101 protein-coding genes, 2 tRNA genes and 3 rRNA genes (1 of these 106 only partly in view) are annotated in these 114945 nt (G+C 57.2%); 58 read left to right on the forward strand and 48 right to left on the reverse strand.

The window, feature by feature from the left end; genetic code table 11:
* Positions 1 to 288: 288 nt before the first annotated feature.
* The 7 genes from AC4OVS_RS01135 (at position 289) to birA (ending at position 7542) form a co-directional block, all read left to right on the forward strand.
* Positions 289 to 1830 (forward strand): 16S ribosomal RNA (locus AC4OVS_RS01135).
* 70 nt (positions 1831 to 1900) lie between these two features.
* Positions 1901 to 1977: transfer RNA gene (locus AC4OVS_RS01140), tRNA-Ile, on the forward strand.
* A 105-nt stretch (positions 1978 to 2082) separates the two neighbouring features.
* Positions 2083 to 2158, forward strand: a tRNA-Ala gene (locus AC4OVS_RS01145).
* Between the two features lie 170 nt (positions 2159 to 2328).
* Positions 2329 to 5233 (forward strand): 23S ribosomal RNA (locus tag AC4OVS_RS01150).
* A gap of 71 nt (positions 5234 to 5304) precedes the next feature.
* Positions 5305 to 5420, forward strand: a 5S ribosomal RNA gene (gene rrf, locus AC4OVS_RS01155).
* Together the 16S, 23S and 5S rRNA genes with 2 tRNA genes alongside form the textbook arrangement of a ribosomal RNA operon.
* 134 nt (positions 5421 to 5554) lie before the next feature.
* A complete protein-coding gene (murB, locus tag AC4OVS_RS01160; RefSeq protein ID WP_023307159.1) occupies positions 5555 to 6583 on the forward strand; it encodes a UDP-N-acetylmuramate dehydrogenase in 1029 nt (342 codons plus the stop codon).
* A complete protein-coding gene (gene birA / locus AC4OVS_RS01165) occupies positions 6580 to 7542 on the forward strand; it encodes a bifunctional biotin--[acetyl-CoA-carboxylase] ligase/biotin operon repressor BirA (RefSeq protein ID WP_003861169.1) in 963 nt (320 codons plus the stop codon). The genes murB and birA overlap by 4 nt, the downstream gene beginning before the upstream one ends.
* A gap of 33 nt (positions 7543 to 7575) precedes the next feature.
* Here the strand turns inward: birA and bcsG are convergent, their stop codons facing one another.
* The 3 genes from bcsG to bcsE are packed head-to-tail and all read right to left on the reverse strand — an operon-like array spanning position 7576 to position 11001.
* Positions 7576 to 9255 carry a cellulose biosynthesis protein BcsG gene (bcsG, locus tag AC4OVS_RS01170; RefSeq protein WP_023298844.1) on the reverse strand — a complete coding sequence of 560 codons (1680 nt, stop codon included), beginning with the start codon at positions 9253 to 9255 and terminating at the stop codon, positions 7576 to 7578.
* Complete coding sequence (gene bcsF / locus AC4OVS_RS01175; protein ID WP_022649733.1) at positions 9248 to 9442, reverse strand: cellulose biosynthesis protein BcsF; 195 nt, start codon at positions 9440 to 9442, stop codon at positions 9248 to 9250. The genes bcsG and bcsF overlap by 8 nt, the downstream gene beginning before the upstream one ends.
* Positions 9439 to 11001: a cellulose biosynthesis c-di-GMP-binding protein BcsE gene (gene bcsE / locus AC4OVS_RS01180; RefSeq protein WP_022649732.1), complete on the reverse strand. Its 1563-nt coding sequence runs from the start codon at positions 10999 to 11001 to the stop codon at positions 9439 to 9441. The genes bcsF and bcsE overlap by 4 nt, the downstream gene beginning before the upstream one ends.
* Before the next feature lie 174 nt (positions 11002 to 11175).
* Between bcsE and bcsR the strand changes: the two genes are divergently transcribed.
* The 9 genes from bcsR (at position 11176) to AC4OVS_RS01225 (ending at position 27036) form a co-directional block, all read left to right on the forward strand.
* The gene (gene bcsR / locus AC4OVS_RS01185; protein ID WP_022649731.1) at positions 11176 to 11364 is read left to right on the forward strand and encodes a cellulose biosynthesis protein BcsR; all 189 of its coding nucleotides are present in this window, start codon (positions 11176 to 11178) and stop codon (positions 11362 to 11364) included.
* 11 nt (positions 11365 to 11375) lie between these two features.
* Positions 11376 to 12128, forward strand: a complete 753-nt coding sequence (gene bcsQ, locus AC4OVS_RS01190; RefSeq protein WP_023298843.1) for a cellulose biosynthesis protein BcsQ — start codon at positions 11376 to 11378, stop codon at positions 12126 to 12128.
* The gene (bcsA, locus tag AC4OVS_RS01195) at positions 12125 to 14740 is read left to right on the forward strand and encodes a UDP-forming cellulose synthase catalytic subunit (RefSeq protein WP_023298842.1); all 2616 of its coding nucleotides are present in this window, start codon (positions 12125 to 12127) and stop codon (positions 14738 to 14740) included. Before bcsQ ends, bcsA begins: the two co-directional genes overlap by 4 nt.
* A gap of 10 nt (positions 14741 to 14750) precedes the next feature.
* Positions 14751 to 17174: a cellulose biosynthesis cyclic di-GMP-binding regulatory protein BcsB gene (bcsB, locus tag AC4OVS_RS01200; RefSeq protein WP_071785220.1), complete on the forward strand. Its 2424-nt coding sequence runs from the start codon at positions 14751 to 14753 to the stop codon at positions 17172 to 17174.
* Between the two features lie 6 nt (positions 17175 to 17180).
* Positions 17181 to 18287, forward strand: coding sequence for a cellulose synthase complex periplasmic endoglucanase BcsZ (gene bcsZ, locus AC4OVS_RS01205; RefSeq protein ID WP_045622444.1), 1107 nt, complete (start codon positions 17181 to 17183; stop codon positions 18285 to 18287).
* Positions 18269 to 21751, forward strand: coding sequence for a cellulose synthase complex outer membrane protein BcsC (gene bcsC, locus AC4OVS_RS01210; protein WP_491922124.1), 3483 nt, complete (start codon positions 18269 to 18271; stop codon positions 21749 to 21751). The genes bcsZ and bcsC overlap by 19 nt, the downstream gene beginning before the upstream one ends.
* A 120-nt stretch (positions 21752 to 21871) precedes the next feature.
* Entirely contained in the window at positions 21872 to 23878 is a 2007-nt protein-coding gene (gene hmsP / locus AC4OVS_RS01215) for a biofilm formation regulator HmsP (RefSeq protein WP_023307153.1), read from the forward strand.
* A 159-nt stretch (positions 23879 to 24037) separates the two neighbouring features.
* Positions 24038 to 25324, forward strand: coding sequence for a C4-dicarboxylate transporter DctC (gene dctA, locus AC4OVS_RS01220; RefSeq protein WP_022649724.1), 1287 nt, complete (start codon positions 24038 to 24040; stop codon positions 25322 to 25324).
* A 221-nt stretch (positions 25325 to 25545) separates the two neighbouring features.
* Complete coding sequence (locus AC4OVS_RS01225) at positions 25546 to 27036, forward strand: M16 family metallopeptidase (RefSeq protein ID WP_022649723.1); 1491 nt, start codon at positions 25546 to 25548, stop codon at positions 27034 to 27036.
* Positions 27037 to 27523: 487 nt separating this feature from the next.
* Here the strand turns inward: AC4OVS_RS01225 and kdgK are convergent, their stop codons facing one another.
* A complete protein-coding gene (kdgK, locus tag AC4OVS_RS01230) occupies positions 27524 to 28453 on the reverse strand; it encodes a 2-dehydro-3-deoxygluconokinase (RefSeq protein WP_063148101.1) in 930 nt (309 codons plus the stop codon).
* A 230-nt stretch (positions 28454 to 28683) separates the two neighbouring features.
* Here kdgK and pdeH point away from each other — a divergent pair, with 230 nt between their 5' ends.
* Together pdeH and AC4OVS_RS01240 are read left to right on the forward strand one after the other, a co-directional pair.
* Entirely contained in the window at positions 28684 to 29457 is a 774-nt protein-coding gene (gene pdeH / locus AC4OVS_RS01235) for a cyclic-guanylate-specific phosphodiesterase (RefSeq protein ID WP_015571521.1), read from the forward strand.
* Positions 29458 to 29522: 65 nt separating this feature from the next.
* Positions 29523 to 31565: an AsmA family protein gene (locus tag AC4OVS_RS01240; protein WP_023298835.1), complete on the forward strand. Its 2043-nt coding sequence runs from the start codon at positions 29523 to 29525 to the stop codon at positions 31563 to 31565.
* A gap of 93 nt (positions 31566 to 31658) precedes the next feature.
* Here AC4OVS_RS01240 and AC4OVS_RS01245 read toward each other — a convergent pair whose 3' ends face one another.
* From AC4OVS_RS01245 to AC4OVS_RS01255, 3 genes are all read right to left on the reverse strand, one after another.
* The gene (locus AC4OVS_RS01245) at positions 31659 to 32981 is read right to left on the reverse strand and encodes an MFS transporter (RefSeq protein ID WP_022649720.1); all 1323 of its coding nucleotides are present in this window, start codon (positions 32979 to 32981) and stop codon (positions 31659 to 31661) included.
* Positions 32982 to 33241: 260 nt separating this feature from the next.
* Positions 33242 to 34267 carry an inner membrane protein YhjD gene (yhjD, locus tag AC4OVS_RS01250; RefSeq protein WP_022649719.1) on the reverse strand — a complete coding sequence of 342 codons (1026 nt, stop codon included), beginning with the start codon at positions 34265 to 34267 and terminating at the stop codon, positions 33242 to 33244.
* A gap of 50 nt (positions 34268 to 34317) precedes the next feature.
* Positions 34318 to 35217, reverse strand: a complete 900-nt coding sequence (locus AC4OVS_RS01255; RefSeq protein ID WP_491922125.1) for a LysR family transcriptional regulator — start codon at positions 35215 to 35217, stop codon at positions 34318 to 34320.
* A gap of 119 nt (positions 35218 to 35336) precedes the next feature.
* Between AC4OVS_RS01255 and AC4OVS_RS01260 the strand changes: the two genes are divergently transcribed.
* On the forward strand, positions 35337 to 36095 hold the full coding sequence (locus tag AC4OVS_RS01260) for an SDR family NAD(P)-dependent oxidoreductase (protein ID WP_023298834.1): 759 nt from the start codon (positions 35337 to 35339) through the stop codon (positions 36093 to 36095).
* Between the two features lie 174 nt (positions 36096 to 36269).
* Complete coding sequence (locus AC4OVS_RS01265) at positions 36270 to 36872, forward strand: response regulator transcription factor (protein WP_022649715.1); 603 nt, start codon at positions 36270 to 36272, stop codon at positions 36870 to 36872.
* Here AC4OVS_RS01265 and AC4OVS_RS01270 read toward each other — a convergent pair.
* On the reverse strand, positions 36851 to 37189 hold the full coding sequence (locus AC4OVS_RS01270) for a lysozyme (protein ID WP_063148102.1): 339 nt from the start codon (positions 37187 to 37189) through the stop codon (positions 36851 to 36853). The genes AC4OVS_RS01265 and AC4OVS_RS01270 overlap by 22 nt on opposite strands.
* A gap of 71 nt (positions 37190 to 37260) precedes the next feature.
* Positions 37261 to 37800, reverse strand: a complete 540-nt coding sequence (locus tag AC4OVS_RS01275) for a GNAT family N-acetyltransferase (RefSeq protein ID WP_063148103.1) — start codon at positions 37798 to 37800, stop codon at positions 37261 to 37263.
* Between the two features lie 146 nt (positions 37801 to 37946).
* Here AC4OVS_RS01275 and AC4OVS_RS01280 point away from each other — a divergent pair, with 146 nt between their 5' ends.
* Positions 37947 to 39533, forward strand: a complete 1587-nt coding sequence (locus AC4OVS_RS01280; protein ID WP_491922126.1) for an STY4199 family HEPN domain-containing protein — start codon at positions 37947 to 37949, stop codon at positions 39531 to 39533.
* A gap of 110 nt (positions 39534 to 39643) precedes the next feature.
* Here AC4OVS_RS01280 and AC4OVS_RS01285 read toward each other — a convergent pair whose 3' ends face one another.
* The 3 genes from AC4OVS_RS01285 to AC4OVS_RS01295 form a co-directional block, all read right to left on the reverse strand.
* Complete coding sequence (locus tag AC4OVS_RS01285) at positions 39644 to 41293, reverse strand: alpha,alpha-trehalase (RefSeq protein ID WP_063152548.1); 1650 nt, start codon at positions 41291 to 41293, stop codon at positions 39644 to 39646.
* A gap of 182 nt (positions 41294 to 41475) precedes the next feature.
* Entirely contained in the window at positions 41476 to 42828 is a 1353-nt protein-coding gene (gene gorA, locus AC4OVS_RS01290; protein ID WP_491922127.1) for a glutathione-disulfide reductase, read from the reverse strand.
* A 71-nt stretch (positions 42829 to 42899) separates the two neighbouring features.
* A complete protein-coding gene (locus AC4OVS_RS01295; RefSeq protein WP_022649709.1) occupies positions 42900 to 43742 on the reverse strand; it encodes a 23S rRNA (adenine(2030)-N(6))-methyltransferase RlmJ in 843 nt (280 codons plus the stop codon).
* Positions 43743 to 43950: 208 nt separating this feature from the next.
* On the opposite strand from AC4OVS_RS01295, the gene prlC reads away from it, so the two are divergent.
* Together prlC and rsmJ are read left to right on the forward strand one after the other, a co-directional pair.
* Positions 43951 to 45993, forward strand: a complete 2043-nt coding sequence (gene prlC / locus AC4OVS_RS01300) for an oligopeptidase A (RefSeq protein WP_038416884.1) — start codon at positions 43951 to 43953, stop codon at positions 45991 to 45993.
* 7 nt (positions 45994 to 46000) lie between these two features.
* Complete coding sequence (gene rsmJ, locus AC4OVS_RS01305; protein WP_491922128.1) at positions 46001 to 46753, forward strand: 16S rRNA (guanine(1516)-N(2))-methyltransferase RsmJ; 753 nt, start codon at positions 46001 to 46003, stop codon at positions 46751 to 46753.
* Between the two features lie 92 nt (positions 46754 to 46845).
* Here rsmJ and uspA read toward each other — a convergent pair whose 3' ends face one another.
* Positions 46846 to 47283 carry a universal stress protein UspA gene (uspA, locus tag AC4OVS_RS01310; RefSeq protein ID WP_003861223.1) on the reverse strand — a complete coding sequence of 146 codons (438 nt, stop codon included), beginning with the start codon at positions 47281 to 47283 and terminating at the stop codon, positions 46846 to 46848.
* A gap of 283 nt (positions 47284 to 47566) precedes the next feature.
* Between uspA and uspB the strand changes: the two genes are divergently transcribed.
* Positions 47567 to 47902, forward strand: coding sequence for a universal stress protein UspB (gene uspB / locus AC4OVS_RS01315; protein ID WP_003861224.1), 336 nt, complete (start codon positions 47567 to 47569; stop codon positions 47900 to 47902).
* 54 nt (positions 47903 to 47956) lie between these two features.
* Here uspB and pitA read toward each other — a convergent pair whose 3' ends face one another.
* Positions 47957 to 49456, reverse strand: coding sequence for an inorganic phosphate transporter PitA (pitA, locus tag AC4OVS_RS01320; protein WP_022649706.1), 1500 nt, complete (start codon positions 49454 to 49456; stop codon positions 47957 to 47959).
* Between the two features lie 228 nt (positions 49457 to 49684).
* Between pitA and AC4OVS_RS01325 the strand changes: the two genes are divergently transcribed.
* Positions 49685 to 50881: a BaiN/RdsA family NAD(P)/FAD-dependent oxidoreductase gene (locus tag AC4OVS_RS01325; RefSeq protein ID WP_491922129.1), complete on the forward strand. Its 1197-nt coding sequence runs from the start codon at positions 49685 to 49687 to the stop codon at positions 50879 to 50881.
* Positions 50882 to 50911: 30 nt separating this feature from the next.
* Here the strand turns inward: AC4OVS_RS01325 and AC4OVS_RS01330 are convergent, their stop codons facing one another.
* Together AC4OVS_RS01330 and AC4OVS_RS01335 are read right to left on the reverse strand one after the other, a co-directional pair.
* Complete coding sequence (locus AC4OVS_RS01330) at positions 50912 to 51856, reverse strand: hydroxyacid dehydrogenase (RefSeq protein ID WP_491922130.1); 945 nt, start codon at positions 51854 to 51856, stop codon at positions 50912 to 50914.
* A complete protein-coding gene (locus AC4OVS_RS01335; protein ID WP_022649701.1) occupies positions 51856 to 52548 on the reverse strand; it encodes an RraA family protein in 693 nt (230 codons plus the stop codon). Before AC4OVS_RS01335 ends, AC4OVS_RS01330 begins: the two co-directional genes overlap by 1 nt.
* A 169-nt stretch (positions 52549 to 52717) precedes the next feature.
* Between AC4OVS_RS01335 and AC4OVS_RS01340 the strand changes: the two genes are divergently transcribed.
* The gene (locus tag AC4OVS_RS01340; RefSeq protein ID WP_023298824.1) at positions 52718 to 53455 is read left to right on the forward strand and encodes an IclR family transcriptional regulator; all 738 of its coding nucleotides are present in this window, start codon (positions 52718 to 52720) and stop codon (positions 53453 to 53455) included.
* A gap of 36 nt (positions 53456 to 53491) precedes the next feature.
* On the opposite strand, the gene AC4OVS_RS01345 is transcribed toward AC4OVS_RS01340, so the two are convergent.
* On the reverse strand, positions 53492 to 54826 hold the full coding sequence (locus AC4OVS_RS01345) for an MFS transporter (RefSeq protein WP_491922131.1): 1335 nt from the start codon (positions 54824 to 54826) through the stop codon (positions 53492 to 53494).
* A gap of 328 nt (positions 54827 to 55154) precedes the next feature.
* Between AC4OVS_RS01345 and AC4OVS_RS01350 the strand changes: the two genes are divergently transcribed.
* Entirely contained in the window at positions 55155 to 56180 is a 1026-nt protein-coding gene (locus tag AC4OVS_RS01350; protein ID WP_023298822.1) for a TerC/Alx family metal homeostasis membrane protein, read from the forward strand.
* A gap of 83 nt (positions 56181 to 56263) precedes the next feature.
* Here AC4OVS_RS01350 and AC4OVS_RS01355 read toward each other — a convergent pair whose 3' ends face one another.
* The 3 genes from AC4OVS_RS01355 to AC4OVS_RS01365 form a co-directional block, all read right to left on the reverse strand.
* On the reverse strand, positions 56264 to 56926 hold the full coding sequence (locus AC4OVS_RS01355) for an HAD family hydrolase (protein WP_063201337.1): 663 nt from the start codon (positions 56924 to 56926) through the stop codon (positions 56264 to 56266).
* A gap of 106 nt (positions 56927 to 57032) precedes the next feature.
* On the reverse strand, positions 57033 to 57827 hold the full coding sequence (locus tag AC4OVS_RS01360; protein WP_022649696.1) for an SDR family NAD(P)-dependent oxidoreductase: 795 nt from the start codon (positions 57825 to 57827) through the stop codon (positions 57033 to 57035).
* 32 nt (positions 57828 to 57859) lie between these two features.
* A complete protein-coding gene (locus AC4OVS_RS01365) occupies positions 57860 to 58741 on the reverse strand; it encodes a LysR family transcriptional regulator (RefSeq protein WP_023298821.1) in 882 nt (293 codons plus the stop codon).
* 99 nt (positions 58742 to 58840) lie between these two features.
* On the opposite strand from AC4OVS_RS01365, the gene AC4OVS_RS01370 reads away from it, so the two are divergent.
* Positions 58841 to 59347 (forward strand): phenolic acid decarboxylase, encoded by a 507-nt coding sequence (locus AC4OVS_RS01370; protein ID WP_022649694.1) that lies wholly within the window; start codon positions 58841 to 58843, stop codon positions 59345 to 59347.
* 59 nt (positions 59348 to 59406) lie between these two features.
* Here AC4OVS_RS01370 and acpT read toward each other — a convergent pair whose 3' ends face one another.
* The 20 genes from acpT to AC4OVS_RS01470 all read right to left on the reverse strand — a co-directional run bounded on the left by acpT (position 59407) and on the right by AC4OVS_RS01470 (position 76058).
* Positions 59407 to 60000 (reverse strand): 4'-phosphopantetheinyl transferase AcpT, encoded by a 594-nt coding sequence (gene acpT / locus AC4OVS_RS01375; RefSeq protein WP_022649693.1) that lies wholly within the window; start codon positions 59998 to 60000, stop codon positions 59407 to 59409.
* Between the two features lie 2 nt (positions 60001 to 60002).
* Positions 60003 to 61232, reverse strand: a complete 1230-nt coding sequence (locus AC4OVS_RS01380; protein WP_491922132.1) for a beta-ketoacyl-ACP synthase — start codon at positions 61230 to 61232, stop codon at positions 60003 to 60005.
* Positions 61229 to 61960 (reverse strand): 3-ketoacyl-ACP reductase FabG2, encoded by a 732-nt coding sequence (locus tag AC4OVS_RS01385; RefSeq protein ID WP_032626847.1) that lies wholly within the window; start codon positions 61958 to 61960, stop codon positions 61229 to 61231. Before AC4OVS_RS01385 ends, AC4OVS_RS01380 begins: the two co-directional genes overlap by 4 nt.
* Entirely contained in the window at positions 61954 to 62427 is a 474-nt protein-coding gene (locus AC4OVS_RS01390; RefSeq protein ID WP_404350122.1) for a hotdog family protein, read from the reverse strand. The genes AC4OVS_RS01385 and AC4OVS_RS01390 overlap by 7 nt, the downstream gene beginning before the upstream one ends.
* Positions 62427 to 63593 carry a beta-ketoacyl-[acyl-carrier-protein] synthase family protein gene (locus AC4OVS_RS01395; protein ID WP_491922133.1) on the reverse strand — a complete coding sequence of 389 codons (1167 nt, stop codon included), beginning with the start codon at positions 63591 to 63593 and terminating at the stop codon, positions 62427 to 62429. Before AC4OVS_RS01395 ends, AC4OVS_RS01390 begins: the two co-directional genes overlap by 1 nt.
* A gap of 1 nt (position 63594) precedes the next feature.
* A complete protein-coding gene (locus AC4OVS_RS01400; RefSeq protein ID WP_023307143.1) occupies positions 63595 to 64173 on the reverse strand; it encodes a DUF3261 domain-containing protein in 579 nt (192 codons plus the stop codon).
* Positions 64170 to 66491 (reverse strand): MMPL family transporter, encoded by a 2322-nt coding sequence (locus AC4OVS_RS01405; protein WP_063163696.1) that lies wholly within the window; start codon positions 66489 to 66491, stop codon positions 64170 to 64172. Before AC4OVS_RS01405 ends, AC4OVS_RS01400 begins: the two co-directional genes overlap by 4 nt.
* Positions 66460 to 67065 carry an outer membrane lipoprotein carrier protein LolA gene (locus AC4OVS_RS01410; protein WP_017384113.1) on the reverse strand — a complete coding sequence of 202 codons (606 nt, stop codon included), beginning with the start codon at positions 67063 to 67065 and terminating at the stop codon, positions 66460 to 66462. The genes AC4OVS_RS01405 and AC4OVS_RS01410 overlap by 32 nt, the downstream gene beginning before the upstream one ends.
* Positions 67062 to 67484 (reverse strand): acyl-CoA thioesterase, encoded by a 423-nt coding sequence (locus tag AC4OVS_RS01415; RefSeq protein WP_006812302.1) that lies wholly within the window; start codon positions 67482 to 67484, stop codon positions 67062 to 67064. Before AC4OVS_RS01415 ends, AC4OVS_RS01410 begins: the two co-directional genes overlap by 4 nt.
* A 3-nt stretch (positions 67485 to 67487) precedes the next feature.
* On the reverse strand, positions 67488 to 69179 hold the full coding sequence (locus AC4OVS_RS01420) for a glycosyltransferase family 2 protein (protein ID WP_491922134.1): 1692 nt from the start codon (positions 69177 to 69179) through the stop codon (positions 67488 to 67490).
* Positions 69170 to 69520, reverse strand: coding sequence for an ApeI family dehydratase (locus AC4OVS_RS01425; protein ID WP_022649683.1), 351 nt, complete (start codon positions 69518 to 69520; stop codon positions 69170 to 69172). Before AC4OVS_RS01425 ends, AC4OVS_RS01420 begins: the two co-directional genes overlap by 10 nt.
* Positions 69507 to 70853: a class I adenylate-forming enzyme family protein gene (locus tag AC4OVS_RS01430; protein WP_491922135.1), complete on the reverse strand. Its 1347-nt coding sequence runs from the start codon at positions 70851 to 70853 to the stop codon at positions 69507 to 69509. Before AC4OVS_RS01430 ends, AC4OVS_RS01425 begins: the two co-directional genes overlap by 14 nt.
* The gene (locus AC4OVS_RS01435; protein WP_491922136.1) at positions 70846 to 71445 is read right to left on the reverse strand and encodes a COG4648 family protein; all 600 of its coding nucleotides are present in this window, start codon (positions 71443 to 71445) and stop codon (positions 70846 to 70848) included. Before AC4OVS_RS01435 ends, AC4OVS_RS01430 begins: the two co-directional genes overlap by 8 nt.
* Positions 71417 to 71668: an acyl carrier protein gene (locus AC4OVS_RS01440; RefSeq protein WP_022649680.1), complete on the reverse strand. Its 252-nt coding sequence runs from the start codon at positions 71666 to 71668 to the stop codon at positions 71417 to 71419. The genes AC4OVS_RS01435 and AC4OVS_RS01440 overlap by 29 nt, the downstream gene beginning before the upstream one ends.
* Before the next feature lie 11 nt (positions 71669 to 71679).
* The gene (locus tag AC4OVS_RS01445) at positions 71680 to 71937 is read right to left on the reverse strand and encodes a phosphopantetheine-binding protein (protein ID WP_003861263.1); all 258 of its coding nucleotides are present in this window, start codon (positions 71935 to 71937) and stop codon (positions 71680 to 71682) included.
* Complete coding sequence (locus AC4OVS_RS01450; protein ID WP_048966280.1) at positions 71918 to 72733, reverse strand: lysophospholipid acyltransferase family protein; 816 nt, start codon at positions 72731 to 72733, stop codon at positions 71918 to 71920. Before AC4OVS_RS01450 ends, AC4OVS_RS01445 begins: the two co-directional genes overlap by 20 nt.
* A complete protein-coding gene (locus AC4OVS_RS01455) occupies positions 72730 to 73452 on the reverse strand; it encodes a beta-ketoacyl synthase chain length factor (protein WP_400174639.1) in 723 nt (240 codons plus the stop codon). The genes AC4OVS_RS01450 and AC4OVS_RS01455 overlap by 4 nt, the downstream gene beginning before the upstream one ends.
* A 125-nt stretch (positions 73453 to 73577) precedes the next feature.
* Positions 73578 to 74627 carry an AI-2E family transporter gene (locus AC4OVS_RS01460; protein ID WP_003861270.1) on the reverse strand — a complete coding sequence of 350 codons (1050 nt, stop codon included), beginning with the start codon at positions 74625 to 74627 and terminating at the stop codon, positions 73578 to 73580.
* Positions 74628 to 74762: 135 nt separating this feature from the next.
* A complete protein-coding gene (locus AC4OVS_RS01465) occupies positions 74763 to 75320 on the reverse strand; it encodes a DcrB family lipoprotein (RefSeq protein WP_491922137.1) in 558 nt (185 codons plus the stop codon).
* 72 nt (positions 75321 to 75392) lie between these two features.
* Positions 75393 to 76058 carry a 7-cyano-7-deazaguanine/7-aminomethyl-7-deazaguanine transporter gene (locus tag AC4OVS_RS01470; RefSeq protein WP_022649676.1) on the reverse strand — a complete coding sequence of 222 codons (666 nt, stop codon included), beginning with the start codon at positions 76056 to 76058 and terminating at the stop codon, positions 75393 to 75395.
* A gap of 169 nt (positions 76059 to 76227) precedes the next feature.
* On the opposite strand from AC4OVS_RS01470, the gene tusA reads away from it, so the two are divergent.
* From tusA to AC4OVS_RS01490, 4 genes are all read left to right on the forward strand, one after another.
* The gene (gene tusA / locus AC4OVS_RS01475) at positions 76228 to 76470 is read left to right on the forward strand and encodes a sulfurtransferase TusA (RefSeq protein ID WP_000130627.1); all 243 of its coding nucleotides are present in this window, start codon (positions 76228 to 76230) and stop codon (positions 76468 to 76470) included.
* Between the two features lie 234 nt (positions 76471 to 76704).
* Positions 76705 to 77676, forward strand: a complete 972-nt coding sequence (locus AC4OVS_RS01480) for a TRAP transporter substrate-binding protein (RefSeq protein ID WP_058677291.1) — start codon at positions 76705 to 76707, stop codon at positions 77674 to 77676.
* Positions 77677 to 77688: 12 nt separating this feature from the next.
* The gene (locus AC4OVS_RS01485) at positions 77689 to 78198 is read left to right on the forward strand and encodes a TRAP transporter small permease (protein ID WP_023298808.1); all 510 of its coding nucleotides are present in this window, start codon (positions 77689 to 77691) and stop codon (positions 78196 to 78198) included.
* Positions 78199 to 78208: 10 nt separating this feature from the next.
* On the forward strand, positions 78209 to 79495 hold the full coding sequence (locus AC4OVS_RS01490) for a TRAP transporter large permease (protein WP_491922138.1): 1287 nt from the start codon (positions 78209 to 78211) through the stop codon (positions 79493 to 79495).
* Between the two features lie 89 nt (positions 79496 to 79584).
* On the opposite strand, the gene zntA is transcribed toward AC4OVS_RS01490, so the two are convergent.
* Together zntA and AC4OVS_RS01500 are read right to left on the reverse strand one after the other, a co-directional pair.
* Complete coding sequence (gene zntA, locus AC4OVS_RS01495) at positions 79585 to 81756, reverse strand: Zn(II)/Cd(II)/Pb(II) translocating P-type ATPase ZntA (RefSeq protein WP_491922139.1); 2172 nt, start codon at positions 81754 to 81756, stop codon at positions 79585 to 79587.
* 76 nt (positions 81757 to 81832) lie between these two features.
* Positions 81833 to 82459, reverse strand: a complete 627-nt coding sequence (locus AC4OVS_RS01500) for a lysoplasmalogenase (protein ID WP_022649672.1) — start codon at positions 82457 to 82459, stop codon at positions 81833 to 81835.
* A gap of 129 nt (positions 82460 to 82588) precedes the next feature.
* Between AC4OVS_RS01500 and AC4OVS_RS01505 the strand changes: the two genes are divergently transcribed.
* Positions 82589 to 82945: a DUF2500 domain-containing protein gene (locus AC4OVS_RS01505; protein WP_045308774.1), complete on the forward strand. Its 357-nt coding sequence runs from the start codon at positions 82589 to 82591 to the stop codon at positions 82943 to 82945.
* A gap of 60 nt (positions 82946 to 83005) precedes the next feature.
* On the opposite strand, the gene AC4OVS_RS01510 is transcribed toward AC4OVS_RS01505, so the two are convergent.
* Positions 83006 to 83287, reverse strand: coding sequence for a DUF1145 family protein (locus AC4OVS_RS01510; protein WP_022649670.1), 282 nt, complete (start codon positions 83285 to 83287; stop codon positions 83006 to 83008).
* Complete coding sequence (gene rsmD / locus AC4OVS_RS01515) at positions 83271 to 83873, reverse strand: 16S rRNA (guanine(966)-N(2))-methyltransferase (protein ID WP_126315235.1); 603 nt, start codon at positions 83871 to 83873, stop codon at positions 83271 to 83273. Before rsmD ends, AC4OVS_RS01510 begins: the two co-directional genes overlap by 17 nt.
* Before the next feature lie 126 nt (positions 83874 to 83999).
* Here rsmD and ftsY point away from each other — a divergent pair, with 126 nt between their 5' ends.
* The 6 genes from ftsY (at position 84000) to livJ (ending at position 90984) form a co-directional block, all read left to right on the forward strand.
* Positions 84000 to 85460 carry a signal recognition particle-docking protein FtsY gene (gene ftsY / locus AC4OVS_RS01520; RefSeq protein ID WP_023298805.1) on the forward strand — a complete coding sequence of 487 codons (1461 nt, stop codon included), beginning with the start codon at positions 84000 to 84002 and terminating at the stop codon, positions 85458 to 85460.
* Positions 85461 to 85462: 2 nt separating this feature from the next.
* Complete coding sequence (gene ftsE / locus AC4OVS_RS01525; RefSeq protein WP_006812284.1) at positions 85463 to 86128, forward strand: cell division ATP-binding protein FtsE; 666 nt, start codon at positions 85463 to 85465, stop codon at positions 86126 to 86128.
* Positions 86121 to 87176 (forward strand): permease-like cell division protein FtsX, encoded by a 1056-nt coding sequence (gene ftsX / locus AC4OVS_RS01530; protein WP_022649667.1) that lies wholly within the window; start codon positions 86121 to 86123, stop codon positions 87174 to 87176. Before ftsE ends, ftsX begins: the two co-directional genes overlap by 8 nt.
* A gap of 250 nt (positions 87177 to 87426) precedes the next feature.
* On the forward strand, positions 87427 to 88284 hold the full coding sequence (rpoH, locus tag AC4OVS_RS01535) for an RNA polymerase sigma factor RpoH (RefSeq protein ID WP_000159624.1): 858 nt from the start codon (positions 87427 to 87429) through the stop codon (positions 88282 to 88284).
* A 136-nt stretch (positions 88285 to 88420) separates the two neighbouring features.
* Positions 88421 to 89686 (forward strand): 4-aminobutyrate--2-oxoglutarate transaminase, encoded by a 1266-nt coding sequence (locus AC4OVS_RS01540; protein WP_063148118.1) that lies wholly within the window; start codon positions 88421 to 88423, stop codon positions 89684 to 89686.
* A 197-nt stretch (positions 89687 to 89883) separates the two neighbouring features.
* Positions 89884 to 90984, forward strand: a complete 1101-nt coding sequence (gene livJ / locus AC4OVS_RS01545; RefSeq protein ID WP_015571474.1) for a branched chain amino acid ABC transporter substrate-binding protein LivJ — start codon at positions 89884 to 89886, stop codon at positions 90982 to 90984.
* Between the two features lie 200 nt (positions 90985 to 91184).
* Here the strand turns inward: livJ and panM are convergent, their stop codons facing one another.
* The gene (gene panM, locus AC4OVS_RS01550) at positions 91185 to 91568 is read right to left on the reverse strand and encodes an aspartate 1-decarboxylase autocleavage activator PanM (RefSeq protein ID WP_022649664.1); all 384 of its coding nucleotides are present in this window, start codon (positions 91566 to 91568) and stop codon (positions 91185 to 91187) included.
* 424 nt (positions 91569 to 91992) lie between these two features.
* On the opposite strand from panM, the gene livK reads away from it, so the two are divergent.
* From livK to ugpQ, 10 genes are all read left to right on the forward strand, one after another.
* Positions 91993 to 93102, forward strand: coding sequence for a high-affinity branched-chain amino acid ABC transporter substrate-binding protein LivK (livK, locus tag AC4OVS_RS01555; RefSeq protein ID WP_023307130.1), 1110 nt, complete (start codon positions 91993 to 91995; stop codon positions 93100 to 93102).
* Between the two features lie 46 nt (positions 93103 to 93148).
* Positions 93149 to 94075: a high-affinity branched-chain amino acid ABC transporter permease LivH gene (gene livH / locus AC4OVS_RS01560; protein WP_022649662.1), complete on the forward strand. Its 927-nt coding sequence runs from the start codon at positions 93149 to 93151 to the stop codon at positions 94073 to 94075.
* Positions 94072 to 95349, forward strand: a complete 1278-nt coding sequence (locus AC4OVS_RS01565; protein ID WP_069597026.1) for a high-affinity branched-chain amino acid ABC transporter permease LivM — start codon at positions 94072 to 94074, stop codon at positions 95347 to 95349. Before livH ends, AC4OVS_RS01565 begins: the two co-directional genes overlap by 4 nt.
* Positions 95346 to 96113, forward strand: coding sequence for a high-affinity branched-chain amino acid ABC transporter ATP-binding protein LivG (gene livG, locus AC4OVS_RS01570; protein WP_491922140.1), 768 nt, complete (start codon positions 95346 to 95348; stop codon positions 96111 to 96113). The genes AC4OVS_RS01565 and livG overlap by 4 nt, the downstream gene beginning before the upstream one ends.
* A 1-nt stretch (position 96114) precedes the next feature.
* Positions 96115 to 96828, forward strand: coding sequence for a high-affinity branched-chain amino acid ABC transporter ATP-binding protein LivF (gene livF / locus AC4OVS_RS01575; RefSeq protein WP_023298801.1), 714 nt, complete (start codon positions 96115 to 96117; stop codon positions 96826 to 96828).
* Positions 96829 to 97074: 246 nt separating this feature from the next.
* The gene (ugpB, locus tag AC4OVS_RS01580; RefSeq protein ID WP_022649659.1) at positions 97075 to 98391 is read left to right on the forward strand and encodes a sn-glycerol-3-phosphate ABC transporter substrate-binding protein UgpB; all 1317 of its coding nucleotides are present in this window, start codon (positions 97075 to 97077) and stop codon (positions 98389 to 98391) included.
* A gap of 129 nt (positions 98392 to 98520) precedes the next feature.
* Positions 98521 to 99408: a sn-glycerol-3-phosphate ABC transporter permease UgpA gene (gene ugpA, locus AC4OVS_RS01585; protein ID WP_003861551.1), complete on the forward strand. Its 888-nt coding sequence runs from the start codon at positions 98521 to 98523 to the stop codon at positions 99406 to 99408.
* A complete protein-coding gene (gene ugpE / locus AC4OVS_RS01590; protein ID WP_023298800.1) occupies positions 99405 to 100250 on the forward strand; it encodes a sn-glycerol-3-phosphate ABC transporter permease UgpE in 846 nt (281 codons plus the stop codon). Before ugpA ends, ugpE begins: the two co-directional genes overlap by 4 nt.
* 1 nt (position 100251) lies before the next feature.
* Positions 100252 to 101322, forward strand: coding sequence for a sn-glycerol-3-phosphate import ATP-binding protein UgpC (locus AC4OVS_RS01595; protein WP_022649656.1), 1071 nt, complete (start codon positions 100252 to 100254; stop codon positions 101320 to 101322).
* The gene (ugpQ, locus tag AC4OVS_RS01600; RefSeq protein WP_038416862.1) at positions 101319 to 102059 is read left to right on the forward strand and encodes a glycerophosphodiester phosphodiesterase; all 741 of its coding nucleotides are present in this window, start codon (positions 101319 to 101321) and stop codon (positions 102057 to 102059) included. Before AC4OVS_RS01595 ends, ugpQ begins: the two co-directional genes overlap by 4 nt.
* Here the strand turns inward: ugpQ and AC4OVS_RS01605 are convergent.
* Positions 102049 to 102420 carry a DUF2756 family protein gene (locus AC4OVS_RS01605; RefSeq protein ID WP_023298798.1) on the reverse strand — a complete coding sequence of 124 codons (372 nt, stop codon included), beginning with the start codon at positions 102418 to 102420 and terminating at the stop codon, positions 102049 to 102051. The two genes, ugpQ and AC4OVS_RS01605, sit on opposite strands and share 11 nt — an antisense overlap.
* Before the next feature lie 122 nt (positions 102421 to 102542).
* On the opposite strand from AC4OVS_RS01605, the gene ggt reads away from it, so the two are divergent.
* Positions 102543 to 104288, forward strand: coding sequence for a gamma-glutamyltransferase (gene ggt, locus AC4OVS_RS01610; RefSeq protein ID WP_491922141.1), 1746 nt, complete (start codon positions 102543 to 102545; stop codon positions 104286 to 104288).
* Between the two features lie 100 nt (positions 104289 to 104388).
* Here the strand turns inward: ggt and yhhY are convergent, their stop codons facing one another.
* Entirely contained in the window at positions 104389 to 104877 is a 489-nt protein-coding gene (gene yhhY / locus AC4OVS_RS01615) for an N-acetyltransferase (protein WP_023298796.1), read from the reverse strand.
* A gap of 257 nt (positions 104878 to 105134) precedes the next feature.
* Here yhhY and AC4OVS_RS01620 point away from each other — a divergent pair, with 257 nt between their 5' ends.
* The 5 genes from AC4OVS_RS01620 (at position 105135) to gntU (ending at position 110076) form a co-directional block, all read left to right on the forward strand.
* Positions 105135 to 106172: an oxidoreductase gene (locus AC4OVS_RS01620; protein WP_022649651.1), complete on the forward strand. Its 1038-nt coding sequence runs from the start codon at positions 105135 to 105137 to the stop codon at positions 106170 to 106172.
* Positions 106173 to 106295: 123 nt separating this feature from the next.
* Entirely contained in the window at positions 106296 to 106991 is a 696-nt protein-coding gene (locus AC4OVS_RS01625; RefSeq protein ID WP_003861565.1) for a pirin family protein, read from the forward strand.
* A 91-nt stretch (positions 106992 to 107082) separates the two neighbouring features.
* Positions 107083 to 108078, forward strand: a complete 996-nt coding sequence (gntR, locus tag AC4OVS_RS01630; protein ID WP_003861567.1) for a gluconate operon transcriptional repressor GntR — start codon at positions 107083 to 107085, stop codon at positions 108076 to 108078.
* Positions 108079 to 108204: 126 nt separating this feature from the next.
* Positions 108205 to 108732, forward strand: a complete 528-nt coding sequence (gene gntK, locus AC4OVS_RS01635; RefSeq protein WP_003861569.1) for a gluconokinase — start codon at positions 108205 to 108207, stop codon at positions 108730 to 108732.
* Between the two features lie 3 nt (positions 108733 to 108735).
* A complete protein-coding gene (gene gntU / locus AC4OVS_RS01640; protein ID WP_017693851.1) occupies positions 108736 to 110076 on the forward strand; it encodes a gluconate transporter in 1341 nt (446 codons plus the stop codon).
* A gap of 105 nt (positions 110077 to 110181) precedes the next feature.
* Here gntU and yhgN read toward each other — a convergent pair whose 3' ends face one another.
* Positions 110182 to 110775 (reverse strand): NAAT family transporter YhgN, encoded by a 594-nt coding sequence (gene yhgN / locus AC4OVS_RS01645; RefSeq protein ID WP_003861574.1) that lies wholly within the window; start codon positions 110773 to 110775, stop codon positions 110182 to 110184.
* Positions 110776 to 110953: 178 nt separating this feature from the next.
* Here yhgN and asd point away from each other — a divergent pair, with 178 nt between their 5' ends.
* From asd to glgX, 3 genes are all read left to right on the forward strand, one after another.
* Positions 110954 to 112057: an aspartate-semialdehyde dehydrogenase gene (asd, locus tag AC4OVS_RS01650; protein ID WP_022649649.1), complete on the forward strand. Its 1104-nt coding sequence runs from the start codon at positions 110954 to 110956 to the stop codon at positions 112055 to 112057.
* Between the two features lie 239 nt (positions 112058 to 112296).
* Positions 112297 to 114483 carry a 1,4-alpha-glucan branching enzyme gene (glgB, locus tag AC4OVS_RS01655; protein ID WP_023298793.1) on the forward strand — a complete coding sequence of 729 codons (2187 nt, stop codon included), beginning with the start codon at positions 112297 to 112299 and terminating at the stop codon, positions 114481 to 114483.
* Positions 114480 to 114945 carry the 5' portion of a glycogen debranching protein GlgX gene (gene glgX / locus AC4OVS_RS01660; protein ID WP_063201365.1) on the forward strand. It continues 1508 nt past the right edge of the window, so 466 of the gene's 1974 nt are visible here — the first part of the coding sequence; the start codon lies at positions 114480 to 114482; its stop codon lies off the right edge, out of view. Before glgB ends, glgX begins: the two co-directional genes overlap by 4 nt.

The raw sequence follows: 114945 nt of genomic DNA on the forward strand, positions 1-114945 counted from the left end.
TCCCTATAATGCGCCTCCACTGACACGGAACAACGGCATACACGCCGCCGGGTCAGCAGAGAAAAGCAAAATAAACGCTTGACTCTGAAGCGGGAAAGCGTAATATGCACACCCCGCGCCGCAGCGAAAACGTAGCGGCACTGCTCTTTAACAATTTATCAGACAATCTGTGTGGGCACTCAAAGTGACATGGATTCTTAACGTCCTCGGACGAAAAATGAATACCAAGTCTCAACGAGTGAACACGTAATTCATTACGAAGTTTAATTCATTGAGCATCAAACTTTTAAATTGAAGAGTTTGATCATGGCTCAGATTGAACGCTGGCGGCAGGCCTAACACATGCAAGTCGAACGGTAACAGGAAGCAGCTTGCTGCTTCGCTGACGAGTGGCGGACGGGTGAGTAATGTCTGGGAAACTGCCTGATGGAGGGGGATAACTACTGGAAACGGTAGCTAATACCGCATAACGTCGCAAGACCAAAGAGGGGGACCTTCGGGCCTCTTGCCATCGGATGTGCCCAGATGGGATTAGCTAGTAGGTGGGGTAACGGCTCACCTAGGCGACGATCCCTAGCTGGTCTGAGAGGATGACCAGCCACACTGGAACTGAGACACGGTCCAGACTCCTACGGGAGGCAGCAGTGGGGAATATTGCACAATGGGCGCAAGCCTGATGCAGCCATGCCGCGTGTATGAAGAAGGCCTTCGGGTTGTAAAGTACTTTCAGCGGGGAGGAAGGCGACAGGGTTAATAACCCTGTCGATTGACGTTACCCGCAGAAGAAGCACCGGCTAACTCCGTGCCAGCAGCCGCGGTAATACGGAGGGTGCAAGCGTTAATCGGAATTACTGGGCGTAAAGCGCACGCAGGCGGTCTGTCAAGTCGGATGTGAAATCCCCGGGCTCAACCTGGGAACTGCATTCGAAACTGGCAGGCTAGAGTCTTGTAGAGGGGGGTAGAATTCCAGGTGTAGCGGTGAAATGCGTAGAGATCTGGAGGAATACCGGTGGCGAAGGCGGCCCCCTGGACAAAGACTGACGCTCAGGTGCGAAAGCGTGGGGAGCAAACAGGATTAGATACCCTGGTAGTCCACGCCGTAAACGATGTCGACTTGGAGGTTGTGCCCTTGAGGCGTGGCTTCCGGAGCTAACGCGTTAAGTCGACCGCCTGGGGAGTACGGCCGCAAGGTTAAAACTCAAATGAATTGACGGGGGCCCGCACAAGCGGTGGAGCATGTGGTTTAATTCGATGCAACGCGAAGAACCTTACCTACTCTTGACATCCAGAGAACTTAGCAGAGATGCTTTGGTGCCTTCGGGAACTCTGAGACAGGTGCTGCATGGCTGTCGTCAGCTCGTGTTGTGAAATGTTGGGTTAAGTCCCGCAACGAGCGCAACCCTTATCCTTTGTTGCCAGCGGTCCGGCCGGGAACTCAAAGGAGACTGCCAGTGATAAACTGGAGGAAGGTGGGGATGACGTCAAGTCATCATGGCCCTTACGAGTAGGGCTACACACGTGCTACAATGGCGCATACAAAGAGAAGCGACCTCGCGAGAGCAAGCGGACCTCATAAAGTGCGTCGTAGTCCGGATTGGAGTCTGCAACTCGACTCCATGAAGTCGGAATCGCTAGTAATCGTGGATCAGAATGCCACGGTGAATACGTTCCCGGGCCTTGTACACACCGCCCGTCACACCATGGGAGTGGGTTGCAAAAGAAGTAGGTAGCTTAACCTTCGGGAGGGCGCTTACCACTTTGTGATTCATGACTGGGGTGAAGTCGTAACAAGGTAACCGTAGGGGAACCTGCGGTTGGATCACCTCCTTACCTTAAAGAACCTGCCTTTGTAGTGCTCACACAGATTGTCTGATGAAAAACAGCAGTAAAAAATCTCTGCAGGCTTGTAGCTCAGGTGGTTAGAGCGCACCCCTGATAAGGGTGAGGTCGGTGGTTCAAGTCCACTCAGGCCTACCAAATTTTTGCTGATGCTGCGTTGCGGCGACACTCACATACCTGAGTATGCTTCGTGTCACCACGCCTTGCCTCAACAAAAATTACCGGTAGAGAGATAACTACGATGGGGCTATAGCTCAGCTGGGAGAGCGCCTGCCTTGCACGCAGGAGGTCTGCGGTTCGATCCCGCATAGCTCCACCATCCTTTACTGCGAACACAAGAAAACTTCAGAGTGAACCTGAAAAGGTGCACTGCGAAGTTTTGCTCTTTAAAAATCTGGATCAAGCTGAAAATTGAAACGACACACAGCTCATGTGTGTTCGAGTCTCTCAAATTTTCGCAATCAGAAGTGAAACATCTTCGGGTTGTGAGGTTAAGCGACTAAGCGTACACGGTGGATGCCCTGGCAGTCAGAGGCGATGAAGGACGTGCTAATCTGCGAAAAGCGCCGGCGAGGTGATATGAACCTTTGACCCGGCGATGTCCGAATGGGGAAACCCAGTGCAATCCGTTGCACTATCGTTAACTGAATACATAGGTTAACGAGGCGAACCGGGGGAACTGAAACATCTAAGTACCCCGAGGAAAAGAAATCAACCGAGATTCCCCCAGTAGCGGCGAGCGAACGGGGATCAGCCCGGAGTCTGAATCAGCTTGTGTGTTAGTGGAACGGTCTGGAAAGTCCGACGGTACAGGGTGATAGTCCCGTACACGAAAGCACACATGCTGTGAACTCGAAGAGTAGGGCGGGACACGTGGTATCCTGTCTGAATATGGGGGGACCATCCTCCAAGGCTAAATACTCCTGACTGACCGATAGTGAACCAGTACCGTGAGGGAAAGGCGAAAAGAACCCCGGCGAGGGGAGTGAAAAAGAACCTGAAACCGTGTACGTACAAGCAGTGGGAGCCTCTTTATGGGGTGACTGCGTACCTTTTGTATAATGGGTCAGCGACTTATATTCTGTAGCAAGGTTAACCGTATAGGGGAGCCGAAGGGAAACCGAGTCTTAACTGGGCGTTAAGTTGCAGGGTATAGACCCGAAACCCGGTGATCTAGCCATGGGCAGGTTGAAGGTTGGGTAACACTAACTGGAGGACCGAACCGACTAATGTTGAAAAATTAGCGGATGACCTGTGGCTGGGGGTGAAAGGCCAATCAAACCGGGAGATAGCTGGTTCTCCCCGAAAGCTATTTAGGTAGCGCCTCGTGAATTCATCTTCGGGGGTAGAGCACTGTTTCGGCTAGGGGGCCATCCCGGCTTACCAACCCGATGCAAACTACGAATACCGAAGAATGTTATCACGGGAGACACACGGCGGGTGCTAACGTCCGTCGTGAAGAGGGAAACAACCCAGACCGCCAGCTAAGGTCCCAAAGTCATGGTTAAGTGGGAAACGATGTGGGAAGGCACAGACAGCCAGGATGTTGGCTTAGAAGCAGCCATCATTTAAAGAAAGCGTAATAGCTCACTGGTCGAGTCGGCCTGCGCGGAAGATGTAACGGGGCTAAACCATGCACCGAAGCTGCGGCAGCGACACTATGTGTTGTTGGGTAGGGGAGCGTTCTGTAAGCCGTTGAAGGTGTCCTGTGAGGGGTGCTGGAGGTATCAGAAGTGCGAATGCTGACATAAGTAACGATAAAGCGGGTGAAAAGCCCGCTCGCCGGAAGACCAAGGGTTCCTGTCCAACGTTAATCGGGGCAGGGTGAGTCGACCCCTAAGGCGAGGCCGAAAGGCGTAGTCGATGGGAAACAGGTTAATATTCCTGTACTTGGTGTTACTGCGAAGGGGGGACGGAGAAGGCTATGTCAGCCGGGCGACGGTTGTCCCGGTTTAAGCATGTAGGCGGAGGTTCCAGGTAAATCCGGTACCTTATTAACGCTGAGGTGTGATGACGAGGCACTACGGTGCTGAAGTGATAAATGCCCTGCTTCCAGGAAAAGCCTCTAAGCATCAGGTAACACGAAATCGTACCCCAAACCGACACAGGTGGTCAGGTAGAGAATACCAAGGCGCTTGAGAGAACTCGGGTGAAGGAACTAGGCAAAATGGTGCCGTAACTTCGGGAGAAGGCACGCTGATATGTAGGTGAAGCCCCTGCGGGCGGAGCTGAAATCAGTCGAAGATACCAGCTGGCTGCAACTGTTTATTAAAAACACAGCACTGTGCAAACACGAAAGTGGACGTATACGGTGTGACGCCTGCCCGGTGCCGGAAGGTTAATTGATGGGGTTAGCGGCAACGCGAAGCTCTTGATCGAAGCCCCGGTAAACGGCGGCCGTAACTATAACGGTCCTAAGGTAGCGAAATTCCTTGTCGGGTAAGTTCCGACCTGCACGAATGGCGTAATGATGGCCAGGCTGTCTCCACCCGAGACTCAGTGAAATTGAACTCGCTGTGAAGATGCAGTGTACCCGCGGCAAGACGGAAAGACCCCGTGAACCTTTACTATAGCTTGACACTGAACACTGGTCCTTGATGTGTAGGATAGGTGGGAGGCTTTGAAGCGTGGACGCCAGTCTGCGTGGAGCCAACCTTGAAATACCACCCTTTAATGGCTGGTGTTCTAACGTAGACCCGTAATCCGGGTTGCGGACAGTGTCTGGTGGGTAGTTTGACTGGGGCGGTCTCCTCCCAAAGAGTAACGGAGGAGCACGAAGGTTGGCTAATCCTGGTCGGACATCAGGAGGTTAGTGCAATGGCATAAGCCAGCTTGACTGCGAGCGTGACGGCGCGAGCAGGTGCGAAAGCAGGTCATAGTGATCCGGTGGTTCTGAATGGAAGGGCCATCGCTCAACGGATAAAAGGTACTCCGGGGATAACAGGCTGATACCGCCCAAGAGTTCATATCGACGGCGGTGTTTGGCACCTCGATGTCGGCTCATCACATCCTGGGGCTGAAGTAGGTCCCAAGGGTATGGCTGTTCGCCATTTAAAGTGGTACGCGAGCTGGGTTTAGAACGTCGTGAGACAGTTCGGTCCCTATCTGCCGTGGGCGCTGGAGAATTGAGGGGGGCTGCTCCTAGTACGAGAGGACCGGAGTGGACGCATCACTGGTGTTCGGGTTGTCATGCCAATGGCACTGCCCGGTAGCTAAATGCGGAAGAGATAAGTGCTGAAAGCATCTAAGCACGAAACTTGCCCCGAGATGAGTTCTCCCTGAGACCTTGAGTCTCCTGAAGGAACGTTGAAGACTACGACGTTGATAGGTCGGGTGTGTAAGCGCAGCGATGCGTTGAGCTAACCGATACTAATGAACCGTGAGGCTTAACCTTACAACGCCGAAGCTGTTTTGGCGAAGAGAGACAGACACGATTTTCAGCCTGATACAGATTAACAGAATTTGCCTGGCGGCTTTAGCGCGGTGGTCCCACCTGACCCCATGCCGAACTCAGAAGTGAAACGCCGTAGCGCCGATGGTAGTGTGGGGTCTCCCCATGTGAGAGTAGGGAACTGCCAGGCATCAAACAAGTGAAGAGGCCATCCGAAAGGATGGCCTTTTTGCGTTTCTGCACCTGCTTCCTTTCCATAAACTAATCACCCATCCCTTCGTATATACGGTAAACTATCCCGGTTTTTGCATCAGGATAGCGTCTATGAATCACTCCCTTAAGCCCTGGAATACCTTTGGTATTCAACGGAATGCTAATCAAATTGTACGTGCCGACAGTGCTCAGCAGTTGCTGAATGCCTGGCAAAACGCAACAGAAAACGGTGAACCCGTACTTATTCTGGGCGAAGGAAGTAATGTCCTGTTTCTCGATGATTTTGCGGGGACGGTAATCGTTAATCGCATCATGGGGATTGAGCGTAAAGAGAGCGCTGACAGCTGGCATTTACACGTGGGTGCTGGCGAAAACTGGCACCATCTGGTGCAATATACCCTTGAAAAAGGGATGCCCGGACTGGAAAACCTGGCCCTCATCCCGGGCTGTGCAGGATCATCTCCTATTCAAAACATCGGTGCCTACGGCATTGAACTGAAACACGTCTGCGAATATGTCGACTGCATCGAACTCGCGACCGGAACGGCGAAGCGTTTGACCGCAGAGCAGTGCCGCTTTGGCTATCGCGACAGCATTTTCAAGCACGACTATCAGGATCGTTTTGTCATTGTGGCCGTTGGCCTGCGTCTGGCGAAAGCATGGAAACCCGTTCTGACTTACGGCGATCTGGCCCGTCTCGATCCGGCTACCGTCACACCGCGTGAGGTTTTTGATTCCGTTTGCCACATGCGAATGACCAAGCTACCGGACCCGAAAGTTAACGGAAATGCGGGCAGTTTCTTCAAAAATCCGGTGATCGGCAGCGAAAATGCGAAAGCGTTTCTCGCAGGCTGGCCAACGGCCCCGCATTATCCTCAGGCGGATGGCAGCGTAAAGCTGGCCGCAGGCTGGCTTATCGATCAATGTGAATTAAAAGGTACTACGCTTGGTGGCGCTGCTGTTCATCGTCAGCAGGCGCTGGTACTGATCAACCAGTCCAACGCGACAAGTGAGGATGTCGTCAACCTGGCGCACCATGTTCGCCAGCGTGTGGGCGAAAAATTTAACGTCTGGCTGGAGCCTGAAGTTCGCTTTATTGGCCGAACGGGCGAAGTGAATGCCGTGGAGACCATTGCGTGAAGGACAATACTATTCCGTTAACTCTCATCGGTATTCTTGCTGATGGCGAGTTTCATTCTGGCGAGCAGCTGGGCGAACAGCTGGGCATGAGCCGCGCTGCCATCAATAAACATATTCAAACGCTCCGCGACTGGGGCGTGGATGTGTTTACGGTACCGGGAAAAGGTTACAGCCTGCCGGAACCAATCCAGTTACTGAATGAAGAGATCATCCGCAGCCAGATTGGACACGGTAACGTCGCGGTATTGCCGGTCATTGATTCGACGAACCAGTATCTGCTGGATCGCCTGAGCGAGCTGAAATCCGGTGATGCCTGCGTTGCCGAGTACCAACAGGCAGGACGTGGCCGCCGGGGGCGTAAGTGGTTTTCGCCATTTGGCGCCAACCTCTACCTTTCCATGTACTGGCGGCTTGAACAGGGGCCAGCTGCGGCCATCGGGCTGAGCCTGGTCATCGGCATTGTGATGGCAGAGGTGCTGCACGATCTGGGTGCCGATCAGGTGCGGGTAAAATGGCCCAACGATCTGTATCTCAACGATCGAAAGCTGGCGGGGATCCTGGTCGAACTGACGGGAAAAACAGGCGATGCCGCACAGATCGTCATTGGGGCGGGGCTGAACATGGTGATGCGAAACGTGCAGAACGATGTCGTGAACCAGGCCTGGACCAACCTGCAGGAAGCGGGGATCACCATCGATCGCAATACGCTTGCCGTCCGCATGATCAATGAGTTGCGTAGTTCGCTGACGCTCTTTGAACAAGAGGGGTTAGCGCCATTCCTGTCCCGCTGGGAAAAGCTGGATAACTTTATTAACCGACCGGTGAAGCTGCTGATTGGGGATAAAGAGATTTACGGCACATCACGCGGCATTGACGCGCAGGGCGCGTTGCTGCTTGAACAGGATGGCGTGATTAAGCCCTGGGTGGGCGGTGAAATTTCGTTACGAAGTGCAGAGTAACCCTCTCCCCACAGGGGGAGAGGGTGTAGCAGGTCACTGCGGATACGGCACCCAATCCCCGGCATTCAGCCGGACATAAGGCTTATTCTGATACTGGATCACCACCGCATTGGCGTTTTCCGATACCTCCGCCGTCTGCGGCAGCCCGCTGGTGAGCTGATCCCAGTTCACGCTATCTTCCACAAACAGCTTACCGTCTACAGCGCGAGCAACCAGTTCCGAGATGGCCAGATAGCTGCTTGGCTGGGTGATCTCAACTGGCGCGCCCTGATGCGGTGCCTTCATGCCAAAGAACTTAATCCCGGCCGGAACGTTTGTGATGGACGGGCTTGGGATATCGCGCAGACCAGACACCTGCATCCTGTCGCCTTTCAGCGCTCCACCATGTTCCGGGACCACCACCACCATCACTTTACGACCTGATTTTTCCAGCTCGTTAAAGAACGCGTTCAGCTCGTCAAAGAACTTCTGCGCACGGGCCTTGTAATCGGCCGTTTTGCTTACGCCCGGATAATGGTTCCCGTCGTGAAGCGGCAGCGTATTATAGAACGTCGCGCTACGCGTCCCTTCCTCTTTACCGACGGTGTCAAACCAGCGCTGAAGTACGGCGGTATCGTCATAGACCGGCGAGCCATCGAAGCCCAGTAACGTCACTGGCAGCCCTTTCTGGTCCATCAGTGGGGCCTGCATGCCACCCTGTTCACGCACTTCTTTCAGGAAGTTACCGAACTGACCGTTATGGCCCATCATCAGGTGTTGGGTAAAGCCCAGTTTTGCCAGGTTATCAAACAGGTAACACTGGTTAGCTGCCGGCTGGTAGAGGTTCTTATGCGAGGGCTGCCCACAGCTCGCGCGCAGCAGGCGGATAGCCGCTGGGCCGCTGTACGACGTGGCCGAGTTGAAGTCTTTGAACTGAATATCGAAATGCGACCACAGCGGGTGCGACATCAAACCAGCCGCGTCAACGTCAGCCCAGGACAGAGAACAGATGTTAATGACCAGCAACTCAAACGGCTGAGCATCGGCAGGCAGCGCGTCCGGGAATTTCGTCTGGCGCTTATCTTCCGCAGCGTAAAAACTGGAGAGCCACGCGTTCAGGTTCGTGGATGTCGGCGGCGCCGTCTGCGCTGGAATATCCCCAACCACAGGCGTATCCCCTGCTGTCGCGACGGTAGCGGCGGCGGAACCGCCCGTGGTGGTTACGGTTGTCGTCGGCTGACCGGCTGGCCACAGCGAGAAGCTCGGGCCCGTCAGCGTCAGTACGTTTAGCCAGATCATAATCGCGACGACAAACACCGTCACCCGGATCCACTGAGACAGGAACAGCCAGGCAACCAGCAGGACAAATACCGCGCCAATCATCTGCCAGTTAATAAAGCGCTCAACCAGATCGAGCATATAGTCCGCACTGAAACCTGCGACCTGGGAACCCTGGCTCATAATGCTTTCGGGGCCGGGTAGCCAGGTATCATGCCAGAACAGGGCGAAACCGATAGGGATAGCAATCCAGTGACGTATACGGTGCAGCCTGAGGTTCGGGATTGGCATCAGCAGGAATGCCATAAACACCAGATTAAGCAGCGGGTGGAAATTAAGATAGCCTGCCCACAGCAGACCAAACTTCACCAGAAAGTAGAAATTCCAGCCGGACAGACCGCGCCAGTATTGCCAGAGTGGCGATGGCGCTGAAGAGGTATAGGTAGAATTAGTCATGTTTTCGGTTTGCCTTGACGTTTGAAGCGCGAGTCAGTGTTCCGGCGGGTTTAATATAGCGAGGTTTGACGAACAGTAATCTGATCGTATCGCGAATACGGCGCAGGGAATGGCGTGCATAGTAGCCAAGCGGCAAAAAAATCAGCGCGCACAGAACAACCAGTTGGATGATATCGCTGATATTCATAATGGAACGCTCTCCTTGTTCTCATCCATTAAGCGTAGCGGCTCAGGAACCCGACGCCATACGTGCCCATCATGTTTCGCGTTCAGAACCGGTTTGGCACCACTTGTTACAGGCAACGGTTTGGCCCATTTTTCAGGTGCCAGGGCTCGCATCTGGACAAGCTCAGCGCTGATCAAATTATCTTCAAACCAGACCATGCGGTTCGAGAAAATATCCCCGGTAGGCAGCGGGAAGATATGGTTCAGGGCGGTATCCAGATCGTTCACCCGACAGAAGGAGAGGAACAGCACCAGGCGATTATCGCCAATGGTCATGATATCCCCGATACGATTAGGGCGGCACAAGGTGAGCGCCTGCTCAACGCGAATGCCCGGCACAGGACGCAGGGCAACCATCACCCCTTTTCCGTCTGCCGGTAAAAGCGTATTGCTCATCATGTTGCCCACCGCATCGCAGAAGGTGTCCCATTTCTGGTAGCCGCGCAGTTTCATCGGCTGCGTCATTGAAAGCAGGGTGCTGATATCTTCCGGAACATATCGATTAAACTGCTGGCCCTGAATGCTTTCGATCAGCGTCAGACAGCGCGACAGGGGAGCATTCCAGGGAATGACCATATTCGCGCCGCAGCCCAGTAATAAGCGCTCATCGGTGGCGCGCAGGCTGGTATTATTTTCACGTACCACGATTTTTAACGCGCTGCCGCGCTGGCGACGTAATGTGTGAATGTGCCGTGCCAGCGTTTCGATTTGGTTATTCTGGATCAACGAGAAGATAATGGTCGCCGCCTGCGTGGTGCGCGCCTCATCAAATAAGGCCTCGTTGGTTTCGAACAGTGACCAGTGCTCAGACAGTGCAGGCGCACCTTCCAGTACCGCAATATGACTCAGAACGCGCTTTTCATCACTGCGTGGCTGAACCACCGTCTCTTCCTGTTGAGCAAGATGCCACTCGTCCCCGACATTTTTGAGGGTAAGCTGCTGTCGGGAGCTCACCCCTTTTTCATTGCACCAGAAAGCCACGTCGTAAAGATGGCTGTCAGTCTGGACACGAATACTGGCCAGGCCATAGAGGGAACGGTATTCACTCATTAAAAGTGAAAAAAGTTTGTCGTTATTACTGCCCGGGTTAACAACCAATAAGGTGCAATTTTGATTTTTTGCCCATCTGCTGATTCTTCCCAGCCATTTCAGCAGTTTTTCAGACGGGATATTTTGTAGACCGTTTTGAGAACATTTAAGAATCAGTAAATAGTGTTCAGGAACAATAGAGCACTGAATATCGCGGGGCAAAAAGTATAAACTGTCGGCCTCCGCTGGCATGGAAAATAATCGTACTGTCTGGGGTCCACGGTCAGTTTCGAGCCTGATGATTGACTTTGGCTCATCGCCCATCGTAATGACGGCCACGCGGTAATCCTTACCCTGCGCCGCTATCGTCTGGTTTACCAGACTGATGGCATCTTCATTACGATCCGTATTAACCCACCAGACTCCTCCGACTGGCATGTGGCGCAATTCGTCCCATAATGACTGGATGCCAATAGAAAATATGGAGTCCACGGTGTCCCTCTTTTCGTCGAATTTCTATGTCTCTCAGTTTACTAGCGAAAGCGTAGAAATAAACCTAACATTGAAATTAAAGAACATCAGATTTAGCATGTAAATGAAATTTCGTGGGCAGGACGCCTCGCTGCATCTGAATCTTATGATTTTACTCAAAGGGATGAAATAAGAATGCAAAATAACGAACCCGCAACTCCAGTCGACCCAAGCCTGGGTTACACATTCCAAAACGATTTTCTGGCGCTCACGCAGGCTTTTTCATTGCCTGAAATAGATTACACCGATATTTCCCAGCGGGAACAGTTGGCTGCGGCTATTAAACGTTGGCCGTTATTAGCTGAGTTTGCCCAACAACAATAAGGAAGCCATTGATGGCCGTACTAGGATTACAGGGCGTCCGTGGTGGAGTGGGTACAACTTCCGTAACCGCGGCGCTGGCGTGGTCATTACAGGTTTTAGGTGAATCAGTACTGGTTATTGATGCCTGCTCCGATAATTTGCTGCGCATGTCATTCAATGTCGACTTTACACATGAAAACGGCTGGGGGCGCGCGCTTCTGGACGATAAAGACTGGCGGGATGCGGGTTTGCGCTATACCTCCCAGCTCGATTTGCTTCCCTTTGGTCAGATGACGGAAACCGAACGCGGGAATGAAGCTGCGTTTCAGCGCCTGTTCTCTCGCTTCACCACCGCTTTGCAGAGTCTGAAAGAGAGCGGACACTATCAGTGGATCCTGCTGGACCTGCCGCACGGCGCCGCGTCGCTGACCCGCCAGCTTCTGTCGCAGTGCGACCATGTGCTCTCCATTGCGAACGTAGATGCGAATTGTCATATCCGTCTGCATCAACAGGCAATGCCTGCCAATGCCCATATTCTGATTAACGATCTGCGCATTGGCAGCCAGATCCAGGACGATCTGTACCAGGTCTGGCTCCAGAGTCAGCGCCGCCTGTTGCCAATGGTTATTCATCGTGACGAAGCGATGGCGGAGTGCCTCGCTTCCAAACAACCGCTTGGGGAGTACCGTAGTGATTCACTGGCGGCAGAAGAGATCCTGACGCTGGCCAACTGGTGTCTGCTGCACTTTGCTAAACGGCCGGAGCCTGCCGGGAGTTCAGTATGAGCCGCCTGACCAACTGGTTGCTCATCCCGCCGGTCAGTTCGCGCTTAAGTGAACGCTACCGCCATTACCGTCATCACGGCGCCTCATCGCTGAGCGCTGCGCTGGGCTGCTTCTGGATGATTCTGGCGTGGATGTTCATCCCCCTCGAACATCCACGCTGGCAACGTATTCGTGCGCGGCACGGTGAACTCTATCCGCATATCAACCCTGACAAGCCGCGTCCGCTCGATCCCGCGCGCTACGCTATACAGTCCATCTGGCTTCTGGCGACCTCAACGGGTGCGGAGAAAAAAACGTCCCGCTGGCGCAGCTTCGATCGCGTGCAGAACTTACGTGAACATTATCACCAGTGGCTTAACCGGCTACCCGACCGGGTTGGCGATAGAACAGGTCATTTAGATAATCACAAAGAGCTCGGGCACCTTCACCCGGGCTTACGGCGTTTTATTCTCGGCGTGGTGGTGGTGTTCTCGCTCATACTGGCGCTGGTCTGTATTACCCAGCCCTTCAACCCGCTGGCACAGTTTACCTTCCTGATCCTGCTGTGGGGCGTGGCGCTGCTGGTGCGGCGCATTCCGGGGCGTTTTTCTGCCCTGATGCTGATCGTGCTGTCGCTGACCGTTTCCTGCCGCTACATCTGGTGGCGATATACCTCAACGCTGAACTGGGACGATCCGGTCAGCCTGGTGTGTGGGTTAGTGCTGCTGTTCGCTGAGACCTACGCCTGGATCGTGCTGGTGCTGGGTTACTTCCAGGTTATCTGGCCGCTGAATCGACAGCCGGTGCCGCTGCCAAAAGACACGACCCAGTGGCCAACGGTGGACCTCTTCGTGCCGACCTACAACGAAGACCTGTCGGTGGTGAAAAACACCATTTACGCCGCGCTGGGTATCGACTGGCCGAAGGATAAAATCAAAATCTGGATCCTTGATGACGGTGGCCGCGCCGAGTTCCGCCAGTTCGCGGACGAAGTAGGGGTCGAGTACATCGCCCGTACCACGCATGAACACGCTAAGGCCGGTAACATCAACAATGCGCTGAAATATGCCAAAGGGGAGTTCGTCTCTATTTTCGACTGCGACCACGTGCCAACGCGCTCGTTCCTGCAAATGACCATGGGCTGGTTCCTGAAGGAGAAAGAGCTGGCGATGATGCAGACGCCGCACCACTTCTTCTCGCCGGATCCGTTTGAACGTAACCTTGGTCGTTTTCGTAAAACCCCGAACGAGGGCACACTGTTCTATGGTCTGGTGCAGGACGGGAACGACATGTGGGACGCAACGTTCTTCTGCGGCTCCTGTGCGGTGATCCGCCGTAAACCGCTGGATGAAATTGGCGGGATCGCCGTCGAGACGGTCACGGAAGATGCGCACACTTCGCTGCGTCTGCACCGTCTTGGCTATACCTCCGCCTACATGCGCATTCCTCAGGCGGCGGGGCTGGCCACGGAATCCCTGTCGGCGCACATCGGCCAGCGTATTCGCTGGGCGCGCGGCATGGTGCAAATTTTCCGCCTCGATAACCCGCTGATGGGTAAAGGACTGAAACTGGCGCAACGGCTGTGCTACGTTAACGCCATGTTCCACTTCCTGTCGGGTATTCCACGGCTTATCTTCCTCACTGCGCCGCTGGCGTTCCTGCTTCTTCATGCTTACATCATCTATGCGCCTGCGCTGATGATTGCCCTGTTCGTTCTGCCGCACATGATCCACGCCAGCCTGACGAACTCGAAGATTCAGGGGAAATATCGCCATTCGTTCTGGAGTGAAATCTACGAAACGGTGCTGGCCTGGTATATCGCGCCGCCAACCATGGTGGCGCTGATTAACCCGCATAAAGGGAAATTCAACGTCACCGCGAAGGGCGGGCTGGTGGAAGAGGAGTATGTCGACTGGGTGATCTCCCGGCCCTATATCTTCCTGGTGCTGCTGAATATTGTGGGCGTGATTGTTGGGGTCTGGCGCTACTTCTACGGCCCGGAAAACGAAATTCTGACGGTCTTCGTGAGTATGGCGTGGGTGTTTTATAACCTGATTATCCTCGGTGGCGCGGTGGCGGTATCGGTGGAGAGCAAACAGGTTCGCCGCGCGCATCGCGTCGAAATCAGCATGCCAGCGGCCATTGCCCGCGACGATGGACATCTCTTCTCCTGTACCGTACATGACTTTTCGGATGGCGGTCTGGGTATCAAGATCAACGGTCAGGCGAAGGTGCTTGAGGGGCAGAAGGTCAACCTATTGCTTAAGCGCGGCCAGCAGGAGTATGTCTTCCCGACGCAGGTGGTGCGTGTGAGAGGAAATGAAGTGGGTCTGCAACTGATGCCGCTGACTAAAAAGCAACACATCGATTTTGTGCAGTGTACGTTTGCCCGCGCGGATACGTGGGCTCTCTGGCAGGACAGCTTCCCTGAGGATAAGCCTCTGGAAAGCCTGCTGGATATTCTTAAGCTGGGGTTCCGTGGCTATCGTCACCTTGCAGAATTTGCCCCGTCGTCGGTGAAATTAATTTTCCGGTCACTTACTTCACTGGTTTCCTGGGTCGTGTCGTTCATTCCGCGTCGACCTGAGCGAGATGAAGCGAAGCAGGCGGACCCGGTTATGGCTCAACAATGATGATAACGCGATGAAAACAAAACTTTCCTGGTTATGTGCAGTGGCAATGGGGATGAGTGCGCTCCCTGCAACAGTGGCTAACGCGGCGCCTGATAACGCAGCGACCACACCCGCGCCAACGGTGCCTGTCGTCGCGCAAGCGACCGATCCGGTAGTGACGGCGGCGCCGGGGCAGACGGAAAACGTCGTCCCGAATCAGCCGACGACGGGGAATACGCTGCCCGCCGACAACCCGGTGGTTGGGCAGGTTATGCCTGGCGTGCCGGGAGCCAGTGCACCGGTGGTTGCGGAAAATACGCCGTCGCGTGACGTTAAGCTGACGTTCGCCCAGATCGCGCCTCCTCCGGGCAGCATGGTTCTGCGCGGCATCAACCCAAATGGCGGTGTCGAATTCGGTATGCGTAGCGATGAAGTCGTGTCGAAAGCGATGCTCAACCTGGAATACACGCCATCGCCGTCGCTGCTGCCGGTGCAATCCCAGCTTAAGGTCTATCTGAATGATGAGCTGATGGACGTCCTGCCCGTCACCAAAGAGCAACTGGGTAAGAAAACCCTGGCTCAGGTGCCGATTAACCCGCTGTTTATCACCGACTTTAACCGCGTGCGTCTGGAATTTGTCGGCCATTACCGCGATGTCTGTGAAAACCCGGCCAGCAGCACCCTGTGGCTGGATGTTGGTCGTAACTCTTCGCTTCAGATGACCTATCAGCCGCTGGCGTTGAAAAACGATCTCTCCGCCTTCCCGGTGCCGTTCTTCGACCCGCGTGATAACCGTCCACTGAACCTGCCAATGGTGTTTGCGGGCTCTCCTGATGTGACCGAACAGCTGGCGGCCTCTATCGTGGCATCCTGGTTTGGTTCCCGCTCCGGCTGGCGTGGCCAGAGTTTCCCGGTTATGTACGACAAAATGCCGGACAAAAACGCGATTGTGTTTGCCACCAACGCCAAACGCCCGGCATTCCTGCGGGACCATCCAGAGGTGAAAGCGCCCACCATCGAGATGATCAGCCATCCCGACAATCCGTACGTGAAGCTGCTGGTGATCTTCGGGCGTGATGATAAAGATCTGGTGCAGGCGGCAAAAGGCATTGCGCAGGGCAATATCCTGTTCCGCGGTAATAGCGTCGTGGTGGATGAGGTGAAACCGCTGCTGGCACGTAAGCCTTATGATGCGCCGAACTGGGTCCGCACCGACCGCGCGATTACCTTCGGCGAGCTGAAAACCTATGAAGAGCAATTGCAGTCAACCGGGCTTGAACCTTCTCCTGTCAGCCTGTCGCTGAACCTGCCGCCGGATCTCTATCTGCTGCGCACCAACGGTATTGATATCAACCTGAACTACCGTTACACCGCGCCGGTAACCAAAGACAGCTCGCGCATGGATATCAGCCTCAACAACCAGTTCCTGCAATCCTTCAGCCTGACCAGCAGCCAGGAGACAAACCGGTTGATGCTTCGTCTGCCTGTATTGCAGGGGCTGCTGGATGGCAAAACCGATGTGTCGATCCCGGCGCTGAAGCTCGGTGCGGTGAACCAGCTGCGGTTTAACTTCCAGTACATGAACCCGATGCCGGGTGGATCGGTGGAAAACTGTATTACCTTCCAGCCGGTGCAAAACCACGTGGTGATTGGTGATGATTCCACAATCGACTTCTCGAAGTATTACCACTTTATCGCGATGCCGGATCTGCGTGCGTTTGCTAACGCCAGTTTCCCGTTCAGCCGCATGGCTGATCTCTCTGAATCGATTGTCGTGATGCCAAAAGCGGCCAACGAAGGCCAGGTTGCCACGCTGCTGGACACCATGGGCACCGTCGGGGCGCAAACCGGCTTACCGGCTATCAACGTGACGGTGACGGATGACGGTAGCCAGATCCAGAACAAAGATGCCGATATCATGGTCATCGGCAACATTCCGGACAAGCTGAAAGACGAGAAGCGCGTCGATCTGCTGGTGCAGGCGGCTCAGTCATGGGTCAACACGCCGCTGCGTCAGACCGAGTTCCCGAGCATCATGCCGGACAGCGGCGATCGCCAGGCCAATATCAGGACGACCGTAAGCTCAACGGGTCCGATGGCTGCGATTGTCGGTTTCCAGTCTCCGTATAACGACCAGCGCAGCGTGATCGCCCTGCTTGCGGACAGCCCGCGCGGCTATGAGCTGCTCAACACGGCCATGAACGACAGCGGTAAACGGGCGGCAATGTTCGGTTCCGTCTCGGTGATCCGTGAGTCGGGGGTAAACAGCCTGCGCGTGGGGGATGTCTACTACGTCGGTCATCTGCCGTGGTTCGAACGCCTGTGGTACGCCCTCTCTAACCACCCGGTGCTGCTGGCCGTGCTGGCTGCGCTCAGCGTTGTATTGCTGGCGTGGGTACTGTGGCGTCTGCTGCGAATCATCAGCCGTCGTCGTCTTAACCCGGACCATGAGTAAGCCGTGATGAAAATCTTTCGCGGGTGTGTAGTCGCAGCGTTGATGCTGGCGGCGGCGAATCTTCACGCCGCCTGTCGCTGGCCTGCCTGGGAGACGTTCAAACAGGATTATATGAGCGAAAGTGGGCGCGTCATTGATCCCAGTGACGCGCGCAAAATTACCACCTCCGAAGGGCAAAGCTACGGACTGTTCTTTGCCCTGGCAGCAAACGATCGCAAGACGTTCGATCTGCTGCTGACATGGACGCGCGATAACCTTGCCGAGGGGGATTTAGCCCAACATCTCCCGGCGTGGCTATGGGGAAAAAAGGACGACAACACCTGGGCGGTTATCGACCCTAACTCCGCGTCCGATGCCGATATCTGGATTGCCTGGTCGCTGCTGGAAGCCGGGCGGCTGTGGAAAAATCCCGATTACACGCGCACGGGTAAGGCGCTGTTGACGCGCATTGCCAGTGAGGAAGTGGTGAAGGTGCCGGGGCTGGGTTCTATGCTGCTGCCGGGTAAAGTCGGTTTTGCCGAAGAGAGTGTCTGGCGCTTCAACCCCAGCTACCTGCCGCCGCAGCTTGCGAGCTATTTCACCCGTTTCGGCGCACCGTGGACAACGCTCCGTGAAACCAACCTGCGTCTGCTGCTGGAGACCGCGCCAAAAGGATTTTCCCCGAACTGGGTGAAATACCAGAAAAAGGGCGGCTGGCAGTTGAAGCAGGATACGACCCTGATCGGCAGTTACGATGCGATTCGCGTCTATCTGTGGGTAGGTATGATGAACGATAACGATCCGCAGAAAGCCCGGCTACTGGCGCGTTTCAAGCCCATGGCGACCACCACAATCAAACAAGGCTTACCGCCGGAAAAAGTGGACGTAGCGACCGGAAAACGTACCGGAGATGGGCCGGTAGGGTTTTCTGCCTCCCTGCTTCCATTTTTACAAGAACGGGACGCGCAGGCGGTGCAACGCCAGCGTGTCGCCGATCGTTTTCCCGATAACAATGCTTATTACAGCTACGTTCTGACCCTCTTTGGACAAGGGTGGGATCAGCATCGTTTTCGTTTCACCGCGCAAGGTGAATTACTACCGGATTGGGGCCAGGAATGCGCACGTTCACACTAAATCTACTCGCCTTATCGCTTGGCCTGGCGCTCATGCCCCTGGCCCAGGCCGCCAACTCCCCGCAGCAGAGACAGCTGCTGGAACAGGTTCGTCTGGGGGAATCCACCCAGCGTGAGGATTTGGTGCGCCAGTCGCTCTATCGCCTTGAGCTGATCGACCCCAACAACCCGGACGTGATTGCCGCTCGCTTCCGCTACCTGTTACGACAGGGGGATACGGCGGGCGCGCAAAAAGAGCTGGATCGCCTGAAAGGAATGGCACCCGATTCCAGTGCGTATCAGTCCTCCCGTACGACCATGCTGCTCTCCACGCCGGATGGTCGCCAGGCCCTCCAGCAGGCTCGCCTGCTCGCCACCACCGGGCACACGCAGGAAGCTATTGCCGCGTATGACAAACTGTTTGACGGTAATCCGCCCAGCGGCGACATCGCGACGGAGTACTGGAACGTGGTGGCGAAAGAGCCTGCCCGCCGCAATCTGGCCATTAATCAGCTGAAGAAAATCAACGCCAGCAGTCCGGGCAACGCCCCGCTACAGGCTTCGCTGGCGCAGCTTCTGTTCCAGAGTGGACGGCGTGATGAAGGGTTTGCGGTTTTACAGGAGATGGCCAAATCGAACAATGGCCGCAGTCAGGCGTCGGACATGTGGTACCAGCAGATCAAAGATCAGCCGGCCAGCAGCGCCAGCGTTACCGCGCTGCAACAATACCTGAGCGTGTTCAGCGATGGCGATAACGTGACGGCGGCGCGCGCCCAGCTTGAAGCGCAGCAAAAACAGCTCGCCGATCCGGCGTTTCGCGCCAAAGCCGAAGGGTTAGCCGCAGTGGATGCCGGGCAGGGCAGTAAAGCGGTAACGGAGTTGCAGAAAGCAGTCAGCGCCAACCACGCCGACAGTGAAGCCGTAGGCGCGCTGGGGCAGGCCTATTCGCAGAAAGGCGATCGCGCCCGCGCGGTTGCGCAGTTTGAAAAGGCGATCGCCCTCGATCCGCAGAGCGACAACCGGGGCAAATGGGACAGCCTGCTGAAGGTTAACCGATACTGGCTGCTGATCCAGCAGGGTGATAACGCCCTGAAAGCCAACAAGACAGCCCAGGCGGAACGCTATTATCAGCAGGCGCGCAACATTGACAATACGGACAGCTACGCGGTCCTGGGGCTGGGTGACGCGGCGGCGGCGCGGAAAGATAACGACGCGGCTGAACGCTATTATCGCCAGGCATTGCGGATGGACAGCGGCAACAGCAACGCGGTACGCGGTCTTGCCAATATTTATCGCGAGCAGTCTCCGGAGAAGGCGACGCAGTTTATTCAGTCGCTCTCTGCCAGCCAGCGCCGCAGCATTGATGATATTGAACGTAGCCTGACGAACGAGCAGCTCTCGGCTCAGGCTGAACAGCTGGATAGCCAGGGAAACTATGCGCAGGCCGCAGAAATTCAGCGCCGACGCCTTGCGCTTTCCCCGGGCGACGTGTGGATCACCTACCGGCTATCACGCGATCTGTATAGCGCGGGTCAGCTCAGCCAGGCGGATAACCTGATGCGCCAGCTGGCAAGCCAGAAACCGGGCGATCCGGATCAGGTTTACGCCAGCGGGCTGTACCTGTCCGGTAACGATCGGGACCGGGCCGCGCTGGCGCATCTGAACACGCTGCCGCGCGACAAGTGGAACGGCAACATCCAGGCGCTGGCGGACCGCCTGCAAAGTAATCAGGTGCTGGAAACCGCCAACCGCCTGCGCGACAGTGGAAAAGAGCAGGAAGCGGAAGCGCTGCTTCGCCAGCAGCCCCCGTCCACCCGTATTGACTTAACGCTGGCGGACTGGGCTGAACAGCGTGGCGATCACGAGGCCGCGAAAACCGCCTACAACACCGTCCTGCAACGGGAACCGCAGAACGAAGACGCAATTCTCGGCCTGACCGAAGTCAATCTTGCTCAGGGCAACAGGGACGCCGCTCGCGCTGAGCTGGCGAAACTGCCCGCGGCACAAAACGGCGAACCGCTCTCCCTCAATATGCAGCGCCGGATCGCCATGGCGCAGGCCGGTCTGGGTGATCCTGCCGCGGCAGAAAAGACCTTCAACGCCATTGTTCCTCAGGCAAAATCGCAGCCGCCTTCTATGGAAAGTGCGCTGGTGATACGTGATGCCGCCCGCTTCCAGGCACAAAATGGTCAGCCTCAGCAGGCGCTGGACACCTGGAAAGATGCGATGGTCTCATCGGGCATCACGACGACCCGTCCGACCGATAACGACAGCTTTACGCGTCTTACGCGTAACGATGAGAAAGATGACTGGCTGAAGCGCGGCGTGCGCAGCGATGCAGGCGATCTTTATCGTCAGCAGGATCTGAACGTCACGCTGCAACACGACTACTGGGGATCCAGCGGCACGGGGGGCTATTCCGACCTGAAAGCGCACACCACTATGCTCCAGGTGGATGCGCCGCTATCGGATGGCCGCATGTTCTTCCGTAGCGATCTGGTCAATATGAACGCCGGTTCCTTTGACACCAATAACGGAACCTACGATCCGACATGGGGTACCTGCGCCGAAACGCCATGTCACGGCAGCACGAACCAGTCGGCCAACGGCGCCAGCGTGGCAGTCGGCTGGCAGAACAAAACCTGGGCGTGGGACATCGGTACAACGCCGATGGGCTTCGACGTGGTCGATGTGGTGGGCAGCCTGAGCTACAGCAACGACTTGGGGCCGATTGGCTACACCCTGAACGCCCATCGTCGTCCGATTTCCAGCTCTGTGCTGGCCTTCGCCGGGCAAAAAGATCCCAATACCGACACCACCTGGGGCGGCGTGCGTGCTACCGGTGGCGGCGTGAGCATGAGCTACGACAAAGGCGAAGCTAACGGGATCTGGTCAAGCCTGAGTGCCGACAGCCTCACCGGGAAGAATGTCGAAGATAACTGGCGGGTCCGCTGGATGACCGGCTATTACTACAAGCTTATCAATCAGAACAACGAGCGTCTGACGGTCGGCGTGTCCAATATGCTCTGGCATTACGATAAAGATTTAAGTGGCTATTCGCTGGGCCAGGGCGGTTACTACAGTCCCCAGGAGTATGTGTCGTTCGCCTTACCGGTGAACTGGCGTAAACGCACAGAGAACTGGTCATGGGAGCTGGGCGGTTCCGTCTCATGGTCCCATTCAAAAACAAAGGATGTGATGCGTTATCCGTTGCAGGGGCTGATCCCGGACAATGAGCCAGGCCGTTATACCGATAAAGGTGTGATGGGAACCGGAAGTAGCTCGTCAGGGACGGGTTATACCGCAAGGGCGATTGTTGAACGCCGTGTGACGTCCAACTGGTTTGTCGGTCTGGGCGTCGATATTCAGGAAGCGAAAGACTATACCCCGAGCCATGCGCTGCTCTATGTTCGGTATTCTGCCGCAGGCTGGCAGGGTGATATGGACTTACCGCCGGAACCGCTGGTGCCTTATGCAGACTGGTGATCGGATTTTTGCTTAATCTAATTGTAAGTCTCTCTTAAAAGTGCAGCTATCGGGTATACTCGGGCGCACCAGGTTTACGCCCTGGTGCGCCCTGCGCTTCGAGTTTTGTGGAGAGTCATTTTGCGTGTCAGCCGTTCCTTAACGATCAAACAGATGGCGATGGTGTCTGCCGTCACAATGCTGTTTGTCTTCATCTTCTGCGTCATTTTGCTGTTTCATTCCGTACAGCAGAATCGCTATAACACGGCTTCGCAACTGGAAAGTATTGCTCGCTCGGTGCGGGAACCCCTGTCGGCCTCGATCCTGAAAGGGGATATCCCCGAGGCGGAATCCATCCTGAAGCGCATTCAGCCCGCCGGTATCGTGAGCCGCGCCGACGTCGTGCTGCCGAACCAGTTCCAGGCGCTGCGGATGAGCTTTATCCCGGAGCGTCCCGTCCCGATGATGGTGATGCGCCTGTTTGAACTGCCGGTGCAGATTTCCCTGCCTCTCTATTCCCTAGAAAGACCGGCTAACCCGCAGCCGCTGGCCTATCTGGTACTACAGGCGGACTCGTACCGCATGTATAAATTCGTCATGAGTTGGGTTGCTACGTTAGTGACTACTTACTTACTTTTGACCTTAATGTTGAGCGTGGCGCTGACGTGGTGCATCAACCGGTTAATTGTGCATCCGTTGCGCCGCATAGCCCGGGAGCTGAATGACCTCTCTCCGCAGGAGCACATGGGGCATCAGCTTCCCTTGCCGCGTCTGCATCACGACGATGAAATCGGCATGCTGGTCCGCAGTTACAATATCAACCAGCAGCGTGTCCTGCGTCAGCAGGAAGAGGTCAGTAATAACGCCACCCGTTTCCCGGTTTCCGACCTGCCAAACAAAGCGTTTTTAATGGCCCTGCTGGAGCAGACCGTCGCTCGCCAGCAGACCACCGCGCTGATGGTGATTGCCTGCGAGACCTTGCAGGACACGACGGGCGTGCTGAAAGAGAGCCAGCGCGAGATGCTATTACTGACGCTGGTGGAAAAAATCAAATCTGTGCTGGCGCCGCGCATGGTACTTACCCAGGTCAGCGGCTATGACCTGGTGGTGATTGCGCACGGTGTAAAAGAGCCGTGGCACGCTATTACGCTAGGTCAGCAAGTACTCACTGTCATAAATGAGCGGCTACCCATTCAGGGTATCCAGCTACGCCCAAGTGCCAGCATTGGTATCGCAATGTACTACGGTGGTCTGACCGCCGAGCAGTTATACCGTCGGGCTTTCTCAGCAGCGTTTACCGCGCGCCGAAAAGGCAAGAACCAGATCCAGTTCTTTGATCCGGAGCAAATGGAAAAAGCCCAGCAGCGCCTGACGGAAGAGAGCGACATTCTGACGGCGATGGACAATCGCCAGTTTGCGCTCTGGCTACAGCCGCAGGTGGATTTGCGCACGGGTGAAGTGACCAGCGCCGAAGCGTTGCTGCGCATGCAGCAGCCGGACGGCACGTGGGAGCTGCCTGAGGGGATGATCGAACGTATCGAGTCCTGCGGCCTGATGGTCACCGTCGGATACTGGGTGCTGGAAGAGTCGTGCCGCCAGCTTGCGGCCTGGCAACAACGGGGCATCACGCTGCCGCTGTCGGTGAATCTTTCTGCGCTACAGCTGATGCACCCGACTATGGTGCCGGATATGCTCGAGTTGATCCATCGCTACCGCATCCAGCCCCACACGTTGATCCTGGAAGTCACCGAGAGCCGTTGTATTGACAATCCTGACGACGCTGTCGCCATTCTGAAACCGCTGCGTAATGCCGGGATCCGCATTGCGCTTGACGATTTTGGTATGGGGTATTCCGGCCTGCGTCAGCTCCAGCACATGAAAACCCTGCCGGTGGACGTCCTGAAAATCGACAAAACCTTTGTGAAAGGGCTGCCGGAGGATTGCAGCCTGGTGCAGGCCATTATCCAGATGGCGCACAGCCTGAACCTGCACGTGACTGCCGAAGGTATTGAGGCCGAAGCCCAGCGCGAGTGGCTGGCTGCGGCGGGTGTGGAGAGCGGTCAGGGCTTCCTGTTTGGCCGCGCCGTGCCGACGGATACCTTTGAGCGACGCTATCTCGCCGACGCTGGCAATAACGCAAAAGTGTAATTTTGTTGCTGGCTTGTGCGAGCCAGCTCAAAGTTCTTAACATTTGTGTTTCAAATTTGAACCCCGTTTATTTCTGTCCTGTTATGTGGGTGTTATTTTAAAGCCGCAGGTTAACCATAACCTTACAAAGCCTGTAGTTATTCTTTCCAGGGACACCCTATGAAAACCTCACTCTTCAAAAGTCTTTACTTCCAGGTCCTGACAGCCATCGCCATCGGTATTCTGCTCGGTCACTACTACCCGGAGCTGGGCGCGCAAATGAAACCGCTTGGCGACGCGTTCGTTAAGCTCATCAAAATGATCATCGCGCCGGTCATCTTCTGTACCGTGGTGACCGGTATCGCCGGCATGGAAAGCATGAAGGCGGTCGGGCGTACGGGGGCGGTTGCCCTGCTGTACTTCGAGATTGTCAGTACCATCGCGCTGATTATCGGCCTGATTATTGTCAACGTGGTACAGCCTGGCGCGGGCATGAACGTTGACCCGGCCACGCTGGATGCGAAAGCGGTGGCGGTTTACGCTGAACAGGCGAAAGATCAGGGGATTGTTGCCTTCCTGCTGGACGTGATCCCGAGCAGCGTGATTGGCGCGTTCGCCAGCGGAAATATCCTCCAGGTACTGCTGTTTGCCGTGCTGTTTGGCTTTGCCCTGCACCGTCTTGGCAGCAAAGGTCAGCTGATTTTTAACGTCATTGAAAGCTTCTCGCAGGTTATCTTCGGCATCATCAACATGATTATGCGTCTGGCCCCGATTGGTGCCTTTGGCGCGATGGCCTTCACCATCGGGAAATACGGCGTCGGCACGCTGGTACAGCTTGGCCAGCTGATTATCTGCTTCTACATCACCTGTATTCTGTTTGTGGTGGTGGTGCTCGGCTCCATCGCTCGTGCGACCGGCTTCAGCATCTTCAAATTTATCCGTTACATTCGTGAAGAGCTGCTGATTGTCCTCGGCACATCCTCTTCTGAGTCCGCGCTGCCGCGTATGCTCGATAAAATGGAAAAGCTGGGCTGTCGTAAGTCAGTGGTGGGGCTGGTTATTCCTACGGGCTACTCCTTTAACCTGGACGGCACCTCGATTTACCTGACGATGGCGGCGGTCTTTATTGCTCAGGCCACCAACAGCCACATGGATATCTTCCATCAGATTACGCTGCTGGTCGTCCTCCTGCTCTCCTCGAAAGGGGCGGCGGGCGTAACGGGTAGCGGATTTATCGTGCTGGCGGCCACTATCTCAGCGGTTGGCCATCTGCCGGTGGCGGGTTTGGCCCTGATCCTCGGTATCGACCGCTTTATGTCTGAAGCCCGCGCGTTAACCAACCTGATTGGTAATGGTGTAGCGACGGTTGTGGTGGCGAAGTGGGTAAAAGAGCTGGATCACAAGAAACTTAACGATACGCTGAATAATCGCACATCTGAGGACAAAACCCCCGGTTTATCCTCTTAATCCCTCATAAATGCCCGTATTCCCTTGTGGGGATGCGGGCACCTGCGCATAATAACCGCTCATACCTGTCATATTTCGACAAAATTTTTTTGGGTATATTTCGCTTCCGCCCGTGACGTTTAGCCGAACACGCTGTCTAATCGGAAGGTTTTCATCGTCATCTTTGAGTGCTCACGTCGCGAGACACTCTCTTTAACCAGGAATGTTGATCAGGGGTTCACATGCAGGGCACAAAAATTCGACTCTTAACCGGCGGTTTGCTGATGATGGCAGCAGCCAGTTATGTGCAGGCAGATGCGCTCCAGCCAGACCCGGCCTGGCAACAGGGAACACTGGCGAACGGATTCCAGTGGCAGGTGTTATCCACTCCGCAACGTCCGAGCGATCGCATTGAAATTCGTCTGGCTGTGAATACCGGCTCCCTCACTGAAAGCACCCAGCAGACCGGCTTAAGCCATTTTATTCCTCGACTGGCGCTCACCCAGAGCGGCAGTTTGCAGGCGGTTCAGGTGCGTTCTTTATGGCAACAGGCCATCGATCCTAAACGTCCGCTGCCCCCGGCTGTGGTCTCCTATGACTACACCATGTTTAATCTGAGCCTGCCCAACAACCGTAACGATCTGCTTAAAGAAGCGCTGACCTATCTTTCCGATGCCACCGGCAAACTGGCGATTACGCCTGAGACCGTAAACTATGCGTTGAGCAACAGCGACATGGTGGCGACCTGGCCGACGGATACCAAAGAAGGCTGGTGGCGCTACCGCCTGAAAGGGTCCACGCTGCTTGGCCACGACCCGGCAGAACCGCTGAAACAGCCGGTGGATCCAGAGCAGGTGAAATCTTTCTACCAGCAGTGGTACACCCCGGATGCCATGACCCTCATTGTAGTGGGCAACGTGGACAGCCGTGCGGTGATAGAGCAGATCAACAAAGCCTTTGGCGATCTAAAAGGGAAGCGTGAAACGCCCGCCCCTGTTCCTACTTTGTCCCCGCTGCGTCCTGAGACGGTCAGTATCATGACGGATACCGTGCGTCAGGATCGTCTTTCGATGATGTGGGATACCGCCTGGCAGCCGATCCGCGAGTCCTCGGCGCTGTTGCGTTACTGGCGTGCGGACCTGGCGCGTGAAGCGCTGTTCTGGCATGTTCAGCAGACGCTCAGCAAGAACAACGTGAAAGACATTGGTCTGGGCTTTGACTGCCGCGTGCTGTTCCAGCGCGCCCAGTGCGCCATTAACGTCGAATCGCCGGGTGATAAGCTGAATGCCAATCTCGGCGTGGTGGCGAAAGAGCTGGCTAAAGTGCGTAAAGAGGGCCTGTCTGAAGAGGAATTTAACGCGCTGGTGGCGCAGAAATCCCTCGAATTGCAGAAACTGTTTGCCACCTATGCCCGCGCCGATACCGATATCTTAATCAGCCAGCGCATTCGCTCCTTACAGAATCAGGTCGTGGACATCGCGCCGGAGCAGTATCAGAAATTGCGTCAGGATTTCCTGAACGGTCTGACCGTGGAGATGCTGAATCAGGATCTGCGGCAGCAGCTGTCTCAGGATATGGCGTTGATTCTGTTGCAGCCGAAAGGTGAGCCGGAATATGACATGAAAGAGTTAAAGGCCACCTGGAACGCCATCATGGCGACGCCGTCGCAGCCAGTACAGGCGGCGGCCGATGATTTGCACCAGGATGCGAGCGATATTCCGCAGGGCCAGTAAGGCCCTGCGTTCCCTCTCCCTGTGGGCTGAGGGATTTTATGCAGAAGCAATAAAGTTGCTTTCTAAATGACTGAGGGCTGTCAGCGATGCCCTGGTCCGGCTGTAAATCGCTGAGGCGTTTGCCTTCCGGCCGGGGCGAGGCGCAGGGATGCGCCGAGAGGGCGGCTTTACAGGGACGTTGCCTCCGCCCGTACCCGATAAGCCGGAAGGAATAAGCCGAGGTCACCGCGAAGCGGCGATTTACCGCCGGGAGCCCGGGTCGCCAGGGTGGTGGCGACTGAGCCACCCTGGCACGTTCACCGGTCATGTCGTTACAGAGTAGCAAGGAACATAAAGTGAACGGAATGACCACCACCGCCGTATGTTCCCCTCACTCTCACCCTCTCCCCGGAGGGGCGAGGGGATTGCTCAGTGCTCGCATTAATTTGTGGGGAACCCTCAGCCCTGTGGGAGAGGGTTAGGGTGAGGGCATCAGCCCGCCCATTCCTTAAGCAGGCATCGCCTCGCGCGGAATAATCGCTCCGCGATACTGAATCACCGTGCTGGCCGTCAAGTGTCCGCGCTGCGCTGCCGCTTCTGGCGTACCTCCCGTCAAACGTACCGCCAGATACCCCGCGCTGAAAGAATCGCCCGCCGCAGTGGTATCAATCACTTTCTCTTTCGCCAGCTTCACCGCCGGCACCTCTTTCACGGCTTCACCCGCCACCGCCACCAGGCAAGACTCCGCCCCGCGCTTAATCACCACTTCGCTGACCCCAGCGGCCTGCGTCCGGGCGATGACCTCATCAACCGGCTTTTCACCCCACAGGGCATCTTCATCGTCCAGCGTCAGGAAGGCGATATCGGTGCATTCCAGCATCTGCTGATACACCTGCTGCGTCTCTTCACGGCTGGCCCAGAGGCGCGGACGGTAGTTGTTATCGAAAATCACCTTACCGCCGTTGGCACGGCATTCACGCAGCAGTGACAGCAGCTTTTCACGGCTCTGCTGGCTCAGGATCGCCAGGCTGATCCCGCTCAGGTAGAGGTAATCGAAGGTGGCCAGCTCTTCGCAAATCGCAGCGGCGGCATCGCTTTCCAGCCAGAATTTGGCAGCCGCTTCATTACGCCAGTAATAGAAGGTGCGCTCGCCGGTACTGTCGGTTTCGATGTAGTACAAACCCGGCAGACGGTTTTCCATTCGCTGGATCAGCGAAGTTTCAACGTTTTCACCCTGCCAGGCCTCCAGCATCTGCTGGCTGAAGCTGTCCGTTCCCAGCGCGGTAACGTAGCTCACGCTCAGCGCGTCGGGGGCGACCTGACGGGCAATGTAAACGGAGGTGTTCAATGTATCGCCGCCAAAACCGCGGCTGACTTCCGCGCCTTTCTGGGACAGCTCAATCATGCATTCGCCAATCACGGCAATTTTCTTAGACATAGTCGTGAACCTGAACAGAGTAATTAAGGGTAGTGTGCGCTGTGTGTTTTTTACGGTCAACCATATTAAAACGACGTTCCATTATTTTTTTTGAGCCAGCGCGTGTTCCGGCATATTTCTGTCATCTTAATTTCATTTTCCCGCTGAATTGAACATAAAGTTCTCACCTGGCGGGCCGATAACTCAGTGACGAGTCCAGAAAGGCTATCCCATACAACAGGACATCCGAAATGAAGTCAGAGCAGGTTATCCAGCGGCTGAGCACTACGCCTGAGGCAAGTATTGAGAACTTGCAGGAGCATCGCTACTGGCTGCAATGTGAGCGAGCGTATACCTATCAGCCTATCTACCGTACTGACGGTCGGTTAATGGCAATTGAGGTGTTAACGGTCGTCACTCATCCATCGAACCCTTCGCAGCGTATCGCGCCGGACCGCTATTTTGCGGAGGTTGCCGTGCGTCAGCGCATCGACGTGCTGGAAGAGCAGTTGAGAATGCTGGCGACGAAGCAGGCGTTCTTCGAGCAGCACGGTATTCTGGCTTCGGTGAACGTGGATGGTCCAACCCTGATGGCGTTACGTCAGAATGCGACGCTGCAGGCGCTGATTGCCACCCTGCCGTGGATGCGCTTCGAGCTGGTGGAACATGTTCAGCTGCCGCAGGACTCCTCATTTGCCTCGATGTGTGAGTTTGGCCCGCTGTGGCTGGATGATTTCGGTACCGGTATGGCCAACTTCTCCGCCCTGAGCGAAGTGCGTTATGACTACATCAAAGTGGCCCGCGATCTGTTTATCATGCTGCGCCAGACACCGGAAGGACGGAACCTGTTTACGATGCTCCTGCAACTGATGAACCGCTATTGCCAGGGCGTCATTGTGGAAGGCGTGGAAACGCTGGAAGAGTGGCGCGACGTGCAAAATTCTCCGGCAGCGGCGGCACAGGGTTATTTCCTCTCTCGTCCTGTCCCCATGGATACCCTGGAAAAGGTGATAACCACCCTCTGATCTGCCCGCTTCCCTTTGTCTGAACTATAGTTTTAAAGGCAAGTTCATCAGGAAAGGGGACAACAATGACAAAAACAACCAGGGTGATTTCCTGGACAGCAGGGATTTTCTTGTTGCTGATCGTGGTCTTAATCATCATTATCGCCACGTTTGACTGGAACCGCCTCAAACCGACCATCAACCAGAAAGTCTCGACCGAGCTAAACCGCCCCTTCGCAATACGTGGCGATTTGGGGGTCGTGTGGGAGCGTCAGAAAGAGGAAACCGGCTGGCGAAGCTGGGTGCCCTGGCCGCACGTTCACGCTGACGACATCATTCTTGGCAACCCGCCGGACATCCCCGAAGTGACCATGATCCACCTGCCGCGCGTGGAAGCCACGCTGGCGCCGTTAGCCCTGTTAACCAAAACGGTGTATCTGCCGTGGATCAAACTTCAGCAGCCCGACGCGCGGCTGATTCGCCTGTCGGAGAAAACCAATAACTGGACGTTCGATCTCGCCAGCAGCGGCGATAAAGATCCGAATGCGCAGCCCTCTTCGTGGTCCTTCCGCCTCGACAATATTCTGTTCGATCGGGGGCGGATCGCCATTGACGATAAAGTAAGTAAGGCTGACGTGGAGATCCTCGTCGATCCGCTGGGCAAGCCGCTGCCGTTTAGCGAAGTGACGGGCAGCAAAGCCAAAGGCGATGACAGCAAAGCTGGCGATTACGTCTTCGGCCTGACAGCGAAAGGGCGCTACAACGGCCAGCCACTGACCGGTAAAGGCAAAATCGGCGGTATGCTGGCGCTCAGGAGCGAGGGTACGCCGTTCCCGGTGCAGGCGGACTTCCGCTCGGGCAATACCCGCGTGGCGTTCGTGGGCACGGTTAACGACCCGATGAACATGGGCGGCGTCGACCTCCAGCTTAAGTTTGCCGGGGATTCGCTGGGTGAACTGTACGATCTCACCGGCGTGCTGCTGCCGGATACCCCGCCGTTTGAAACGGACGGGCGGCTGGTCGCAAAAATCGACGCTGAAAAATCGTCCGTCTTTGACTACCGGGGGTTCAACGGCCGCATCGGCGATAGCGATATACACGGCACGCTGACCTACACCACCGGAAAACCGCGCCCGAAACTGGAGGGGGACGTTGAATCCCGCCAGCTGCGTCTGGCCGATCTTGGTCCGCTGATTGGCGTAGATTCGGGTAAAGGCACGAAGTCAAAAGAGGTCAAAAAGGACGCTCAGCCTGCGGGTAAAGTGCTGCCCTATGACCGCTTCGAAACCGACAAGTGGGACGTAATGGATGCGGACGTGCGCTTCAAAGGACGTAAAATTGAGCATGGCAGCACGCTGCCGTTGAGCAACCTCTCGACCCATATCATCCTGAAAAACGCCGATCTGCGCCTGCAACCGCTGAAGTTTGGCATGGCCGGGGGAACCATTTCCTCGAATATCCACCTTGAGGGGGATAAAAAGCCGATGCAGGGAAGGGCGGAGATCCAGGCGCGTCGTCTGAAGCTGAAAGAGCTGATGCCGGACGTGGAGTTGATGCAGAAAACCCTCGGTGAGATGAACGGCGATGCGGATATTCGCGGCACGGGTAACTCTGTGGCCGCGCTGTTAGGCAGCGGAAACGGCAACCTGAAGCTGCTAATGAACGATGGGCTGGTGAGCCGTAACCTGATGGAGATCCTGGGGCTGAACGTCGGTAACTTCATCGTCGGACAAATCTTCGGAGACGATGAAGTGCGCGTGAACTGCGCGGCGGCAAACGTGGACCTGGTCAACGGTGTGGCGCGTCCGCAGATTTTCGCATTCGACACGGAAAACGCGGTTATCAACATCACCGGTACCGCCAGCATGGCGTCCGAGCAGCTGGATTTAACCATCGATCCGGAAAGTAAAGGCATTCGCATCATCACCCTGCGCTCGCCGCTCTACGTTCGCGGGACCTTCAAAGATCCGCAGGCGGGCGTGAAGGCCGGGCCGCTGATTGCGCGCGGTGCGGTTGCCGCCGCCCTCGCCACGCTGGTCACCCCTGCGGCGGCGCTGCTGGCGTTGATTTCGCCGTCAGAAGGCGAAGCGAATCAGTGTCGGACGATTTTGTCGCAGATGAAGAAGTAAGGTGTGGCCTGTTCTTGCCGGGTGACGCTGCGCTTACCCGGCCTACATGTGAATCGTAGGCCGGGTAAGGCGTAGCCGCCACCCGGCATTCGCTTACAGAGTCTGATGCTTAGTTTCGTGCGTCAGCAGCAGCGCAATCAGCGTCAACGCTGCCATGGCCGCCAGATAGACACCCACATAGAACAGACCATAGTTCGCCTGAAGCCACGTGGCGATATACGGGGCCACCGAGGCGCCCAGAATAGACGAAACGTTATAGGAGAACGACGCGCCGGTATAACGCACTTCAGTCGGGAACAGCTCCGGCAGCAGCGCGCCCATTGGGCCAAAGGTCAGCCCCATCAGGCTCAGACCAATCAGCAGATACGCCATCACCAGCGCAGGGCTACCTGAACCCAGCAGCGGCGGGAAGACAAACAGTGCGAACAGGATGATCAGCGAGGTGATGACGATCATGCTTGAACGACGGCCAAATTTATCCGCCAGCAGGCCCGCGATGGGCACCATCACGCCAAATCCAATAACCGCCATCATCAGCATCCACAGCACTTCGTTACGCGGCAGGCCCAGTCCGACCGGTACGGCGGCGGTACTGTAGGTCATGGAGTACACGGTCATGATATAGAACAGCGTGTAGGTCGCCAGCATGATGAACGTACCCAGCACGGTCACGCGGAGGTGTTTGGTCAGCAGCGTCCCCAGCGGAACTTTAACCTGCTTTTTCGCCGCGGCGACTTTAGCGAAGACCGGCGTCTCGTGCAGCGACACGCGCACGTACAGGCCAATCAGCACCAGCACGGCAGAGAAGACGAACGGAATACGCCAACCCCAGCTCATGAACTGTTCATCGGTCAGCAGCCAGGAGAGGAGCAGGAAGGTGCCGTTCGCGAAGAAGAAGCCAATCGGCGCGCCCAGCTGTGGGAAAGAGCCATACAGGGCACGCTTACGCGCCGGGGCGTTCTCGGTCGCCAGTAGCGCCGCGCCGCCCCATTCCCCGCCCAGCCCCAGGCCCTGACCAAAGCGCGCCAGCGCCAGCAGCACAGGCGCCAGAATGCCGATAGTTTCATAGGTCGGCAGCAGGCCGATGGCGACGGTGGAGATCCCCATCGTCAGCAGCGAGGCAACCAGCGTCACTTTACGACCGACGCGATCGCCAAAGTGGCCAAAGACCGCTGAACCTATAGGACGCGCAACGAAGGCGATAGCAAAGGTAGCTAAAGACTGTAGCGTGGCTGCCGTCGGGTCGCCCTGCGGGAAGAAAATATGCGGAAAGACAATGACCGCAGCGGTGGCGTAAATATAAAAGTCGAAGAACTCAATGGCGGTGCCAATCAGCGATGCGACGACGACTTTATTGCGGGAGTTGACCGGAACGTGTTCCGCCCCTTCGTTAAGTGTGGTGGCTGTTGCTTGCATAATATTTTCTTATTTTTGGACGAACGAAGGGCCATATTAGGCACAGCAAAAGCGACATTTCAATCTGTAACAAAGGCGTGACATGGTCATAAAAGCAACAAAAAGCGGATAATTTTCAGGCCAGCGAAAACACTTCCATGAAATGCTTCACACATTTTAAATATCAGTCATTAAAACTGGTTTTGAGTTAAATAAAAGTTACGGTCTGGATTTATATGCTGAAATGATGAATCGGGCTGAAATATCAGCCCGACAGGACATCAGTGGTGGGTTTTTCCCGGCATGCGCGGGTCGTCTTTATACTCTGCGGTGGCGATCCACGCGGCACAGAACAGCGTCAGGCGTGCGAAGAAATAGAAGAAGGCCATCAGCCCCAGCACCGAACCAAAGGCCGCGCCGGAGGGGGACTTCACCAGCGATGGCAGCGTATAGGTCATCACAATTTTGATCACCTCAAAGCCAATGGCGGCAATCAACGTCCCACGGATCAGCGCCTTCTTGCGCGGCCGATGGCGGGGCAAACGCCAGAAGATCCAGAAGAACAGCAGGTAGTTAGCAAAGATGGAGATAGCAAGCCCTATACCGCGCCAGGCCGGTTTCAGCCATTCAATGTAGTCCAGATACAGCGCGGAGATAATCATCTGCTGCGCAGAACCGGCGACCGAGGTGATAGAGAGCGTGATGACCAGCGCCACCAGCAGACCAATCAGCGAGATAAAGTCGCGCAAATACTTCACCCATATCTTCTCCTGATCCTGCGGCGTACGCTCCCAGACGTCACGCGACTGGGCGCGAATGGCCTCACGCAGGTTGCCCATCCAGTTAACCCCGGAATAGAGCGCAATCAGCAACCCGACGATACCCACGGTGGTACGCTGCTGCACGGCGGTATTGATGGTGCTTTTGAGCGTCGTGGCGAGCGTCTGGTCGCTGACGTTGGTCAGGATCTTATTGAAGATGTCCTGCAACAGCGTCGGGTGAGACGCCAGAACAAAACCGGCGGCAGCAAACGACACCATCAGGATGGGGATCATCGACAGGAAAGAGAAGTAGGTGATCGCCGCGCCAAACTGATTTCCCATGCGGTCGTTAAAGCGCTCAGCGGCGCGGATCAGGTGAGCAATCGCGGGTATCTGCTGAATTTTTTCGGCTATGCCGGTCACGGTGCCCAGCGCTTTGCTGGTCGTTCCAGGCTCCTTCGGCGCTTCAGGCTCGTTATCCATCTTTTTGATGGGTTCATAATCTAAATGTTGAGTCGGTCGTTGCGGGTTATTTTCCGGCGTCACGCGCATTTTCCTTTTCGTTGAGCTGGATGTTACTGAATTATAGCTTGCGACTAGTCCACGTAACTTTTTGTGAGTTCGGTAAGCCACTCCATAAACACATGCACCCGACGGGAGAGGTTACGGCGGTGGGGATAAATGAGGGAGACGGGCATTGGTTCAGCCCGATATTGCGGCAGGATCTCAACGAGTTTTTTCGTGCGCAGGGCATCACGCACCCCGACGCGCGGGACCTGAATAATGCCAAGCCCGGCGATACAGGCGGCCTGGTAGGTTTCCGTGCTGTTAACCGTCAAAACGCCTCCCGTTTTTATCCACTGGGTCGCGCTGCCGTTGAAATACTCAAAACCCAGAGGACGGGTGCCCAGCGTGGCGGAGTAATGAATGAGGGCGTGTGAGCCCAAATCATCCAGCGTCTCAGGGTAGCCGAATCGCGTGAGATAATCCGGGCTGGCGCAGTTAATCACTGAAAGCTTCCCAAGCGGGCGGGCGATAAGCCCGGAGTCCTTCAAGTTTCCCACGCGAACCACGCAGTCAAATCCTTCGCGGATGACATCGACCAGACGATCGCTGCTGCTCAGCTCAAGCTCAATGCCGGGAAACTGTTGTAAAAATGCAGGCAGTTTCGGAATGACGACATTTCGTGCAATGGCAACGGGCATATCTACACGTAGCCGACCGCTGATGGTGGAAGGGTCGTGCAGAAACATGCCGTCCAGTTCGTCCAGATTCATCAGCAGATCTTTTGCGCGTTCGTAATAAACCATGCCGTCCTGCGTCAGGCTGACGCGGCGGGTAGTGCGGTGCAGCAGTTGAGTGCCAAGCGTGTTCTCCAGCGCCTGGATCTGCCGCGAGACACTCCCCTTCGGCAGGCTTAACGTCTCCGCCGCGCGGGTAAAACTCTCCAGTTCCGCGACGCGAAGGAAAAGCTGCATTGCGTATATTTTATCCATAGATATGGGTCATTGTTATTTGAAATGAAACAGTGAAGCGTTGGCGGCACTATTTATTGATTTTTTACCATCTAATAAGCTCATTCTCAATCTTCATCGCAGTCGAAACGAGGTGAATTATGCGTGAACGTATTGCATTAGTGACGGGCGGTAGCCGCGGCCTGGGTAAAAATGCGGTTTTGAAGCTTGCTGCGGAAGGGACAGATATCATCCTGACCTGGAACAGCAGTCAGCAGGAGGCGCAGGAAGTTGTACGCGAAATTGAGGGAAAAGGTAGAAAAGCGGCAGCATTGCAGCTTAACGTCGGCGATACGGCAAGTTTTGCGCGCTTCGCTCAACAGGTGAAGGAAACCCTTACACACGTCTGGCAACGTGACACCTTTGACTATTTAGTGAACAACGCAGGTACAGGGTTATACGCACCCTATACCGAGACGACAGAAGCGCAGTTTGATGATGCGGTGAATATTCACTTCAAAGGTCCGTTTTTCCTCACACAACAGCTGCTGCCGCTCATAAAAGACGGAGGACGGATCCTGAACGTCTCAAGCGGACTGGCCCGTTTTACTCAGCCAGGTTCAGGGACTTACGCGGCAATGAAAGGGGCGATGGAAGTGCTGACCCGCTATCAGGCAAAAGAGCTTGGCGTGCGCGGAATTTCCGTCAATATCATCGCGCCTGGCGCGATTGAAACCGACTTTGGAGGCGGACGCGTAAGGGATAATGCGGAGCTTAACCAGCTGCTGGCCTCGCAGACGGCGCTGGGACGGGTGGGCCTGCCCGATGATATCGGTGACGCCATTGCGGCGTTGCTCAGTGACAAACTGGGCTGGATGAATGCGCAACGTATTGAAGTTTCAGGCGGTATGTTCCTGTAATGTTCAGACTTAAGGGGGAAGGAACCCTCTTAAGGAAATCCTTAAAGCAGGTGTGTCTAAATGATGAAAGATATAAAGAGAGCTGGGTGAATTGTAACCTCTCCATTCATTGAGTTTTTTCTTAAAAAATGCCTCTGTAGAATCCCCCTTCGCTATTCTCAGAGGAGTAATACGATGCGAGTAATCATGTTTGACAGGCAGTCATTATTTATTCATGGAGCGAAGTGCAGTTTGCAGAAATTAATTCCGGAAATAGATTTGACAGGAACTCGTCAGACTGATGAATTATGGGCACACTTATCCGCGTCACCTTCCGCTATCGTCATGATAGATGGGTATTTAATTCATGATAACGGTGTGGCTTTACCGGAAGAGATTATGAATCGTTTTCCAACAGCGCGCGTGGTGCTGGTGTTAACGAAAAAAGAGCCTCGCTGGGTTGAGCAAATGCTACAGCGCAACGTGGTGGCAATAATCCCTCGTAATGCGAATCCCGAACGCTTTTCCGCCGTGCTGGATTCTGTATCGCGAGGGATGGTCTGTTTTCCCGGCGAGTGGATGAACCAGCACTCCTCTCATGATGAGCTGTCATTGTTAAGTGAGCGCCAGCGTGAGGTATTGAAATTACTGGCGGCCGGAGAGTCAAATAAAGAGATAGGTCGTAATCTCAATATCAGTGCGGCAACGGTAAAAGCCCATCTTGAGACGCTTTTCCGTCGTCTTGATGTCAAAAACCGGACGCAGGCCGCGATGTACTATACCCGGGCGACGGCCTGAAGGATCTTCTCTGGCAGAGGGGGATCTTCCCCAAAACTGAAGAGCGTTAATACCAGTGCATCATGCTGCTGTTGGGTTAATGGGCGTTTGTTCATTTCCCGCAGCAGCGACTCACATAAATGAATATCATTGAAAAGCAAATTCTCCGCCTCAGTCGGCGTGATGAGGCCGTTAAATTTTTCCCACTGGCGAATCACGTGACCGTAACCTATAACCCATATTCCCTTTTCGTCACGGTATTTCTCCAGGGAAAGACCCTGCTGTTTTTTAATTAATGCGATTGCAGCAGAAGATATCTGCATTGCATAACCCGTCATAAGCGTTTCCTCTTTATGGCGGAACTATAAAGGGAAAACAGCCCGGGGAATATCCGCCAAATGGCCGTTGATCAGGTTTTACTGAACGGATATTCCTTTTTCAGTAAACCGAATAGCCAGTCGTTATGCCATTGCCCTGAAAGGAAATAACTCTCGCGCAACTCACCTTCCAGCTGAAAACCTGTTTTTTCCAGCAGTCGCCTTGAGGCGATATTTCCCGCCGTCACGGTCGCGGTGAGCCGACGGATATTGCCCTGGGTCAGCGCGAAATCACACACCGCCCGCAGAGATTCAAAGCCGTAACCTTTCCCCTGCGCAGAGGGCGCAAAGAGAAAACCGACTTCGGCACAATCTGCTTCCCGGTGCACATAGCCGGTTACGCCCAGCGGCGTCTGGCTGGCCGTCTCACGCACCATAAGGCAGAGCCAGTGCGAGCTGCCCGGTGCCCACGGCAACAGACGAGACTCAAAGGCCTCCCGAATGTCAGCCTCGCTACGCTCATGGGCGACAAAACGCATCACGTCAGGATTTTGCTGTAGCGACAGAAAAAAGGGCCAGTCTTGCTCTTGCAGCGGCAAGCAGGTGAGACGCGCGGTGGTTAAGGCGGGCATGACGATCCTCCGGAGACATTGCAAATGATTATAGGGTTGTCACTTTATTTCAACAGAAAGTCAGGTATGTTTAACCTCCTATAAATAAAAAGAAAAACGACTTTTAATGCCGCTTTGGCGGTACTCATTGTCTCTCAAGGAAAACAATGATGATTAGCTCATCGCATCATACCCGCGAACAGTTTGAACACTGTCTGGCGGCGATCCGCCAGGCGTCTGTTGAAATCTTACTTCTGTTGAATGTACATGTTTCTGAAGGAAAAGATCCACGCTGGTTTCTGGAACAACTGGATAGCGCCCGCCTGGGGCTGGGCGGGTGGGGTGCCGTAGCCAGAAAGCTGAACCTGAATGATGCGGAAATGACGGCCATTACGCTGCAATTACGCTTGCTTCAGCAGCGCGTTCCCCAGTATGAAAGCGGGCAGGATGTCAGCGAAAACCAGCTGATTGCGGCGATGCGCTTCGTCACATCCCTTGAATATCTGCGTCTGCAACAGCCCCTTCTGACCTACGATACCGGGAGGGTGCCAGACAAGGCGAGCCAGCTCCAGGCGCAGAAACAGGTGCGTGCCATTGAGCTGATGATAAAAGGATTGATACAGCAGGCATGGCCCGATCCGGTGCGGCTGAATAATCATCTTAAGACCTTGTTTAATGCTGAACGTGTGCGTCGCTGGCTGAAAAACGGTGAAATTAATGATGTTCTGAGCGGCATGTTATTTAGTGAGCTGGCCCAGCTGCTGGTGGATAAGAAAGAATTTAGCCGCTACTACGCGTCGCTGTTTAACGCCCCGGACATGCTGACGCTGCTGGTAGAACCCCGCAAATCCCTGCAAACCTTCCTCGAAGATATCCGTCAAATCCGCAACAGCATCACCGTGCAGCAGCCGTTGAGCGGGGCGCAAATCCAGCTGCTCGACAGCTATTACACGCAGATCACCCGCTCCGTTCAGCGCGCGTTTGAGGAAGGGCGGACACGCGTTAACCCGGCGGCGCTGATGGCGGTGGATGAAAGCGAGCTGCATGCATTCTGGGAAAAGGCGCAAAAAATAGACCGCACCACAGGCGGCGATCTGTTTGAAGTGCGTGACAGCATAGAGAAACCGACTCAGCGCGCCGCGCGTACGCCAGAGCAGCGCGAACAGCTGATTTCCGGCGTGCTGTGGGGAGCGGTTGGCGTGATGGTTATCGCGATTGTCGTGGGAGGAGCCTGGCTGGTAACCAGCAGTAAACCGCAGCCGACTGTGGCCAGCACGGCATCTCCCGCGCCGGTGCAGGAGATGCGCGAAACGCCTTCCTCGCGAGAAACGCTGACGCGCATGGGTGTCACCTGGGATGAAAACAACTTCCGTTCAGCGATTAGCCGCAATGATACCCGCGTGGCGCTCCTGTTCTTGCAGGGCGGCATGGACTGGAAAATGTCATGGACGGAGGAGGCGTTGTCGGCAGGCTACGATGACGTGCTGGAAGTGATGTTGCGCTACCGCCTGCAAATGACAGAGCAAAAGCCCTGCCGACGCTTTATTAATACGCTTAGCCATGCGATGGCGAACGGCGAATCGCTGACGTCTATGCGTAAGCAGTACCTGAAAGCATTCTGTACCGTCCCGGCGGTAGTGAAACGTCAGCAGCACGAGGCCGATATGGCAACGCGCCGCGCGAAGACGCAGCCCGATGCCAGTACAAAAAAATGGCAGTCCATCCAGACTGCCATTTATGAAGTGATCCGCTGATTATTTTTCCCCCTCACCCCGGCCCTCTCCCCAAAGGGGCGAGGGAGAAAAGGCCGCACCGTTAAGTCCCCTCTCCCCTCAGGGGAGAGGGTCAGGGTGAGGGGTGAGACTCAGGGCTCCCCATATAACCCAATCAACCGCCGCACCACCCCATTCGTCCAGCCGAAGCCATCCTGCAACGGATACTCACCCCCGCCACCTTCGCGTGGCGTGCTGCTGGCGATGTGGTACTTCTCAATCAGCTTATGATGGGTTTTGTAGTAATGGTTTACCGTGTGCAGCCAGCTCCAGGCGATCTCATCCCCCAGCGAGTCGTTGCCGTACTGCTTGAACCCCTGGATCGCCATCCATTGTAGCGGTGCCCAGCCGTTCGGCTTATCCCACTGCTCACCTGTTTCATATTCGGTGGCGAGAATACCGCCCGGCGTGAGCAGACGGGCTTTAACGGCATCGGACAGCCGTTCAGCCTGCTCATGGGTCGCCATGCCCACATACAACGGCACAATGCTGGCCGCAGAGAACAGCGCCAGGGCTTCACGGCGCCAGTCGTAATCACGATAACAGCCGTTCTCTTCGTCCCACAGATAGCGGTTCACCGCCGCGCGCCGGTCGCTGGCTTTCTGGCGAAATAGTTCAGCCGTCTCTTTATCCCCTTTCGACGCTGAGATATTGGCGATAGCGCTCTCCAGTTTGAACAGGAATGCGTTCAAATCGATGGGGATAAATTGCGTCGTGCGGATGCTGGCCAGCCGCGCAGGATCGCGCAGCCAGCGGGACGAGTAATCCCATCCTGAGGCTGCCCCGGCGCGCAGGTCGCGATACACCTCGTTCGGCGGGCGACCGGAATGACGGGCGGTTTCAACGTCCTCAATCCAGGATTCATCCCGTGGCGTATCACGATCGTCCCAGTAGCGGTTGAGCAATGAGCCATCCGGCATGCGCACCGCACTGCGATAGGCCTGGTTGAGCAGCAGCGAGTCCGCCCCGTCCATCCAGAAGGCGTACTCCATCTTGAGATGCTCAAGATAGCGCTTCGCCCCGCGCACGCCGTCCTCTTCAAACAGCTCCACCATCAGGGCAAAAACCGGCGGCTGGGAGCGGCTGAGGTAGTAGGTGCGGTTGCCGTTCGGGATATGTCCGTAGCGCTCAATCAGCCAGGCGAAGTTATCGGCCATGCATTTCAGCAGATCGTTACGACCGCTTTCTGCCAGCCCCAGCATGGAGAAATAAGAATCCCAGTAGTAGGTCTCGCTGAATCGCCCGCCGGGCACAATATAGGCCTGCGGCAGCGCCAGCAGCGACGACCACGGGATGTGATCCTGCGGCTCGCGCGTCAGCACCGGCCACAGGTTATCAATGTGTTCTTTCAGGGAGAAGCCGGGATCAGAGACATACTCTTTACTGTAGTCCTCCGGCAGCCAGAAGTGATTCTCCACAAAGCGCGCCAGGTCAAAATCCCGATGACGACGCACTTTACGGTAGCGGATCAGGATATCCAGCGGGTCCATTTTCGGCGCGCAGTCTGGGAAAGTTTTGCTGTCCGCAAACAGCCGTGTCGACTGCACATGTTCGAACAGTTCAAGATAACGATCGGCAGGCGTCAGGGCATCGGAGGCAGGTAGCCCCTCGATCATTTCGGGTTCCGGCTCCGCCTCAATCATTTCATCCAGTTTCAACTCGCAGGGATCGGTCTCGTAGCGCAGCTCTTCTGCAATCTCGAACTCGATGTTCTCGGTAGCCTGTAGTTTCTGGTTGAACATGGTGATAAGGACCTCCGGTTGTGTGTTCTAAAAGACAGGTTTTTCCGGGCGTCTTATAAGCGTAGACATTCGCTTCGGTGGATGTGGAGGGATATGTGCGTTAGATCACGATTTTCGGAGCATTCGTTTTGCAACGATTTATGAATGTTAAAAAAATGCCCCTTTGAAGAGGGGCATCAATATCAACGCATTGTTACAAACTCTTCTGCCGCAGTGGGGTGGATCGCCACGGTGTTATCGAAGTCTTTTTTCGTTGCGCCCATCTTCAGCGCCACTGCGAAGCCCTGCAGGATCTCGTCCATGCCAAAGCCTATGCCGTGGATGCCGACGATTTTCTCGTCCGGGCCCACACAGACCAGCTTCATGCGGCACGGCTGACGGTGCGAGGTGACCGCGGTATACATCGCGGTAAACGCCGATTTATACACTTTCACCTGATTGTCGCCGTACTGCTCGCGCGCCTGCGGCTCGGTTAAGCCGACGGTGCCGATTGGCGGGTGGCTGAAGACCACGGTCGGGATGTTGCTGTAATCCAGATGTTCGTCCGGCTTGTTGTTAAACAGACGCTCGGAAAGACGACGCCCCGCGGCCACGGCAACCGGCGTCAGTTCTACGGCACCTGTGTTATCACCAACGGCATAAATGCCCGGTACACTGGTATTCTGGAACTTATCAACGACGATGTAGCCTTTTTCATTGGTTTTCGCCCCGGTTGCGGCCAGGTTGAAGTTGTCGGTGGCCGGTTCACGACCAATCGCCCAGATCAGGCAATCAACGGTCTGGCTGCGGCCATCTTCCAGCTCCAGAGTCAAGCTACCGTCCGCATTTTTAACCACCGCTTTTGGCACGGCGTTGGTGTGCAGGGTTGGGCCTTCGGCGTTCATCACCTCGACCAGCGTGTCGACGATTAGCGGATCAAAGCTACGCAGCGGCGCGTGTTTACGCACAAACAGGTGCGCTTCCGCCCCAAGGCCGTTAATCACGCCGGCCAGCTCAACCGCGATGTAACCCGCGCCTACAATAGCAACGCGCTCTGGCAGAGCAGGCAGCTCGAAGAACCCGTCGGAGTCGATACCGTATTCCGCGCCCGGAATGTTCGGATGGCTCGGACGGCCACCGGTGGCGATCAGGATGTGATCGGCAGTGATCGTCTCGCCGTTCACTTCGATCGTCTTCGCATCCACGAAACGGGCGAAGCCGCGGATCACGTCGACGTTATTCTTGCCCAGCACGTTATCGTACGAGGTGTGAATACGGTCGATATAGGCGGTACGGCTGGCGATCAGCTTATCCCAGTCGAAGTGGTTGATGGTGGTGTCAAAGCCGTAGTCCGGGCCATACATATGGATAGCTTCACGGATTTGCGCGGCATGCCACATCACTTTCTTCGGTACACAACCCACGTTTACGCAGGTGCCGCCGAGTTCTTTGGCTTCAATCAGCGCACACTTCTGGCCGTACATGGCCGCACGGTTGATGGAGGCGATGCCGCCGCTGCCGCCGCCGATTGCGATGTAGTCATAATGCTTAGTCATAGCTTTTGTCCTTAATCGTGAATTGCCGCGATTGTATACCTGAAATCAATAGGTTCCACCGATGGCTGCGATTACTCCGGCACGATCCAGCTTACGGTGGCGTGGCCCGTACCGGCTGGCACCAGCGTTTTGTGCAGCCACGGCAGCACGTTGTTCATCTGCGCTTCGAGCTTCCACGGCGGGTTAATCACAATCATGCCGGACGCGGTCATGCCGCGCTGGTCGCTGTCGGGACGCACCGCCAGCTCAATCTGCAGGATTTTGCGGATGCCGGTCGCCTCCAGATCCTTGATCATGCGCTTAATTTGCGCGCGTAGCACTACCGGATACCACAAGGCATAGGTTCCGGTCGCAAAGCGTTTGTAACCTTCGTTGATACCGGCTACCACCGCCTGATAGTCGGTTTTGATTTCGTACGGCGGGTCGATCAGCACCAGGCCGCGACGCGAAACCGGCGGTAGTTTGGCTTTTAGCTGCTGGTAGCCATCGGCTTTGTCCACGCGGGCGCGGTTATCTTTCTGAAACTCAGCGCGCAGCAGCGGGAAGTCGCTTGGGTGCAGCTCGGTCAACTGGAGGCTGTCCTGCTCGCGCAGCAGCTGGCGGGCAATCAGCGGAGAGCCAGGGTAATAGCGCAGCTGGCCGTTGCGGTTGAAATGATTCACCACGCCGATGTACGGCTCCAGTTCGGCAGGCAGATCGTCCTGCTGCCAGATACGGGCGATGCCTTCCAGATATTCACCGGTACGCTCGGCATGTTCGCCGCTCAGCTGATAACGGCCCGCCCCCGCGTGGGTGTCCAGGTAGAGAAACGGCTTGTCTTTCTCTTTAAGCGCTTCAATGATCAGGCTCTGAACGGTGTGTTTAAGGACGTCGGCGTGGTTGCCAGCGTGGAAGCTGTGGCGATAACTGAGCATGGGTAATGATTTTCCGCTGAATTGACGATTTTCCACAGTTTACAGCAGAACGGCACAGATTACCCGTAGGCCCGGTAAGCGCAGCGCCACAGGGCGTTTTTCGACAACCTCCGGCATTGAAATCCTCTACACTTAACCCCATTACAGAAAACAATATGCACAGCGCCGGATGCGCGCTTCATTCATCTATTTCAACAGGACAGCGTTTATGACCAATCCATTACTGACGCCTTTTTCGTTGCCACCGTTTTCTAAAATCCTCCCTGAGCATGTGGTTCCAGCCGTTACCCAGTCGCTGGAAAACTGCCGCGCGGCGGTAGAGAACGTGGTCGCGCAGGGCGCGCCGTACACCTGGGAAAATCTGTGTCAGCCGCTGGCCGAAGTGGACGACGTGCTGGGGCGCATTTTCTCCCCGGTGAGCCACCTGAACTCGGTGAAAAACAGCCCGGAGCTGCGTGAAGCCTACGAACAGACCCTGCCGCTGCTCTCCGAGTACAGCACCTGGGTCGGCCAGCACGAGGGGCTCTACAAAGCCTACCGCGACCTGCGCGACGGCGACCATTATGCCGAACTGAACACGGCGCAGAAAAAATCGGTTGATAACGCGCTGCGTGATTTCGAACTGTCCGGGATTGGCCTGCCAAAAGAAAAACAGGTTCGCTACGGCGAAATCGCCGCGCGCCTGTCCGAGCTGGGCAACCAGTACAGCAACAACGTCCTCGACGCCACCATGGGCTGGACGAAGCTGATTACCGATGAATCCGAACTGGCCGGTATGCCGGAAAGTGCGCTGGCGGCGGCAAAAGCCCAGGCCGAAGCGAAAGAGCAGGAAGGCTTCCTGTTAACGCTGGATATCCCAAGCTATCTGCCGGTGATGACCTACTGCGACAACCAGGCCCTGCGCGAAGAGATGTACCGCGCCTACAGCACCCGCGCCTCCGATCAGGGACCGAATGCCGGTAAGTGGGACAACAGCCCGGTGATGGCGGAGATCCTCGCCCTGCGCCACGAGCTGGCACAGCTGCTGGGCTTCGACAGCTACGCGGATAAATCCCTCGCCACCAAAATGGCCGAGAACCCACAGCAGGTGCTCGACTTCCTGACCGATCTGGCGAAACGCGCCCGTCCTCAGGGTGAAAAAGAGTTAGCCCAACTGCGCGCCTTTGCAAAAGCGGAGTTCGGCGTGGACGAGCTTCAGCCGTGGGATATCGCATACTACAGCGAAAAACAGAAACAGCACCTCTACAGCATCAGCGACGAACAACTGCGTCCGTACTTCCCGGAAAACAAAGCCGTCAACGGTCTGTTCGAGGTAGTAAAGCGCATCTACGGCATTACCGCGAAAGAGCGTACCGATATCGACGTCTGGCATCCGGACGTGCGCTTCTTCGAGCTGTATGACGAGAACAACGAGCTGCGCGGCAGCTTCTATCTCGATCTCTACGCGCGTGAGAACAAGCGCGGTGGGGCGTGGATGGACGACTGCGTGGGCCAGATGCGTAAAGCGGATGGTTCCCTGCAAAAACCTGTTGCCTACCTGACCTGTAACTTCAACCGTCCGGTGAGCGGCAAACCTGCGCTGTTTACCCACGATGAAGTGATCACCCTGTTCCACGAGTTCGGTCACGGCCTGCACCACATGCTGACCCGCATCGAAACCGCTGGTGTCGCTGGTATCAGCGGTGTGCCATGGGATGCGGTCGAGCTGCCAAGCCAGTTTATGGAGAACTGGTGTTGGGAGCCGGACGCGCTGGCGTTTATCTCCGGTCATTACGAAACGGGCGAACCGCTGCCGAAAGAACTGCTGGATAAAATGCTGGCGGCGAAAAACTACCAGGCGGCGATGTTTATCCTGCGTCAGCTGGAGTTCGGCCTGTTCGACTTCCGCCTGCACGCCGAGTTCAGCCCGGAGCAGGGGGCGAAAATCCTCGAAACCCTGGCTGAGATTAAAAAGCAGGTTGCCGTCATTCCAGGCCCGACCTGGGGACGCTTCCCGCACGCGTTCAGCCATATCTTCGCAGGCGGGTACGCCGCAGGCTACTACAGCTACCTGTGGGCCGACGTGCTGGCGGCGGATGCCTTCTCGCGCTTCGAAGAAGAGGGGATTTTCAACCGCGAAACAGGTCAGTCGTTCCTCGACAACATCCTGACCCGCGGCGGTTCAGAAGAGCCTATGGAGCTGTTCAAACGCTTCCGTGGCCGCGAGCCGCAGCTGGATGCGATGCTGGAGCATTACGGAATCAAAGGCTGATTGCTACGTGAAGATCTGCTTAGTAGATGAAACAGGCGCCGGTGACGGCGCCTTATCTGTTCTGGCGGCCCGCTGGGAGCTGGAACATGATGAAGAGAACCTGATGGCGCTGGTGATGACGCCGGAACATCTGGAGCTGCGCAAGCGCGATGAGCCAAAGCTTGGCGGGATTTTTGTCGATTTTGTCGGCGGCGCGATGGCGCACCGGCGTAAGTTCGGCGGCGGTCGCGGCGAAGCGGTGGCCAAGGCGGTTGGCATTAAAGGGAGCTATCTTCCGGACGTGGTGGACGCCACGGCGGGGCTGGGGCGCGATGCGTTTGTGCTGGCCTCGGTGGGCTGCCGTGTGCGGATGCTGGAGCGTAATCCGGTTGTCGCCGCGCTGCTCGACGACGGGCTGACGCGAGGCTATGCGGACCCGGAAATCGGCTCGTGGTTACAGCAACGTTTGCAACTTATTCATGCCTCCAGCCTGACGGCGCTGACCGATATCACCCCGCGCCCGCAGGTGGTCTATCTCGACCCCATGTTCCCGCATAAGCAGAAAAGCGCGCTGGTGAAGAAAGAGATGCGGGTGTTTCAGTCGCTGGTGGGGCCAGATTTAGATGCCGATGGCCTGCTGGAGCCGGCTCGTCAACTGGCGACGAAGCGGGTGGTGGTGAAACGTCCTGACTATGCGCCGCCGCTGGCGGACGTTGCGACCACTAACGCGGTGACCACCAAAGGGCATCGCTTTGATATCTACTCAGGTACGCCGGAATAAAAAAAGCCGGGTGGCGGCTTCGCCTTGCCCGGCCTACATTCAGTGCCGCTTGTAGGCCCGGTATGCGTTAGCGCCACCGGGCTTTTTTGCACTTACTCGTCTTCTTCGTCACGCAGTGGAACAATCAGCATATCCACGTGTACGGTGTTAATCAGCTGACGTGCGGAAGACATCAGTTTGCTCCAGAAGTCCTGATGGTGACCGCATACCACCAGGTCCATATCGTATTTCTTAATCGCATCAACCAGCACCTGGCCCAGATCGCCGCTACCGCTTAAGGTTTCAGTGATTGGATAGCCCGCGTTGGTAGAAAGCTCGCTCAGCGCGTGGTGAGTCTCTTCGGAGATGCGTTTCTGCATATCGCCGAGATTCACGTCGATCAGACCGGTGTAGAGGTCGGAGTAATTCACATCAACATGAATCAGCGAAACTTTCGCGTTGTAGGGACGTGCCATGGATACTGCTTTATCAACCAGCACTTTACTCTCCGGGGAGAGGTCTACCGCGATAAGAATGTGTTTGTAAGCCATAGTGTTACTCCTTCCTTAAGTTATCGATGACTAAATGGGAAAGCCGTCGTCTGATGCTTTCATTACGGCCCAGTTAAACATATTTTTCAAGCTTTGGTGTTGATAACGATTAACCTTGTGGCAAAAAAATTAACGGATCTCCTACACTATTTAATGAGCCGTTCGGATATTAAAACGCGAACCGGATCGACTTTTAGTCATTCTTTCACTGAACTGTCTGTCAGGGCATTGGGGTGCGGTAGCTCAGGAGCCTTGCTTCGTGGGTGGACGCCGGGGAGGATGTATGATTAGCACCGTCGCATTGTTTTGGGCGTTATGCGTGGTTTGCATAGTGAATATGGCGCGCTACTTCTCATCGTTACGTGCGCTGTTAGTGGTACTTCGTGGTTGCGATCCGTTGCTTTATCAATATGTGGACGGTGGAGGGTTCTTCACCTCGCACGGACAGCCCAGCAAGCAGATGCGTCTGGTGGGGTATATCTACTACCAGCGCTACCGCGATCACCACGATGAAGAGTTTATCCGTCGCTGCGAGCGCCTGCGTCGTCAGTTCATTTTGACCAGCGCCCTGTGTGGTCTGGTTGTGGTGAGTATGATTGCGCTGATGATATGGCACTGAGCATAAAAAAAGCGGGCCAGTTTCCTGACCCGCTTTTTTGTCGCCTTCAGCCGATTAAATTAGCTTCAGCGAAATCCAGTACAGACCGCCAGACAGCAGGATGGACGCCGGGAGGGTGAACACCCAGGCCATCAGAATGTTGGTCACGGTTTTACGCTGCAAACCGCCGCCGTCAACAATCATGGTACCTGCCACGGACGAAGAGAGTACGTGGGTGGTGGAGACTGGCATACCGGTGTAGCTCGCCAGACCGATAGACACTGCCGCCGTCATCTGCGCGGACATGCCCTGAGCATAGGTCATGCCTTTCTTACCGATCTTCTCACCGATGGTGGTCGCCACACGACGCCAGCCAATCATCGTACCGATACCCAGTGCCAACGCGACCGCCATGATGATCCAGATTGGCGCGTACTCAATGGTGTTGAGCATATCGCCTTTCAGTTTCTTCAGCAGACGCTTATCGTCAGCATTGACCTCTGGCAGCTTCGCGACTTTATCGGTCACGTCGGAGATGCAGAGCATGATACGACGCAGCTGACCACGCTGTTCTACAGCCAGTTTGTCGTAGCTTTCGATATCGGCCAGCATGCCTTTCGCACGTTCCAGCGCGTTAATCGCGTTTGCCGGGTGGCAATGGAACTCGCCCGGTGCAGTCAGTGCGCCAGAGTCAGGAGAAGGGATCAACTGGTCTACGCCGGTCGCTTTCTTCAGCAAATCAGGATGCTGCTGGAAGTAAGTCTCAACGTTGTTTACCGCATCACGGGTACGGGTGATCTCATAGCCAGAGGCGTTCATGTTAACCACGAAGCCTGCCGGTGCGACGCCAATCAGAACCAGCATCACCAGACCGATACCTTTCTGACCATCGTTCGCGCCATGAGAGAAGGCGACGCCGATAGCGGAAATGATCAGCGCGATACGCGTCCAGAACGGCGGCTTTTTCTTGCCGTCTTTCTTCTCACGCTCTGCTGGCGTCAGGTGGATACGTGCACGTTTCTTCGTGTTGCTCCAGTAGCGACGCAGGATGAAAATCAATCCACCTGCTACCACCAGACCGACGATAGGGGAGATGATCAGAGAGCCGAAAATACCCAGTACTTTAGGAAGGTTCAGCGCATCAACAACCGATGTACCGGTCATCAGGGCGTTAGTTAAACCGATACCGATAATCGCGCCGATAAGGGTGTGAGAGCTGGATGCCGGCAGGCCGAAATACCAGGTACCGAGGTTCCAGATAATCGCAGCAAGCAGCATTGAGAACACCATGGCCAGGCCATGACCGGAACTCACGTTAAGCAGCAGATCCGTTGGCAGCATATGCACAATGGCATAGGCAACGCTCAGTCCGCCCAGGAGGACACCAAAAAAGTTAAATACCGCCGCCATAACGACCGCAAGCTGCGATCGCATTGCGCGAGTGTAGATAACCGTTGCAACTGCGTTTGCAGTGTCGTGGAAGCCATTGATCGCTTCGTAAAACAGCACAAAAACCAGAGCAAGCAATAATAAAAGCCCGGTATGTAAATCCAGGCCGGCAAACAAATGTAGCATAGGACGTTACGCCATTTTGAGGACATGAACGCGGCGCATTATCCAGGACAAATGCGCAACGGGCAAAGTGAAATATAGACTTTTTTTGACATACCACCTGATTTGAGAAATGTGCCTGAATAGATAATCTTTAAATATCAATGAAATGGCTTTGTAATATCTTTTTACGCTGGTGCGACCACTGAGGAAACTTTACAATCCGCGGCAGTTAACGAAGAGGATTTTGACGTGGAAAGGTTTGATGCCGTAGTAATTGGCGCCGGTGCGGCGGGTATGTTTTGTGCGGCAATGGCCGGACAAGCGGGTCGTCGTGTGCTGCTGCTGGATAACGGAAAAAAGCCTGGCCGCAAGATCCTGATGTCCGGTGGCGGGCGCTGCAATTTCACTAATCTTTATGTCGAGCCTGCGGCCTATTTGAGCCAGAACCGTCATTTTTGTAAATCTGCGCTGGCGCGCTACACGCAGTGGGATTTCATCGAACTGGTGGGTAAACACGGTATCGCGTGGCATGAGAAGACGCTGGGACAGCTGTTCTGCGACGACTCCGCCCAGCAAATCGTGGATATGCTGGTGGCCGAGTGCGAGAAAGGCGGCGTAGTCATGCGCCTGCGCACCGAAGTGCTGGACGTCGCCCGTAACGAGCAAGGGTACATGCTGCAACTCAACGGCGAAACCGTCAGCGCCGATAACCTGGTGATCGCCAGCGGCGGCCTCTCGATGCCGGGGCTGGGTGCCTCACCGTTCGGCTACAAAATCGCCGAGCAGTTTGGCCTGAAAGTATTACCCACGCGCGCCGGGCTGGTGCCGTTCACGCTGCATAAGCCGCTGCTGGAACAGCTTCAGACGCTCTCCGGCGTGTCTGTGCCGTCGGTCATTACGGCCGAAGACGGCACGGTGTTCCGCGAAAACCTGCTCTTTACCCATCGCGGTCTCTCGGGGCCAGCGGTATTGCAGATCTCCAGCTACTGGCAGCCGGGGGAGTTTGTCTCCGTAAACCTGGTGCCGGACTGCGATCTGGACGCCTTCCTCAATGAGCAACGCGCCGCGCACCCGAATCAAAGCCTGAAAAATACCCTGGCGATGCAGCTGCCGAAGCGTCTCGTGGAGTGCTTGCAGGTGTTAGGGCAAATTCCGGATGTTGCGCTTAAGCAGCTCAACAGCCGCGAGCAGGACACGCTGGTGGAGACGCTGACGAACTGGCGCGTGCAGCCAAACGGCACCGAAGGCTACCGCACGGCGGAAGTGACGCTGGGCGGCGTGGATACAAACGAACTCTCATCCCGCACGATGGAAGCCCGCAACGTGCCGGGTCTTTATTTCATTGGTGAAGTGATGGACGTGACCGGCTGGCTCGGCGGGTATAACTTCCAGTGGGCGTGGGCCAGTGCCTGGGCATGCGCGCAGGCGCTGGCTGAGGGTAAATGACAAGCGGGCGCGGTCATTCATCATTGCATTTCAGGGGCTGACGGCGACGTCAGCCAGGTGTACAACGTCCAGAATATTGCTGGCGGCCACGGTTCCCATCTTGATGTATGACGCTGCGCTGACGCCGCCAATATGCGGCGAAATGATGACGTTATCGACGGTCTGCCACAGGTTCGGGGCGGTCAGTGGCTCGCTGTTAAAGCTGTCGAGTGCTGCGCTGTGCAAGGTTCCATCCTTCAGCGCGTGTAACAGGGCTTCATCGTTAATTAACCCGCCGCGCGCTGTGTTCACCAGAATCGCGTTACGTTTACAGTGCGCGAGCGTGTCTGCGTTGATCATTCCTCTGTTGTCGTCAGTGAGCGGACAATGCAATGAGATAACATCGGCACGGGATAAAAGGTCGGGTAAGGTGTTTGCCCGTTCACAACCAGAAGGCATCGTTTTAGCGTAAGGATCATACGCCACAATCTGCATGCCGAATGCCTGCCCCACCAGCGCAACCCGCGAGCCAATCGCCCCCAGACCGATAAGCCCCAGCGTCATGCCTTCCAGCTCGATCGATTTGTGCGTGGCTTTATCCCAGTGCCCGTCGCGCAGGCGTTTATCAAGGGTGACCACCGATTTGGCACAGGCAAGAATCAATGCCCAGGTATGTTCTGCAACCGCTGCCGCATTGGCGCCGGGGGCGGAACGAACGGCGATATTACGCGCCGCTGCCGCTGGCTGGTCTATCACGTCAATGCCGCTTCCGTGTTTCGATATAACCTGTAATTCAGGGGCTGCATCCATGACCCTTGCGGTTATTTTGCCGTAACGCACCAGGATGGCCACAGGATTGTGCCGTTCGCACAGCGTAACCAGCTGATCTTCTGTGGGCTGGTGACCGGCATACACCACGTCAAAGTCTCGCAGCATGTTGACAGCCTGGTCCGCCAGGTCGCATCCCGTGACCAGTACAACGCGTTTGTCTTCCATTACAGCGTCTCCCCGTCAGATAACATGCCTGCCTTACGCAGCGCGTCGTTAAGCCAGTGTGGACGTAAATCGCCCTCACGAATAGCAGCAAGACGTCGGGTCTCTGTTTCGAGTTTCCCTTTGGCCATGGCGATAACGGCCTGCACTTCATCACGCGGGATCACCACCACGCCGTCGATATCCGCGACCACCAGATCCCCGGCTCGTACCGTTGCACCAGCGATAGAGATGGGGTGATTAACCCGGCCAGGAATGGATTTTGTCGGGCCACAGGGGTTAAGACCGGCGGCGAAGACGGGGTAGTGCCCTTTACTCAGGGTATCGGCATCACGTACCGCCCCGTCAATGATGATGCCCGCAATACCGCTTGCCTGGGCCTGCGTCGCCATAATCTCACCGAGCAGCGCACAGGTCAGGTCGCCTTTCCCGTCAACAACCAACACATCGCCAGGCTGTGCTACGGCCATTGCGGCATGGATGGCCAGATTATCTCCCGGGCGCACCTCCACGGTGACTGCCGGGCCCGCAACGGCCATGTGAGGCGCGAGCGGTTTGATACGACCATGGAGTGTACCGCGGCGACCGGCAACATCCGCCAGAATGGCGGCCTGATACTCGGCAGCCTGGTGAACCTGTTCAGCCGATACGCGTTCGACCTGACGATTAATCAATGATTTTTCAGAAACGGACATATATGCCTCCATATTGTTTTACTGTGTACAATGCAGGTGTACAATACAAAACAACTATAGCGGTGTTACTTTCCCATTAGCCAGATCTGCGATGGCGTTTGTGATGTAAACACGAAGTGACTCACAAAAATTGAGGTACACTCACTGCCGAGCAGAAAAGGAGATGATGATGGGTAACGAAGGCGTTGTAGCGGTCGAAAAGGCGCTGGCTTTACTGGATTGCTTCCGTCCCGGCGATGAGAGCCTGACGCTGACCGCGCTGGCGCAGCTATCGGGTTATCACAAAACCACGGTTTACCGGTTAATGAATTCGCTTGAGCGAATGAACTATGTCGTCAGGCATGATGACGGCAATTATGCGCTTGGCCCACGTCTGCTTTACCTTGGCAAACTTTATGAACAATCTTTCCATCTTTCCCGGGTGGTGCAGCCTGAGCTTCAGGCGTTATCACAGGCCTCTCAGGAGAGCGCCAGCTGGTATGTGTTAGAAGGCGGGCAACGTCTGTGCCTGTTCCGGGCAGAAGCATCGCACGGGTTGCGTCACAGCAATCTGCCGGGTACTCAGTTTCCGCTGGACGATTCTGCCATCAGTAAAGTGCTTCGCCACTGGGGCCTTAATGACGCGCTGCCAGAGGGGGAGCCCGTTGTTCCGCTCTATACCGCAGGCGCCCGTGACCCGCATACTGCGGCGTTCGCAATGCCCGTCTTCGGCGTCAATGACAAGCTGATTGCGGCGCTGGCGTTGACCGGGCCCATCTCCAGACTGACTGAAGATCGCCGTGAACAGGGGATCAGCCAGCTAATGCATGCCACCGCCAGCCGCCTGTCACAGAAAATGGGGGCCAGTAAGCCTTTTTGCCAGCAGTTTTATGGGGAAACGCAGGATACTGCGGAAGAGAGTCTCTAAGCATAAAGCGGGACGTGCGTCCCGCTTTTGTTATGTCTAATGGGTGACCTGCTTTTCATGCAACTGAGCATTGCGGGCCTGGCGTCCCATCACCAATACCGCGATACCCCCCGTGACGCATAACGCCGCCAGAGGAAGCATGGCCAGCGTGTGGCTACCCGTCCGTTCGTTGATAATACCGTAAGCGTTGACCATCACCGCACCGCCGATAAGGTTAGCGATGGCGCCAATTGCAGCCAGCCCCGCAGCCGCCGACGTGCTGCTCATCCAGCCTGACGCCAGCGCCCAGAAAGGCCCCTTCATTGAATACGCCCCTATCAGCATGATGCTCAGGATAACAATGGTGGCGGAAAGAGAGACGCTGACAAAGGCGGCAAATACGCCTGCGGCAATAATGAAAAGGGTCAGAGCGGTATGCCAGCGGCGTTCGTTGGTTCGGTCCGAACTGCGTCCCCACACAATCATCAGTACGGATGCCAGACCGTAAGGAATGGCGTTGAACAGACCCGTCTCCAGATTATCCAGGTGGAACGATTTCAGCAGCTGCGGTGACCAGACGCTGATGGTGGTGCCCGCTGATGACGCGCCTGCGTAAATCAGCGCCAGCAGCCAGATTTGACGATGCCTGAGCAACTGCCATGTCGTCTGGTGTCCGATATTTTTTTGCTGTTGACGCTCGGTTTCAAGCGTCGTTTCCAGCCATTTTTTCTGTTCCGCGTTAAGCCAGTTAGCCTGGTGCGGACGATCGCGAAGAACAAACCAGGCGGCAATACCCAGCAGGACGGCGGGTAAACCTTCAATGATAAACAGCAGATGCCAGCCGCGCAGATCCAGCCATCCATCCAGCGACAGAATCAACCCGGACAGCGGCGAGCCAATAAAATTGGCCAGCGGGATCGCGACCATAAAGGACGCGATAATTCGCGCACGGTAGCGGGAAGGGATCCACCAGGTCAGAAAGAGTACGACGCCGGGGAAGAAGCCCGCCTCCGCGGCACCCAGCAGAAAACGCACGATATAAAGCGACGTCGTGTTTTGTACCAGTGCCATACACATGGATACCACCCCCCAGCTGATCATAATGCGGGGGATCCACAGACGTGCGCCAACTTTCTGCATTGCCAGATTGCTTGGAACTTCAAACAGAAAATACGCCACGAAATAGAGGCTACTGGCGAAGCCAAACGCCGCTTTGCTGAGACCGAGATCCTCATTCATCTGTAGCGAAGCCATGCCGATATTGCCGCGATCGATAATGGAGACCAGATAACTGACTATCAGAAACGGGAGGATACGCCAGATCACCTTGCGCATAGTCTCTCTTTCTATGTCCTCAGTGGCGGCAGTGCCATTACGAATATGTTCTGTCATGTGTTCCTCGCAGGGTCTGTTCTTAGTTTTATTAGGTACAACTCTGTTTTATTAAACAAAACCACTATAGCGTCGGCGCCTTCTTTTTATCCAGTTAATGGAAGGTTTAAATGATGTAAATAAGACGTGACTCACAGTTAACGGGCTTTACCTCGTGAGCCTAAACGACAGATGCGCCACCCCCCGTTGTGAGGTAAAGTACACACCTTGCGCAGCCAAAGAGCTGCGGTTTTGTGGGGTATAGGCGAATAACACGCTCCCCCATTCTCACTTCTGGTTTACGCCAGCCTGCATGGTGTTGTGTTTTGTCTTCTTAAAAGGGTTGTCTATGTCTGCTGCTCATCTCGGTTTCCCGACGGAAACCGTTGTTGTCTTTGTGGTGATGGCCGTTGGGGCGATGTTTATCGACCTCTTCATGCACCGTCACGATAAACCGATCTCGCTGAAAAGCGCGGCCATGTGGTCCATCTTCTGGGTCATGATGGCGATGGCGTTTGCTGGCTTCTTATACGTGCACCACGGCGCGGAGATGGCCAGTCTGTTCCTCACCGGCTATGCACTGGAAGAGGTGCTCTCCGTCGACAACCTGTTTGTGATGATGGCGATCTTCGCCTGGTTCGGCGTGCCGGATAAGTATCGTCACCGCGTGCTCTACTGGGGCGTGCTGGGGGCGATTGTGTTCCGCGGTATTTTTGTTGCCATCGGCACCAGCCTGCTGAGCCTGGGGCCATACGTTGAGGTGATTTTTGCGCTGGTCGTCGGCTGGACGGCGGTGATGATGCTGAAACGCAATGAAGAGAGTGATGAAGTCGAGGATTACTCCAACCATCTGGCGTACCGCCTGGTAAAACGCTTCTATCCGGTCTGGCCAAAAATCAGCAGCCACGCGTTTATCCTGACCCAAAAAGAGGTGGACGCCGAGCTGGAGAAGCCTGAAAACAAGGATGTGATGGTAGGTCGTGTGAAGAAGGCGAAGCGCTACGCGACGCCGCTGCTGCTCTGCGTGGCGGTGGTAGAGCTGTCCGACGTGATGTTCGCCTTCGACTCCGTTCCCGCGATCATTGCCGTCAGCCGCGAGCCGCTGATTATCTACAGCGCCATGATGTTCGCGATCCTCGGCCTGCGTACCCTCTACTTCGTGCTGGAAGCGCTGAAGCAGTATCTGGTGCATCTTGAGAAAGCGGTAGTGTTACTGCTGTTCTTCGTGGCGTTCAAGCTGGGGCTGAATGCGACCGATCACTTCTGGCATCACGGTTATAACATCGGTGCCACGGCAAGCCTGTTTGTGGTGCTGGGGGTTCTGGCGCTGGGGATTATTGCGAGCGTGATGTTCCCGGGTAAACGTGAGGCCTGATGTATCGCCCGGTGGCGCTTCGCTTACCGGGCCTACGATTGGGATGTAGGCCGGGTAAGGCGCAGCCGCCACCCGGCAAAAGGCTACTTTATTATCGGTGAGTTTCGGCGCTTGCGCGGATGATGGAAATGGCGCCAGTGCGGATCCTGCGCCGCCGCCAGCAGCTCGTGGTCGCCACGCGTGTCGCCCCAGGCGCGCAGGTGATATGCGTTCAGATCGCCATACACCTTTTCCAGCCTCGCCACTTTCTGCGCGCAGCGGCAGTTGTTACCGGTGATCCGCCCGGTCAGCTTGCCGTCTTTCACTTCCAGCTGCGTGCCAATCAGCTTAATGCCGAGCTTATCGGCCCACGGCTGCAATACCAGCGCCGGGGAGGCGGAGCAAATCGTCACTTCCGCACCGGAATTAACTTCGTTGGCGACAGCCATGACCCCTTCCGGGCGCATCAGCTTGTTCCAGTATTTTTCACAGAAGGCCTCTGCCTGCTGACGTAACCAGTGCTCATCCACCCCCGTCAGGAAGGTTTTGATCAACACCTCTTTCAGCTCATCACGCGTCAGCTTGCGACGCACGCAGTGCAGCGTGGGCAGGGCCATGCGCACCAGGCGACCCGCAAAGTAGCGCTTGCCAAAGGCAAAGCGCAGGAACGGAATAAAACTGTCGTGGTGCGTCAACGTACCATCAAAGTCAAAGACAGAGAGCACGCTGGACTTCGCCACGGCTTCGTCGGCAATCATATTGGTCATAAATACGTCTTAGCTGAAATACACATTCTGTTCACTAGTTTACCTGCTTTACCTTCACAGTCCTTCTATCCGATCTCATTTTTTCTCGAACCTGTGGCCTGACGGGTCAAACTATGTCATCCACCACGCCACCGTCAACGCGCAGCGCCGCGCCGGAAGTCGCGGAGGCCTGCATGGAACAGACATACACCACCATATTCGCCACTTCTTCTACCGTTGCGGCGCGCTGAATAACCGAGCTGGGGCGATTCTCCATCACGAACGCTTTCGCCAGCTGCTCCAGCGATTTGCCGGTTCTCTCCATCTCGTCTTTCATCATCGCGGCAAAACCGTCCGACATTGTCGGGCCCGGCAGCACGCTGTTCACCGTGACGCCGCTGCCTGCCACGAACTTCGCCAGACCGCGCGCCAGCGAGAGCTGGGCGGTTTTTGTCACGCCATAGTGGATCATATCCGCAGGAATATTGCAGGCCGATTCTGACGAGATAAACACTACCCGACCCCAGCCTTTTTGTACCATACCGGGCAGCAGGGCACGGGAGAGGCGCACGCCGGACATCACGTTGGTTTGCCAGTAGCGTTCCCAGGTCTCGTCGTCGGTGGAATAAAAATCCTGCTGGCCATAGATCCCGGCGTTATTCACCAGAATATCGACGTGCGTGGCGACCCTGAGTAGTTCGTCAACGCCCTCCTGCGAGCTCAGGTCGGCGATGGCGGCACGGACCTGTACGCCTGGCACCACCTGCTGGAGCGCCTGAATGCCTTTGTTCACCGAGTCGACGCTGCGCCCGTTGACGATCACTTCCGCACCGCTCTCCGCCAGTCCGCGGGCGATGGCAAACCCAATACCGCCGGTGGACGCGGTCACCAGCGCTACTTTCCCCGTTAAATCGATTTTCATCGTTCACTCCTTGTCGTTTTATGGTTCAAAACTTAAAGCGTAGCAGTTGACGATGACGGCTCCTGTTTAAAAAGGCGCAACAGCGTCTCAACCTGCTCGTCCAGCGGGCTGAGGGAGCGTTTAACGATGAGGTGCAGCGGCGTGGCGCGTCGAACGCCGTGGCTGAGGGGCAGGATTTTGAGGATGCCCTGCTGGAGCGGGGTCTGAATGCGTTCTTCCGGTAACCAGCCATATCCAACCTGATACATCACTGCTTCGATCGCGGCATCGATGGTGGAGAATGTCCACGACTCCCCGGTGGGGCGAACGGTGGGCTGGCTGTCTGCGATCTGAATGCGCGGCCACGGTCGAAGCATCTCGTCGTTAAGCGGTGTATCCAGCGCAAACAGCGGGTGCGCGTGATGCGCGACGGCAACAAAATCGATATTCATCAGCCATTCGCCCAGGCCGGTAATGTCCTGGCGGCGGGTTAAGACCATCACGTCGGCCTCATCATTGAGCGCATCTGCGCGGCTGTTTTCCAGCACCTCGGTAAGCCGCACCTGCGTTTGCGGGTACAGCTGCTGAAACTGGCGCAAAATCGCGAACAGCCGGCTGCGCGGAAAAATACTGTCTACCATCAGGTCGATACGGGTTCGCATCCCGCTGCGCAGGGTTGCAGCGCGCGTTTCAACGTAGGCGAAGGCTTTCAGCAGCGGTTTAACCTGATTCAGCAACAGCTCACCCGCCGGGGTCAGCACGGCACGGCGTCCCTCTGTCATCAGGAGCGCTACGCCCAGCCGCTCCTGCAAAAGCGACAGGTTATAGCTGACCGAGGACTGGCTGCGATGGGTCTCTTCCGCCGCCTTAGCGAAGCTGCCAGCCTCGATGACTCTTTCCAGCAAGGCCCACTGTTCGAGCGTCGTCTTGTGCATGATTAATCTAAATTTTGGATGAATTTGATTCAAAAATAGCGTTATTCATTCATTTTTTGAAGGGGTACGATCGTCTCATCAAAACAAAGGAGACATCTTATGAGCACCTTCGATAAACATGATTTAAGCGGCTTCGTCGGCAAACATCTGGTATATACCTACGACAATGGCTGGAACTACGAAATTTACGTTAAAAACGAGAACACGCTCGACTACCGTATTCACAGCGGTCTGGTGGGCAATCGTTGGGTGAAAGATCAGCAGGCCTACATTGTCCGCGTCGGGGAAAGCATCTATAAAATTTCCTGGACGGAGCCAACCGGTACCGACGTGAGCCTGATTGTGAACCTGGGCGACCGCCTGTTCCACGGCACCATCTTCTTCCCACGCTGGGTCATGAATAATCCGGAAAAAACCGTCTGCTTCCAGAACGATCACATTCCGCTGATGAACAGCTACCGTGATGCCGGGCCAGCGTATCCAACCGAAGTGATTGATGAATTTGCGACGATTACTTTTGTACGCGACTGCGGTGCGAATGACGATAGCGTTATTGCGTGTGCTGCCAGCGAGTTGCCAAAAAACTTTCCTGATAATTTAAAATAAGCTTAGCAACGCGTTAAATGCGCATCGGCCATTTCGGTTTTAACCCGAATGGCCGTTTTTTATGCTGCAGAAATACCGGAGTAAGTCACCGATTCCGCCGTTAAGGTGAAAGGCGTAGGAGTACAGACCGCCAGGCTCAGCGAGCCGAAGCGCAGCTGGCTGACCGGGAGCGACTGGGCGGTGCTGTCAATGCTGACAATCTGCCACGCGCTGCCGCCACGCTGTTTGACGATCGCCTCTTTGCGCGTCCAGATGCGCCAGAATGCGGAAAGCTGTTCTTCCGGCGCTTCACGCTCCAGCTCGTCATGCTCGGTGAGGCTGAAAACGGCATTCGCCAGCGCCTGCCAGTTCTCCCGCGGGCGGATCACTTCGATATCGCAGCCAACCTCGCCTTCATCGCTTATCAGCATGGCAATGTCGTCCCCGCTGTGGCTCAGGTTAAACCACAGCGGATGGCCGTTAGCGAATGCCGGTTTTCCCTGCTCGCCGTAGATTATCTCGGGAAGCGGTGAGGGGGATAAAGTTCTGGCGAGCAGCGTCCGGCCTGCAAGCCAGGAAGCGTATCGCGCACCCTGAGGTGCCATGTCTGCGAGCGTTGACGCCAGCGGGTCCGCGCTAAGGGTGGAGATCTTTCCCAGTACAAACTGGTACATAGTTACGCCCAGCGTTTAATGATTATCGAGGTATTAATGCCGCCAAAGGCAAAGTTATTGCTCTGAATAAATTCGCAATCAATCGGGCGGGTTTCCCCCATAATATAATCTAAAGCGCCGCATTGCTCATCCGGTTGTCTTAAATTGAGCGTCGGCGTGAACCAGCCCTCCCGCATCATATGCAGACTCAGCAAGGCTTCCAGCGCGCCGCAGGCACCCAGGGTATGGCCGAAATAGCTCTTTAAGGATGAGATGGGCACGCTGTCGCCGAAAATAGCGGCGGTCGCCTGACTCTCGGCGATATCCCCGCGATCGGTTGCCGTGCCGTGGGCAGAAATGTAGCCAATGTCCTGAGGGCTAAGGCCCGCCATCGCCAGCGACTGCTCCATACACACCTGCATGGTTTCACGCTGGGGCTGGGTGATGTGCGCCGCATCGCAGTTGGTGGCAAAGCCCACGATCTCACCATAGATTGTCGCCCCGCGTGCTCTGGCGTGATCCAGCGCTTCCAGCACCAGCGTGCCCGCCCCTTCGCCAATCACCAGGCCATCGCGCTGAACGTCAAACGGCGACGGCGTGGTTTTGGGCGCGTCGTTACGCTGGCTGGTGGCAAACAGGGTATCGAAAACCGCCGCTTCCGACGGGCACAGCTCTTCCGCGCCGCCTGCCACCATCACGGTCTGGTAGCCGTGACGAATCGCTTCCCAGGCGTAGCCAATCGCCTGGCTGCCAGAGGTACAGGCGCTTGAGGTGGGGATCACCCGTCCGCGCAGGCCAAAGAACAGTCCGGTATTCACCGCCGTGGTGTGCGGCATCATCTGCACGTAGGTGGTGCCGGTGATGTTGTGGGTGTGCTTTTCGGTGAGCATGGAGGCAAACTCGCTGACCGGCCCGGTGCTGCCCGTCGACGAGCCGTAGGCGATGCCGGTCTGACCGTTGGTCAGCACCGCGTCGTCGATCAGTCCCGCCTGCTCCAGCGCCAGCTCGGTGGCGCGGGTTGAGAGCAGCGACACGCGGCCCATAGCGCGAATGCGCTTACGGGTATAGTGAGCGGGCAGAGTGAAATCTTCAATCGGCGCGGCGAGCAGGGTTTGCAGGCCGTCATACGCCTGCCACTCCGTCACGGTACGTACCGCATTTTCATACTCGCGCAGACGGCGCGAGATGGTCGGCCAGTCCTCGCCGAATGCGGTGATGCCGCCCATGCCCGTAATCACTACCCGGCGGGTCATAGCATGCCTCCGTTGATCGATATCACCTGTCGCGTCACATAGCCTGCTTTATCCGACATCAGGTAGCTCGCCAGCCCGGCCACTTCCTCGGCCTGGCCCATACGCTGCATCGGGATCATCGACATCGCCGCGTTCAGCGCGGCTTCATCCATCTCGATCATACCGGTATCAATCAGCCCCGGCGCGATGCAGTTGACGGTGATTTTGCGTTTTGCCAGCTCGGTGGCGAGCGCTTTGGTGGCGCCGATGATCCCGGCTTTCGCCGCGCTGTAGTTCACCTGCCCACGGTTGCCCATAATGCCTGACACCGACGACAGGGTGATGATCCGCCCGCCCTTGCGGGTGCCGATCATCGGCATAATGCAGGGATGAATGACGTTATAAAAACTGTCGAGATTGGTGTGGATCACGCTGTCCCAGTCATCGTCGCTGAGCGCCGGAAATGCGCCGTCGCGGGTAATACCGGCGTTACTGACCACGCCATACCACGCGCCGTGGTCAGCGATCGCCTGTTCCAGCACCGTACGGCACTGCTCGCGGTTGCCCACGTCGAAGGTGAGTAAACGGCCCGCGCCGCCTGCCTGGACAATCGCCTCCAGCGTCTCTTGCGCGCCCGCTTCATCACGATGGTAATGCACGCCGACGGTGAAACCGTCCGCCGCAAGCTGAAGGGCGATAGCGCGGCCAATGCCTTTGCTGGCGCCGGTGACCAGTACGGATCTCATGATGGTGTTCCCTGGTTGAAAAGTGTGGTTAATTCTTCCTCGCTCGGCTGGAAGGTGTTCACGCGGCCCGTGGCGAGGGAAATATTATCCGCATGAATGGTGCACTCGAAGCTGCCAAAGCGCTCATCCTGCATCAGACGTTCGATGGTAATGGTCAGCGTGCTGCCTGCGGCAAAATGCCCTGCGTCGCACACCAGCTCGCGCGCGCCCAGCACCATACCCAGCGCACAGTGCGGCAGCCCTTTTTGCATTCGGTGCCATTCAGACCAGACGCCCACGGTCTGAGCCATCAGCTCCAGCGCAAACCAGCCGGGCAGGTTGCCGCCTGCGTCCAGAAACGGCGCCAGAACGCCCCGATCGTTCACCGTCACGTTGCAAACGGCGCGGTCATCGGTGACGCTTTCCACGCTCTCAAGCAGCAGCATCGGCGTGTCGTGAGGAAGATAATCCCCGGGTGGTAAGTAGCGCATCATACTCTCCCCAGCAGAAGGCTGGCGTTGTTGCCGCCAAACGCGAAAGAGTTTGACAGGATCACTGGTTTATTCAGCGGTGCGCTCTGGTGCAGTAGGCCGAAGGCGGGCAGGGTGTCGTCCGGCGCGTAGCGGGAAAAATCCTGCGGCGGCAGCGGCAGGTCTCGGGTCAGGATCAGCCAGCTCAGGGCGGCCTCGGTGATCCCGGCGGCGCCCAGCGTGTGGCCGGTAAGATGTTTCGTGGAGCTGCACGGCACGCGGTCGCCAAAGAGATCGTGGATCACCTGCGCCTCAATGCGATCGTTCAGCGGCGTGGCGGTGCCGTGCAGGTTGATATAACCGACGTCCGCCGCCGTCATGCCCGCCTCGTTCAGCGCCTGGGTGATGGCGCGGATCGCCCCTTCGCCCTGCGGATGTGGGGCGGAAATATGGTACGCATCGCTGGATTCCCCCGCGCCCAGGAGCACAATCTCGCCCGGCTCGCGGGTCAGTACCATCAGTGCTGCCGCTTCGCCAATGGTGATCCCACGACGGTTGCGGCCAAACGGTTCGCACAGGGTCGGGGAGAAGGATTCCAGGCTGTTGAAGCCGTTGACCGGCATGCGGCTCAGGCTGTCGGCCCCGCCGACGATGGCGACGTCCACCAGACCGGCGTCGATCAGGCGACGGCCGCTGATGATCGCCCGTGCGCTGGAGGAGCAGGCGGTCGAGATGGTATACGCCGGGCCGTCCAGCGCAAGCCAACTGGCGAGAAAGCGCGACGGATCGCCCAGCTCCTGCTGCGGATATTGCCACTGCGGACTGCGCTCGCCGTTCTGCGCGCGGCGCACGTACTCATCACCCTCGTCCAGTCCGGAGGTGCTGGTGCCCAGCACCACCGCCACGCGGTCGCGCCCCACGCGCGCAATGGCCGCATCGACGGCGGGCCGGATTTGCGCCAGCGCCGCCAGCAGCAGCTGGTTGTTGCGACTTCGATGCGCAGAAAAAGACCCGGGAACAGGGGGAAGATCACCCTCCACCCCGCCCAGCACGGCCTCGGGTAGGCCCTGTAGCCAGCCCGCACGCTGGCGCGTCCCGGGGGCTACGCCAGCGTTCAGGTTTGCCGCTATTTCATCAGCCGAGTTGCCGAGCGCGTTGACCATGCCAACGGCAGAAAGGTAAATCATCTCAGTCACCCAGATATTGAATGGTGATGTGGTAGTGAAAAGCGTGCTGCACAATGCTAATCGGTTCGCGCCTGCCGTTACGGTTCAGGTAGGCAATTTCCGTGACCAGTTTGCCATCGGGGTTGCGCAGTTCGCGTCTGGTGTCAGTATCGTTCAGCGTCCAGCCTTTCGGCAACTGCGGCTGCCAGGCGCTGAGCGGCCAGTGGCTGAGCATCACGTCGGCCAGCACCTGGCTGGCGGGCGGCAGCTGCGGCATCACAACCGACTGCTCGGTGTGGATCCCGGTGTCGTCGTAGGTGGCGAGGAACAGGCGGATCCCGACGGAGGAGAGGCCGGCAAGCGTCACTTTATCGCCATCGGCGTTCAGCATCACCAGCAGCGACTGGGTCTGGCCTTTAAAACTGCCGGTAAGCAACTGCTGCGCGCGGATGGCAGGCGTGATGCCCGGCGGTGGCAGCGTGACGCGGGTGCCGGGCTGGAGCCAGGCCTGAGGGCGCGCGTCATCGCGGTTCGTCGTATGGCTACACCCCGCCAGCAACAGGGCCATCATCACTGCCGCCAGGCGAATGAAACGGGTCATGGTAAGTTCTCTTTGTTAGTCGGCATCGCCAGCGGGGCGAGCAGGAACGCGGTGAAGATACCGCTCACCAGCACAATGCCAAAGCTGCTGATGGCCTGAGTGGTGCTGAACACCAGCATCCCCAGCGTCAGTAGGGTGGTCATCATGGCGAGGGTAATCGCCAGCATGGAGGTCAGCGGCGTGCCGCGCGGGTTGCTGAAAAACAGCGTGTAGTTGATGCCAATGCCGAGGACCAGCACCAGCGCCAGCAGGGAAAACAGGTTCACCGGATGGCCCGTCACGGCCAGCGCCGCCAGCCCGCCGCCCAGCGACAGCACGGACGGCACCAGCGCCACCAGCCCTTTTCGCCAGCCGAGGCGCACCACCGCGCCGCAGGCTATCACCGCCAGCGCCACGCCCAGCAGCCCCGTCAGCAGCGCGCGGTAGAGTGCAAACAGGCTGTCGAAGCTGGCCTTACGGTCAACCCAGACGACTCCGGGATGGCGGGCGGCCAGCTCACCGAGCGCAGCGCTGTTTCTGACGCCATCGACCGGGACCAGCACACCGCTTTTGCCGTTCGGCAGCGTCAGCCACAGCAAACGCCAGCCCTCGCTGGCCGGGCTGGCGAGCCACGCCTCCACGCTGACAGGCATGGCGTTCAGATTCGGGGCGACGGCATTCAGCCCCGTGCTTTGCAGCATTTTCGTCACCGTCGGCGCGGCGTTACGCAGAAGTTGCAGATCGCTGTTCTGCCGCGCCAGCGAGTTCAGCGGCAGGGTGCGCCAGCGGGTTAATTCTCCGGCTTTTTGCGCCAGCGCCAGCGCCGGGGCAAACGCCTCCAGCCGCTCCAGCGTTTCCTGAGCCGACGCGCCATACACCACGAACCACTTCTGATCGACATTTTGCCCGGTCAGGGCGGTGATGGTTTTTTCCTGCGCCAGAATGTCCTGCGGCAGCGCCTGAAGCCGGGCGATATCGTCATCCACCCGCAGGCTGGCGATCCCGATGGCGGAGAGCAGCGCCAGTGCTACCGGCAGCCCGACGGAGAGGGCTTTGCTGTCGCGCCAGGCGTTCAGCCAGCGCTGCATCATCCCTCTCAGGGGGATCGGGCGAACCGGCATGCCACGGCACAACCACGGGTGCCAGAAAATTACCGTCAGGCACGAGGCGCTCAGCCCTGCGGCGGCGAACACCGCCATCTGACGAATGCCGGGGAAGGGGGCCAGCATCATGAAGAGATACGCCACGACGGTAGTCAGCAGCGCCAGCAGCAGCGCGTTACGCACTTTTGCCAGGCTTTGCCAGGGTGAGTGTTCCGCGCCGTGCACCATCCGCTCCGTGAGGTAGTAAATCGTATAGTCCGCCGAGATGCCGATGATGCTCATGCTCATCACCAGCGTCATCAGGTGCAGCTCACCGAACAGCAGGAGCGTCACGACCGTCCCCGCCAGTGCGCCGATGGCAATGGAGAGCAGGCTCAGCAGCAGCGGACGCACGGAGCGAAACACCGACACAATCAGCAGGATCACCCCGAGCACCGTGGCGACGCCGAGCGTGGAAATATCTTTTTTAGCCTGCTGGCTGGCGTAATCGCTGTAGAACACCGTCCCGCGCGAGAGCAGCTGCGCCTGTGGATACTGGCTTTTCAGCGTCTGCTGCAACGCGTTGAGGGTGGTCACCAGCTGGTGGGTTTGCTGCATGTCAAACGACGAGCCCGCCAGCTCGCCGTGCAGCAGATACCAGTAGTTCCCGGCCGCATCTTTTGTCACCAGCCAGCCGTCCATCAGCTGCATCTTCTGGCTGTTCTTCGCCAGCGCGAGCTGCGCGCCGCGCATCAGCATCAGCGGATCGTTTTGCAGCTCCTTGCCGCTCACGCCGGAAAAGGCGGAGTAAAGCTGGGACAGGATCCACTGAGCCTGCGCTTCACCGCCGTTTTGCAGGCGGGCGCGGGTGGCCGGATCGACCAGGCCATTGCGGTGCTGCCAGAAGAAATCTCCCCAGGCCTGTTGCCCGGCGGCGTCCAGCGGGCCTTTTACCTCGCTGAGCGCCTGGCTGCGTTGCAGCAGGGTTAACCACTGCTGCGCCACGCGCGGGTCCGGCTGTTTACCGGGGCTGACCAGCCAGATGAGCTGGCGGTCGAGGCGCTGCATAAATCCGTCGTTGAGGGCGGGAGGGATCGCGCCGAGCGTCTGTTTCGGCAGCATGGCGAGCACGCTGCTGTTCAGCCGCGCGCCGGGCAGCAGCGACAGCAGCACGCCCAGCAGGATCAGGCATACCGCGGCCCACAGCAGCGCCGGGCGCAGGGCGTTACGGTGCGGCAAAGCGCTGGCGTTCTGCATCGGTCAGGCGGGCGGGCGTCAGTTGGTGGCGGGAGAGGGCGATATCCGTCGTGTCGCCTTGCTTATCGTTCAGGCGAATGGATTCCAGATAGATCGCGCCCTTCAAATCAAGGGTGGAGAAAATCTTGTCCAGCGGCGTGGTAACGGGCGTCAGCACCAGCGACCAGCGGCCTTCGCCCAGGTCTTTGAAATCGATGCGGAAGTTCTCTTCCAGCACCTTGCGGTCGGCCTGGAACAGCGCCCGCAGCAGATGGTTGAACTGGAACATCTGCGGGTTAGTGTCGGCGGTAATGGTCTGCGGCGGCTGACCGTTGACGATTTGCACCATTCGTTTGTCATCCAGCAGCAGCGTCATCGGGAACGGCGCTTTTTGATCCCACAGCAGGCCATTGTCACGGGCGATCAGCATCTCCCCCTGCGAGCGCAGGGGCTGAGGCATGTCCTTGATCGTGCGGGTCTGTTCGAAGTGTGCGCGCACCACCGGTTGCTCCGCAAACCGCTGTTGCAGTTCATCCAGCGTGACCGCGTTCACCAGCGGGCTTACCAGCAGCGCGAGTAGCGTTATCCACTTCATGGCGCGATCCCCATGCGTTCGAACAGAATGGCCGGGCTGACAAAGCACATCTCCCGGCTTGCTTCCTCCACGGCCACCTGAATGGTGTAGCCGGTGGTGGTGCGTTTCCCGGTTTGCGCGTCGAAGATTTGATAGGCGATGCGCAGACGGTTTTCAACCTCTTCAATGTGGGCGCGGACGCGAATGCGCTGCTCGAAGGTCACCGCGTCGCGGTATTTCACCCGGGTATCCACCACCGGCCAGACGTAGCCGGACGCTTTCATCTGGCGATAGCCGTAATCAAACTGGTTGAGCAGCGCTTCGCGGGCAATCTCAAAATAGCGGAAATAGTTGCCGTGCCACACCACGCCCATCATATCGACGTCGTGGAACGGAACGGTGATTTCAACTTCAGCCGTAAAGCGGGGATCGGTCAGCACCCTTTACTCCTTCTCGTTGACCTCTGGCAGCTGCCAGAAATCGAAAAAATTAAACCAGTCGAGCGGCGACAAGAGCGCGTAATGCTCCAGCCGCTGCGCATAGCGATCGACGGTCTGCTGTAGCGCCTGCTGGCGTTCGCCGCGCGGCAGCAGCAGCGGGTCGGCAAACGGCTCGCAGTGCAGGGTCAGCTTTCCCTGCTGGCAGAGGGCAAAAATCAGCACCACCGGGCAGCGCAATAGGGACGCCAGAATAAACGGTCCCTGCGGGAACGGCGCGGGTTGGCCCATAAATTCGCTCCATATCACCCGCCAGCTGCCGCCGCGCTGCGGGGTGACGGCGATGCGATCGCCCACGATCGCCACCCATTCGCCGCGATCCAGCTTCTCTTTAATGAGGATGGCGGTCTCCGGGCCAATGTCGGTGACCGGCATCAGGTGAATGCCCGCCTGCGGCGCCATCTCCTCCATCACCTGTTTAAAACGCTGAGCATTGTCGCTAAAGACCAGCGCGTTGATGGTTTTCGCCCCTTCGCGCTGGGCCAGCGCCCGGCAGGCTTCCACATCGCCAAGATGCGACGCGAGCAGCAGTTTGCCCTGAGGATCGTCAAGACCCAGCGCCTCCTGCGCGCCTGGCGCAAAGACCAGATCGCGATGAAGCTTCATTTCGCCGCGCCAGCTGGCCACTTTGTTCAGCATGGCATGACCGAAGCGCAGGAAGTGGGAAAAACTGTTAAGCCGTACGGGTTGCGGCATTTGCCGCTGTGCCATCACCGTTTTAACCCGCGTCAGCCACTGCTGCGACGCCTGACGCGCAGCGCGGGCGGTCAGCCAGTAGACGGCCGTAACCGGCCACAGCAGGATGGTAAACGCCTTTCGCCCCAGCAACTGCCAGACGCGCAGCATCAGGCGCATGCCCCATAATCCTTTCACCTCCTGCTGCTGCGCCCAGTGCTGCGAGCGGCGACGCATCAGCAGGGAAGGAATGCGCGGCAGCATGCCGAGAAACAGGCGGGTATGCATCAACGAGATGCGCACGTTGTCTTTCAGGGCATCGAAATGGGATACCCCGTTCGGCGGATAGGTCACGCGGGTGGGCAGAAAATAGCTGGTGTTGCCCTGCCAGTAGAGGCGCACCATCACTTCGGTATCAAAATCCATTCGCCTGCCGAGCGGCGTGGTTGCTGCAAGGCGCAAAACCGGGGCTATCGGGTAAACGCGAAACCCGCACATGCTGTCTTTCAGTTGCAGGGAGAGGGTTTCAATCCAGACCCAGACGTGCGTTATCCAGCGGCCGTACAGGCGCGAACGGGGGATCGAGTCATCGTAAACGGGCTGCCCGGAAATGAGCGCATCGGGATGGCGTTCGGCCAGCGCCAGCAGTTTGGGGATGTCTTCGATAGCGTGCTGGCCGTCAGCGTCCACCTGAACGGCGTGGGTGAAGCCGCGATCGGCACAGGCTTTCAGCCCCTGCATCACCGCCGCGCCTTTGCCGCTGTTTTCGGCGAGGCGCAGCAGCGTGACCTGCGGACGATCCGCCGCCAGCGCTTCAAGCGTGCGGCGCGTGGTTTCATCGCTGCCGTCGTCCACCACCAGACAGGGCAGATCGAAAGGCGCCAGGCGCGCCAGCACCGAAGCCATCATCGCCCCGTGGTTGTAGCACGGGATCAGCACGCAGGGACGGAAGGTTACTGACATAAGCGAATCTTCCCGCTGCTGGCGGTGTGGCGCTCGTTACCCGCATGGCGCTGGTAGCTAAAGGTCAGCATCTGGCGTTCGGGCTGCCAGGCAAGGAGCAGCGTGACCGTGTTCTCCGGCAACAGCGGGGCGGCGAACTTTACGTTCTGAATACTGTGAAAACGGTAGCCCGGCGCCAGCGCGGCGGCGTAATGCATCACCCGGTCGAGCTGGGCTACGCCCGGCAGCAGCGGCTGTACGGCAAAATGTCCCTTAAACCAGAGCAGGTCAGGATCAAGATAAAGGGTTATCTCCAGATACCCGGGTCCAGGCTCGCGGCGTTCGATTTCAGGGATTTTCATGAAACAACTCCTGTAGCTGCGCAGTTACGCGCTTGTTCATGCTGTTGACCGGAATTTCATCAACGATCCGCCAGTAGCGCGGCACGGCAACCGGTTCAAGCCAGGGGCGAAGGGCGCGACGCCAGGCGAGCTCCTGCGCTTTTTTGCTCTGTTCGTGTTGCTGACGCACCGCTTCATTCAGCACCAGCAATACGCCAATACCCTGACGCCCGCCGCGCGTCACCGTCAGCGCGGCGGCTTCGCGGATGCCGTCCAGCGCCAGCAGGCGGCGCTCAATGTCATCGAGCGAAATGCGCTTATCTTCAATTTTGACCACCCGACCGCGGCGCCCGACGAGGCTGAACTGCCCGTCAGCCGTGAAGTGCAGGATATCATCCAGCAGGACCCCCTCCGCCTCGGGGATCAGCGGCGACGTCACGCGATCGCCGTGAAACGTCACGCCGGGGAAAGGCTGCCAGCGGATGCTTTCCTCCTGACGGTAGCGCCAGGCCATAACCCCCGTTTCTGTGCTGCCGTATATTTCATCCGGCCAGACGTTGAGCCAGGCCTGAACCGCGGCGACCTCCTGCCAGGGCAGCGCGCCGCCAGCGGAGAAGAGCAGGTTGACGGGGGGCGGCGTCAGCGACGCGTCCAGCCGCTTGAGAAACGCCGGACTGCTGATGAAAAGATAGCGTTTATTGTCGGGAAGGGCAGAGAGCTGCTCGGCATAGTTGAGCAGGCTGGCGTGCAGCGGCAGGCCGAGCGCCATGGGTAAGACGACACGAAACGTCAGGCCATACAGATGGTGCAGCACCACGGAAGCGACGACGTGACAGCCTGCCAGACGATCGCCAAAATGTTCCGCCAGCAGACGAGCCTCACGATCCAGGCTGACCACCGGCTTACTCACCCGCTGCGGCGTGCCGGTCGAGCCGGAGGTGTAAAGCTCGATCGTGCGCATCTCATCGATGGCAGGCAGCGGTGAAAAGGGATGGCCTGCCCGCTGAAGGGAAGCCACCCGCAGCTGTCGCCCCTGAAAATCGAGCGTGGTGTCGCTCAGGACGCCGCTGAACAGCGCCCGCTGTTCGTTAAGCTGTGCCGCCCGGCTGTGCCCGGGGAGGACCGGCGTTTTACCCGCATGCAGCGTCGCCAGCAGCGCGACAATAAACAGATAGCCGTTTTCGATGCACAGCGCCCAGCGCTCGCCTTCTTCATCACGCAGCGTGTCGACCAGCTGAGTGACGTCGTGGCGCAGATCGCCAAGCGTCCAGAGATGGTTGTCCTGCCAGGCGACAGGGGTGTCGTCAGGGCGGGGGGCACTGAGCCACTGGCTAAGCGGGAGAGGGTTAAGCATCGTTTTTCATCACCCGTTGTCGCACCAGCCACTCGCCGGCCATCAGCGTGCCCATCAGGAGATAGGCTATCATTCCGTTCCACAGCGTCCACAGACGGATATCGGCGTGTAATACGGTAAACAGCGCGATCGCCCCGTTAATAATAAAAAAGCCGCACCAGACTTGGGTAACCCGGCGCGTGTAACGTACCCCGACGGGGGAGAGATCCGGTTCACGCAGGCGCGCCAGCCGTTCAACGACAGGCATTGCCGTCCACAGCGAACCGCCAAACACCACCAGCATCACCAGATTCACCATCACCGGATAAAACAGCACCCACTGGTGCGCGTGCAGGACGTAGCTCGCCGCGCAAAGCGCTATGCCAGCCAGCGCCACGCTCACGAAAAGATAACGCAGGGGACCGCCCTGCCGACGGGCCTGGCAGACGCGTAACAGCAGCACCAGCGCCATCACGGGCAGTATCCCGTGCAGGCTATTATTCGCCAGCCCGAAGCCGATCAAAAACGGCCATGCCAGCAGCATCAGCCCCGTCAGGGCGGGAAGAACTGGAATCGAACGCACGTTACGCGTCGCGCTGAAGCTGTTCCACAACGTCCACGACGTCCTGCACCGTGCGCACCGCTTTGAAGGTTTCGGGCTTGATTTTATGGCCCGTTTTCTTTTGCAGGTGCACTACCATATCGACGGCATCAATGCTGTCGAGATCCAGATCCTCGTAAAGCCGTGCCTCAGGGGTAATATCCTCCGGGGCGACTTCAAACAGCGTAATAAGAAGCGCAGAGACTTCCTGATAAATCGTTTGTTGTTCTGTCATAGCGGTCATTCTCAGGCGCGTTGTTGATGAATAAAAGCCGCGAGCGTGGCAACGGAATAGAAGTGCTGACGCATCTCGTCACTTTCGGCAGAAAGCACTACGCCGTACTGATTTTTTACCGCCAGCCCCAGCTCAAGGGCGTCGATTGAGTCCAGACCGAGGCCGTCGCCAAAGAGCGCGGCGTCTGTATCAATATCCTCTGGGGTAAGTTCTTCCAGATTCAGCGTAGAGATAATGAGATTCTTAATTTCAAGATAGAGCGCTTGCATCTTTCGTTCCTGACAAAGATTGAAGACCGGTTGTTAACTGATGCTGCATATGCCGGTTTAACTGCCTTGCTGCCAGCGCGGGTTCGTGCTGACTCGCATCATAAAAATCATGAATGTTGATGCGTTCGCGAACATCCACGGTGAAAACAGGTTTGTTGGGGGGCACGTTATACCAGCTGCTCTGTTTATCCAGCATCCGTTCGCTACAGTGGATCACCACCACGCGCACGGCGCTGTTGCAGCGAACGGCGATATTCGCCGCCCCACGCTGCAGGGTCATGGCTTCTCCCACCCGGGTGCGGGTGCCTTCGGGGAAGATAAGCAGGGTGTCGCCCTGGGCCAGACGCTGCTGGCTTGCGGCAAGCAGCGTGTCGGCTTCGCTGTTAATCAGATAGTCAGCCGCGCGGATCACGCCGCTGACGAACGGGTTACGCAGCAACGCGCTTTTCACCAGACAGTCGGTTTCGTTCATCACCGACGCCAGCAGAACGTAGTCCAGCAGCGAGGGATGGTTCGCAATCACCAGACAGCCCCGCTCGGCGCGCAAAACGTCCAGGTTGTTGAAACGGTAATCCAGTACCCCTACACCGCGTACCACCGCGAGGAACAGGCGGAAACTGGCAGAAATAGTGCGGCGTGCCAGGCGGCGACGTTGGGTGCGGTCACGCTGGAAAATCAGCAGCAGGTTAAACCACACCAGCGACAGCGTCAGCCCGCCGAGGCCGAACAGGGCGAAGCACAATCCGGTCATCAGCATGCGCCATACCCGATCGAGGCGGGAACGTAACCCTCTCATTGGCGCGTCCATTGCCACAGCAGGCGCTCGCCCGGCAGGGTAAACTGGCGCTCGTCTCGCAGGTAATGGCGCAGGAACTGCAGGCTTTGCGGCAGCGAGGGCTCTTCAGGCCTGCGATTGGCGTGCGTTTCACAGCTGAGCGTATTTCCGGCCTCAATTACCAGCGCCAGCGCGTAGGGCCAGACGGGCATCTGCGGCGGCAGCCCGGCGTGATAAAACTCCGGCAGCAGACCGTCGAAATCTACCAGCAACACGCGTGAGTAGCCCGCATGTAGCAGACTCAGCACCTCGCATAAGCTCTGCTGGAAGGTATCCATACCGGCGGAAACCGACGAAGAGACAACAGGCTGACGCGCGGCGATAGTGAGATTGCCGACCGCCGAGTTGTGTACCGACATGGCAAAATCGGTGGGGGAAACGGGCTGATCTGCCGCCAGGGCCTGGAGAATACGAAAATTGCGTTCCAGCTCCCCGTGACGGCTGCTGTAGACGACGGCGTCGATGCGGTGTTTGCGCAGCATCATCAGGCCAAGATCGACGGCCAGCTTGCTGCCTGAATTCAGGCGGCGGGCGGTCATCATCGGCAGATCGGTCAGTTTCGCCAGCGGTGCATCAGGATCGATGGCGTCAGACCGGCGTGACCATGCCTGCCATTCGTCGGCATCGCTGAGTCCTGGCGCTCTTGCCTGCCAGTCGATAAAGGTAAGTGTAAATTTCATCTACGCGCGTCCGCGATAAACCTGTTTCTGTGACTTTTTCTTCGCCAGCGCGATTTGCTGCGCACATCGTACAATGTTGTCGTCGCGCTGGCGAATAAACGTCACTTTTAACCCTTTCCACCCGGTTATCCCGGCAAACGGCTTTTTGGCCGACCCGGACCCAGCAGAATGGCGAGTTTACTGCCTCCTTTCGTGGTTTCCATCCAGATTTTACAGACGCTGGTGAGCGGCACGGAGAGCAGCATGCCCACCGGTCCCAGCAGCCATCCCCAGATCAGTAACGATAAAAACACCACCATCGTCGACATGCCCAGACGGTGACCCATCATGCGCGGTTCGAGAATATTGCCCAGCACCATATGCACGACGAGGAACAGCGCCCCTACCAGCATGCACTCATAAAAACCGTTAAACAGGAACGCCTGGATCATCGGCGGAACGGCAGAAAGCACCGCGCCGATATTGGGCACGTAGTTCAGTAAAAACGCCAGCACGCCCCACATCAGCGCGAACTGCACGTCCAGCAGCACCAGCCCCAGCCAGACGATCACGCCGGTCCACAGGCTTAACAGCGTTTTCAGCGCCAGATATTTGGACACACCCTTCAGCGCGCGATGCAAGCCGGCAATGTGGATCTGCGGATTGTTCAGGGCAAAACGCAGCTTATACGGCACGTGGCGCACTTCGAACAGCATAAACACCACCGTCATCACCAGCAGCAGAATGCTGGCCATTGCCCCGGAAAGCCCGGTCATCAACGTGGTGGCGTAGGTCATCACCTTCTCGGAATCCATCCGGCGCAGCATCCGTTCCGGTGAGATATGCAGATTCACGAACGGCAACATGCGCTGGAGATCGACCAGCTTGCGCGTCAGCTCTTTATTGTACTGCGGCAGCATGGTGGAAAATTCGCTCAGCGAGGCGGCGAGCACGCCGAACAGCGCCGTCAGGACAACCAGCATCACCATCACCACAATGGTAATCGCGACCGGGCGGCTGATGCCCCGGCGTAAAAACCACGTCACCAGCGGGTTGAGGACGATGGCGAAAAACAGCGCCAGCAGAAGCTGAACAATGATATCCGCCGCCGCATGGATACCCGCAAGGATAACCACCAGGCAGGCGAGTTTTAATAAAATATGAAGTCCGGCTTTGTCGGGCGGGCTGGCAGTCATAAGAATTCCTTTTTCCGGGGGGCTTGCTAATTGTAGTGCGCCGGATTCGCTTCGTCTGGAGCGTTAGTCTTAAAGTCATGGAAAAAAAATGGCCCCCGGCGCAAGCGACGGAGGCCACGTCATCCCGGTGAACGATTACTGGATCACGAGGGTGTTAATGATGTTTTCAGCGGTTGCCTGCGCTTTTTGCTGATTATCTGCAGGCAGAGTGATCTGCATGGTCAGCAGTTTATTATCTACCTTGCCGAGAACCACGGAGGAGTAAGCGGTCTGGCCTTTGGCGGAGATGATGCTGTCCAGCTGTTGCAGCGTGTGGCCTTTCAGCTCGATAGACTTATTGGTCACCACCTGAAGCTGCGGGTCGCGGCTGCGCTGCTGATCTTCCAGACGTTTGGACAGCACACCCAGATCTTCGTTGGTATCGTCACCGACAATCACAATGACTGCTTTTTGCCCGGTGGCATCGGAGTAGACGTGCATGTTGTTCGCCTGGGTGCCCAGCTTACCGCTCTGATCGGTCATGTCCGCGGGCAGAGAGAAACTGAGTTTGCCATCCATCAGGCTCACCGGCTGACCGGTGGCGTTGCTTTCTGCTGACGCGCCCTGAGCAGGCGTTTTGGTGTCGCTGTTATCACAGGCTGCAAGGCCAACAACCAGCAGGCCAATCCCGACATATTTAACCAGATTGCGCATTGACTTCTTCCTTTCGATAAACGGCCATAGCGGCTCATTCGTTCATCTTATCACAACTGATAAAGCGAACCCTTAACCTGCCTGCAATGCGGAGATTTCAGATTTATCTGCCAGTCTTTTCAGCAGCATATTCAACAGCACGCCATACATCGGCAGGAAGAAGACCAGGCTGATAAGCACCTTAAAGGCGTAGTCCACCAGAGCGATTTCCATCCAGTGTTCTGCCATGAAGGCGTCCGGGCTGCGCCAGAAGGCAATGAAGAAGAAGGCCAGCGTATCGCTCACGTTACCGAACAGCGTGGAAGCCGTTGGTGCCATCCACCAGCGATGGTTCTGACGCAGGCGGTTAAACACGTGGACATCGAGGATCTGCCCCAGGGCATAGGCCATAAAGCTGGCGGCGGCAATACGCGCGACGAACAGGTTGAAATGCGTCAGGGCTTCGAAGCCCTGCCAGCTTCCCATGTAAAACAGCGAGGAGATGGCGTAGGAGACAAACAGTGCCGGGATCATCACCGCAAAAATAATCCGCCGCGCCAGCGGTGCGCCAAAAATACGCACGGTTAAATCCGTCGCAAGGAAAATGAACGGGAAACTGAACGCGCCCCAGGTGGTATGGAAACCAAAAATGGAGATGGGGAGCTGTACCAGATAGTTACTGGAGATGATCACCAGCAGATGAAATAGCGAAAGCCAGAACAACGCCTTGACGCGCTGCGATTGTGTAAAGGAGTTCATATTGTACCTTTTTGATTAATATTTGGGGTGAGGGAACCCAATAAAGCCGCCGCATGATACTGCTTTAACGACACTTTGCAATGGCTAATTTTCACGCAATCGTTAACCTGGTTTGCATTGGCGATAGCGGGGCGTAAACTACAGCCGTTTTTACCTGAACGAGAAGAACATGACCGACCTGTTTTCCAGCCCAGACCACACGCTTGATGCTCAGGGCCTCCGTTGCCCGGAGCCGGTAATGATGGTGCGTAAGACCGTCCGTAACATGCAGAGCGGCGAAACGCTGCTGATCGTCGCCGATGACCCGGCTACCACCCGTGATATCCCCGGCTTTTGTACCTTTATGGAACATGAGCTGGTGGCGCAGCAAACCGAGACCTTGCCGTACCGGTATTTGATTCGTAAGGGGTAAGTGCGGCCTGACGCCCGGCGGCGCTTCGCTTGCACGGGCCTACGGGTGTAGTAGGTCGGGTAAGGCGCAGCCGCCACCCGACAAGTACTCATCACAATTTCGAACCATCGTTTCAAAATTTCGCGCTTTTTGTGAGGCGCTTCACCCTCCTTTTTCCAGCCGTAGTCTAATTTTTAAACGTCAAAAACTAAAACATCGTTTTAACGCTTATTTCACTACCCTGGAGTTGACTCAATGAAAACGACCCTCAAGCCGTTACTGGCTGCTCTGTGCCTGTCTGCTTTTGCCTGCACCGTTTCTGCCCAGACCATCAAAGCCGCCGATGTGCATCCTGAAGGCTACCCGAACGTGGTGGCGGTTCAGCAGATGGGTGAAAAACTCAAACAACAAACCGATGGCAAGCTGGAGATTAAGGTCTTCCCCGGCGGCGTGCTGGGGGATGAAAAGCAGATGATTGAGCAGGCGCAGATGGGGGCGATAGACATGATCCGCGTCTCTATGGCGCCGGTTGCCGCCATCCTGCCGGATATCGAAGTGTTTACGCTGCCCTACGTATTCCGCGATGAAGACCACATGCACAAGGTGATCGACGGGGATATCGGCAAGCAGATTGGCGACAAGCTGACCGCCAACCCGAAATCGCGCCTGGTCTTCCTCGGCTGGATGGATTCCGGCACCCGCAACCTGATCACCAAAGAGCCAATCGTTAAACCGGAAGACCTGAAAGGGAAGAAGATCCGCGTTCAGGGTAGCCCGGTGGCGCTGGCCACGCTGAAAGCGATGGGGGCGAACTCGGTGGCGATGGGCGTCAGCGAGGTTTACAGCGGCATGCAGACCGGGGTGATCGATGGCGCGGAGAACAACCCGCCAACCTTTATCGCCCACAACTACATGCCGATCGCCAAAAACTACACGCTGAGCGGCCACTTTATCACTCCGGAAATGCTGCTCTACTCCAAAGTGAAATGGGACAAGCTCAGCGCTGACGAACAGCAAAAGATCCTGACGCTGGCCCGCGAAGCGCAGTTCGAGCAGCGCAAGCTGTGGAATGCGTATAACGACCAGGCGCTGGCGAAAATGAAGGCCGGCGGCGTGCAGTTCCACGATATCGACAAAACGGTGTTCATCAAAGCCACTGAGCCGGTGCGCGCGCAGTATGGCGACAAGCATCAGGATCTGATGAAAGCCATCGCTGACGTTCAGTAATCCGGAGTACGTATGTCCGAACTCTACCTGAAGTGGATGGATCGTCTGTACCTGCTCGCCATGGCGGTGGCGGGTCTCTCGCTGCTGGTGATGACGATTGTCATCCCCATCGGCATCTTCTCACGCTACGTGCTCAATCGCGGCGAATCCTGGCCGGAGCCGATCGCCATTATCTGCATGGTGACGTTTACCTTCATCGGCGCGGCGGTAAGCTACCGCGCCGGGTCGCATATTGCGGTCAACATGCTTACCGACCGCCTGCCCGCGTCGCTGCAAAGGCTGTGCGCGCGGGTAGTGGATCTGCTGATGCTGCTGATTTCTGGCCTGATGTGCTGGTACAGCTACTGGCTGTGCGTCGAGCTGTGGGAGCAGCCGGTGGCGGAGTTTCCGCTCCTGACCTCCGGCGAAAGCTATCTGCCTCTGCCTGTCGGGTCGGCCATTTTGATCCTGTTTGTGCTTGAACGCCTGCTGTTTGGCTCGCAGGAAAACCGTCCGGTCGTGCTGATCGGCAATCACAGTTAAGGGGTGAACAATGGATGCTTTTGTTTTGTTATTCACCCTCGCCATTTTGCTGGCGCTGGGGATGCCGGTGGCCTTCGCCGTCGGCTTAAGCGCCGTGGCGGGCGCGCTGTGGATTGACCTGCCGCTGGAGGCGCTGATGATCCAGATCACCAGCGGGATCAATAAATTTACCCTGCTGGCGATCCCGTTCTTCATTCTTGCCGGGGCGATCATGGCGGAAGGGGGCATTGCCCGACGGCTGGTGAATTTCGCCTACGTGTTCGTCGGCTTTATCCGCGGTGGGCTGTCGCTGGTGAACATTGTCGCCTCGACGTTCTTCGGCGCGATTTCCGGCTCGTCGGTGGCGGATACGGCGTCTATCGGCAGCGTGATGATCCCGGAGATGGAGAAGAAGGGTTATCCGCGCGAATACGCGGCGGCGGTGACGGCCAGCGGGTCGGTGCAGGCGATTCTGATCCCGCCCAGCCACAACTCGGTGATTTACTCCCTGGCGGCGGGGGGAACGGTCTCCATCGCCACGCTGTTTATCGCGGGCGTGCTGCCGGGCCTGCTGCTGGGCGTGAGCCTGATGGTGCTCTGCCTGTGCTTCGCCCGCAAGCGCGGCTACCCGAAGGGGGACAAAATCCCGTTCAGGCAGGCACTGAAAATCATGCTCGATGCCCTGTGGGGGCTGATGACGGTGGTGATTATCCTCGGCGGGATCTTGTCCGGGATATTCACGGCGACCGAATCTGCCGCCGTGGCCTGCCTGTGGGCGTTCTTCGTCACCATGTTTATCTACCGCGACTACAAGTGGAGCGAACTGCCGAAGCTGATGTGCCGCACGGTGAAAACCGTCACCATCGTGATGATTTTAATCGGCTTTGCCGCGGCGTTTGGGGCGGTGATGACCTACATGCAACTGCCGATGCGCATCACCGAATTCTTCACATCGCTCTCCGATAACAAGTACGTGATCCTCATGTACCTCAACATCATGCTGCTGCTGATTGGCACGCTGATGGACATGGCGCCGATCATCCTGATCCTGACGCCGGTGCTGCTGCCGGTGACCAATGCACTGGGTATCGACCCGGTGCATTTTGGGATGATCATGATGGTTAACCTGGGGATTGGGCTGATCACGCCGCCGGTCGGATCGGTGCTGTTTGTGGCGAGTGCGGTGAGTAAGCAGAAGATCGAACACGTGGTGCGGGCGATGCTGCCGTTTTACGGTATGTTGCTGGTCGTGCTGGGGATGGTGACGTACATTCCGGCGATTTCATTGTGGTTGCCGGGGCTGTTAGGAATGCAGTGACGCGTGCGGCCTGATGCCCTCACCCCGGCCCTCTCCCGCGGGGAGAGGGGGCAAACACGAGAAACGGCAACCCGGTTGCCGTTTCACTTTTACCTTTGACGCAACAGCCGCAACGCGTTCGCCGTAACCAGCACCGTCGCCCCCGTATCCGCCAGTACCGCCAGCCACAGTCCGGTCATGCCGAGCAGCGTGGTGACCAGGAAAATCCCCTTCAGACCCAGCGCAATGGCGATGTTCTGCCGAATATTGGCGCGCGTTGCCCGCGCAAGTTCTATCATCTGCGCCAGCCCGGTCAGGCGGTTGTGCGTCAGCGCCGCGTCGGCGGTCTCCAGTGCCACGTCGGTGCCGCTGCCCATCGCAATGCCGATGCTGGAAGCTTTCATTGCCGGGGCATCGTTTATTCCGTCCCCGACCATCGCCAGCGGGGCGTTGCTGTTCAGCCCGGTTACCGCGCTGACTTTATCCGCAGGCAACAATCCGGCCTTAAACTCCAGCCCCAGCTCGCCGGCAATCGCCGCCGCCGCGCGCGGATTATCGCCGGTCAGGATCACGCCCTGTACTCCCAGCCTGTGCAGTGCGTCGACGGCCTCTTTCGCATCGTCACGCAGGGTGTCGCGCAGCGCCAGCATGCCCATCGACACACCGTCCTGCATCACGGTAACGACCGTCTGCCCGGCCTGCTCCAGCGCCTCAACCTGTGGAGTAGTGCGCGCGTCCGCCGCGGCGATCAGCACTTTTTTGCCTTCGACCACAGCTTCAATCCCTGACCCGACCAGCGCTCGCTGGGCCGTTGCCGGAGGGATGTTCAGCCCGCGGCCCTTCGCTTCACGCACAATCGCCTGCGCCAGAGGGTGGGTGGAACCCTGCTCCACGGCAGCGGCCAGCGTCAGCAGGGCGTCTTCACTGATGTCCTGCGGATACACGCCGGTCACCTGCGGCCTGCCGACGGTCAGCGTGCCGGTTTTATCGAAGGCGATGTGCTGGACCTGACTCAGTTGCTCCAGCGCCGCGCCGCCCTTAATCAGCGCCCCGCGACGTGCCGCCGCCGCCAGCCCGGAGGTAATCGCCGCCGGGGTGGAGATCACCAGCGCACACGGACAGCCGATCAGCAGCAGCGTCAGCCCTTTGTAAATCCAGCCCTCCCACGGTGCGCCGAAGAACAGCGGCGGGACGACGGTGACCAGCAGCGCCACCAGCATGATGGCGGGGGTGTAAATCCGGCTGAAGCGATCGATAAAGCGTTCTACTGGCGCGCGGCGCTCCTCGGCCTCTTCAATCAGCCTGAGGATGCGGTCGATGGCGCTGTCGCCCGGTTCGGAAAGGACCGTCAACTGCACCAGTCGGTCGACGCTGGTGGCGCCCGCAGGCACCTTTTCACCCGCCGCGCGCGCTACCGGGATGGATTCCCCGGTCAGGGCACTTTCGTCAAAACTTGCGGTGGCGGTAACGAGGGCCCCATCGGCTGGCAGACGTCCGCCTGCGGGCACTTCAATCACGTCACCCGGGCGCAGGGTGTTGATGGCGACCGTTTCACGCTGACCATCAATAACCCGCGTGGCGGTTTCCGGCTTTAGCGCCATCAGCGCGCTCACCCCTTTACGCGCCCGGCTCGCCGCCCAGCCCTCAAGGCGTTCGCCAATTAAGAACAGCAGCAGCACCATCGCCGCTTCCGCCGTCGCGCCAATAAACAGCGCCCCGATAGCCGCCACGCTCATCAGCGTTTCGATGGCAAACCAGCTGCCGCTTCTCATCAGACGCAGCGCCTGACGGGCAATCGGGAACAGGCCAACCAGCGTGGTGGCGATAAACGCCAGGTTGCCGAACGGGTGGTTGATCTGCTCCAGCCCCCAGCTCAGGGCCATCATAATGATGAGGGTGATAAGGGGCAGGTTTTCTTTTAGCGGGGACGTTTTTTCTGCGGGCGCCGTTTCGCTGCGCAGGGTATAACCCGCTTTGCTGACGGCGGCTTCAACCTGTCTGCTGACGTCGTTTTCGGCGCTGACCAGCAGCTTTTCGGTAGCGAACAGCACCTGAACGTGGCTCACGCCCGGCACCTGCTTCACCGCGTTTTCCACTTTGCGGGCGCAGGCCGCGCAGTCCATGCCGTTGACGACCCAGCTGTAGTGATTGCCGCTTTCAGGCAGCGTTTGAGTTTGCGTTTCGCATGCGCCCTCGCAGCAGCAGTCCTCTTTTGGCGGAACCGGGCTGAGCTTAAGTGCCGAGAATTTGGGAACTTTTTTAGGTATTTCTGGAGTCGACATGGCAGTCTCCGGTAATGATAATTTTCTCATTAACCGCAGCATACACTCTGGAGTCGACTCCAGAGTCAAGCGTTATTTAGATATACAGTGAACGCACAATCAGGAAGTGTCCGGCAAAGTAACAGGCGGCAGAAATCGCATTATCCGCACGGAAGCGGCGGCGATAGTGGCTGCCCAGCCAGACGATGTTACCCAACAGCAACAGTGCGGCACCGAAGAACGCGGACATCGCAGGCGCTGTCGGACGGAAGAACCACAGCTCGCCCGCCAGCCACACCATCACCAGCGTCATGGCGATAAACGTACACACCGGCAGACGCATCTCTTCCAGACGCGACCAGATCACCGCGATCAGCAGGGCGCCAATCACCAGCAGCACCAGCGGCAGCGGCCAGAAGATGGAGAGCGTCATCTGGCTGGCAAAGTAGATGGTATAGAGCAGATGCGACAGGAAGAATGCCCCCACGGCGTACAGCAGACGCTGGCGCGGCAGCAGGGTTAAGGCATCGCCAATCAGGGACGCACACAGCCCCGCGAGGACAAGATAGCTGATGGCGTTAAACATCGGTGCCTGCCAGGCAAGCAACAGCAGGAGCAATAGCGTGACGGGTTTAAACAACCAGCGCTGCCAGGCTGGGCCACGGTAAGACGCATCGACGTAAAGCCATGCGGAAAAACAGACAGCGATAAATGACCAAAGCATATTAACTCCCTGTAACTGTTGAGGCTGAATGATCAGTTTCTGATCCAGTGTAGTGACGCGAGCGGGCGTTTGGCAATGCCGGGGCAGGCGAGGTATCCTGAATTCCGCATAATCTGATGGGATTTTTCAATGAGCAAGATGCCGCTGTTTTTTATTGTCGTGCTGGCGATTATCGTCATTGCCGCCTCGTTTCGCTTCGTGCAGCAGCGCCGTGAGAAGGCCGACAACGATGCCGCGCCGCTGATGCAAAAGCGCGTGGTGGTGACGAACAAGCGCGAGAAACCGCTTAATGACCGCCGATCCCGCCAGCAGCAGGTGACGCCTGCGGGCACAACGATGCGCTATGAAGCGAGCTTTAAGCCGGAAACCGGCGGGCTGGAGATGACCTTCAGACTGGAGGCGCAGCAGTACCACCAGTTGACGGTGGGGGAGAAAGGCACGCTGAGCTACAAAGGGTCGCGGTTTGAAGGTTTTAGGGCTGAATAATGCGCGATCGGTCCCCTCTCCCAGTGGGAGAGGGTTAGGGTGAGGGCATCACACCGCACCTTACTTCTTCACCTGCGCCTTAAACTTCTTCATCCACACCAGCAGCTCAAATACGCCGAAAATAAACACCCGCAGCTGCTGCCAGCCGGTCATCGGTGGGCTATCTTTCGGCAGTCCGTTTTTCAGCATCACCATCTGCAAGGCATGCATGAACGCGGTGAAAATCAGCGCCACGTTAATGAAGATATTCAGCGGACGCGGGAACGGGTGCACCAGATTCAAAATCAAAAATGCCCAGACGCCCAGCATCAGCAAGCGCCCTACGTTAATCAGTACTGGCATCGGATCCTCCTTGTGCCTGACGATGATACAGACGATAAGCCACCTGGCCGGCGACCTTCTCGCGGTGCAGATCCCAGTGAACGGGAACGGACGGCAGACCATTTTCCACTTCGCTTTCAACGTAAATCAGCGCGTCGTCTGCCAGCCAGCCATTTTTTTCCAGCAACGATAATGTCTCTTCCAGCAGCCCTTTACGGAACGGCGGGTCAACAAACACCACGTTGAACGGCGTCCCCTGTTGCGCGAGGAAGCTCAGCGTGTTGGTATTCACCACTTTGGCGTTGGTTGCTTTCAGCGTAGCCAAATTTTGCTGCAACGTCTGCGCGACGCCGCGCTCCATCTCCAGCAGCGTGGCGCTCGCAGCATAGCGCGACAGCGCTTCCAGCCCTAATGCACCGCTTCCGGCGAAGCAGTCCAGGCAATGGGCGTCTACCATTGACGGGGCGAGCCAGTTAAACAGCGTCTCGCGAACGCGGTCCGTGGTAGGGCGTAAACCGGGGCTGTCCGGCACCGGTAATTTCCGGCCTCGCCACTGACCGCCGATAATGCGAATTTGACCGGCCGGGGCGCGGGTGGGTTTCTTCATCTCAGGAAAGCTCTGTTAACAATGCCCTGCGATTGCGGGCGGTGATGTCAATTAAGTAAAGTGTTAGACTATTTCATCATTTTTTTAGCTTCCCTGTATATAGCGCCGCGAGGAGTGTAGTCGCAGATGGCAAAACAAAAAAAACGTGGCTTCTTTTCCTGGTTGGGTTTCGGTGAAAAAGAGCAAGAAACAGAACAGAAAACCGAAGAACAGCAGGTTGTAGAAGAGCAGTCACAGCCTGAAACGCCTGTCGAAACCGCTGCGGTTGTCGAAGCGGAAGAGCCAGCCCACAGCAAAGAAGAGATTGAATCCTTTGCCGAAGAGGTGGTTGAGGTTACCGAACAGGTTCAGGAGAGCGAAAAACCAGAGCCGGTCATCGTTGAAACCCTTACCGAAGCGCCGCAGGCCGCTATCGAACACGAAGCGCTGCCGCTACCGGAAGAGGTGAAAGCTGAAGAGGTTTCTGCCGAAGAGTGGCAGGCCGAAGCGGAAACCGTTGAAATTGTTGAGGCGGTGGAAGAAGAAGCGGCCCTTGAGCCAGAGCTGACCGACGAAGAGCTGGAGGCCCAGGCGCTGGCGGCGGAAGCGGCTGAAGAAGCGGTCATCGTCGTGCCGGTGGAAGAGCAGGCCGAAGAAGAGATCGTTCAGGAGCAGGAAAAACCGACCAAAGAAGGTTTCTTCGCGCGCCTGAAGCGCAGCCTGCTCAAAACCAAAGAAAACTTAGGTTCCGGATTTATCAGTCTGTTCCGCGGCAAGAAGATCGACGACGATCTGTTTGAGGAGCTGGAAGAGCAACTGCTGATTGCGGACGTGGGCGTGGAAACCACCCGGAAAATCATCGCCAACCTGACCGAAGGAGCGAACCGCAAACAGCTGCGTGACGCCGAGGCGCTGTACGGCCTGCTGAAAGACGAGATGGGTGAAATTCTCGCAAAAGTTGACGAACCGCTTAATATTGAAGGCAAAATGCCCTTTGTTATTCTGATGGTTGGCGTCAACGGCGTGGGTAAAACCACCACCATCGGCAAGCTGGCGCGCCAGTTTGAGCAGCAGGGCAAATCGGTGATGCTGGCGGCGGGCGATACCTTCCGTGCGGCAGCGGTGGAACAGCTCCAGGTGTGGGGCCAGCGCAACAATATTCCGGTCATTGCCCAGCACACCGGCGCGGATTCCGCGTCCGTGATTTTCGATGCCATCCAGGCGGCGAAGTCGCGTAACGTGGACGTGCTGATTGCAGATACCGCAGGGCGTTTGCAGAACAAATCGCACCTGATGGAAGAGCTGAAGAAAATCGTTCGCGTCATGAAGAAGCTGGACGAAGATGCACCGCATGAAATTATGCTGACTATCGACGCCAGCACCGGACAGAACGCCATCAGCCAGGCGAAGCTGTTCAATGAAGCGGTAGGACTGACCGGGATCACGCTGACCAAGCTGGACGGCACCGCGAAAGGCGGGGTGATCTTCTCCGTGGCCGACCAGTTCGGCATTCCTATCCGTTATATCGGTGTGGGCGAGCGTATTGAGGATTTACGTCCGTTTAAAGCGGACGACTTTATTGAGGCACTATTTGCCCGAGAGGACTAACAATGATTCGCTTTGAACACGTCAGCAAGGCCTATCTCGGCGGGAGACAAGCGCTGCAGGGGGTAACATTCCACCTCCAGCCAGGCGAGATGGCATTCCTGACCGGCCATTCCGGCGCGGGGAAAAGTACCCTGCTCAAGCTGATCTGTGGGATCGAGCGGCCAAGTGCCGGGAAAATCTGGTTCAGCGGCCATGAAATTAGCCGTCTTAAGAACCGTGAAGTGCCGTTCCTGCGTCGTCAGATTGGCATGATTTTCCAGGATCACCACCTGCTGATGGATCGCACGGTTTTCGATAACGTCGCGATCCCGCTGATTATTGCCGGCGCCAGTTACGATGATATCCGCCGTCGCGTTTCGGCGGCGCTGGATAAGGTCGGGCTGCTGGACAAAGCGAAGAACTTCCCGATCCAGCTCTCCGGCGGTGAGCAGCAGCGCGTGGGCATCGCCCGTGCGGTGGTGAACAAGCCTGCCGTCTTGCTGGCGGATGAACCGACCGGTAACCTGGACGATGCCCTCTCTGAAGGGATCCTGCGTCTGTTTGAGGAATTTAACCGCGTGGGGGTCACGGTACTGATGGCGACGCACGACATGGGGCTTATCTCACGCCGTTCGTACCGCATGCTGACCCTGAGCGACGGGCATTTGCACGGAGGCCACGGTGAATAAGCGTGATGCAATGAACCAGATTCGGCAGTTCAGCAACCGGTTTGACCGTTTCCGCAAGCCTCAGGGCGGCGGGGACGGCAATCGCCATGCGCCTAAGCGTGCCAAAGCGACACCGAAACCGAACTCCCGTAAAACCAACGTCTTCAACGAACAGGTGCGCTACGCCTTCCAGGGCGCGTTGCAGGATCTAAAAAGCAAACCGCTGGCGACGTTCCTGACGGTGATGGTGATTGCCATCTCCCTGACGCTGCCGAGCGTCTGCTACATGGTTTACAAAAACGTGAACCAGGCGGCATCCCAGTACTATCCGTCGCCGCAGATTACCGTTTATCTGGATAAAGCCCTCGACGATAACGCGGCGGCTCAGGTAGTGGGGCAGATTCAGGCCGAGCAGGGCGTGGAGAAGGTGAACTATCTTTCCCGCGATGAAGCGCTGGGCGAGTTCCGCAACTGGTCCGGGTTCGGCGGCGCGCTGGATATGCTGGAAGAGAACCCGCTGCCCGCCGTGGCGGTGGTGATCCCGAAGCTCGATTTCCAGGGCACCGATTCGCTCAACACCCTGCGCGACCGCATTACCCGCATCAATGGGATTGATGAAGTGCGCATGGACGACAGCTGGTTTGCCCGCCTTGCCGCCCTGACCGGGCTGGTGGGGCGCGTATCGGCGATGATCGGCGTGCTGATGGTGGCGGCGGTGTTCCTCGTCATCGGTAACAGCGTGCGCCTGAGCATCTTCGCCCGTCGCGATACCATCAACGTGCAGAAACTGATTGGCGCAACGGATGGTTTCATCCTCCGCCCGTTCCTCTATGGCGGCGCGTTATTAGGTTTTTCTGGTGCATTTCTTTCATTGATTTTGTCAGAAATTTTGGTGATGCGGCTGTCGTCTGCCGTCACCGAGGTGGCGCAGGTTTTCGGGACGAAGTTTGATATCAGTGGCTTAGGGTTCGATGAGTGCCTGCTGTTGCTGCTGGTCTGCTCCATGATCGGCTGGGTGGCGGCATGGCTGGCAACGGTTCAACATTTACGCCACTTTACTCCCGACTAATAAAAGCGTGATATAATCTTTCCCTGCACCGAGATGTTCGCTTGCAGGGAAAGCGTCCCTGTTGTCTCTTCCCCTGTAATCATCTTCATGTCACATTTTGTGCGTAATTTATTCACTGTTGCACCTGGAACTTGTGGATAAAATCACTGTCTGATAAAAGAGTGAATGCTAATCTCGTTGCTCAAACGCTTTGGCATGGTTGTTGCCTGACGGGGACAACCTGGACCAGAAGAAACATTGAGAGGAATGAATGACCAAAGAAATGCAAACTTTAGCTTTAGCCCCTGTTGGTAACCTGGAATCTTACATCCGGGCTGCGAACACCTGGCCGATGTTAACGGCTGAGGAAGAAAAGGAGCTTGCTGAAAAGCTGCATTACCAGGGCGATCTGGAAGCAGCTAAAACGCTGATCCTGTCTCACCTGCGCTTTGTTGTTCACGTTGCTCGTAATTATGCGGGCTACGGCCTGCCGCAGGCGGACCTGATTCAGGAAGGTAACATTGGCCTGATGAAGGCGGTACGTCGCTTCAACCCGGAAGTGGGTGTGCGACTCGTCTCCTTCGCCGTGCACTGGATCAAAGCGGAAATTCACGAATACGTCCTGCGTAACTGGCGTATTGTGAAAGTCGCTACGACGAAAGCGCAGCGCAAACTGTTCTTCAACCTGCGTAAAACCAAGCAGCGTCTGGGCTGGTTCAATCAGGATGAAGTGGAAATGGTGGCGCGCGAGCTGGGTGTTTCCAGCAAAGACGTCCGCGAGATGGAATCCCGAATGGCCGCGCAGGACATGACGTTTGATATGTCTGCCGACGACGATGCCTCCGACAGCCAGCCGATGGCCCCGGTCCTGTATCTGCAGGATAAAACCTCTAACTTTGCTGACGGCATTGAAGAGGATAACTGGGAAGACCAGGCGGCAAACAAGCTGACCTTCGCGATGGAAGGCCTCGACGAGCGTAGCCAGGATATCATCCGTGCCCGCTGGCTGGACGAAGATAACAAGTCCACGTTGCAGGAACTGGCCGACCGCTACGGCGTCTCCGCTGAACGTGTGCGTCAGCTTGAGAAGAACGCCATGAAAAAACTTCGCGCCGCTATCGAAGCGTAATTTCCGCGAAGTACACCGAGAACCCCTGGATGAGAGTCTGGGGGTTTTGTTTTTTTAGCGCCCGCTCTGGCGAATTTCTTCCCCCTGGCAAACACTTACTGATGCGCTAAGCAGGCGACTTTCAGAGGGTGACAGGGTGAAAAATAACGAACTGAACGACCGGCGTTTACAGGCGACGCCGCGCGGTATCGGCGTCATGTGTAACTTCTATGCCGATAAAGCCGAAAACGCCACGGTGTGGGATGTAGAAGGTAACGAGTATATTGATTTTGCCGCCGGGATCGCCGTGCTGAATACCGGGCATCGCCATCCTAAAGTTATCGCCGCCATCGAAAAACAGCTTCATGCCTTTACCCATACCGCTTACCAGATCGTCCCCTATGAAGGTTATGTGGCGCTTGCCGAGCGCATCAACCAGCGCGTACCCATAGAGGGGCCAGCCAAAACCGCCTTTTTCTCAACCGGTGCAGAAGCGGTCGAAAACGCGGTGAAAATTGCCCGCGCGTACACCAGACGTCCCGGCCTTATCACCTTCGGCGGCGCGTTCCACGGCCGTACCTTTATGACCATGGCGCTGACCGGCAAAGTGGCGCCCTATAAGCTCGGCTTCGGCCCGTTCCCCGGCTCGGTGTACCACGCGCAATTCCCCAACAGCCTGCACGGCGTCAGTACCGCCGAAGCGTTAAAAAGCCTGGAGCGCATCTTCAAAGCCGATATCGCGCCCGATCAGGTGGCGGCAATCATTATTGAACCGGTTCAGGGCGAGGGCGGATTCAACGTCGCGCCCGCTGATTTTATGCAGGCGCTGCGTGCCCTGTGCGATACCCACGGGATTTTACTGATTGCCGACGAAGTGCAAACCGGCTTCGCCCGTACCGGCAAGCTATTCTCCATGGAAAACCACTGCGTGAAGCCCGATCTGATCACCATGGCGAAAAGCCTGGCGGGCGGAATGCCGCTCTCTGCCGTCTCTGGCCGGGCAGAGGTGATGGACGCGCCCGCTCCGGGCGGACTGGGCGGCACCTACGCGGGTAACCCGCTGGCGATTGCGGCGGCCCATGCGGTGCTGGACGTGATTGACGAGGAAGATCTCTGCACGCGCGCGTCTCATCTCGGCCATCATCTTGTCGAGGTGCTGAATAAAGCGAAGGATGGCTGTCCCTGGATCGCCGATATCCGTGGGCAGGGCTCGATGGTGGCGGTGGAATTTACCGATCCGCAAACCGGACAGCCGTCGCCGGAATTTACCCGTCAGGTTCAGGAGCGCGCGTTGAACGAAGGGCTGCTGCTTTTGAGCTGCGGCGTTTACGGCAACGTTATTCGCTTCCTCTACCCGCTCACCATCCCCGAAGCGCAGTTCCGTAAAGCGCTGGATATTATTTCCGCCTCGCTGACACGATAAAGCCAAAAGCCCGGCTGAAATAACGGTCGGGCTTATCATATTTTCATTTCAAATTAGCTATTCCAAAATCATAAAAATGGGGTATGTTTTAGCAGAGTATGCTGAAAAAGCGCGAACAGCACGCCTATAACTGAAATAAAGCGCTACACAACAACATCACAACAATCGTTGTAACCATAATAATGGGGAATCTCAGGATGAACATGAAGGGTAAAGCGTTACTGGCAGGATGTATCGCGTTGGCATTCAGCACTATGGCGCAGGCCGATATTAAAGTGGCCGTGGTGGGCGCGATGTCCGGTCCGGTAGCACAGTACGGCGACCAGGAATTTACGGGCGCGGAACAGGCGGTTGCAGACATTAATGCTAAGGGCGGCATCAAGGGCGAAAAGCTGCAAATCGTAAAATATGACGATGCCTGTGACCCGAAACAGGCGGTCGCGGTGGCGAACAAAGTGGTAAATGACGGGATCAAATACGTTATCGGTCACCTGTGCTCCTCTTCCACCCAGCCCGCGTCTGACATCTACGAAGACGAAGGCATTCTGATGATCACGCCGGCTGCGACGGCACCAGAGCTGACCGCGCGCGGCTATAAGCTGATCCTGCGTACCACCGGTCTGGACTCGGATCAGGGGCCAACCGCCGCGAAATACATCGTGGAAAAAGTGAAGCCGCAGCGCATCGCGATTGTTCATGACAAACAGCAGTACGGCGAAGGCCTGGCCCGTGCGGTGCAGGATAACCTGAAAAAAGCGAATGCCAACGTGGTGTTCTTTGACGGTATCACCGCCGGTGAGAAAGACTTCTCGACTCTGGTAGCGCGTCTGAAGAAAGAGAATATCGACTTCGTTTATTACGGCGGCTACCACCCGGAAATGGGGCAGATCCTGCGTCAGGCGCGTGCGGCGGGTCTGAAGACACAGTTCATGGGGCCAGAAGGCGTGGCGAACGTTTCCCTGTCTAACATCGCGGGTGAGTCTGCTGAAGGGCTGCTGGTGACCAAACCGAAAAACTACGACCAGGTGCCTGCGAACAAACCTGTTGTAGATGCCATCAAGGCGAAGAAACAGGATCCAAGCGGTGCGTTCGTCTGGACCACTTACGCAGCGTTGCAGTCTCTGCAAGCGGGCCTGAACCAGTCAGCCGATCCGGCGGAGATTGCCACCTGGCTGAAAGCGAACTCGGTGGAAACCGTGATGGGGCCGCTGTCCTGGGATGAGAAGGGTGACCTGAAGGGCTTCGAGTTCGGCGTGTTTGACTGGCATGCCAACGGCACGGCGACAGACGCCAAATAAAAGCAAAAAGGCAACGTAAGTTGCCTTTTTTAATGTTTTCTCCCTCTCCCCGTGGGAGAGGGCCGGGGTGAGGGCATCAGGCCGCACAGCCCCGCTTTTGCCCGGTGGCGCTTCGCTTACCGGGCCTACAATCAGCCTGGGAAAATGCGGCAGATAATGAATGTAGGCCGGGTAAGGCGCAGCCGCCACCCGGCTTTCTTTTAGCGCTTCTCCCACCCGTTCGCCTGCGCCGTAAACCCTAACGCCTGCATAAACGCCGCCATTACGCCGCGATCCTCTACGCCCACGTCGGCCATCCACCAGGAGGTCACGCTCGGGTTTTCGCGGATCACCTCTTCAATCAAATACTGCCCGACCCCGCGACGACGGGTCACGTCGCGCACGCGCAGGGAGTCCAGCGCCCCTTCCGTGCCGCTCAGCGTTACGCGGACGGCGGCCAGCAGGCGCTCGTTAAAGCGCGCGGCATAGATGCGGTGGTTCTCATCGACGGCCAGCGATGAAGAGGAATATTCCGGCCAGATCTTGCCCAGGTCGATATGATCCTGGTCGCTAAAGGTCACCAGACGCACGATAGTCAGTTTCATTAGCTGCTTGTCCAAATCAAAAAGAGTACGGCCAGTGTACTCAATTTAATTGCTCAGGCACTTTCTCTTTTTCTTCCCATTTACCAGGTGATTAGTTTTTTGGCAACGCGATGGGCAGTTTGAAAACACATGGATCGAAAAATAAGCAGAATTTTAACCTGAATGGTAGTGATTTATTCGGCGCTTTGTACCGTTATTTTATGCTGCAAACTGCGCTTTTATTTGTTTATCTCCGTCTGATTTCAGAATATTATCTTTGCTTAATCGCCTGAAAAATAGAGATATTAGTCTGGTTTTTGTTAAAAACCTGCGCTAAACCATTAAAGGCACTGGTAAAAATAGCGTTGTTCATTAAAAGTACAGAATGCTTTTTAACCATAATAAAACAAAATATAAACATCACTTCACGAATGGGGATTCTGAGATGAAAAGGAACGCGAAGACGTTAATCGCGGGGATGGTCGCACTGTCGATCTCGCATGCCGCTATGGCAGACGACATTAAAGTTGCGGTAGTGGGTGCGATGTCCGGCCCCGTTGCCCAGTGGGGCGATATGGAGTTCAACGGCGCGCGTCAGGCCATCAAAGATATCAATGCTAAAGGCGGCATCAAAGGCGACAAGCTGGTGGGCGTGGAGTATGACGACGCCTGCGATCCAAAACAGGCCGTCGCGGTCGCCAACAAAATCGTTAACGACGGTATCCAGTACGTCATCGGGCACCTGTGTTCCTCCTCCACGCAGCCTGCGTCTGATATCTACGAAGACGAAGGCATCCTGATGATCACCCCGGGCGCCACCAACCCGGAACTGACCCAGCGGGGTTACCAGCACATTATGCGTACCGCCGGTCTGGACTCCTCGCAGGGGCCAACCGCCGCCAAATACATCCTCGAAACCGTTAAGCCACAGCGCATTGCCATCATTCATGACAAACAGCAGTACGGTGAAGGCCTGGCGCGCTCCGTACAGGACGGCCTGAAAAAAGGCGGGGCGAATATCGTCTTCTTCGACGGCATTACCGCCGGTGAGAAAGACTTCTCCGCGCTGATCGCCCGCCTGCAAAAAGAGAATATCGACTTCGTTTACTACGGCGGCTACTACCCGGAAATGGGGCAGATGTTGCGCCAGGCGCGCGCCACCGGTCTGAAAACCCAGTTTATGGGGCCTGAGGGCGTCGGTAATGCCTCCCTGTCGAACATCGCGGGCGATTCTGCCGAAGGCATGCTGGTGACGATGCCAAAACGCTATGACCAGGATCCGGCGAATAAAGCTATCGTGGATGCGCTCAAGGCACAGAAGAAAGATCCGAGTGGCCCATACGTCTGGATCACCTACGCGGCCGTGCAGTCGCTGGCCACGGCCATGGATCGCACCGGCAGCAAAGAGCCGCTGGATCTGGTGAAAGATTTAAAAGCACACGGGGCGAACACCGTGATTGGGCCGCTGAACTGGGATGAGAAAGGCGATCTGAAGGGATTTGAATTTGGTGTCTTTAAGTGGCACGCCGACGGTTCGTCCTCGGTCGCCAGATAATAATCCCACCGCCCGGACCGCCGGGCGGGTATAAAAAGGTTTGCATATGTCCGAGCAGTTTCTCTACTTTTTGCAGCAGATGTTTAACGGCGTCACGCTGGGAAGCACCTACGCGCTGATCGCCATCGGCTACACGATGGTTTACGGCATTATCGGCATGATCAACTTCGCCCACGGCGAGGTGTACATGATCGGTAGCTACGTCTCCTTTATGATCATCGCCGCGTTGATGATGATGGGCATCGACAGCAGCTGGTTGCTGGTGGCCGCCGGGTTTGTCGGCGCGATTGTGATTGCCAGCGCCTACGGCTGGAGCATCGAACGGGTGGCCTACCGGCCGGTGCGCAGCTCCAAGCGCCTTATTGCGCTGATCTCCGCCATCGGTATGTCCATCTTCCTGCAAAACTACGTTAGCCTGACAGAAGGTTCGCGTGACGTGGCGCTGCCAAGCCTGTTTAACGGCCAGTGGATTGTGGGGGCCAGCGAAAACTTCTCTGCCTCTGTCACCACCATGCAGCTGGTTATCTGGATTGTGACCTTCCTGGCGATGCTGGCCCTGACCGTTTTCATCCGCTACTCCCGCATGGGACGCGCCTGCCGCGCCTGCGCGGAAGACCTGAAGATGGCGAGCTTGCTCGGGATCAACACCGACCGCGTGATTGCCCTGACCTTCGTGATCGGTGCAGCGATGGCGGCGGTGGCGGGCGTGTTGCTCGGCCAGTTCTACGGCGTAATCAACCCGTACATCGGCTTTATGGCCGGGATGAAAGCCTTCACCGCCGCGGTACTGGGCGGTATCGGCAGCATTCCGGGCGCGATGATTGGCGGCCTGATTTTGGGCGTGGCCGAAGCGCTCTCCTCGGCGTACCTGAGCACCGAATATAAAGATGTGGTGTCGTTTGCCCTGCTGATTCTGGTTCTGCTGGTGATGCCTACCGGTATTCTGGGCCGTCCGGAGGTAGAGAAAGTATGAAACCGATGCATTTTGCGATGGCGCTGCTTTCTGCCGCCATGTTCTTCGTCCTGGCGGGCGTCTTTATGGGCGTCCAGTTAGGGCTGGACGGCACGAAGCTGGTGGTCGACACCGCCGCTGATATTCGCTGGCAGTGGGTATTTATCGGCACCGCCGTGGTGTTCCTGTTCCAGCTGCTGCGTCCGCTGTTCCAGAAGACGCTGAAGAACGTCTCCGGGCCGAAATTCGTCCTGCCGGCGATCGACGGTACAACCGTGAAGCAGAAGCTGTTCCTTGTGGCGCTGCTGGTGGCTGCCGTGGCGTGGCCGTTTATGGTATCGCGCGGGACGGTGGATATTGCCACCCTGACCATGATCTACGTGATTCTGGGGCTAGGTCTGAACGTGGTGGTGGGGCTGTCTGGCCTGCTGGTGCTGGGCTACGGCGGGTTCTACGCCATCGGCGCGTACACCTTCGCGCTGCTGAACCATTATTACGGCCTCGGCTTCTGGACCTGTTTGCCGCTGGCGGGGCTGGTCTCTGCCGCCGCGGGCTTCCTGCTCGGCTTCCCGGTGCTGCGCCTGCGCGGTGACTACCTGGCGATTGTGACCTTAGGCTTCGGCGAAATCGTCCGTATCCTGCTGCTCAACAATACCGAAGTGACCGGCGGTCCGAACGGCATCAGCCAGATCCCGAAACCGACCTTCTTCGGCCTGGAGTTCAGCCGTACCGCCCGCGAAGGCGGCTGGGATACCTTCAGCAACTTCTTTGGCATCAAATACGACCCGTCCGACCGCGTGATCTGGCTCTACCTGGTGGCGCTGCTGCTGGTGGTGATTACCCTGTTTGTGATCAACCGTCTGCTGCGCATGCCGCTGGGCCGCGCATGGGAAGCGCTGCGTGAGGATGAGATCGCCTGCCGTTCCCTGGGACTGAATCCGACCCGTATCAAGCTGACCGCGTTTACCATCAGCGCCGCGTTTGCCGGTTTCGCCGGAACGCTGTTTGCCGCGCGTCAGGGCTTCGTCAGCCCGGAATCGTTCACCTTTGCCGAATCGGCCTTCGTGCTGGCGATTGTGGTGCTCGGCGGGATGGGTTCCCAGTTCGCCGTGATCCTCGCGGCCATCCTGCTGGTGGTCTCGCGCGAGCTGATGCGCGACTTTAACGAATACAGCATGCTGATGCTGGGTGGCTTGATGGTGCTGATGATGATCTGGCGTCCGCAGGGCCTGCTGCCGATGACGCGTCCACAGCTGAAGCTTAAGAGCGCGGAAGCGAAAGGAGAGCAGGCATGAGTCAGCCATTATTATCCGTTAACGGTCTGATGATGCGTTTTGGTGGCCTGCTGGCGGTCAACAACGTGAATCTGGATCTGCATAAGAAAGAGATTGTCTCCCTGATTGGCCCGAACGGCGCAGGGAAAACCACAGTATTCAACTGCCTGACCGGTTTTTACAAGCCGACAGGTGGCACCATCATGCTGCGCGACCAGCACCTCGAAGGGCTACCGGGCCAGCAGATTGCCCGCATGGGCGTGGTGCGTACCTTCCAGCACGTGCGTCTGTTCCGGGAGATGACGGTGATTGAGAACCTGCTGGTGGCGCAACATCAGCAGCTCAAAACCGGCCTCTTTTCCGGCCTGCTGAAAACCCCGGCCTTCCGCCGCGCGCAGGAGGAGGCGCTCGATCGCGCCGCCACCTGGCTTGACCGCATCGGCCTGCTTCAGCACGCCAACCGGCAGGCGAACAACCTGGCCTACGGCGATCAGCGTCGTCTGGAGATTGTGCGCTGCATGGTGACGCAGCCGGAGATCCTGATGCTCGACGAACCGGCGGCGGGCCTTAACCCGAAAGAGACCAAAGAGCTGGACGAGCTGATTGCCGAGCTTCGCGATCATCACGACACCACCATCCTGCTGATTGAGCACGACATGAAGCTGGTGATGGGCATTTCGGACCGTATCTACGTGGTAAACCAGGGCACGCCGCTGGCAAACGGCACGCCGGAAGAGATCCGCAGCAACCCGGACGTGATCCGCGCATACCTTGGTGAGGCATAAGATGGAAAAAGCGATGTTAACGTTCGACAAGGTCAATGCGCACTACGGCAAGATCCAGGCGCTGCACGACGTCAGCCTGCATATTAATCAGGGCGAAATCGTCACCCTGATTGGTGCCAACGGCGCGGGGAAAACCACGCTGCTCGGCACCCTGTGCGGCGATCCGCGCGCCACCAGCGGGCGGATTGTGTTTGACGGCAAAGATATTACCGACTGGCAGACGGCTAAGATCATGCGTGAAGCGGTAGCGATCGTCCCGGAAGGGCGTCGCGTGTTCTCGCGCATGACGGTCGAAGAGAACCTGGCGATGGGCGGTTTCTTCGCCCACCGGGATGAATACCAGACCCGCATCAAATGGGTATACGAACTCTTCCCGCGCCTGTGGGAGCGGCGAATTCAGCGCGCGGGCACCATGTCCGGCGGGGAGCAACAGATGCTGGCGATTGGCCGCGCGCTGATGAGCCAGCCGCGTCTGCTGCTGCTGGATGAACCGTCGCTCGGGCTGGCGCCTATCATCATTCAGCAGATTTTCGACACCATCGAGCAGCTGCGCAAAGAGGGGATGACCATCTTCCTCGTCGAGCAGAACGCCAACCAGGCGCTGAAGCTCGCTGACCGTGGCTACGTGCTGGAGAACGGCCGCGTGGTGCTCTCCGATACCGGCGATGCGCTGCTGGCGAACGAAGCGGTGCGGAGCGCGTATTTGGGCGGCTAAGCCGTCTGTATCGCCCGGTGGCGCTGCGCTTACCGGGCCTACGGATACCATGTAGTCCGGGTAAGGCGAAGCCGCCACCCGGCTTTTTTTCATATTAACCCCTTCACACAACCATCATCCCTCTGACGCCTGGCTGTCACCTATCTGTAAACAAACAGTTATTTTTCTGTCATTCGAGCATGTCATGTTACCTCGCGAGCACAAAACGCGTGATATCGCGCATCCGGCATAATAAGAGAGATGACAATGACATCGTTACGACACACAGCTTTGGGTCTGGCAATCGGTCTGGCTTTTGCGACGAACGCAATGGCTGTGACCACCATTCCGTTCTGGCATTCTATGGAAGGGGAGTTGGGTAAAGAGGTTGACTCCCTGGCGCAACGTTTCAACGACACCCACCCGGATTACAAAATTGTGCCGGTGTACAAAGGCAACTACGAGCAGAGCCTGAGCGCGGGCATCGCCGCCTTCCGTACCGGGAATGCGCCAGCCCTGTTACAGGTTTATGAAGTCGGCACCGCGACCATGATGGCCTCCAAAGCCATCAAGCCGGTCTATGAAGTGTTCAAAGACGCGGGCATCAACTTTGACGAATCCCAGTTTGTGCCGACCGTCTCCGGTTACTACACCGATTCCAAAACCGGCCACCTGCTGTCTCAGCCGTTTAACAGCTCCACGCCGGTGCTGTACTACAACAAAGATGCCTTCAAAAAAGCCGGTTTAGATCCGGAACAGCCGCCAAAAACCTGGCAGGATCTGGCGGAGTACACCGCGAAGCTGAAAGCGGCGGGGATGAAGTGCGGCTACGCCAGCGGCTGGCAGGGCTGGATCCAGATTGAAAACTTCAGCGCCTGGCACGGCCTGCCGGTTGCCACCAAAAACAACGGCTTCGATGGCACCGACGCGGTTCTGGAATTTAACAAGCCGGAGCAGGTGAAGCACATCGCGCTGCTGGCCGATCTGAACAAGAAGGGCGACTTCAGCTATTTCGGGCGCAAAGACGAATCCACCGAGAAGTTCTACAACGGTGACTGCGCCATTACTACCGCGTCTTCCGGTTCGCTGGCGGACATCCGTCACTACGCCAAATTCAACTACGGCGTGGGCATGATGCCGTACGACGCTGATGTAAAAGGCGCGCCGCAGAACGCCATCATCGGCGGGGCGAGCCTGTGGGTGATGCAGGGTAAAGACAACGGCACCTACAAAGGCGTGGCCGAGTTCCTCGACTTCCTGGCGAAGCCGGAAAACGCCGCCGAGTGGCACCAGAAGACCGGCTACCTGCCGATCACCAAAGCCGCGTACGACCTGACTCGGGAGCAGGGCTTCTACAGCAAGAACCCGGGCGCGGACATCGCGACGCGTCAGATGCTGAACAAGCCGCCGTTGCCGTTCACCAAAGGCCTGCGTCTGGGCAACATGCCGCAGATCCGCACCATCGTTGATGAAGAGCTGGAAAGCGTCTGGACCGGGAAGAAAACGCCTCAGCAGGCGCTGGATTCAGCGGTAGAGCGCGGCAACCAACTGTTACGCCGCTTTGAGCAGTCGACGAAGTCTTAATTAAAATCTTACCCCTCACCCTAACCCTCTCCCCATAGGGGAGAGGGGACTGCACGGAGCCGTCTTTTCTCCCTCGCCCCTATGGGGAGAGGGCCGGGGTGAGGGGCGAAAACCTACTTGAGCTAACCTATGTCATCATCCCGTCCGGTGTTCCGTTCCCGCTGGCTGCCGTACCTGCTGGTCGCGCCGCAGCTGGTCATCACCGTAATCTTCTTTATCTGGCCTGCGGGCGAAGCGCTGTGGTACTCGGTACAAAGCGTCGATCCGTTCGGGCTTTCCAGCCAGTTTGTCGGGCTGGACAACTTTACCGCGCTGTTCCATGACAGCTACTACCTGGACTCCTTCTGGACGACGATCAAATTCAGCGCGCTGGTCACCGTCAGCGGTCTTGTCGCGTCGCTGTTCTTCGCCGCGCTGGTGGATTACGTAGTGCGCGGCAGCCGTCTGTATCAGACCCTGATGCTGCTGCCTTACGCTGTGGCTCCCGCCGTGGCCGCCGTGCTGTGGATCTTCCTGTTTAACCCGGGGCGCGGGCTGATTACCCACTTCCTGGGCGAGTTTGGCTATGACTGGAACCACGCCCAGAACAGCGGTCAGGCCATGTTCCTGGTGGTGTTCGCCTCGGTGTGGAAGCAGATCAGCTACAACTTCCTGTTTTTCTTCGCCGCGCTACAGTCTATCCCGCGTTCGCTGGTGGAGGCCGCCGCGATTGACGGCGCAGGGCCAGTGCGCCGCTTCTTCCGGCTGTCGCTGCCGCTGATCGCCCCGGTGAGTTTCTTCCTGCTGGTGGTAAACCTGGTGTACGCCTTCTTCGACACCTTCCCGGTGATCGACGCCGCCACTGCGGGCGGTCCGGTACAGGCGACGACCACGCTGATTTATAAAATTTACCGCGAAGGCTTTGCCGGGCTTGATCTCTCTGCCTCTGCCGCCCAGTCCGTGGTGCTGATGTTCCTCGTCATCATCCTCACGGTGGTGCAGTTCCGCTATGTCGAAAGTAAGGTGCGCTACCAATGATTGAGAACCGTCGCGGGCTGACGATTTTCAGCCATACCCTGCTGATCCTGGGCATCCTCGTCATCCTGTTTCCACTGTACGTGGCCTTCGTCGCCGCCACGCTGGACACCAAAGCGGTGTTCGACACGCCGATGACGCTCGTCCCCGGCGGGCATCTTTTCGAGAACATGAAAACTATCTGGACCCAGGGCGTGGGGGCCAACAGCGCGCCGTTCTGGCTGATGATGCTCAACAGTTTCATCATGGCGTTCGGCATCACCGTCGGCAAAATCACGGTGTCGATGCTCTCGGCGTTTGCCATCGTCTGGTTCCGCTTTCCGCTGCGTAACCTGTTTTTCTGGATGATTTTCATCACCCTGATGCTGCCGGTAGAGGTGCGTATCTTCCCGACGGTGGAGGTGATCGCCAACCTGAAGATGCTCGACAGCTACGCGGGCTTAACCCTGCCGCTGATGGCTTCGGCGACCGCCACCTTCCTGTTCCGCCAGTTCTTTATGACCCTGCCGGATGAGCTGATTGAAGCCGCGCGTATTGACGGCGCCTCGCCGATGCGCTTCTTCCGCGACATCGTGCTGCCGCTGTCGAAAACCAACCTTGCGGCGCTGTTTGTGATCACCTTTATCTACGGCTGGAACCAGTACCTGTGGCCGCTGCTGATCGTTCAGGACGTCAACCTCGGCACCGCCGTGGCAGGCATCAAAGGCATGATCGCCACCGGCGAAGGCACCACCCTCTGGAACCAGGTAATGGCGGCGATGCTGCTCACCCTTATCCCCCCGGTCGTTATCGTTTTAGCCATGCAGCGTGCGTTTGTGCGTGGTTTAGTGGACAGTGAGAAATAAGATGGCAGGTTTAAAATTACAGGCAGTAACCAAAAGCTGGGACGGCAAAACCCAGGTCATTCAGCCGCTGACGCTCGACGTGGCGGACGGGGAATTTATCGTCATGGTCGGTCCGTCCGGCTGTGGGAAATCCACGCTGCTGCGCATGGTGGCGGGGCTGGAACGCGTGACGTCCGGGGATATCTGGATTGACCGCCAGCGCGTTACCGAGATGGAACCCAAAGATCGCGGCATCGCGATGGTGTTCCAGAACTACGCCCTCTATCCGCACATGAGCGTGGAAGAGAACATGGCCTGGGGGCTGAAAATTCGCGGCATGGGCAAAGGCCATATCGAGGAGCGCGTGAAAGAAGCCGCGCGCATTCTGGAGCTTGACGGCCTGCTCAAGCGTCGCCCGCGTGAGCTTTCCGGCGGCCAGCGTCAGCGCGTGGCGATGGGGCGCGCCATCGTGCGCGACCCGGCGGTCTTTCTGTTCGACGAACCGCTGTCAAACCTCGACGCCAAGCTGCGCGTGCAGATGCGCCTTGAGCTACAGCAGCTGCATCGCCGCCTTAAAACCACGTCCCTCTACGTGACCCACGATCAGGTAGAGGCCATGACTCTCGCCCAGCGCGTGATGGTGATGAACAAAGGCATCGCCGAGCAGATTGGCACCCCGGTGGAAGTCTACGAAAAACCGGCCAGCCGTTTTGTGGCGAGTTTTATCGGCAGCCCGGCGATGAACCTGCTGGACGGGCGGATCAATGCTGCAGGAACCCATTTTGAGCTGGAAAGCGGGATGGCGTTGCCGATCAACTGGTACTATCGTGGCTACGCCGGGCGTAAGATGACGCTCGGTATCCGCCCGGAGCATATTGGTTTGACGTCTCAGGCGGACGGCGGCGTGCCGCTGGTGATGGACACGCTGGAGATGCTGGGCGCAGACAACCTGGCGCACGGACGCTGGGGCGAACAAAAGCTGGTGGTGCGCCTGCCGCATCAGGAGCGCCCGAAGGCAGGCAGCACGCTGTGGCTGCATATGCCGGAAAATCACCTGCACTTATTTGACGGTGAAACAGGACAACGAGTATGAGCAACTGGCCTTACCCCCACATTGTCGCCCACCGTGGCGGCGGTAAACTGGCGCCGGAAAACACCCTGGCGGCAATTGACGCTGGCGCGCGCTACGGCCACACGATGATCGAGTTCGATGCCAAGCTGTCGAAGGACGGCGAAATTTTCCTGCTGCATGACGACAACCTTGAACGCACCAGCAACGGCTGGGGCGTGGCGGGCGAACTGCCGTGGCGCGATCTGCTGAAGGTGGATGCCGGAAGCTGGTTCAGCGGGGAATTCAAAGGTGAACCGCTGCCGCTGCTGGCGGAAGTGGCGGACCGCTGCCGCCAGCACGGCATGATGGCTAACATCGAAATCAAACCGACCACCGGCACCGGGCCGCTGACGGGCAAAGTCATCGCGCTGGCCGCGCGTGAGCTGTGGGAAGGGATGACGGTACCGCTGCTGTCGTCGTTTGACATCGACGCGCTGGAAGCGGCACAGGCGGCCGTACCAGAGCTGCCGCGCGGGCTGCTGCTGGACGAGTGGCGAGAAGACTGGCGCGCGCTGACTGCCCGCTTAGGTTGCGTGTCGATCCACCTCAACCATAAGCTGCTGGATGAAGCGCGCGTGACGCTATTGAAAGAGGCTGGTCTGCATATCCTGGTCTACACCGTCAACAAACCCCAGCGTGCAGCCGAGCTGCTGCGCTGGGGCGTGGACAGCATCTGTACCGATGCGATTGACCAGATCGGGCCGAACTTTATTTATTAAGCATACTGCCGTTCTGCTGGGTCGGCAGCATATGCTGCTGACCGCTGCTTTGCGACACCCCGCCCCCTAACATCCCACCGTTTGAGTTTGACAGCGGCTGCTCGCGCATCTGGCCCTGCTGCACGCGCTGGGTATTAGCGTTCATCTGGTTTTGCAGGTGCTGCTGCTGCACCTGGGTCTGCGTCTTTAACTGCTGATTAAGCATCCCTTTCTGCTGCTGTTGCTGGCTCATCATCTCCGTCTGCATACGCTGCTGGCTCGGAATGACATAGCCCTGCTGGTTTGGGTTGTTCAGCGTGTTTATCGGCTGTGCGAGCGCGGCGAACGGAAGCAGCGCGATCAGGATCGGTAATCGTTTCATGGTTATCTCCTCCTTTGAGGCTTCTCTTAAGTTTATCCTGATTCCGGCATAACGATGATTTTTTAAGAGTTGTGAACCAGGCTTAAGCGGGGAATATAGGCCCCTTCACCTGGAGAACAATAATGATGAAACCAACCTTTTTGCGCTGGGTCGCCATCGCTGCGCTGATGGCAGGCGGCACATTTACCGTGGTGGCCAACCCGCCCGCCGCTCCTCCGGTCTCTTACGGCGTGGAGGAGGATGTTTTTCATCCCGTGCGGGCGACGCACGGCATGGTGGCCTCGGTTGACGCGCTGGCAACTCAGGTGGGCGTCGATATTCTTAAACAGGGCGGAAACGCGGTGGATGCGGCGGTCGCGGTCGGGTACGCGCTGGCGGTAACGCATCCACAGGCGGGGAACCTGGGCGGCGGCGGGTTTATGATGCTGCGCACGAAAGACGGTAAAACTACGGCCATCGACTTCCGTGAGATGGCACCGAATCAGGCCTCCCGCGATATGTTCCTCGACGATCAGGGCAATCCGGACAGTAAAAAATCCCTGACCTCGCACCTTGCCTCCGGCACGCCGGGCACCGTTGCGGGGTTCTCGCTGGCGCTGGAAAAATACGGCACGCTGCCGCTGAATAAAGTGGTACAGCCTGCCATCAGGCTGGCGCGCGACGGCTTCGTCGTCAACGGCGCGCTGGCGGACGACCTCAAAACCTACGGCAGCGAAGTTATTCCCAATCATGAAAACAGCAAGGCTATCTTCTGGAAAGACGGCGAGCCGCTGAAAAAGGGCGATAAGCTGATGCAGAAGAACCTCGCAAAAAGTCTCGAACTGATTGCCGAAAACGGTCCGGACGCCTTCTATAAGGGGCCGATTGCCGATCAGATTGCCGATGAGATGCAGAAGAACGGCGGGCTGATCACCAAAGCGGATCTGGCGGAATATAAGGCGGTGGAGCGCGAGCCGATCAGCGGCACCTATCGCGGCTACGAGGTCTTCTCCATGCCGCCGCCGTCCTCCGGGGGCATTCACATTGTGCAGATCCTCAATATTCTGGAAAACTTCGATATGCACAAGTTCGGCTTCGGTAGTGCCGATGCCATGCAGGTGATGGCGGAGGCGGAAAAGCGCGCCTACGCGGACCGCTCGGAATACCTTGGCGATCCGGACTTCGTGAAGGTGCCGTGGCAGGCGCTGACCAACAAAGCCTATGCCAAATCGATTGCCGATGAGATCGACATCAACAAGGCTAAACCGTCCAGCGAGATCCGCCCGGGCAAGCTGGCGCCGTATGAAAGTAACCAGACCACCCACTTCTCGGTCGTGGACAAAGACGGAAACGCGGTGGCGGTGACATACACGCTCAACACCACCTTCGGCACCGGGATTGTGGCGGGCAACAGCGGTATTTTGCTGAACAACGAGATGGATGACTTCTCGGCCAAGCCGGGCGTGCCGAACGTCTACGGGCTGGTCGGCGGCGATGCAAATGCGGTCGGGCCGAAGAAGCGCCCGCTGTCGTCCATGTCGCCCACCATCGTGGTGAAAGACGGCAAAACCTGGCTGGTGACCGGCAGCCCGGGCGGGAGCCGGATTATCACCACCGTGTTGCAAATGGTAGTGAACAGCATCGACTTTGGGATGAACGTCGCCGAAGCGACCAATGCGCCGCGTTTCCATCACCAGTGGCTGCCGGACGAGTTGCGCGTGGAGAAGGGCTTTAGCCCGGATACCCTCAAGCTGCTTGAGCAGCGCGGGCAGAAGGTGGCGGTGAAGGAGGCGATGGGCAGCACCCAGAGCATTATGGTCGGGCCGGACGGTGCCCTGTTTGGCGCGTCGGACCCACGGTCGGTGGATGATTTAACGGCGGGGTATTGAGGGCTCCCCTCACCCTAACCCTCTCCCCATAGGGGAGAGGGGATTGCACGGTGCGGTCTTTTCTCCCTCGCCCTTTCGGGGAGAGGGTCGGGGTGAGGGGTTACTTCATCCGCGCCATATAATACGCGTCCACGTACTCGCCGTTGCGCAGGGCGTAGCGCCTGCCGGTGCCTTCAATCTCAAACCCGTGCTTTTTGTACACCGCGATTGCCGGTGCGTTATCGACAAACACCGTTAACTCGATGCGGTCGACGCGCAGCCAGTTATCGCACATATCAATCATGGTGCGTATCAGCGCGCTGGCGACGCCCCGGTTTTGCCACTGCGCACCCACACAAATTCCAAAATCGGCGACGTGGCTGCGGCGCGGACGCTGAGCTACGGCAATGCACAGATGCCCGGCGACGGTATCATCAATACAGGCGACCAACTGCTTGATACCGGGCTGATCGGTTAGCCGGTCATGCCACATCTGCTCTGAGGGATGAGGAACCTGTAGCGTGTTGTGGTACACCTCCGGCTGGGCGTGGATCTGACGAATGGCGTCGTAATCTTTCGGTTCAGCGTGGCGTATCACTATCTCACTCATTCCTTGTTCCTCAGTCAGTTAAAAGTCCCTTCCAACATCAGTGACTTTAAAAGTTGAGTCAATCGCTATTTTTTGCAAAAAGTGTTGGACAAGTGCGAATGAGAATGATTATTATTGCTCTGCATTCAGGAAGACCTCCTACGGGAACCTGAAAGCACGACATTGCTCACATTGCTTCCAGTATTACTTTAGCCAGCTTCTCGCTGGCTTTTTTTTTGTTATGGTTAGACTCAGTAACCTTCCAAAAGGACTGAGCCATGACACTACATTGTGCATTTATTGGATTTGGCAAAAGCACCACGCGTTACCACCTTCCGTATGTTCTTAACCGAAAAGAGACCTGGCACGTGGCCCATATCTATCGCCGCCGCGCGAAGCCAGAAGAGCAGTCTCCGCAGTATTCCCATATTCATTTCACCAGCGATCTTGATGAAGTGTTAAATGATCCGCAGGTGAAGCTGGTGGTGGTCTGTACCCACGCCGACAGCCACTTTGACTACGCAAAACGCGCGCTGGAAGCAGGTAAAAACGTGCTGGTGGAAAAACCGTTCACCCCGACCATCGCCGAAGCGAAGGAACTCTTTGCGCTGGCGAAAAGCAAAGGGCTGACCGTCACGCCGTACCAGAACCGTCGCTTTGACAGCTGCTTCCTGACGGCAAAAAAGGCAATCGAAAGCGGCAAGCTCGGCGAGATCGTTGAAATCGAAAGCCACTTCGATTACTACCGCCCTGTGGCAGAAACCAAACCCGGCCTGCCGCAGGACGGTTCGTTCTACGGTCTGGGCGTACACACCATGGACCAGATCATCTCCCTGTTTGGCCGCCCGGACCACGTGGCGTACGACATCCGCAGCCTGCGCAATAAGGCCAATCCGGACGATACCTTCGAAGCACAGCTCTTCTACGGCGATCTCAAAGCCATCGTCAAAACCAGTCATCTGGTGAAAATCGACTACCCGAAATTTATCGTTCACGGCAAGAAAGGCTCCTTTATCAAGTACGGTATTGACCAGCAGGAGACCAGCCTGAAGGCCAACATCATGCCGGGCGAACCGGGCTTTGCGGCAGATGATTCCGTGGGCGTGCTGGAGTACGTGAACGACGAGGGCCTGACGGTCAGGGAAGAGCTGAAGCCGGAAACGGGCGATTATGGACGCGTCTACGATGCGCTGTATGAAACCCTTTCCAGCGGCACGCCGAATTACGTCAAGGAATCTGACGTTCTGACGAACCTGGAAATCCTTGAAAGGGCCTTCGAACAGGCTTCCCCTGCCACGGTAACCCTCGCCAGATAAGCAAAAATGGCTCCTTTGTGCTTGTTCTAAATTTTTGAACAGAGGAGTCAATTTTCACCCTCTATGATCCCTGAGCGTTTGCGTCCACACTTACTCCATCGAAACGAACTGAGGGTGAAAACAATGATCTACTTACGCAAAGCAAACGAACGTGGTCACGCGAATCATGGCTGGCTGGACTCATGGCATTCATTCTCGTTTGCCGACTACTACGACCCGAACTTCATGGGCTTCTCCGCGCTGCGCGTCATTAACGACGACGTGATTGATGCAGGCCAAGGCTTCGGTACCCACCCGCACAAGGACATGGAAATCCTGACCTATGTGCTGGAAGGGGCGGTTGAGCACCAGGACAGCATGGGCAATAAAGAGCAGGTTCCGGCGGGCGAGTTCCAGATTATGAGCGCGGGGACCGGGGTGCGTCACTCTGAGTACAACCCGAGCAAAACGGAAAAACTGCACCTGTATCAAATCTGGATCATTCCAGAAGAGACCGGCATCACGCCACGCTACGAACAGCGCCGCTTCGATGCGAAACAGGGTAAACAGCTGGTGCTCTCCCCGGATGCGCGTGAAGGTTCCCTGAAAGTGCATCAGGATATGGAGCTGTACCGCTGGGCGCTGGCGAAAGATGAACAGTCTGTGCACCAGATCGCCGCCAACCGCCGCGTCTGGATCCAGGTGGTGAAAGGCGAGGTGTCCATCAACGGCACCAAAGCCACCACCGCCGATGGCCTTGCAGTCTGGGATGAGCAGGCGCTCTCCGTGCATGCCGACAGCGAAAGTGAAATTCTGCTGTTTGATCTGCCGCCGGTCTAAATAATTTCTCAACCTTCCCTTTAAACGGGGAAGGTTGAGCTTTGTCCGTGATAAACTGAGCAAATCTCTCACTTCAAGATTTCTCAGGACGATGAAAAAGAAACGCCCCGTACTTCAGGATGTCGCCGATCGCGTCGGTGTGACCAAAATGACGGTCAGCCGTTTTTTACGTAACCCGGAGCAGGTTTCCGTGGCGTTGCGTGGCAAGATTGCCGCCGCCCTTGATGAACTGGGTTATATCCCCAACCGCGCGCCCGATATTCTCTCCAATGCGACCAGCCGTGCGGTGGGCGTCCTGCTTCCTTCCTTAACCAACCAGGTTTTCGCTGAAGTGCTGCGTGGCATCGAAAGCGTGACCGATGCCTTTGGTTATCAGACCATGCTCGCCCACTATGGGTACAAGCCGGAACTGGAAGAGGAACGTCTTGAATCGATGCTTTCCTGGAACATTGACGGCCTGATTTTAACGGAACGTACTCACACCCCGCGCACGCTGAAAATGATTGAAGTGGCAGGCATTCCGGTGGTGGAGCTGATGGACAGCCAGTCGCCGTGCCTCGACATCGCCGTGGGGTTCGATAACTTTGAAGCGGCGCGTCAGATGACGGCGGCGATCATCGCCCGCGGTCATCGCCATGTGGCCTATCTGGGTGCGCGTCTGGATGAACGTACTATCATCAAACAGAAGGGATACGAGCAGGCGATGCTCGACGCCGGTTTAACCCCGTACAGCGTGATGGTGGAGCAATCTTCCTCTTATACGTCGGGTATTGAGCTGATGCGTCAGGCGCGACGCGAGTATCCGCAACTGGACGGTATTTTCTGTACCAACGATGACCTTGCGGTCGGCGCCGCGTTTGAGTGTCAGCGTCTGGGTTTAAAAATCCCGGATGATATGGCGATTGCCGGCTTCCACGGCCACGACATTGGCCAGGTGATGGAGCCGCGTCTGGCAAGCGTCCTGACCCCGCGTGAACGCATGGGCCGCATTGGTGCAGAACGCCTGCTGGCGCGCATTCGTGGTGAGGCAGTTACCCCTAAAATGTTAGATTTAGGTTTCACCTTGTCACCGGGTGGATCTATTTAATCCGACAAATTTGAAGTAGCTCACACTTATTCACTTCACGCACGTTTGGATATTGCTTCTCTTATGCCCCGGCAGGACAATGTTACCGATAACTGTTACCCGTAACAATTGACTGAGGGACACCCTTTGAGCACGACTAATCACGATCACCACGTTTACGTCCTGATGGGCGTGTCCGGTAGCGGTAAATCTGCCGTGGCGAGCGAAGTGGCGCATCAACTCCAGGCTGCGTTTCTTGATGGTGACTTCCTCCATCCGCGCAGCAACATCATGAAAATGGCTTCCGGCGAGCCGCTGAATGACGACGACCGCAAACCCTGGTTGCAGGCGCTGAATGATGCCGCGTTCGCGATGCAGCGCACCAATAAAGTCTCCCTGATAGTCTGTTCCGCGCTGAAAAAAACCTATCGCGACCTGCTGCGCGATGGCAACCCGAACCTCTCTTTCATCTACCTGAAAGGCGATTTCGGGGTAATTGAAAGCCGCCTGAAGGCGCGTAAAGGCCACTTCTTCAAAACCCAGATGCTGGTAACGCAGTTCGAAGCGTTGCAGGAGCCGGGGGCTGACGAACAGGATGTCTTAGTGGTTGATATCGATCAGCCGCTGGAAGGTGTTGTTGCCAGCACCATCGAGGTTATTAATAAAAGGCAGTAAGTTTTGAGTACATTAACGCTAGTTTTGACAGCAGTGGGTTCCGTATTGCTGCTGCTGTTTTTAGTAATGAAGGCACGTATGCACGCCTTCGTTGCTTTGATGGTGGTTTCTATTGGTGCCGGTCTCTTTTCCGGAATGCCGCTCGACAAAATTGCGGCGACGATGGAAAAAGGGATGGGCGGCACGCTCGGCTTCCTGGCCATCGTAGTCGCGCTCGGCGCGATGTTTGGCAAGATTTTGCACGAGACGGGCGCGGTCGATCAGATTGCCGTCAAGATGCTGAAATCCTTCGGACACAGCCGTGCGCACTACGCGATTGGTCTGGCTGGTCTGATTTGCGCGCTGCCGCTGTTCTTTGAAGTGGCGGTGGTGCTGCTGATTAGCGTGGCGTTCTCCATGGCACGCCATACCGGTACCAACCTCGTGAAGCTGGTCATTCCGCTGTTTGCGGGCGTGGCGGCGGCGGCGGCGTTTCTGCTGCCGGGGCCTGCGCCGATGCTGCTGGCCTCCCAGATGCATGCTGACTTTGGCTGGATGATCCTGATTGGCCTGTGTGCGGCGATCCCGGGGATGATTATCGCCGGTCCGCTGTGGGGCAACTTCATTAGCCGTTACGTTGAGCTGCACATTCCGGATGACATCTCCGAGCCGCACCTGGGCGAGGGCAAAATGCCGTCCTTCGGCTTCAGTCTGTCGCTGATCCTGCTGCCGCTGGTGCTGGTGGGCCTGAAAACCATCGCCGCGCGTTTTGTGCCGGTGGGGTCAACCGCTTACGAATGGTTCGAATTTATTGGTCATCCGTTCACTGCGATCCTGGTGGCGTGTCTGGTGGCAATTTACGGCCTGGCGATGCGTCAGGGCATGCCAAAAGATCGCGTGATGGAGATATGCGGTGCCGCGCTACAACCGGCGGGGATTATTCTGCTGGTGATCGGGGCGGGCGGCGTGTTCAAGCAGGTGCTGGTGGATTCCGGCGTTGGCCCGGCGCTGGGCGAAGCGCTGACCGGGATGGGCCTGCCGATTGCGGTCACCTGCTTCGTGCTGGCCGCGGCGGTGCGTATCATTCAGGGCTCCGCGACCGTGGCGTGCTTAACCGCGGTGGGGCTGGTGATGCCGGTAATTGAACAGCTGAACTACTCCGGCGCGCAGATGGCGGCGCTCTCTATCTGTATCGCGGGCGGCTCGATTGTGGTATCTCACGTGAACGACGCAGGCTTCTGGCTGTTCGGTAAATTTACCGGCGCAACCGAAGCGCAAACCCTCAAAACCTGGACGCTGATGGAAACCATCCTCGGCACGACGGGTGCGGTTGTCGGGATGATTGCGTTTACGCTGCTGAGCTAACGAGACCGTATTTTGTCGGGTGGCGGCTTCGCCTTACCCGACCTACAAAAAAATCAGGTCCTGTAGGCCGGGTAAGCGTAAGCGCCACCCGGCTTTTTTACATCTTCACCCTTTCATCCATGCCCGGATCCCATCCAGGAACATCTGCGTCGCCATCATCACCAGAATCAGCCCCATCAGGCGCTCGAGGGCGTTCACCCCTTTCTCGCCCAGCAGGCGCAGGAACAGCGATGACTGCAACAGGATAATAAATGTCCCGCCCCAGGCGATCAGCAGGGCAATGACCAGGTGGCTCATCTGATTCGGGTACTGATGCGACAGCAGCATCAGCGTTGCCAGAATCGTTGGCCCGGCGACCAGCGGAATCGCCAGCGGCACGATAAACGGTTCTTCACCCGCAGGCAGGCCGCTGCTGCTGCCCTCCGCGCTCGGGAAAATCATCTTTATGGCAATCAGGAACAAAATGATCCCGCCGGAAATGGAGACCGTTTCGGCACGTAAGTTCAGGAAAGCGAGGATTTTTTCACCGGCGAACAGGAAGATAAACATCACCAGCAGGGCGATGAGCAGCTCGCGGATCATGATCGCCCGACGGCGCTTCGGCTCGGTGTGCTTCAGCACCGACATGAAGATCGGCAGATTACCGAGCGGATCCATAATCAGGATCAATAAAACCGCTGCGGAAATGATTTCACTCATCTTAAATTATCCCTGATACTTATTGTGGTCATTGCGATGATTAGCACTTTTTCTGATTGCCGGGCAATCATCGATTAATTTCGCTTGCGACTTTGGCAGCATTTTGTAATGTGAAGCATATCCCAGTTCAATACTGGCTTGCACAATCAGCACACACCCCTTGCAGGAAAAAAATGCTATGAAAAACGTTGGTTTTATCGGCTGGCGCGGTATGGTCGGCTCTGTACTCATGCAACGCATGGTTGAAGAGCGCGATTTCGACGCCATCCGCCCGGTCTTCTTCTCCACTTCCCAGCTCGGCCAGGCTGCACCGTCCTTTGGTGGTACCACAGGCACGTTGCAGGATGCTTACGATCTGGAAGCGCTGAAGGCACTCGACATTATTGTGACCTGCCAGGGCGGCGATTATACCAACGAAATTTATCCGAAGCTGCGTGAAAGCGGCTGGCAGGGCTACTGGATTGACGCGGCCTCTTCGCTGCGTATGAAAGACGATGCCATCATCATTCTCGACCCGGTTAACCAGGATGTCATTACCGACGGCCTGAACAACGGCGTGAAAACGTTTGTTGGCGGTAACTGCACCGTCAGCCTGATGCTGATGTCCCTCGGCGGCCTGTTCGCACAGGATCTGGTGGAGTGGGTCTCCGTAGCGACCTACCAGGCGGCGTCCGGCGGCGGCGCGCGTCATATGCGCGAGCTGCTGACCCAGATGGGCCAGCTGCACCAGAGCGTCGCGACCGAACTGGCAAACCCGGCGTCCGCGATCCTCGATATCGAGCGTAAAGTCACTCAGCTCACCCGCAGCGGCGAGTTGCCGGTGGATAACTTTGGCGTACCGCTGGCCGGCGGTCTGATCCCGTGGATCGACAAACAGCTGGATAACGGCCAGACCCGCGAAGAGTGGAAGGGCCAGGCTGAGACCAACAAAATCCTCGCCACCGCGAACACCATTCCGGTTGACGGTCTGTGCGTGCGTATCGGCGCGCTGCGCTGCCACAGCCAGGCTTTCACCATTAAACTGAAAAAAGATGTGTCTATTCCGACCGTGGAAGAGCTGCTGGCCGCGCACAACCCGTGGGCGAAAGTGGTGCCAAACGATCGCGATATCACCATGCGCGAACTGACCCCGGCAGCCGTTACCGGCACGCTGACCACCCCGGTTGGCCGCCTGCGCAAGCTGAACATGGGACCGGAGTACCTCTCCGCGTTCACCGTTGGCGACCAGCTTCTGTGGGGTGCCGCCGAGCCGCTGCGCCGCATGCTGCGCCAGCTGGCGTAATAATTTGTTAAACACCGGGGGTGAATGTCACCCCCTTTTTTTGCGTACTACATGGAGTAAAACGCAGATGTCTTATTTTTTATCAGGAGGGCCCACGACGTTGGCTATGCTTTAAGGAAGATTTATTTCTCACCTGAGGGTAGGGCGGAGCAGAGAGGATTAACTGCACCGTTTAGGTCACATTAAAAGTCGTCCCGGAGCGCGTAAAAAGGGCGACATAAAAAAACAGGATGAATACCATGTCCGATCGTATTTCGAGAGACGTGATTAATGCGCTTATTGCGGGTCACTTTGCCGACCCCTTTTCTGTGCTAGGGATGCACCGTACAGAGGCCGGACTGGAAGTTCGGGCGCTGTTACCGGATGCAACAGAAGTGTGGGTTATCGAACCCAAAACCGGCCGCAAGGTGGGTAATCTGGAATGCCTCGACTCGCGTGGCTTCTTCTCGGGCGTCATGCCCCGCCGTAAAAATCCTTTTCGTTATCAGCTTGCCGTTATCTGGCACGGTCAGCAAAACCTGATTGATGATCCCTATAGCTTCGGCCCGCTCTTAAAAGAGATGGACGCCTGGCTGCTGTCCGAAGGGACCCATTTACGCCCCTACGAAACGCTGGGTGCCCATGCGGATACCATGGACGGTATCACCGGCACGCGCTTTGCCGTATGGGCGCCAAACGCCCAGCGCGTCTCCGTCGTCGGGCAGTTCAACTACTGGGACGGTCGTCGTCACCCCATGCGCCTGCGCCGGGAAACCGGTATCTGGGAGCTGTTTATCCCCGGCGCGCACAACGGTCAGCTCTACAAATTCGAGATGATCGATGCCAACGGCAAGCTGCGTATTAAATCCGACCCGTACGCCTTTGAGGCCGAACTGCGCCCGAATACCGCCTCGCTGATTTGCGGCCTGCCGGAGAAGGTTGTCCAGAGCGAGGAGCGCAAGCAGGCCAACCGCTTTGATGCGCCGATCTCCGTCTATGAAGTGCATCTCGGCTCCTGGCGTCGCCACACCGATAACAACTTCTGGCTGAGCTATCGCGAGCTGGCGGACCAGCTGGTGCCGTACGCCAAATGGATGGGCTTTACCCATCTGGAGCTGCTGCCAATCAACGAACACCCGTTCGACGGTAGCTGGGGCTATCAGCCGACCGGGCTATATGCGCCTACGCGCCGCTTCGGCACGCGCGATGACTTCCGCTATTTCATTGATGCCGCGCACGCCGCCGGACTGAACGTGATCCTCGACTGGGTGCCGGGCCACTTCCCGTCGGATGATTTTGCGTTGGCAGAGTTTGACGGTACGAAGCTGTACGAGCACAGCGATCCGCGCGAAGGCTATCACCAGGACTGGAACACGCTGATCTACAACTACGGTCGCCGTGAAGTGTCAAACTACCTGGTCGGAAACGCGCTGTACTGGATCGAACGTTTCGGCATTGATGCCCTGCGCGTCGATGCAGTGGCGTCGATGATCTACCGCGACTACAGCCGCAAAGAGGGTGAGTGGATCCCAAACGAGTATGGCGGGCGTGAAAACCTCGAAGCGATTGAGTTTCTGCGCAACACCAACCGCATTATCGGCGAGCAGGTGGAAGGCGCCGTGACCATGGCTGAAGAGTCAACCGACTTCCCGGGCGTTTCCCGTCCACCGGCAATGGGCGGCCTGGGCTTCTGGTACAAGTGGAACCTCGGCTGGATGCACGACACGCTCGACTACATGAAGCTTGACCCGGTTTATCGTCAGTATCACCACGATAAGCTCACCTTCGGGCTACTCTACAACTACACCGAAAACTTCATGCTGCCGCTGTCGCACGATGAGGTGGTACACGGCAAGAAATCCGTTCTCGACCGCATGCCGGGGGACGCGTGGCAGAAGTTTGCCAACCTGCGCGCCTATTACGGCTGGATGTTCGCCTTCCCGGGCAAAAAGCTGCTGTTTATGGGCAACGAATTTGCGCAAGGGCGCGAATGGAACCACGACACCAGCCTTGACTGGCATCTGCTGGAAGGCGCGGACAACTGGCACCACGGCGTGCAGCGTCTGGTTCGCGACCTGAACCTGACCTATCGCCACCACAAAGCGCTGCACGAGCTGGACTTCGATCCGTACGGCTTTGAGTGGCTGGTGGTGGACGACCACGAGCGCTCGGTGTTTGTCTTTGTACGACGTGATAAAGCCGGTAACGAGATCATCGTCGCCAGCAACTTCACGCCGATACCGCGCGAACACTACCGCTTCGGCATAAACCAGCCGGGCAAATGGCGCGAAATCCTTAACACCGACTCCATGCACTACCACGGCAGCAACGCCGGTAACGGCGGGCTGGTACAGAGCGACGCCATCGAAAGCCACGGTCGTCCGAACTCCCTTGGCCTGACACTGCCGCCGCTGAGCACAATCTGGCTGGTGCGGGAGGGAGAATGACGCAGCTCTCGGCAGGTAAACCCGAACCGCTCGGGGCGAGTTTTGACGGAAAGGGGGTGAACTTCACGCTCTTTTCTGCCCATGCTGAGCGGGTGGAACTCTGTGTGTTTGACGGGGAAGGTAACGAACACCGTTACGATTTACCGGCGCGCACGGGGGATACCTGGCATGGCTACCTGCCCGGAGGACGGCCGGGGATGCACTACGGTTTTCGCGTACACGGCCCCTGGGAGCCCTCTCAGGGGCACTGGTTTAACCCGGCGAAGCTGCTGATTGACCCATGTGCGCACCGCGTGGACGGCGAGTTTAAAGACGACCCGCTGTTCCACGTTGGCTACGGCGAACCAGACCACCGCGACAGCGCACCCGTCGCGCCCAAAAGCGTGGTGGTACACGATCTCTACGACTGGGAAGACGATGCCCCGCCGCGCACGCCGTGGGGCAACACCGTTATTTATGAAG

The sequence above is a fragment of the Enterobacter sp. 4974935 genome, assembly GCF_058661735.1.

What these genes read in the sequence shown, in the direction of transcription:
- pitA (WP_022649706.1), bottom strand. Translation starts at nt 49,456, where the DNA reads ATGCTACATTTGTTTGCCGGCCTGGATTTACATACCGGGCTTTTATTA.
- AC4OVS_RS01595 (WP_022649656.1), top strand. Translation starts at nt 100,252, where the DNA reads ATGGCAGGTTTAAAATTACAGGCAGTAACCAAAAGCTGGGACGGCAAA.
- gntR (WP_003861567.1), top strand. Translation starts at nt 107,083, where the DNA reads ATGAAAAAGAAACGCCCCGTACTTCAGGATGTCGCCGATCGCGTCGGT.
- asd (WP_022649649.1), top strand. Translation starts at nt 110,954, where the DNA reads ATGAAAAACGTTGGTTTTATCGGCTGGCGCGGTATGGTCGGCTCTGTA.
- AC4OVS_RS01425 (WP_022649683.1), bottom strand. Translation starts at nt 69,520, where the DNA reads ATGAAAATCCCTGAAATCGAACGCCGCGAGCCTGGACCCGGGTATCTG.
- panM (WP_022649664.1), bottom strand. Translation starts at nt 91,568, where the DNA reads ATGAAACTGACTATCGTGCGTCTGGTGACCTTTAGCGACCAGGATCAT.
- AC4OVS_RS01440 (WP_022649680.1), bottom strand. Translation starts at nt 71,668, where the DNA reads ATGACAGAACAACAAACGATTTATCAGGAAGTCTCTGCGCTTCTTATT.
- yhgN (WP_003861574.1), bottom strand. Translation starts at nt 110,775, where the DNA reads ATGAGTGAAATCATTTCCGCAGCGGTTTTATTGATCCTGATTATGGAT.
- AC4OVS_RS01390 (WP_404350122.1), bottom strand. Translation starts at nt 62,427, where the DNA reads ATGCGCTACTTACCACCCGGGGATTATCTTCCTCACGACACGCCGATG.
- AC4OVS_RS01280 (WP_491922126.1), top strand. Translation starts at nt 37,947, where the DNA reads ATGATGATTAGCTCATCGCATCATACCCGCGAACAGTTTGAACACTGT.
- kdgK (WP_063148101.1), bottom strand. Translation starts at nt 28,453, where the DNA reads ATGTCTAAGAAAATTGCCGTGATTGGCGAATGCATGATTGAGCTGTCC.
- bcsG (WP_023298844.1), bottom strand. Translation starts at nt 9,255, where the DNA reads ATGACTAATTCTACCTATACCTCTTCAGCGCCATCGCCACTCTGGCAA.
- AC4OVS_RS01400 (WP_023307143.1), bottom strand. Translation starts at nt 64,173, where the DNA reads ATGACCCGTTTCATTCGCCTGGCGGCAGTGATGATGGCCCTGTTGCTG.
- AC4OVS_RS01410 (WP_017384113.1), bottom strand. Translation starts at nt 67,065, where the DNA reads ATGAAGTGGATAACGCTACTCGCGCTGCTGGTAAGCCCGCTGGTGAAC.
- AC4OVS_RS01465 (WP_491922137.1), bottom strand. Translation starts at nt 75,320, where the DNA reads ATGCGCAATCTGGTTAAATATGTCGGGATTGGCCTGCTGGTTGTTGGC.
- ugpQ (WP_038416862.1), top strand. Translation starts at nt 101,319, where the DNA reads ATGAGCAACTGGCCTTACCCCCACATTGTCGCCCACCGTGGCGGCGGT.
- AC4OVS_RS01345 (WP_491922131.1), bottom strand. Translation starts at nt 54,826, where the DNA reads ATGACAGAACATATTCGTAATGGCACTGCCGCCACTGAGGACATAGAA.
- AC4OVS_RS01395 (WP_491922133.1), bottom strand. Translation starts at nt 63,593, where the DNA reads ATGATTTACCTTTCTGCCGTTGGCATGGTCAACGCGCTCGGCAACTCG.
- AC4OVS_RS01225 (WP_022649723.1), top strand. Translation starts at nt 25,546, where the DNA reads ATGCAGGGCACAAAAATTCGACTCTTAACCGGCGGTTTGCTGATGATG.
- AC4OVS_RS01485 (WP_023298808.1), top strand. Translation starts at nt 77,689, where the DNA reads ATGTCCGAACTCTACCTGAAGTGGATGGATCGTCTGTACCTGCTCGCC.
- AC4OVS_RS01245 (WP_022649720.1), bottom strand. Translation starts at nt 32,981, where the DNA reads ATGCAAGCAACAGCCACCACACTTAACGAAGGGGCGGAACACGTTCCG.
- AC4OVS_RS01360 (WP_022649696.1), bottom strand. Translation starts at nt 57,827, where the DNA reads ATGAAAATCGATTTAACGGGGAAAGTAGCGCTGGTGACCGCGTCCACC.
- livK (WP_023307130.1), top strand. Translation starts at nt 91,993, where the DNA reads ATGAAAAGGAACGCGAAGACGTTAATCGCGGGGATGGTCGCACTGTCG.
- bcsB (WP_071785220.1), top strand. Translation starts at nt 14,751, where the DNA reads ATGAAAACAAAACTTTCCTGGTTATGTGCAGTGGCAATGGGGATGAGT.
- bcsR (WP_022649731.1), top strand. Translation starts at nt 11,176, where the DNA reads ATGCAAAATAACGAACCCGCAACTCCAGTCGACCCAAGCCTGGGTTAC.
- AC4OVS_RS01420 (WP_491922134.1), bottom strand. Translation starts at nt 69,179, where the DNA reads ATGTCAGTAACCTTCCGTCCCTGCGTGCTGATCCCGTGCTACAACCAC.
- gorA (WP_491922127.1), bottom strand. Translation starts at nt 42,828, where the DNA reads ATGACTAAGCATTATGACTACATCGCAATCGGCGGCGGCAGCGGCGGC.
- AC4OVS_RS01240 (WP_023298835.1), top strand. Translation starts at nt 29,523, where the DNA reads ATGACAAAAACAACCAGGGTGATTTCCTGGACAGCAGGGATTTTCTTG.
- yhhY (WP_023298796.1), bottom strand. Translation starts at nt 104,877, where the DNA reads ATGAGTGAGATAGTGATACGCCACGCTGAACCGAAAGATTACGACGCC.
- bcsF (WP_022649733.1), bottom strand. Translation starts at nt 9,442, where the DNA reads ATGAATATCAGCGATATCATCCAACTGGTTGTTCTGTGCGCGCTGATT.
- rpoH (WP_000159624.1), top strand. Translation starts at nt 87,427, where the DNA reads ATGACCAAAGAAATGCAAACTTTAGCTTTAGCCCCTGTTGGTAACCTG.
- prlC (WP_038416884.1), top strand. Translation starts at nt 43,951, where the DNA reads ATGACCAATCCATTACTGACGCCTTTTTCGTTGCCACCGTTTTCTAAA.
- ugpB (WP_022649659.1), top strand. Translation starts at nt 97,075, where the DNA reads ATGACATCGTTACGACACACAGCTTTGGGTCTGGCAATCGGTCTGGCT.
- AC4OVS_RS01480 (WP_058677291.1), top strand. Translation starts at nt 76,705, where the DNA reads ATGAAAACGACCCTCAAGCCGTTACTGGCTGCTCTGTGCCTGTCTGCT.
- uspA (WP_003861223.1), bottom strand. Translation starts at nt 47,283, where the DNA reads ATGGCTTACAAACACATTCTTATCGCGGTAGACCTCTCCCCGGAGAGT.
- AC4OVS_RS01625 (WP_003861565.1), top strand. Translation starts at nt 106,296, where the DNA reads ATGATCTACTTACGCAAAGCAAACGAACGTGGTCACGCGAATCATGGC.
- AC4OVS_RS01285 (WP_063152548.1), bottom strand. Translation starts at nt 41,293, where the DNA reads ATGTTCAACCAGAAACTACAGGCTACCGAGAACATCGAGTTCGAGATT.
- AC4OVS_RS01370 (WP_022649694.1), top strand. Translation starts at nt 58,841, where the DNA reads ATGAGCACCTTCGATAAACATGATTTAAGCGGCTTCGTCGGCAAACAT.
- ugpA (WP_003861551.1), top strand. Translation starts at nt 98,521, where the DNA reads ATGTCATCATCCCGTCCGGTGTTCCGTTCCCGCTGGCTGCCGTACCTG.
- livF (WP_023298801.1), top strand. Translation starts at nt 96,115, where the DNA reads ATGGAAAAAGCGATGTTAACGTTCGACAAGGTCAATGCGCACTACGGC.
- AC4OVS_RS01260 (WP_023298834.1), top strand. Translation starts at nt 35,337, where the DNA reads ATGCGTGAACGTATTGCATTAGTGACGGGCGGTAGCCGCGGCCTGGGT.
- AC4OVS_RS01275 (WP_063148103.1), bottom strand. Translation starts at nt 37,800, where the DNA reads ATGCCCGCCTTAACCACCGCGCGTCTCACCTGCTTGCCGCTGCAAGAG.
- uspB (WP_003861224.1), top strand. Translation starts at nt 47,567, where the DNA reads ATGATTAGCACCGTCGCATTGTTTTGGGCGTTATGCGTGGTTTGCATA.
- AC4OVS_RS01605 (WP_023298798.1), bottom strand. Translation starts at nt 102,420, where the DNA reads ATGAAACGATTACCGATCCTGATCGCGCTGCTTCCGTTCGCCGCGCTC.
- AC4OVS_RS01405 (WP_063163696.1), bottom strand. Translation starts at nt 66,491, where the DNA reads ATGCAGAACGCCAGCGCTTTGCCGCACCGTAACGCCCTGCGCCCGGCG.
- acpT (WP_022649693.1), bottom strand. Translation starts at nt 60,000, where the DNA reads ATGTACCAGTTTGTACTGGGAAAGATCTCCACCCTTAGCGCGGACCCG.
- AC4OVS_RS01255 (WP_491922125.1), bottom strand. Translation starts at nt 35,217, where the DNA reads ATGGATAAAATATACGCAATGCAGCTTTTCCTTCGCGTCGCGGAACTG.
- ugpE (WP_023298800.1), top strand. Translation starts at nt 99,405, where the DNA reads ATGATTGAGAACCGTCGCGGGCTGACGATTTTCAGCCATACCCTGCTG.
- AC4OVS_RS01490 (WP_491922138.1), top strand. Translation starts at nt 78,209, where the DNA reads ATGGATGCTTTTGTTTTGTTATTCACCCTCGCCATTTTGCTGGCGCTG.
- dctA (WP_022649724.1), top strand. Translation starts at nt 24,038, where the DNA reads ATGAAAACCTCACTCTTCAAAAGTCTTTACTTCCAGGTCCTGACAGCC.
- AC4OVS_RS01460 (WP_003861270.1), bottom strand. Translation starts at nt 74,627, where the DNA reads ATGACTGCCAGCCCGCCCGACAAAGCCGGACTTCATATTTTATTAAAA.
- ftsE (WP_006812284.1), top strand. Translation starts at nt 85,463, where the DNA reads ATGATTCGCTTTGAACACGTCAGCAAGGCCTATCTCGGCGGGAGACAA.
- murB (WP_023307159.1), top strand. Translation starts at nt 5,555, where the DNA reads ATGAATCACTCCCTTAAGCCCTGGAATACCTTTGGTATTCAACGGAAT.
- AC4OVS_RS01380 (WP_491922132.1), bottom strand. Translation starts at nt 61,232, where the DNA reads ATGACCCGCCGGGTAGTGATTACGGGCATGGGCGGCATCACCGCATTC.
- AC4OVS_RS01450 (WP_048966280.1), bottom strand. Translation starts at nt 72,733, where the DNA reads ATGAGAGGGTTACGTTCCCGCCTCGATCGGGTATGGCGCATGCTGATG.
- bcsQ (WP_023298843.1), top strand. Translation starts at nt 11,376, where the DNA reads ATGGCCGTACTAGGATTACAGGGCGTCCGTGGTGGAGTGGGTACAACT.
- AC4OVS_RS01620 (WP_022649651.1), top strand. Translation starts at nt 105,135, where the DNA reads ATGACACTACATTGTGCATTTATTGGATTTGGCAAAAGCACCACGCGT.
- AC4OVS_RS01335 (WP_022649701.1), bottom strand. Translation starts at nt 52,548, where the DNA reads ATGTCCGTTTCTGAAAAATCATTGATTAATCGTCAGGTCGAACGCGTA.
- livG (WP_491922140.1), top strand. Translation starts at nt 95,346, where the DNA reads ATGAGTCAGCCATTATTATCCGTTAACGGTCTGATGATGCGTTTTGGT.
- bcsC (WP_491922124.1), top strand. Translation starts at nt 18,269, where the DNA reads ATGCGCACGTTCACACTAAATCTACTCGCCTTATCGCTTGGCCTGGCG.
- AC4OVS_RS01340 (WP_023298824.1), top strand. Translation starts at nt 52,718, where the DNA reads ATGGGTAACGAAGGCGTTGTAGCGGTCGAAAAGGCGCTGGCTTTACTG.
- glgB (WP_023298793.1), top strand. Translation starts at nt 112,297, where the DNA reads ATGTCCGATCGTATTTCGAGAGACGTGATTAATGCGCTTATTGCGGGT.
- ggt (WP_491922141.1), top strand. Translation starts at nt 102,543, where the DNA reads ATGATGAAACCAACCTTTTTGCGCTGGGTCGCCATCGCTGCGCTGATG.
- pdeH (WP_015571521.1), top strand. Translation starts at nt 28,684, where the DNA reads ATGAAGTCAGAGCAGGTTATCCAGCGGCTGAGCACTACGCCTGAGGCA.
- AC4OVS_RS01470 (WP_022649676.1), bottom strand. Translation starts at nt 76,058, where the DNA reads ATGAACTCCTTTACACAATCGCAGCGCGTCAAGGCGTTGTTCTGGCTT.
- bcsZ (WP_045622444.1), top strand. Translation starts at nt 17,181, where the DNA reads ATGAAAATCTTTCGCGGGTGTGTAGTCGCAGCGTTGATGCTGGCGGCG.
- tusA (WP_000130627.1), top strand. Translation starts at nt 76,228, where the DNA reads ATGACCGACCTGTTTTCCAGCCCAGACCACACGCTTGATGCTCAGGGC.
- AC4OVS_RS01355 (WP_063201337.1), bottom strand. Translation starts at nt 56,926, where the DNA reads ATGACCAATATGATTGCCGACGAAGCCGTGGCGAAGTCCAGCGTGCTC.
- AC4OVS_RS01510 (WP_022649670.1), bottom strand. Translation starts at nt 83,287, where the DNA reads ATGCCAGTACTGATTAACGTAGGGCGCTTGCTGATGCTGGGCGTCTGG.
- livH (WP_022649662.1), top strand. Translation starts at nt 93,149, where the DNA reads ATGTCCGAGCAGTTTCTCTACTTTTTGCAGCAGATGTTTAACGGCGTC.
- AC4OVS_RS01330 (WP_491922130.1), bottom strand. Translation starts at nt 51,856, where the DNA reads ATGGAAGACAAACGCGTTGTACTGGTCACGGGATGCGACCTGGCGGAC.
- AC4OVS_RS01500 (WP_022649672.1), bottom strand. Translation starts at nt 82,459, where the DNA reads ATGCTTTGGTCATTTATCGCTGTCTGTTTTTCCGCATGGCTTTACGTC.
- bcsA (WP_023298842.1), top strand. Translation starts at nt 12,125, where the DNA reads ATGAGCCGCCTGACCAACTGGTTGCTCATCCCGCCGGTCAGTTCGCGC.
- AC4OVS_RS01365 (WP_023298821.1), bottom strand. Translation starts at nt 58,741, where the DNA reads ATGCACAAGACGACGCTCGAACAGTGGGCCTTGCTGGAAAGAGTCATC.
- AC4OVS_RS01430 (WP_491922135.1), bottom strand. Translation starts at nt 70,853, where the DNA reads ATGCTTAACCCTCTCCCGCTTAGCCAGTGGCTCAGTGCCCCCCGCCCT.
- AC4OVS_RS01295 (WP_022649709.1), bottom strand. Translation starts at nt 43,742, where the DNA reads ATGCTCAGTTATCGCCACAGCTTCCACGCTGGCAACCACGCCGACGTC.
- AC4OVS_RS01505 (WP_045308774.1), top strand. Translation starts at nt 82,589, where the DNA reads ATGAGCAAGATGCCGCTGTTTTTTATTGTCGTGCTGGCGATTATCGTC.
- AC4OVS_RS01350 (WP_023298822.1), top strand. Translation starts at nt 55,155, where the DNA reads ATGTCTGCTGCTCATCTCGGTTTCCCGACGGAAACCGTTGTTGTCTTT.
- AC4OVS_RS01270 (WP_063148102.1), bottom strand. Translation starts at nt 37,189, where the DNA reads ATGACGGGTTATGCAATGCAGATATCTTCTGCTGCAATCGCATTAATT.
- AC4OVS_RS01565 (WP_069597026.1), top strand. Translation starts at nt 94,072, where the DNA reads ATGAAACCGATGCATTTTGCGATGGCGCTGCTTTCTGCCGCCATGTTC.
- AC4OVS_RS01445 (WP_003861263.1), bottom strand. Translation starts at nt 71,937, where the DNA reads ATGCAAGCGCTCTATCTTGAAATTAAGAATCTCATTATCTCTACGCTG.
- zntA (WP_491922139.1), bottom strand. Translation starts at nt 81,756, where the DNA reads ATGTCGACTCCAGAAATACCTAAAAAAGTTCCCAAATTCTCGGCACTT.
- rsmD (WP_126315235.1), bottom strand. Translation starts at nt 83,873, where the DNA reads ATGAAGAAACCCACCCGCGCCCCGGCCGGTCAAATTCGCATTATCGGC.
- AC4OVS_RS01455 (WP_400174639.1), bottom strand. Translation starts at nt 73,452, where the DNA reads ATGAAATTTACACTTACCTTTATCGACTGGCAGGCAAGAGCGCCAGGA.
- livJ (WP_015571474.1), top strand. Translation starts at nt 89,884, where the DNA reads ATGAACATGAAGGGTAAAGCGTTACTGGCAGGATGTATCGCGTTGGCA.
- AC4OVS_RS01265 (WP_022649715.1), top strand. Translation starts at nt 36,270, where the DNA reads ATGCGAGTAATCATGTTTGACAGGCAGTCATTATTTATTCATGGAGCG.
- ftsY (WP_023298805.1), top strand. Translation starts at nt 84,000, where the DNA reads ATGGCAAAACAAAAAAAACGTGGCTTCTTTTCCTGGTTGGGTTTCGGT.